The sequence below is a fragment of the Alphaproteobacteria bacterium genome (assembly GCA_019635875.1).
In the GTDB taxonomy this organism is placed as follows: domain Bacteria; phylum Pseudomonadota; class Alphaproteobacteria; order Reyranellales; family Reyranellaceae; genus JAFAZJ01.
This window is the reverse complement of the sequence record JAHBYP010000002.1, coordinates 841668-951786: the sequence shown is the minus strand read 5'-3', so window position 1 is coordinate 951786 and position 110119 is coordinate 841668. Positions and strand designations below refer to the sequence as shown.

114 protein-coding genes and 1 pseudogene (2 of these 115 only partly in view) are annotated in these 110119 nt (G+C 68.7%); 55 read left to right on the top strand and 60 right to left on the bottom strand.

The genetic code is table 11. From position 1 onward, the window contains the following. Positions 1-378, bottom strand: the 5' portion of a protein-coding gene (locus tag KF889_10840) for a hypothetical protein (protein ID MBX3499931.1). It extends 72 nt beyond the left edge of the window; the window shows 378 of its 450 coding nt (coding positions 1-378); the start codon lies at positions 376-378; its stop codon lies beyond the left edge, outside the window. A gap of 202 nt (positions 379-580) precedes the next feature. Here KF889_10840 and KF889_10835 point away from each other — a divergent pair, with 202 nt between their 5' ends. From KF889_10835 to groL, 4 genes are all read left to right on the top strand, one after another. Continuing rightward, positions 581-925, top strand: coding sequence for a hypothetical protein (locus KF889_10835; protein ID MBX3499930.1), 345 nt, complete (start codon positions 581-583; stop codon positions 923-925). Positions 926-929: 4 nt separating this feature from the next. Beyond that, positions 930-1070 (top strand): hypothetical protein, encoded by a 141-nt coding sequence (locus KF889_10830; protein ID MBX3499929.1) that lies wholly within the window; start codon positions 930-932, stop codon positions 1068-1070. Positions 1071-1297: 227 nt separating this feature from the next. Then, on the top strand, positions 1298-1612 hold the full coding sequence (locus KF889_10825; GenBank protein ID MBX3499928.1) for a co-chaperone GroES: 315 nt from the start codon (positions 1298-1300) through the stop codon (positions 1610-1612). A gap of 34 nt (positions 1613-1646) precedes the next feature. Then, the gene (gene groL / locus KF889_10820; protein MBX3499927.1) at positions 1647-3269 is read left to right on the top strand and encodes a chaperonin GroEL; all 1623 of its coding nucleotides are present in this window, start codon (positions 1647-1649) and stop codon (positions 3267-3269) included. 81 nt (positions 3270-3350) lie between these two features. On the opposite strand, the gene KF889_10815 is transcribed toward groL, so the two are convergent. Further along, positions 3351-4805, bottom strand: a complete 1455-nt coding sequence (locus KF889_10815; protein MBX3499926.1) for a M48 family metalloprotease — start codon at positions 4803-4805, stop codon at positions 3351-3353. A 140-nt stretch (positions 4806-4945) separates the two neighbouring features. On the opposite strand from KF889_10815, the gene pip reads away from it, so the two are divergent. After that, the gene (gene pip, locus KF889_10810; GenBank protein ID MBX3499925.1) at positions 4946-5956 is read left to right on the top strand and encodes a prolyl aminopeptidase; all 1011 of its coding nucleotides are present in this window, start codon (positions 4946-4948) and stop codon (positions 5954-5956) included. A gap of 121 nt (positions 5957-6077) precedes the next feature. Here pip and KF889_10805 read toward each other — a convergent pair whose 3' ends face one another. Continuing rightward, complete coding sequence (locus tag KF889_10805) at positions 6078-7049, bottom strand: glycosyltransferase (GenBank protein ID MBX3499924.1); 972 nt, start codon at positions 7047-7049, stop codon at positions 6078-6080. 193 nt (positions 7050-7242) lie between these two features. On the opposite strand from KF889_10805, the gene KF889_10800 reads away from it, so the two are divergent. From KF889_10800 to KF889_10780, 5 genes are all read left to right on the top strand, one after another. Further along, the gene (locus KF889_10800; protein MBX3499923.1) at positions 7243-8493 is read left to right on the top strand and encodes an LLM class flavin-dependent oxidoreductase; all 1251 of its coding nucleotides are present in this window, start codon (positions 7243-7245) and stop codon (positions 8491-8493) included. A 1-nt stretch (position 8494) separates the two neighbouring features. Then, positions 8495-9118, top strand: a complete 624-nt coding sequence (locus tag KF889_10795) for an NAD(P)H-dependent oxidoreductase (protein MBX3499922.1) — start codon at positions 8495-8497, stop codon at positions 9116-9118. 12 nt (positions 9119-9130) lie between these two features. Beyond that, on the top strand, positions 9131-9379 hold the full coding sequence (locus KF889_10790; GenBank protein MBX3499921.1) for a hypothetical protein: 249 nt from the start codon (positions 9131-9133) through the stop codon (positions 9377-9379). An 82-nt stretch (positions 9380-9461) separates the two neighbouring features. After that, positions 9462-10679 carry an FAD-dependent monooxygenase gene (locus KF889_10785; protein ID MBX3499920.1) on the top strand — a complete coding sequence of 406 codons (1218 nt, stop codon included), beginning with the start codon at positions 9462-9464 and terminating at the stop codon, positions 10677-10679. Positions 10680-10691: 12 nt separating this feature from the next. Beyond that, positions 10692-11174 carry a VOC family protein gene (locus KF889_10780; GenBank protein MBX3499919.1) on the top strand — a complete coding sequence of 161 codons (483 nt, stop codon included), beginning with the start codon at positions 10692-10694 and terminating at the stop codon, positions 11172-11174. Positions 11175-11306: 132 nt separating this feature from the next. Here KF889_10780 and KF889_10775 read toward each other — a convergent pair whose 3' ends face one another. The 4 genes from KF889_10775 to KF889_10760 form a co-directional block, all read right to left on the bottom strand. Beyond that, entirely contained in the window at positions 11307-12485 is a 1179-nt protein-coding gene (locus KF889_10775) for a CoA transferase (GenBank protein ID MBX3499918.1), read from the bottom strand. 298 nt (positions 12486-12783) lie between these two features. Beyond that, positions 12784-13536 (bottom strand): phytanoyl-CoA dioxygenase family protein, encoded by a 753-nt coding sequence (locus KF889_10770; GenBank protein MBX3499917.1) that lies wholly within the window; start codon positions 13534-13536, stop codon positions 12784-12786. A gap of 210 nt (positions 13537-13746) precedes the next feature. Next, positions 13747-14265: a hypothetical protein gene (locus tag KF889_10765; protein MBX3499916.1), complete on the bottom strand. Its 519-nt coding sequence runs from the start codon at positions 14263-14265 to the stop codon at positions 13747-13749. A 14-nt stretch (positions 14266-14279) separates the two neighbouring features. Then, complete coding sequence (locus tag KF889_10760) at positions 14280-16061, bottom strand: hypothetical protein (protein MBX3499915.1); 1782 nt, start codon at positions 16059-16061, stop codon at positions 14280-14282. A 129-nt stretch (positions 16062-16190) separates the two neighbouring features. On the opposite strand from KF889_10760, the gene KF889_10755 reads away from it, so the two are divergent. From KF889_10755 to KF889_10725, 7 genes are all read left to right on the top strand, one after another. Next, complete coding sequence (locus KF889_10755; GenBank protein MBX3499914.1) at positions 16191-16718, top strand: DUF1176 domain-containing protein; 528 nt, start codon at positions 16191-16193, stop codon at positions 16716-16718. After that, positions 16694-17743 carry a hypothetical protein gene (locus KF889_10750; GenBank protein ID MBX3499913.1) on the top strand — a complete coding sequence of 350 codons (1050 nt, stop codon included), beginning with the start codon at positions 16694-16696 and terminating at the stop codon, positions 17741-17743. The genes KF889_10755 and KF889_10750 overlap by 25 nt, the downstream gene beginning before the upstream one ends. Positions 17744-17809: 66 nt before the next feature. Beyond that, the gene (locus tag KF889_10745; protein ID MBX3499912.1) at positions 17810-18574 is read left to right on the top strand and encodes a hypothetical protein; all 765 of its coding nucleotides are present in this window, start codon (positions 17810-17812) and stop codon (positions 18572-18574) included. Between the two features lie 119 nt (positions 18575-18693). Next, positions 18694-19767, top strand: a complete 1074-nt coding sequence (locus KF889_10740; GenBank protein MBX3499911.1) for a hypothetical protein — start codon at positions 18694-18696, stop codon at positions 19765-19767. 4 nt (positions 19768-19771) lie between these two features. Further along, the gene (locus tag KF889_10735) at positions 19772-20050 is read left to right on the top strand and encodes a hypothetical protein (GenBank protein MBX3499910.1); all 279 of its coding nucleotides are present in this window, start codon (positions 19772-19774) and stop codon (positions 20048-20050) included. Positions 20051-20113: 63 nt separating this feature from the next. After that, the gene (locus tag KF889_10730) at positions 20114-20290 is read left to right on the top strand and encodes a hypothetical protein (protein MBX3499909.1); all 177 of its coding nucleotides are present in this window, start codon (positions 20114-20116) and stop codon (positions 20288-20290) included. Between the two features lie 3 nt (positions 20291-20293). Then, entirely contained in the window at positions 20294-20596 is a 303-nt protein-coding gene (locus KF889_10725) for a hypothetical protein (protein MBX3499908.1), read from the top strand. A gap of 78 nt (positions 20597-20674) precedes the next feature. On the opposite strand, the gene KF889_10720 is transcribed toward KF889_10725, so the two are convergent. Beyond that, positions 20675-21511: a TauD/TfdA family dioxygenase gene (locus KF889_10720; protein ID MBX3499907.1), complete on the bottom strand. Its 837-nt coding sequence runs from the start codon at positions 21509-21511 to the stop codon at positions 20675-20677. Positions 21512-21698: 187 nt separating this feature from the next. On the opposite strand from KF889_10720, the gene KF889_10715 reads away from it, so the two are divergent. Next, positions 21699-22505 (top strand): helix-turn-helix domain-containing protein, encoded by an 807-nt coding sequence (locus KF889_10715; GenBank protein ID MBX3499906.1) that lies wholly within the window; start codon positions 21699-21701, stop codon positions 22503-22505. 6 nt (positions 22506-22511) lie between these two features. Here the strand turns inward: KF889_10715 and KF889_10710 are convergent, their stop codons facing one another. From KF889_10710 to KF889_10700, 3 genes are all read right to left on the bottom strand, one after another. Next, a complete protein-coding gene (locus tag KF889_10710; protein ID MBX3499905.1) occupies positions 22512-23294 on the bottom strand; it encodes an SDR family oxidoreductase in 783 nt (260 codons plus the stop codon). 279 nt (positions 23295-23573) lie between these two features. Next, positions 23574-24599 (bottom strand): IS110 family transposase, encoded by a 1026-nt coding sequence (locus KF889_10705; protein ID MBX3499904.1) that lies wholly within the window; start codon positions 24597-24599, stop codon positions 23574-23576. A 137-nt stretch (positions 24600-24736) separates the two neighbouring features. Then, positions 24737-25864: a zinc-binding dehydrogenase gene (locus KF889_10700; protein ID MBX3499903.1), complete on the bottom strand. Its 1128-nt coding sequence runs from the start codon at positions 25862-25864 to the stop codon at positions 24737-24739. 115 nt (positions 25865-25979) lie between these two features. Between KF889_10700 and KF889_10695 the strand changes: the two genes are divergently transcribed. From KF889_10695 to KF889_10685, 3 genes are all read left to right on the top strand, one after another. Next, entirely contained in the window at positions 25980-26828 is an 849-nt protein-coding gene (locus KF889_10695) for a c-type cytochrome (GenBank protein MBX3499902.1), read from the top strand. 39 nt (positions 26829-26867) lie between these two features. Continuing rightward, positions 26868-28031 carry a YbfB/YjiJ family MFS transporter gene (locus KF889_10690; GenBank protein ID MBX3499901.1) on the top strand — a complete coding sequence of 388 codons (1164 nt, stop codon included), beginning with the start codon at positions 26868-26870 and terminating at the stop codon, positions 28029-28031. A 77-nt stretch (positions 28032-28108) separates the two neighbouring features. After that, positions 28109-29137 carry a hypothetical protein gene (locus tag KF889_10685; protein MBX3499900.1) on the top strand — a complete coding sequence of 343 codons (1029 nt, stop codon included), beginning with the start codon at positions 28109-28111 and terminating at the stop codon, positions 29135-29137. Between the two features lie 13 nt (positions 29138-29150). Here KF889_10685 and KF889_10680 read toward each other — a convergent pair whose 3' ends face one another. The 6 genes from KF889_10680 to KF889_10655 are packed head-to-tail and all read right to left on the bottom strand — an operon-like array spanning position 29151 to position 33211. After that, the gene (locus KF889_10680; GenBank protein MBX3499899.1) at positions 29151-30209 is read right to left on the bottom strand and encodes a TauD/TfdA family dioxygenase; all 1059 of its coding nucleotides are present in this window, start codon (positions 30207-30209) and stop codon (positions 29151-29153) included. 1 nt (position 30210) lies between these two features. Continuing rightward, positions 30211-31341, bottom strand: a complete 1131-nt coding sequence (leuB, locus tag KF889_10675; GenBank protein MBX3499898.1) for a 3-isopropylmalate dehydrogenase — start codon at positions 31339-31341, stop codon at positions 30211-30213. A gap of 54 nt (positions 31342-31395) precedes the next feature. Continuing rightward, complete coding sequence (locus KF889_10670) at positions 31396-31809, bottom strand: VOC family protein (protein MBX3499897.1); 414 nt, start codon at positions 31807-31809, stop codon at positions 31396-31398. Then, entirely contained in the window at positions 31797-32321 is a 525-nt protein-coding gene (locus KF889_10665; protein MBX3499896.1) for a GNAT family N-acetyltransferase, read from the bottom strand. Before KF889_10665 ends, KF889_10670 begins: the two co-directional genes overlap by 13 nt. A gap of 3 nt (positions 32322-32324) precedes the next feature. Continuing rightward, positions 32325-32663 carry a hypothetical protein gene (locus KF889_10660; protein ID MBX3499895.1) on the bottom strand — a complete coding sequence of 113 codons (339 nt, stop codon included), beginning with the start codon at positions 32661-32663 and terminating at the stop codon, positions 32325-32327. Then, positions 32660-33211 (bottom strand): GNAT family N-acetyltransferase, encoded by a 552-nt coding sequence (locus KF889_10655; GenBank protein ID MBX3499894.1) that lies wholly within the window; start codon positions 33209-33211, stop codon positions 32660-32662. Before KF889_10655 ends, KF889_10660 begins: the two co-directional genes overlap by 4 nt. A 96-nt stretch (positions 33212-33307) precedes the next feature. Here KF889_10655 and KF889_10650 point away from each other — a divergent pair, with 96 nt between their 5' ends. The 3 genes from KF889_10650 (at position 33308) to KF889_10640 (ending at position 36121) form a co-directional block, all read left to right on the top strand. Next, positions 33308-34576, top strand: a complete 1269-nt coding sequence (locus tag KF889_10650; GenBank protein ID MBX3499893.1) for an acyl-CoA dehydrogenase family protein — start codon at positions 33308-33310, stop codon at positions 34574-34576. Between the two features lie 88 nt (positions 34577-34664). Next, a complete protein-coding gene (locus KF889_10645) occupies positions 34665-35555 on the top strand; it encodes an HNH endonuclease (GenBank protein MBX3499892.1) in 891 nt (296 codons plus the stop codon). Beyond that, entirely contained in the window at positions 35552-36121 is a 570-nt protein-coding gene (locus KF889_10640) for a hypothetical protein (GenBank protein MBX3499891.1), read from the top strand. Before KF889_10645 ends, KF889_10640 begins: the two co-directional genes overlap by 4 nt. A gap of 12 nt (positions 36122-36133) precedes the next feature. On the opposite strand, the gene KF889_10635 is transcribed toward KF889_10640, so the two are convergent. The 5 genes from KF889_10635 to KF889_10615 form a co-directional block, all read right to left on the bottom strand. Then, the gene (locus KF889_10635; GenBank protein MBX3499890.1) at positions 36134-37120 is read right to left on the bottom strand and encodes a dienelactone hydrolase family protein; all 987 of its coding nucleotides are present in this window, start codon (positions 37118-37120) and stop codon (positions 36134-36136) included. 102 nt (positions 37121-37222) lie between these two features. Beyond that, positions 37223-37909, bottom strand: a complete 687-nt coding sequence (locus KF889_10630; GenBank protein MBX3499889.1) for an HAD family hydrolase — start codon at positions 37907-37909, stop codon at positions 37223-37225. After that, on the bottom strand, positions 37906-38586 hold the full coding sequence (locus KF889_10625) for an SDR family oxidoreductase (protein MBX3499888.1): 681 nt from the start codon (positions 38584-38586) through the stop codon (positions 37906-37908). The genes KF889_10630 and KF889_10625 overlap by 4 nt, the downstream gene beginning before the upstream one ends. 11 nt (positions 38587-38597) lie before the next feature. After that, positions 38598-39245 carry a tetratricopeptide repeat protein gene (locus tag KF889_10620; protein ID MBX3499887.1) on the bottom strand — a complete coding sequence of 216 codons (648 nt, stop codon included), beginning with the start codon at positions 39243-39245 and terminating at the stop codon, positions 38598-38600. A gap of 73 nt (positions 39246-39318) precedes the next feature. Then, a complete protein-coding gene (locus KF889_10615; protein ID MBX3499886.1) occupies positions 39319-40527 on the bottom strand; it encodes a CoA transferase in 1209 nt (402 codons plus the stop codon). A gap of 180 nt (positions 40528-40707) precedes the next feature. On the opposite strand from KF889_10615, the gene KF889_10610 reads away from it, so the two are divergent. Together KF889_10610 and KF889_10605 are read left to right on the top strand one after the other, a co-directional pair. Continuing rightward, positions 40708-40938: a hypothetical protein gene (locus KF889_10610; GenBank protein ID MBX3499885.1), complete on the top strand. Its 231-nt coding sequence runs from the start codon at positions 40708-40710 to the stop codon at positions 40936-40938. A gap of 119 nt (positions 40939-41057) precedes the next feature. Continuing rightward, positions 41058-41264: a hypothetical protein gene (locus tag KF889_10605; GenBank protein MBX3499884.1), complete on the top strand. Its 207-nt coding sequence runs from the start codon at positions 41058-41060 to the stop codon at positions 41262-41264. 7 nt (positions 41265-41271) lie between these two features. Here KF889_10605 and KF889_10600 read toward each other — a convergent pair whose 3' ends face one another. Beyond that, on the bottom strand, positions 41272-41802 hold the full coding sequence (locus KF889_10600; GenBank protein MBX3499883.1) for a L,D-transpeptidase family protein: 531 nt from the start codon (positions 41800-41802) through the stop codon (positions 41272-41274). Between the two features lie 42 nt (positions 41803-41844). Between KF889_10600 and KF889_10595 the strand changes: the two genes are divergently transcribed. Next, on the top strand, positions 41845-42546 hold the full coding sequence (locus KF889_10595) for a fumarylacetoacetate hydrolase family protein (GenBank protein ID MBX3499882.1): 702 nt from the start codon (positions 41845-41847) through the stop codon (positions 42544-42546). Here KF889_10595 and KF889_10590 read toward each other — a convergent pair. After that, positions 42533-43099 carry a Crp/Fnr family transcriptional regulator gene (locus KF889_10590; GenBank protein ID MBX3499881.1) on the bottom strand — a complete coding sequence of 189 codons (567 nt, stop codon included), beginning with the start codon at positions 43097-43099 and terminating at the stop codon, positions 42533-42535. The two genes, KF889_10595 and KF889_10590, sit on opposite strands and share 14 nt — an antisense overlap. A 54-nt stretch (positions 43100-43153) precedes the next feature. On the opposite strand from KF889_10590, the pseudogene KF889_10585 reads away from it, so the two are divergent. After that, positions 43154-43669: pseudogene (locus tag KF889_10585) on the top strand (hypothetical protein). 565 nt (positions 43670-44234) lie between these two features. Here the strand turns inward: KF889_10585 and KF889_10580 are convergent. Both KF889_10580 and KF889_10575 read right to left on the bottom strand, forming a co-directional pair. Further along, entirely contained in the window at positions 44235-44711 is a 477-nt protein-coding gene (locus KF889_10580) for a nucleoside deaminase (GenBank protein MBX3499880.1), read from the bottom strand. After that, complete coding sequence (locus KF889_10575) at positions 44705-45649, bottom strand: neutral zinc metallopeptidase (GenBank protein MBX3499879.1); 945 nt, start codon at positions 45647-45649, stop codon at positions 44705-44707. Before KF889_10575 ends, KF889_10580 begins: the two co-directional genes overlap by 7 nt. 71 nt (positions 45650-45720) lie before the next feature. On the opposite strand from KF889_10575, the gene KF889_10570 reads away from it, so the two are divergent. Further along, positions 45721-46542 carry an exodeoxyribonuclease III gene (locus KF889_10570; GenBank protein MBX3499878.1) on the top strand — a complete coding sequence of 274 codons (822 nt, stop codon included), beginning with the start codon at positions 45721-45723 and terminating at the stop codon, positions 46540-46542. A gap of 82 nt (positions 46543-46624) precedes the next feature. On the opposite strand, the gene KF889_10565 is transcribed toward KF889_10570, so the two are convergent. Beyond that, a complete protein-coding gene (locus tag KF889_10565) occupies positions 46625-48172 on the bottom strand; it encodes a DHA2 family efflux MFS transporter permease subunit (protein ID MBX3499877.1) in 1548 nt (515 codons plus the stop codon). A gap of 65 nt (positions 48173-48237) precedes the next feature. Between KF889_10565 and KF889_10560 the strand changes: the two genes are divergently transcribed. Next, the gene (locus KF889_10560) at positions 48238-48729 is read left to right on the top strand and encodes a MarR family transcriptional regulator (GenBank protein ID MBX3499876.1); all 492 of its coding nucleotides are present in this window, start codon (positions 48238-48240) and stop codon (positions 48727-48729) included. Continuing rightward, positions 48726-49823, top strand: coding sequence for an HlyD family secretion protein (locus KF889_10555; protein ID MBX3499875.1), 1098 nt, complete (start codon positions 48726-48728; stop codon positions 49821-49823). The genes KF889_10560 and KF889_10555 overlap by 4 nt, the downstream gene beginning before the upstream one ends. Positions 49824-49938: 115 nt before the next feature. Here KF889_10555 and KF889_10550 read toward each other — a convergent pair whose 3' ends face one another. The 4 genes from KF889_10550 to KF889_10535 all read right to left on the bottom strand — a co-directional run bounded on the left by KF889_10550 (position 49939) and on the right by KF889_10535 (position 54859). Beyond that, positions 49939-51150: a CoA transferase gene (locus KF889_10550; GenBank protein ID MBX3499874.1), complete on the bottom strand. Its 1212-nt coding sequence runs from the start codon at positions 51148-51150 to the stop codon at positions 49939-49941. A gap of 17 nt (positions 51151-51167) precedes the next feature. After that, entirely contained in the window at positions 51168-52373 is a 1206-nt protein-coding gene (locus KF889_10545) for a CoA transferase (GenBank protein MBX3499873.1), read from the bottom strand. After that, on the bottom strand, positions 52370-53581 hold the full coding sequence (locus KF889_10540; GenBank protein MBX3499872.1) for a CoA transferase: 1212 nt from the start codon (positions 53579-53581) through the stop codon (positions 52370-52372). Before KF889_10540 ends, KF889_10545 begins: the two co-directional genes overlap by 4 nt. 66 nt (positions 53582-53647) lie before the next feature. Next, positions 53648-54859, bottom strand: a complete 1212-nt coding sequence (locus KF889_10535) for an MFS transporter (protein ID MBX3499871.1) — start codon at positions 54857-54859, stop codon at positions 53648-53650. Positions 54860-54956: 97 nt separating this feature from the next. Here KF889_10535 and KF889_10530 point away from each other — a divergent pair, with 97 nt between their 5' ends. From KF889_10530 to KF889_10485, 10 genes are all read left to right on the top strand, one after another. After that, a complete protein-coding gene (locus tag KF889_10530; protein ID MBX3499870.1) occupies positions 54957-55496 on the top strand; it encodes a GNAT family N-acetyltransferase in 540 nt (179 codons plus the stop codon). Between the two features lie 12 nt (positions 55497-55508). Then, the gene (locus tag KF889_10525; GenBank protein MBX3499869.1) at positions 55509-56240 is read left to right on the top strand and encodes a hypothetical protein; all 732 of its coding nucleotides are present in this window, start codon (positions 55509-55511) and stop codon (positions 56238-56240) included. 111 nt (positions 56241-56351) lie between these two features. Beyond that, positions 56352-56597, top strand: a complete 246-nt coding sequence (locus KF889_10520; protein MBX3499868.1) for a hypothetical protein — start codon at positions 56352-56354, stop codon at positions 56595-56597. Between the two features lie 126 nt (positions 56598-56723). Next, on the top strand, positions 56724-57680 hold the full coding sequence (locus KF889_10515; GenBank protein MBX3499867.1) for an ABC transporter permease: 957 nt from the start codon (positions 56724-56726) through the stop codon (positions 57678-57680). Then, positions 57677-58579, top strand: coding sequence for an ABC transporter permease (locus KF889_10510; GenBank protein ID MBX3499866.1), 903 nt, complete (start codon positions 57677-57679; stop codon positions 58577-58579). Before KF889_10515 ends, KF889_10510 begins: the two co-directional genes overlap by 4 nt. Before the next feature lie 190 nt (positions 58580-58769). After that, on the top strand, positions 58770-60479 hold the full coding sequence (locus tag KF889_10505; protein ID MBX3499865.1) for an ABC transporter substrate-binding protein: 1710 nt from the start codon (positions 58770-58772) through the stop codon (positions 60477-60479). A 7-nt stretch (positions 60480-60486) separates the two neighbouring features. Continuing rightward, entirely contained in the window at positions 60487-61476 is a 990-nt protein-coding gene (locus KF889_10500; protein ID MBX3499864.1) for an ABC transporter ATP-binding protein, read from the top strand. After that, complete coding sequence (locus KF889_10495; protein ID MBX3499863.1) at positions 61469-62470, top strand: ATP-binding cassette domain-containing protein; 1002 nt, start codon at positions 61469-61471, stop codon at positions 62468-62470. The genes KF889_10500 and KF889_10495 overlap by 8 nt, the downstream gene beginning before the upstream one ends. A gap of 165 nt (positions 62471-62635) precedes the next feature. Continuing rightward, on the top strand, positions 62636-62983 hold the full coding sequence (locus KF889_10490) for a hypothetical protein (protein ID MBX3499862.1): 348 nt from the start codon (positions 62636-62638) through the stop codon (positions 62981-62983). Positions 62984-63075: 92 nt separating this feature from the next. Next, entirely contained in the window at positions 63076-65034 is a 1959-nt protein-coding gene (locus KF889_10485; GenBank protein ID MBX3499861.1) for a TonB-dependent receptor, read from the top strand. A 140-nt stretch (positions 65035-65174) separates the two neighbouring features. On the opposite strand, the gene KF889_10480 is transcribed toward KF889_10485, so the two are convergent. The 8 genes from KF889_10480 to KF889_10445 form a co-directional block, all read right to left on the bottom strand. Beyond that, positions 65175-65624 carry a CHRD domain-containing protein gene (locus KF889_10480; protein ID MBX3499860.1) on the bottom strand — a complete coding sequence of 150 codons (450 nt, stop codon included), beginning with the start codon at positions 65622-65624 and terminating at the stop codon, positions 65175-65177. A gap of 75 nt (positions 65625-65699) precedes the next feature. Next, positions 65700-66131 (bottom strand): CBS domain-containing protein, encoded by a 432-nt coding sequence (locus KF889_10475; protein ID MBX3499859.1) that lies wholly within the window; start codon positions 66129-66131, stop codon positions 65700-65702. A 65-nt stretch (positions 66132-66196) separates the two neighbouring features. Next, entirely contained in the window at positions 66197-66862 is a 666-nt protein-coding gene (locus KF889_10470) for a glutathione S-transferase family protein (protein ID MBX3499858.1), read from the bottom strand. 564 nt (positions 66863-67426) lie between these two features. Continuing rightward, entirely contained in the window at positions 67427-68173 is a 747-nt protein-coding gene (locus KF889_10465; GenBank protein MBX3499857.1) for a class II aldolase/adducin family protein, read from the bottom strand. A 182-nt stretch (positions 68174-68355) separates the two neighbouring features. Then, positions 68356-68973, bottom strand: a complete 618-nt coding sequence (gene nthB / locus KF889_10460) for a nitrile hydratase subunit beta (GenBank protein MBX3499856.1) — start codon at positions 68971-68973, stop codon at positions 68356-68358. A 3-nt stretch (positions 68974-68976) separates the two neighbouring features. Continuing rightward, positions 68977-69582: a nitrile hydratase subunit alpha gene (nthA, locus tag KF889_10455; protein ID MBX3499855.1), complete on the bottom strand. Its 606-nt coding sequence runs from the start codon at positions 69580-69582 to the stop codon at positions 68977-68979. A 65-nt stretch (positions 69583-69647) separates the two neighbouring features. Continuing rightward, on the bottom strand, positions 69648-70571 hold the full coding sequence (locus tag KF889_10450) for a hypothetical protein (protein ID MBX3499854.1): 924 nt from the start codon (positions 70569-70571) through the stop codon (positions 69648-69650). 73 nt (positions 70572-70644) lie between these two features. Further along, complete coding sequence (locus KF889_10445; protein ID MBX3499853.1) at positions 70645-71859, bottom strand: LLM class flavin-dependent oxidoreductase; 1215 nt, start codon at positions 71857-71859, stop codon at positions 70645-70647. Between the two features lie 149 nt (positions 71860-72008). Here KF889_10445 and KF889_10440 point away from each other — a divergent pair, with 149 nt between their 5' ends. Further along, complete coding sequence (locus KF889_10440; GenBank protein MBX3499852.1) at positions 72009-73613, top strand: hypothetical protein; 1605 nt, start codon at positions 72009-72011, stop codon at positions 73611-73613. After that, complete coding sequence (locus KF889_10435) at positions 73610-74287, top strand: aspartate/glutamate racemase family protein (GenBank protein ID MBX3499851.1); 678 nt, start codon at positions 73610-73612, stop codon at positions 74285-74287. Before KF889_10440 ends, KF889_10435 begins: the two co-directional genes overlap by 4 nt. A 96-nt stretch (positions 74288-74383) precedes the next feature. On the opposite strand, the gene KF889_10430 is transcribed toward KF889_10435, so the two are convergent. Continuing rightward, complete coding sequence (locus KF889_10430; protein MBX3499850.1) at positions 74384-74770, bottom strand: nuclear transport factor 2 family protein; 387 nt, start codon at positions 74768-74770, stop codon at positions 74384-74386. Positions 74771-74927: 157 nt separating this feature from the next. Here KF889_10430 and KF889_10425 point away from each other — a divergent pair, with 157 nt between their 5' ends. Next, positions 74928-76145, top strand: coding sequence for an OmpA family protein (locus KF889_10425; GenBank protein ID MBX3499849.1), 1218 nt, complete (start codon positions 74928-74930; stop codon positions 76143-76145). A gap of 54 nt (positions 76146-76199) precedes the next feature. Here the strand turns inward: KF889_10425 and KF889_10420 are convergent, their stop codons facing one another. From KF889_10420 to KF889_10405, 4 genes are read right to left on the bottom strand one after another with little or no spacing between them, the layout of a single operon-like run. After that, on the bottom strand, positions 76200-77264 hold the full coding sequence (locus KF889_10420; GenBank protein MBX3499848.1) for an aromatic ring-hydroxylating dioxygenase subunit alpha: 1065 nt from the start codon (positions 77262-77264) through the stop codon (positions 76200-76202). Between the two features lie 52 nt (positions 77265-77316). Then, a complete protein-coding gene (locus KF889_10415; GenBank protein MBX3499847.1) occupies positions 77317-77823 on the bottom strand; it encodes a winged helix-turn-helix transcriptional regulator in 507 nt (168 codons plus the stop codon). A gap of 25 nt (positions 77824-77848) precedes the next feature. Beyond that, positions 77849-78394: an amino acid synthesis family protein gene (locus tag KF889_10410; protein MBX3499846.1), complete on the bottom strand. Its 546-nt coding sequence runs from the start codon at positions 78392-78394 to the stop codon at positions 77849-77851. 21 nt (positions 78395-78415) lie between these two features. After that, complete coding sequence (locus KF889_10405) at positions 78416-78841, bottom strand: GFA family protein (protein ID MBX3499845.1); 426 nt, start codon at positions 78839-78841, stop codon at positions 78416-78418. A gap of 153 nt (positions 78842-78994) precedes the next feature. Between KF889_10405 and KF889_10400 the strand changes: the two genes are divergently transcribed. Next, positions 78995-80572, top strand: a complete 1578-nt coding sequence (locus tag KF889_10400; protein MBX3499844.1) for a YifB family Mg chelatase-like AAA ATPase — start codon at positions 78995-78997, stop codon at positions 80570-80572. Between the two features lie 18 nt (positions 80573-80590). On the opposite strand, the gene KF889_10395 is transcribed toward KF889_10400, so the two are convergent. Next, positions 80591-80995 (bottom strand): type II toxin-antitoxin system VapC family toxin, encoded by a 405-nt coding sequence (locus KF889_10395; GenBank protein MBX3499843.1) that lies wholly within the window; start codon positions 80993-80995, stop codon positions 80591-80593. 1 nt (position 80996) lies between these two features. Next, positions 80997-81230 carry an AbrB/MazE/SpoVT family DNA-binding domain-containing protein gene (locus KF889_10390; GenBank protein MBX3499842.1) on the bottom strand — a complete coding sequence of 78 codons (234 nt, stop codon included), beginning with the start codon at positions 81228-81230 and terminating at the stop codon, positions 80997-80999. A gap of 216 nt (positions 81231-81446) precedes the next feature. Between KF889_10390 and KF889_10385 the strand changes: the two genes are divergently transcribed. Next, entirely contained in the window at positions 81447-81842 is a 396-nt protein-coding gene (locus KF889_10385; protein ID MBX3499841.1) for a GFA family protein, read from the top strand. Here KF889_10385 and tcuB read toward each other — a convergent pair. Further along, on the bottom strand, positions 81824-82945 hold the full coding sequence (tcuB, locus tag KF889_10380; GenBank protein ID MBX3499840.1) for a tricarballylate utilization 4Fe-4S protein TcuB: 1122 nt from the start codon (positions 82943-82945) through the stop codon (positions 81824-81826). The genes KF889_10385 and tcuB overlap by 19 nt on opposite strands. After that, on the bottom strand, positions 82932-84329 hold the full coding sequence (gene tcuA, locus KF889_10375; protein MBX3499839.1) for an FAD-dependent tricarballylate dehydrogenase TcuA: 1398 nt from the start codon (positions 84327-84329) through the stop codon (positions 82932-82934). Before tcuA ends, tcuB begins: the two co-directional genes overlap by 14 nt. Before the next feature lie 104 nt (positions 84330-84433). Between tcuA and trxA the strand changes: the two genes are divergently transcribed. From trxA to KF889_10350, 5 genes are read left to right on the top strand one after another with little or no spacing between them, the layout of a single operon-like run. Continuing rightward, positions 84434-85354 (top strand): thioredoxin, encoded by a 921-nt coding sequence (gene trxA / locus KF889_10370; GenBank protein MBX3499838.1) that lies wholly within the window; start codon positions 84434-84436, stop codon positions 85352-85354. Continuing rightward, positions 85240-86067, top strand: coding sequence for an LON peptidase substrate-binding domain-containing protein (locus KF889_10365; protein MBX3499837.1), 828 nt, complete (start codon positions 85240-85242; stop codon positions 86065-86067). Before trxA ends, KF889_10365 begins: the two co-directional genes overlap by 115 nt. Positions 86068-86108: 41 nt before the next feature. Then, positions 86109-86318, top strand: a complete 210-nt coding sequence (locus tag KF889_10360; protein ID MBX3499836.1) for a Trm112 family protein — start codon at positions 86109-86111, stop codon at positions 86316-86318. Then, complete coding sequence (locus KF889_10355) at positions 86315-86701, top strand: DUF971 domain-containing protein (GenBank protein MBX3499835.1); 387 nt, start codon at positions 86315-86317, stop codon at positions 86699-86701. Before KF889_10360 ends, KF889_10355 begins: the two co-directional genes overlap by 4 nt. A gap of 4 nt (positions 86702-86705) precedes the next feature. Continuing rightward, positions 86706-87962, top strand: coding sequence for a flavin-dependent oxidoreductase (locus KF889_10350; protein ID MBX3499834.1), 1257 nt, complete (start codon positions 86706-86708; stop codon positions 87960-87962). Positions 87963-88113: 151 nt separating this feature from the next. On the opposite strand, the gene KF889_10345 is transcribed toward KF889_10350, so the two are convergent. From KF889_10345 to KF889_10330, 4 genes are all read right to left on the bottom strand, one after another. After that, positions 88114-88716 (bottom strand): GNAT family N-acetyltransferase, encoded by a 603-nt coding sequence (locus tag KF889_10345; GenBank protein MBX3499833.1) that lies wholly within the window; start codon positions 88714-88716, stop codon positions 88114-88116. Continuing rightward, a complete protein-coding gene (locus KF889_10340) occupies positions 88713-89633 on the bottom strand; it encodes a hypothetical protein (GenBank protein ID MBX3499832.1) in 921 nt (306 codons plus the stop codon). Before KF889_10340 ends, KF889_10345 begins: the two co-directional genes overlap by 4 nt. A 99-nt stretch (positions 89634-89732) precedes the next feature. Beyond that, positions 89733-90692: a ribonucleotide-diphosphate reductase subunit beta gene (locus tag KF889_10335; protein ID MBX3499831.1), complete on the bottom strand. Its 960-nt coding sequence runs from the start codon at positions 90690-90692 to the stop codon at positions 89733-89735. Positions 90693-90784: 92 nt separating this feature from the next. Then, positions 90785-92656, bottom strand: a complete 1872-nt coding sequence (locus KF889_10330; GenBank protein MBX3499830.1) for a ribonucleoside-diphosphate reductase subunit alpha — start codon at positions 92654-92656, stop codon at positions 90785-90787. Between the two features lie 473 nt (positions 92657-93129). On the opposite strand from KF889_10330, the gene KF889_10325 reads away from it, so the two are divergent. Next, positions 93130-97977 (top strand): NAD-glutamate dehydrogenase, encoded by a 4848-nt coding sequence (locus tag KF889_10325; GenBank protein MBX3499829.1) that lies wholly within the window; start codon positions 93130-93132, stop codon positions 97975-97977. 166 nt (positions 97978-98143) lie between these two features. Here KF889_10325 and KF889_10320 read toward each other — a convergent pair whose 3' ends face one another. The 4 genes from KF889_10320 to KF889_10305 all read right to left on the bottom strand — a co-directional run bounded on the left by KF889_10320 (position 98144) and on the right by KF889_10305 (position 102331). Beyond that, complete coding sequence (locus KF889_10320; GenBank protein MBX3499828.1) at positions 98144-99289, bottom strand: serine hydrolase; 1146 nt, start codon at positions 99287-99289, stop codon at positions 98144-98146. Positions 99290-99293: 4 nt separating this feature from the next. Continuing rightward, complete coding sequence (locus tag KF889_10315; GenBank protein ID MBX3499827.1) at positions 99294-100835, bottom strand: AMP-binding protein; 1542 nt, start codon at positions 100833-100835, stop codon at positions 99294-99296. Positions 100836-100902: 67 nt separating this feature from the next. After that, complete coding sequence (locus KF889_10310) at positions 100903-101628, bottom strand: hypothetical protein (protein ID MBX3499826.1); 726 nt, start codon at positions 101626-101628, stop codon at positions 100903-100905. 175 nt (positions 101629-101803) lie between these two features. After that, on the bottom strand, positions 101804-102331 hold the full coding sequence (locus tag KF889_10305; protein MBX3499825.1) for a DUF3859 domain-containing protein: 528 nt from the start codon (positions 102329-102331) through the stop codon (positions 101804-101806). 147 nt (positions 102332-102478) lie between these two features. Here KF889_10305 and KF889_10300 point away from each other — a divergent pair, with 147 nt between their 5' ends. The 3 genes from KF889_10300 to KF889_10290 all read left to right on the top strand — a co-directional run bounded on the left by KF889_10300 (position 102479) and on the right by KF889_10290 (position 106121). Next, the gene (locus KF889_10300; GenBank protein MBX3499824.1) at positions 102479-103738 is read left to right on the top strand and encodes a CoA transferase; all 1260 of its coding nucleotides are present in this window, start codon (positions 102479-102481) and stop codon (positions 103736-103738) included. Between the two features lie 91 nt (positions 103739-103829). Then, positions 103830-104369 (top strand): TRAP transporter small permease subunit, encoded by a 540-nt coding sequence (locus KF889_10295; GenBank protein MBX3499823.1) that lies wholly within the window; start codon positions 103830-103832, stop codon positions 104367-104369. Between the two features lie 129 nt (positions 104370-104498). Then, the gene (locus KF889_10290) at positions 104499-106121 is read left to right on the top strand and encodes a TRAP transporter large permease subunit (protein ID MBX3499822.1); all 1623 of its coding nucleotides are present in this window, start codon (positions 104499-104501) and stop codon (positions 106119-106121) included. A 114-nt stretch (positions 106122-106235) separates the two neighbouring features. Here the strand turns inward: KF889_10290 and KF889_10285 are convergent, their stop codons facing one another. The 4 genes from KF889_10285 to phoU form a co-directional block, all read right to left on the bottom strand. Then, positions 106236-107339, bottom strand: a complete 1104-nt coding sequence (locus tag KF889_10285; GenBank protein ID MBX3499821.1) for a TRAP transporter substrate-binding protein — start codon at positions 107337-107339, stop codon at positions 106236-106238. A gap of 314 nt (positions 107340-107653) precedes the next feature. Beyond that, complete coding sequence (locus tag KF889_10280) at positions 107654-108754, bottom strand: TRAP transporter substrate-binding protein (GenBank protein MBX3499820.1); 1101 nt, start codon at positions 108752-108754, stop codon at positions 107654-107656. 538 nt (positions 108755-109292) lie between these two features. Beyond that, positions 109293-109985: a phosphate regulon transcriptional regulator PhoB gene (gene phoB / locus KF889_10275; GenBank protein ID MBX3499819.1), complete on the bottom strand. Its 693-nt coding sequence runs from the start codon at positions 109983-109985 to the stop codon at positions 109293-109295. A 35-nt stretch (positions 109986-110020) separates the two neighbouring features. After that, on the bottom strand, positions 110021-110119 hold the end of the coding sequence (gene phoU, locus KF889_10270; GenBank protein ID MBX3499818.1) for a phosphate signaling complex protein PhoU. 606 nt of this gene lie beyond the right edge of the window; the window shows 99 of its 705 coding nt (coding positions 607-705); its start codon lies off the right edge, out of view; it ends in the stop codon at positions 110021-110023.

Below are 110119 nucleotides of genomic sequence, written 5' to 3'. Positions count from 1 at the left end.
CAGGATCTCACCGGCGCGATAGGGTCGCGGCACCAGAGTCCGACCCGCGGCCCGCCAGAAGAGCGCGCCCGCCGCATCGCCGCAGACGACGATGAACGGTATCGACCGCTCGTCCAGCAGTGCGCCGAGCTCGAACCCCGCCCGCGCATCGATCACGGCGCAGTCGATCTCGTTGCGCTCCATGAAGCGCTCGACATCCGCCTGGCTCGCGGCCGGGCCCACGACGCGATAGCCGGCAATCCTGAGGATGCGTTGCAATTCCAGCGCCTCGGCGGCATCGGGCTGATGGACAAGGATGTTGCCCCAGGGCGCATCGTCGAGCGCCTGGAGATACGCGGGCGGACGCGGCCGTTGGACAGTCGCCGACCCTTCGATCATGCCTGACCTCCATCGAGAAAATGGGACGACGGAAGATCAAGTTCGCCGCCGCGAATTTTCAAGGGGTACGTCCCTTGACCACTTGCGCACCTGCACTATCTCACCCGACGCAGGCGCCCGCATCCGGGTGTCCGGCATCCCGATCATCATCCTGCGTATCCCGGCGACGGCCGGGATGCGCCAGCCATGAAGGAGGAGCGTCATGCAAGGCTACGGCGACGGCCGCAGTACCGATGGCCGGGTGATCTCGCCCGCCTCGCGCTATTCCCATCCCGGCGCGGTGATCGACGATCCCGCGCTCAGTCTCCAGCAGAAGCGGTCCATTCTCGCCCATTGGGCTTCCGACGCCTGCGCCGTGGAGTCGGATCCGACACTGCGTCTGGCACCCGGCAGCCTGCGCCCGGTGAAGGTCGGCGACATCTTCGCCGCCCTGGCCGCGCTCGACGCGCCAACGCCGCCCCGGCGCGGCGGTGCCGCTCAGCGCCCGCCCATGCGCGATGTGCCGTTCATGCCGGCGCCGTCGCTGGCCATGGCGGGAGCGGCGTGACGCCATGTTCGGTCACATGCTGGTCGTGGCGCCGGCGGCGATCTTCCTGGTCGCGCTGGCGCTTGTCTTCGACCTGCCGGGACGCCTGATGCGGGGGCTCGCCCGCCTGCGTCCCCGTCGCCTCGCGCCGGCGCGCGGCAGCTGAATCCGGTGCCGGGTTTCCTTCCGCCAGCGAAGGCACGTCCCTTTCCCGGCATCGCATCCTCGGCGGCCCTTCGATCGCGCGGAGGGCCGCCACTCTTTCGCTGAAGTCGCGGTGAATATTTTCATCAAGGAATCTTGAAGGCGGAAGCCGCCTGTCTACATCGGGGTTCATCCCCTGGCCGCGAGGCCGGGGCTCATGACATCAGCGACTGCAACCGGAGGAACTGCATGCATTTCCGCCCGTTGCACGACCGTGTCGTCGTGCGCCGCATCGATGCCGACCAGAAGACCGCCGGCGGCATCATCATTCCCGACACCGCCCAGGAAAAGCCGATGCAGGGCGAGGTGATCGCCGTCGGCCCGGGGACGCGCGACAAGCATGGCCGGCTCACCCCAATCGATCTGAAGCCGGGCGACCACATCCTGTTCGGCAAGTGGTCGGGCACCGAGGCCAAGATCGACGGCGAGGAACTCCTGATCATGAAGGAGAGCGACGTCATGGGCGTGCTCGCCCGGAAGGCACCGACGCGACGCGCCGCCTGAACCAATCGCCACATCACCAAGGGAGGGATCGGTCATGGCCGCCAAGGAAGTCAGGTTCTCCACCGAAGCGCGCGAGCGGATTCTGCGCGGCGTCGACATCCTCGCCAACGCGGTGAAGGTGACGCTGGGTCCGAAGGGCCGCAACGTCGTGCTCGACAAGAGCTTCGGCGCGCCGCGCATCTCCAAGGACGGCGTGACGGTCGCCAAGGAGATCGAGCTCGCCGACAAGTTCGAGAACATGGGCGCGCAGATGGTGCGCGAGGTCGCCAGCAAGACCAGCGACGTGGCCGGCGACGGCACCACGACGGCGGTTGTGCTCGCCCAGGCGATCGTCCGCGAGGGCGCCAAGGCGGTGGCCGCCGGCATGAACCCGATGGATCTCAAGCGCGGCATCGACATGGCCGTGGACGCCGTGGTCGCCGACATCAAGAGCCGTGCCCACAAGGTCACCAGGAACGACGAGATCGCGCAGATCGCAACCATCTCGGCCAACGGCGATACCGAGATCGGCCGTTATCTCGCCGAGGCGATGGAAAGGGTCGGCAACGAAGGCGTGATCAGCGTCGAGGAGGCCAAGGCGCTGACCACCGAGATGGAGGTGGTGGAGGGCATGCAGTTCGACCGCGGCTTCGTCTCGCCCTACTTCGTCACCGATCCCGAGAAGATGCGGGCCGAGCTCGAGGACGCCTATGTGCTGATCCACGAGAAGAAGCTCTCGAGCCTGCAGTCGATGCTGCCGGTGCTCGAGGCCGTGGTGCAGTCGGGCAAGCCGCTGCTGATCGTCGCCGAGGAGATCGAGGGCGAGGCGCTGGCCACGCTGGTGGTCAACAAGCTGCGCGGCGGCCTGAAGGTCGCGGCGGTGAAGGCGCCGGGCTTCGGCGACCGCCGCAAGGCGATGCTCGAGGACATCGCCACCCTCACCGGCGGCACGATGATTGCCGAGGATCTCGGCATCAAGCTCGAGAAAGTGACGCTGCAGATGCTGGGCCGTGCCAAGAGGGTCTCGATCGACAAGGACAACACCACGATCGTGCAGGGCGCCGGCTCGAAGGACGCCATCAAGAGCCGCATCACGCAGATCAAGGCGCAGATCGAGGAGACCACCTCGGACTACGACAGGGAGAAGCTGCAGGAGCGGCTGGCCAAGCTGGCGGGCGGCGTCGCGGTGATCCGCGTCGGCGGCGCCACCGAGGTCGAGGTCAAGGAGCGCAAGGATCGCGTCGACGACGCGCTGCATGCCACGCGCGCGGCGGTCGAGGAAGGCATCCTGCCCGGCGGCGGCGTGCCGCTGCTGCGCGCCGCCAGGGCGCTCGACAAGCTAACGCCGGTGAACGCCGACCAGAGGGCCGGCATCGACATCGTGCGGCGCGCCATCCAGGCGCCGGCGCGTCAGATCGCCGTCAACGCCGGCGAGGACGGCTCGCTGATCATCGGCCGCCTGCTGGAGAAGGGCCAGTACAGCTGGGGCTACAACGCCGCCACCGGCGTGTACGAGGATCTGGTGCAGATCGGCGTGATCGACCCCGCCAAGGTGGTGCGCACCGCACTGCAGGACGCCGCCTCCATCGCCGGACTGCTGATCACGACCGAGGCCCTGGTGGCCGAGATCCCGAAGAAGGACAGCACGCCGGCGATGCCGCCGGACGGGGACTATTAGGCAGGGGAGAGGAAGGGCCCGGGCCGCAGTGCCCGGGCCAGGCCTGGCGCAGTCGCGACTGCGCCCGCGACGACGGGGCGCTCAATCCATCACGACCGTCTTCACCCGCTGCCCGGGCTGCAGGCTCGCGCCGGGCTGCAGGCCGTTGAGCGTGCTGAACCAGTCGAGCGAGCTCTCGCCCAGCGGCATGCGCGCGGCGATGCTGCGCGGCGTGTCGCCGGCGGCGACGGTGTGCACCTTCAGCCTGAACGGCCGCAGCTCGGCGCGCTCGTTCTGGGCGAGGCGGCGGAAGCTCTGCGCCGCGCGCACCATCTCCTCGCCGCGGTCGGGCTGCTTGAAGGCGGTCGAGCGCATCAGGAAGACGCAGACATTGGGCGTGAAGCGGATGGCGACGACGCGGAAATCCTCGTCCTGGCCGGCGCCGCGCGGACGGCGGCCGATCGCCGCCTCCATGCCGTTGATCGTCGTGGCGCGCGCGTCGGCCAGGCTCACCGAAGGCAGCAGCCGGCGCATGGTGTCGACCATCGGCCCCTCCCCGGCGCCGGGCCGGCAGGTGAACAGCATGCCCGACTCGTCGGGACCCAGCGCCATGACCGAGCTCGGGCTGTTGCGCAGGCGATAGCCCGGCGGCACGGTGAAGGCGAAGCCCATCTCCGGGTGCAGGAAGGAGCGGCCGCGCACGAAGCCCTGGCGCGGCTCGTCGCCGAACAGCATGCCGTCGATGGCGTCGAGGTACTTGTCGCGGTTGACCTCGCCGCCGGCCCGCCGCGACGCCACCAGATCGCGCGCCGCCTTGACGCGATCGATCGTGCGGGGATGCGTCGACATCATGTTGGCGGCGGAATCGATGGCGTCGGGCGAGCGGCTAGCCAGCCGCGCCTCGAGCAGGTCGTGCTCGCGCAGCCTCGTCAGCGCCGCGATTGCGGCGTCGACGTCGTAGCCGGCGCGCCCGATCATGGCGATGCCGATGCGGTCGGCCTCGAATTCCTGGTCGCGCGAATAGGCGCGCTCGTCGAGCACGCCCAGCGCCACCACGTCGCGCGCCAGCCGCGGGTCGCCGGTGGTGCGCGCCACCGAGACGGCGGCCTCGACGTTGCGCTGGCGCAGGGCGCGGCGCTGCTCGGCGTGGCGCGCCGTGACATGCGCCATCTCGTGGCCGACCACGGCGGCAAGCTGCGCCTCGTTGTCGAGCAGCACCAGCAGGCCGCGCGTCACGTAGACCCGCCCGTCGGGCAGCGCGAAGGCGTTGACGTCGGGGATGTTGAGCACGGAGATGTTCCAGTTGCGCTGCTCGCCGCTGGCCGTGACCAGGCGGTCGAACACGCCGCGGACATAGATCGAGGCCGGATCATTGGCCGCCTGGGCGCGACCCTCGCCCGGCGTTGACGCCCGGCCGTTCGACTGCGGCGTCTGGCAGGCGGCGAGTCCGGCGGCGAGGAGCAGCGCCAGGACGAGGCGCAGCGGGCCGGCGGCACGCCGGCGCTGCCGGTCGCGAAAGGCAATCCAGGAGAGAATTCCGCGCAGCTGCGCCGCCATTCAAGACCTCGATCCAAGAAGTGCCCCGATGTCGCCGCGCGAGCGCGTTGACGGCCACCGGCGATCGCATAATATCGCCCCGCGTCGCGGTCGCGAAACCCTGCCCCGACGGCACACACGGGAGCGTTATCGCCTAGCATATGCCGCGGTCGGAGAACCCCTTACGGTCGGAGCTGTTCCCCGACATCGTGCCGTACGCCTCCGGCATGCTGCAGGTCGATCCCCGCCACACGCTGTACTGGGAGCAGAGCGGCAATCCCGAGGGCGTGCCGGTCGTCTTCCTGCACGGCGGGCCGGGCGCCGGCTCGGCGCCGGTGCATCGGCGCTTCTTCGATCCCGCCTTCTACCGCGTGGTCATCTTCGACCAGCGCGGCTCGGGCCGCTCGCTGCCGCTGGGCGACGTCACCGACAACACCACGGCGCACCTGATCGACGATCTGGAGAAATTGCGGCGGCATCTGGGCATCGCGCAGTGGCTGCTGTTCGGTGGCTCGTGGGGCTCGACCCTGGCGCTGGCCTACGCCTCGCGCCATGCCGAGCGCTGCATCGGCTTCATCCTGCGCGGCATCTTCCTGGGCCGCGACAGCGAGGTGCAGTGGTTCCTGCACGGCATGCGGAACATCTTCCCCGAGGCCTGGCGCGAATTCGCCGAGCACCTGCCGCCCAGCGAGCGCTCCGACCTGCTGGCCGCCTATTACCGGCGGCTGACCGATCCCGACCCGGTGCGCCACCGCGCCGCGGCGCGCGCCTGGAGCCGCTACGAGGCGACCTGCTCGACGCTCTACCCCAGCGCGCGCGGCGCGCTGGAGGCCGATGGCGGCGGCTTCGCCCTGGCGCTGGCGCGCATCGAGGCGCACTACTTCATCAACCGCGTCTTCCTCGCCGAAGGCTGGCCGTGGCGCGACATCAATCGCTTCCGCCACCTGCCCTGCACCATCGTGCAGGGCCGCTACGACGCGGTCTGCCCGCCGGTCACCGCCGACGAGCTGGTGCGGGCCTGGCCGGAGGCGCGCTACGTCGTCGTGCCCGACGCCGGCCACTCCGCGCTCGAGCCCGGCATCCGCGCCGCCTTGGTGAACGCCACCGAGAACTACCGCCTCTCGCGCTACAGCACCGACCTCTTCCTGCCCCGCTTCCCCTGGCAGGAGTGACGACGCTACCGTCGTCCTGAGCGCAGCGAAGGACCTTGCGGTGGCGCGATCGGCCACTACGCCGGTGTGTGACCGCGACACCGCAAGGTCCTTCGCTGCGCTCAGGACGACGGGGTTCGCCTCAGCGCCTGAGCGCCTTGTAGATGTCGCGCAGGATGCGGCGCAGGGTGCTGTCGCGCCAGCCGGAGGCGATGGTCTCGCCGCGGGCGAAGCGCTCGAGCATGTGCTCGAGCCGCGTGCGGGCCGCCCAGTCGCGCAGGATCTCGACGGCGAAGGCGCGGTCGTCGGGCTTCAGCAGCTTGCTGTAGCCGGCGATCAGCGAGCGCAGCCGCACGCGGCTGGCCATCGCGACATACTTCATGTCGACGTTGGGGATCTGCCCGGCGATCTCCGGGATCAGGGTCAGCACGATGTAGACGTCGTCGCGCAGCGCCTCGATGCGGCGCTCGTAGGCGATGTTGGGCCGGTAGCTGACGCGGTACTCGGCCAGCGGCTGCGCGACGTGCACGAAATCGCCCAGCGGCGCCAGCCGCAGCCACAGGCCCCAGTCGCCGATCAGGGTCGCCTTCTCGGGAAAGCCGCCGACCTTCTCCCACGACGGGCGATGGAAGGCGTTGGCCACCGGCGGCACCTTGGGCGCGGCGAGCTGGGTATAGAACGTCTCCGGCGGCCGGGTGACCGGCCGCACCGACAGCACCCGCTCGGTGCGGATCCTGCGGCCCTCGCCGTCGATCTGGTCGTAATCGCCGGTGACCACCACGGTGTTGGGCGTGCGCGCGGCACCCTCGCGGATCAGGCGTGCGAAGCCGGGCTGCGCGCGATCGTCGGAGCCCAGCAGCGACACCCATTCGCCGGTCGCCTGCGCCGTGGCGAAATTGTAGTTCGGCATCATGCCCATGCGATGCGGCGGATGGACGATGCGGATGCGGTCGCGATAACGCTCGATCACGTCGCGCGAATTGTCGGTGCTGTGATCGTCGCAGACGACGATCTCGGAGCCCGGCAGCTCCTGGTTCAGCAACGACTCGATGGTCTCGCCGATGAACTGGCCGTGATTGTAGGACGGCACCACGAAGGAATGGCTGAAGGCCATCAGCGCGCCGACTCGGTGGCAAGCTTGTTGTGCGACAACACGTTAGGTTTGTTCATTGCACCGGTGCATCGCTCTTACAGGGTTTCGCCGTTGATCGCCATAACTTCTTGGTCAGATTACTGATCGCGAACACGCACGCGATTGACTCGCAGCGGAGCGGGCCGTCCAATCGCCGGCACGGGAGAGAACAGGCATGAAGTTCGGCATCTTCTATGAGCACCAGCTGCCCCGGCCGTGGAACGCGCTGAGCGAGTACCAGCTGCTGCAGGATTCACTGAGCCAGATCGAGCTCGCCGACCGGCTGGGCTACGACTACGCCTGGGAGGTCGAGCATCATTTCCTCGAGGAGTACTCGCACTCCTCTGCGCCCGAGGTCTTCCTCGGCGCCGCCAGCCAGCGCACCCGGCGCATCCGGCTGGGCCACGGCGTGATCCAGCTCACCACCAACCAGCCGCATCGCGTCGCCGAGAAGGTCGCGACCTTGGACCTGCTGAGCGGCGGGCGCGTCGATCTCGGCATGGGCGAGGCGGCCGGGCCGGCCGAGCTGCATCCCTTCAACATCCGCGTGCGCGACAAGCGCGAGCGGTGGGAAGAGGCGGTCAAGGCCATCATCCCGATGTTCACCAGGGAGAGCTGGGAGTTCCACGGCCAGTACTACGACTTCCCGGCGCGCAACGTCATTCCCAAGCCCTACCAGAAGCCGCACCCGCCGCTGTGGGTGGCGTGCTCCAACATCCAGACCATCGGCAAGGCCGGCGAATGGGGCATGGGCGCGCTGGGCTTCACCTTCGTCACCCCGGAGGCGGCGCGGGCCTGGGTCCACAAGTACTACAACAACCTGCTGAACAACCCGCGCAAGCTCGCCGACTACCCGAGCAATGCCAACGTGGCGATGGTGTCGGGCTTCATGTGCGCGGCCACGGACGCGGAGGCCGAAGCCAAGGCGGCGGGCTGGACGTTCTTCATCTTCGCGCTCAGCTACTATGGCCGCAAAGGCGTCGACGCGCCCGGCACCTCGGACCTGTGGCAGGAGTACCAGAGCTGGAAGGGCGGACCGGAGGAGAAGAAGGCGCTGGAGTCCGGCCTGATCGGCTCGCCAGAGACCATCCGCAGGAAGCTGCGCCAGTTTCAGCAAAGCCGGGTCGACCAGGTGATCCTGCTGAACCAGGCCGGCAGGACCAGCCACCAGGACATCTGCGAATCGCTCGAGCTCTTCGCCAAGGAGGTCATGCCGGAGTTCCACGCCGCGGAGGCCGAGCACGCCGACTGGAAGCGCAAGGTGCTGTCGCGAGAGATCGTGCTCGAGGATCTCGACGTGCAGAAATACGACATCTACAGCCACCAGAACGAGCACATCGTGCGCCTGACGCCCGAGCAGCTGAAGGCCAAGATGGCCGGGAAGGAAGCCGCGACGAAGACGACGGCCAAGGCGGGCGACGACTGACATGGCGCGTCTTCTCTATGTCGTGGGCTCGCCGCGCGGCGCCACCTCGCGCTCCAACACCGTCGCCGCGGCCTATGTCGAGGCGTTCCGCGCCCACCACCCCGACTTCACGATCGACACCCTCGACCTGTGGCGCGAGGAGCTGCCGGTCTTCGACGACCAGATGGTCGCCGCCAAGCTCGCGGTGATGCGCCAGGGCCGGCCCGACGACGCCCAGCGCGCGGCGTGGCAATCCGTGCTCGCCGTCGTCGAGCGCTTCCGCGGCGCCGAGCGCTATGTCTTCAGCGTGCCGATGTGGAACGGCTCGATCCCCTACCGGCTGAAGCACTACATCGACGTCATCATGCAGCCCGGCCTGCTGTTCAACCTCGACCGCGCCCAGGGCTACTCGGGCCTGCTGCGCGACAAGCGCGCCACGGTGGTCTACAGCGCCGGCATCTACGCGCCGGGCAAGCCACCGCAATTCGGCGCCGATTTTCAGGTATCCTATTTCGACTGGTGGCTGCACGAGGCCGGGATCACCGACATCGACACCATCCGCCTGCCGCCGCTGGCCTCGGCGGGCGACGTCTCCGAAGCGCTGGCCAGGGCATCCGACGAGGCGCGCGCCCTCGCGGTTCGATAGGGGAGGATCTTCATGCGCAACGCGATCGTCGCGGCCATCGCCATCGTCCTGCTGGCGGCGCCGTTCGGCGCCCATGCCGCGGGCTATTACGTGTACTGCGCCAACAACAAGATCGAGGTCGATTCGCGCGACTTCAACCAGATGAAGTCGGCGCGCGGCTCGGGCATCTGCCAGCTCAGCAGCTTCGGCTTCCGCTCCGACGCCGAGAGCTTCGCCAAGAAGAATTTCGGCGGCCCGGGCAAGAAGTGCTCGTGCCGGTGAGCCGTCCCTACCCGGGAACCACCTGTCATCCCGAGCGCAGCGAGGGATCCAGGGGCGTCCTAGATCCCTCGCTGCGCTCGGGATGACAGCGCTCACCATCGCCGTCATCGGTGGCGGCATCGGCGGGCTGTCGGCGGCGCTGGCGCTGCTGCGCGCCGGCTTCGACGTGCGGGTCTACGAGCAGGCGCCGCGCATCACCGAGATCGGCGCCGGCATCCAGATCAGCCCCAACGCCTCGCGCCTGCTGCACCGGCTGGGTGTGCGCGCGGCGATGGATCGCGTCGGCGTGCTGCCCCGCGGCGTGCACCAGCTTCGCTGGGACGATGGCCGTACCCTGCAGCGCGCGCCGCTCGGGCCGGAGGTCGAGGCGGCGTTCGGCGCGCCCTACTACCATTTCCACCGCGCCGACCTCGCCAACCTGCTGGCCGACGCCATGCCGCCTGACCGCATCCACACCAGCCACAAGCTGGTCGGGCTCGAGCCCAGGGGCGAGCGCGTCGTCGCGGCCTTCGACAACGGGCAGCGCATCGAGGCCGACGCGCTGATCGGCGCCGACGGCATCCATAGCCGCGTGCGCACGGCGCTCTACGGACCGGAGAAGCCGCGCTTCACCGGCTGCGTCGCCTGGCGCGGGCTGGTGCCCGCCGATCGCATCCGCCATCTCGACATCGAGGTGGTGTCGCACAACTGGATGGGCCCGGCGGCGCATGTCGTGCACTACTGGGTCGCCGGCGGGCGCATGATGAACGTGGTCTGCGTCGTCGAGCGCGGCGACTGGACCCAGGAATCGTGGACCGATCGCGGCGAGGTCGCCGACGTGCTGGCGCGCTACGAGGGCTGGCACCCGATGGTGCGCGGCCTGATCGCGGCGTTTCCCGAGACCTATGTCTGGGCGCTGCACGATCGCGCCGAGCTGCCGCGCTGGAGCGACCGGCGCGTCACCCTGCTGGGCGACGCCTGCCATCCCATGCTGCCGATGATGGCGCAGGGTGCGGCGCAGGCGATCGAGGACGGCGCGGCGCTGGCGTCCCTGCTGGCCGCGACGCCCGACGACGTGCCCGGCGCGCTGAAGCGCTACGAGACGCTGCGCAAGCCGCGCGCCAGCCGCCTGCAGGAACTCTCGCGCGCCAACCGCGTGCGCTTCCACCTGCCCGACGGGCCGGAGCAGGCCAAGCGCGACGAGGCGATGCGCAATAGCGGCGACCGCTCGCTCGCGAATATCGCATGGCTGTATGAGCACGATGCCTTTGTCATTCCGAGCGAAGCGAGGAATCTAGATCCCTCGCTGCGCTCGGGATGACAGGAGCTGCCCATGATCGAAGTCAACGGCCTCGCGCACGTCATCCTGACCGTGAACCAGTGGGACAAGGCGCGCGCCTTCTATGCCGGGCTGCTGCCGTTCCTGGGCATGCGCAAGGTCTATGACGGCAACAACTTCCTCTATCACGTGGGCGGGCGCACGGCGATCGGCATCCAGCGCGCCGCCGAGGACCAGCAGGAGGCACGCTTCAACCAGAACCGCGTCGGCCTGCACCATCTCTGCCTGCGCGCGCGCACGCGCGAGGATGTCGATCGAGCGGCCGAGCAGGTGCGCGCGCTGGGCGGGCGCATCGATCGCGGCCCGCTCGAGGGCGACTGGGCGCCGGGCTACTACTACTTCGTGTTCGAGGATCCCGACGGCATCCGGCTGGAGGTGAACTTCATCCCCGGCAAGGGCCTGCTCGCCACCGACCCGCCGCTCAGCCCCAGCCGAGATCCCGAGTGGAACCAGAACGTCGAGCCGCCGAAGTTTTGATCTTCCCTTCCCCCGGAGGGGGAAGGTGGCGCGGAGCGACGGAAGGGGGATGTTGAAGACGAACGCAGGGGTCCGCCTTCGACATCCCCCTTCCGCCCTTCGGGCACCTTCCCCCTCCGGGGGAAGGAACAACTACTCCGCGGCCTTGCTGCGGGCGTCGAGTTCGGCGAGCACTTCGGCGGTGTGCTCGCCGAGCTTCGGCGCGGCGCGGATGGATTTCGGGCGGTGGTGGTCGAAGGAGATGGGCAGGCCGACGACCTTCAGCCCGCCCGGCTCGCCGTCGCGTGGGGCCAGCTCGTGCACGAGGTCGACCGCGCCGAGCTGCTCGGTGGCCACGAGCTCGCCGATGTTGTTGGCCGGGGCGTTGGGCACGCCGGCCTTCTCCAGCGCCTCCATCCATTCGGCGCGCGTCTTCTTGCGCATCGCCGCGGCGATCATCGGCAGCAGCTCGTCCTTGTTGGCGACGCGCTGGCCGCTTTTGGCGTAGCGCGGATCGGTCGCCCAGTCGGGATGACCCAGCACCGCCGCGCAGCGCGCCCACAGCCGGTCGTTGCCGGGCGCGAGGCAGATCGCCTTGCCGTCGGCGCAGTCGAAGGTCTGGTAGGGCACGATCACCGCGCCGCCGGTGCCGTGGCGCTTGGGCTCATTGCCGGTGGCGATATAGGAGTTGACCTGGCCCTCGACCCAGAACACCGCCGACTCGAACAGCGACGTGTCGACCAGGCAGCCCTTGCCCGTCCTGTCGCGCTGGCGCAGGCCGGCGAGCGCGCCGATGACGCTGAACATGCCGGTGGCCTTGTCGTTGATCGAGGCGCCGCAGAAGGTCGGCGGATCCTCGGGCCGGCCGGTGACGCTCAGCATGCCGCCATAGGCCTGCAGCAGCGCGTCGAAGCCCGGCTTCATGCGCATCGGCCCCTGGTAGCCGAAGGCCCAGATCGAGCAGTAGATCAGCCGGGGGTGCCGCTCGAGCATCGTCTCCGGCCCGATGCCGCATTCGTCGACCACGCCCGGCCGCAGGTTCTGGATCAGGACGTCCGAGGTCTCGCACAGGCGGTGCAGCGTCTCGACGTCGGCGGCGCGCTTGAGGTCGAGCATCACCGAGCGCTTGCCGCGATTCTGGCCGTAGAAATAGAGCGACGTCTCGCCGTCCGGCCCGTAGGGCGGACCCCAGATGCGCGCGTCGTCGCCGCCATCGGGCTTCTCGATCTTGATCACGTCGGCGCCCATGTCGGCGAACAGCGCGCCGGCCAGCGGCCCGGCCAGCGCCTGGCCGATCTCGATGACGCGGATCCCTTCGAGCGGCAATGTCACGACACGATCCTCCCTCTGCTGTCATCCTTCGCTGCGCTCGGGACGACAGTTAACTCCTATCACCTCATCCGCGAGCGCGGCTCGACATAACTGCGCAACACAGCGTTGATGCGCGTCGAGCAGGTCGGCGTCGAGCCGGCAGCGCAGGGCGATCGCATGGACTCTACCTTCCCCCGGAGGGGGAAGGTGCCCGAAGGGCGGATGGGGGATGTCGAAGACGAACGCTGGAGTCCGACTTCAACATCCTCCATCCGTCGCTCCGCGCCACCTTCCCCCTCCGGGGGAAGGTAAAGCCAGGTCAGACCGGCAGCCGGAAGAAGGCCCACGGATCGCGCATGAAGCGCGTGCGCGCGGCGCCCTGGGTGGACGGGTCCCACAGCGGCGCCGCGGCGCGGCGCTGGAAGATCATGTCACGCCGCACATCGGTCGTGTTGGCGGAGGTGCCGTGCGCGATGAAGCTGTGCGCGACGACGATGTCGCCGGCCGCGAGCCTCGGCACCACCATGCGTGCCTCGGGCCGCAGCGTCTTCTGGCCCGCGAGCTTGGCCTCGCCCCAATGGACCGGCTGGTCGACCGGAAGCCGCGCGAACAGCGCCGCGAGGCGCGCGTGCGAGCCGGGCCAGACGTGGAAGCCGCCCGAAGTGTCCGAGTCGACCGGCGTCAGCGCCACACCCAGCAGCACGTTGAAGACGCCCAGCGCCGGGCCGCTGCCGCCATCGACATGGAATGCGCGGCCGATGCGGGCGCGCGGCGCGAAGCCGGGCATGGTGGCGGCGAGCTGCACGGGCTCGAGCGGCGGCGCGCTGTCGAGGATCTCAGCCGTCAGCGGATCGAGCGCCGCATGCACGATCGCGCCGAATGCGGGATGCGCGCAGTGCCGGATCTCGCGCCACGACTCGTCCTTCGAGCGCTCCCAGTCGCCGCCCGGATGCAGCGCGGCGAGCGCCGACGCCGCCTCCTGCGCCGCGTGCAGCAGGCGGGGCTCAATCGCGCCCGACACGACCGTGTAGCCGTCGCGGACGAGCTCGGACCAGTGTCGCGTCTCGAACATGATGGCCGACTCTATCCCTCTCCGCCGCCCGGCGGAACGGCGCCCGATGACCCCCTCGCCCCGCTTGCGGGGAGAGGGAGGGACCCGTCGCGCGCAGCGCGATGGGAGGGTGAGGGGCTCGTGCGACGAACTGCGGCCGTGGTCAAATGAGGACCGGCCCCTCACCCCAACCCTCTCCCCGCAGGCGGGGAGAGGGAGGGAACCGACGCCCTACCCCGCAGCCGCCCGCCGGACCTTCGCCGCCTCGACCTGCCCGTGCTGGAAGCTGAAGCGGATGGTCTCGTCGGCCTCCAGCGTGCCGATGTCGATATGCCCATCCGGCTTGAAGACGACGCAGCGCCTGCCGATGCGCGCGCTGACCATGCCGCCCAGCGGCCCCTGGTTCTGGGCCAGCCCCTTGAGCGCGGTGTAGAACGGCTCGCCCAGCCAGGCGGCGGGCGCGCCGGGATCGACATGGACGACGACGTCGTTGCCCTGGCCGTAGAGCACGAGCTTCGACTTGCTGGGCCGCCATGCCTCGGGGAAGTCGGCGTGCAGCAGGAAGAGGCAGTTGAAGGTGCGGCACTCCTGCGGGCGGGTGTCGTAGATCTTGCAGCCCTTGGCCTTGTTGCAGTGACCGCACCAGACATCGGCCGGCTTCTTCAGCTCGGCGATGCCGACAACCTTGCAGCACAGCGTGCAGGAGCCGCAGGACTTGCCGGGGGCGGGTTGGGCGAGGTCGGTGGTCAAGGACGATGCTCCCGTCACTTCCTGTTGGGCGTCGATGGCAGCAATTCCACCTCGTCGATGATCTTGGCGGCGTCGGCGACCTTGATCTGCGCGACGCGTTGCGCGCTCTTGGCATTGGCTTCAGTCTGACGCACTCGGACCAGCTCGACCTGCAATTGCGGCTTCGCCGCTGGCGGTGCAACGGCCAGTGCCCTCTCCTTCGCCTGTACCGCCGCCGTCGCCTCGACCATCGCCTTGTCGGCGCGCGCTTCCGCATCCAGCAACGCGCGCGTCGCCGGGTCCTTCATCATGCGTTCAAGCGTCGGCTTCGAGATGGATCGGGCACCTGGTGGCGGCAGATTGATCCGCAAGGTGCCTAGTGACTCGCCACGTCGGCAGCCCGGACGGCCGTCCATGCAGATGCCGCTATCGGCGGTGTTGAGCACGCCCGACAATTGCTCGGCGGCGGTCTTGAAGCGATCGCTGGCCTCGCGTGGCATGGGTTCGACCGAAGCGGCGCGACGCATCTGCAGGCCGACACCACCGTAGAAATGCGATACGAGATAGAAGTTCTGGCCACCGCCACCCAGGCTGCCTGCAAGCCAATTCGCCTTCACACTCTTCGGTGCCGTCCAAGAGCGCTCCAGTGACAGGTAGAGCCGGATGCCCGCGGCCTTCAGATGGCGGGCGACGGCCAACATCTTGGCTGCCTCGCGAAACTCCCATAGCGCTCCGAGCGCCGCCGCGTACTGACCATAGCGCTCCGTCACGAATTGGCTGTAGCTCAACTGGGCGGCATAGGGCGTCTCGCTTTGATCCCATGGCCTTACCTGGATCAACATCTCCGCCTTGGTGAAGGAGATGATTCGACCGTTGGCAGAGACCTCGAGCTCGACTTTCTTGGGGTGAACCTGGATGGCGTTGATGCCGCCGTGCAGGCGCGCGGACATCTCTTGCGGTGTAGAGTTCCTCAGCTCCCATTCCATCATGGGCTGATGGAAGGGCAGCCGCTTCTTGAGGTCGACCGATCGGGCCAGCAGCTTGATGGCGAGGTCGGCCTCGAAGACGACGCGCGCGAGCTGCGTGTCTCGGTGCATCCCAAGGTACTTCGGTTCCGAGTAGAGGGCCGTGCCATACAGCGTCTCGGTGGTTCCCTCGGGGAAGAAGAAGACGCTGCCAACCCTGGTCTGAAACCGGTGCAGGCCCCGTTCGATGGCGTGGTCGACGTCCTCCTGACTCGAAAAGGGCCAACGTTCCCGCAGTAGTGTGTCGAGCGTCCTGCGAAGATCCTCGACGCTGTTGATCCTGTTGATGATGACATCCGCCTGGCGTCGTCCGAGTCCCTGATAGAGGAGGCGCTTGAGGATTTCCCGGACATCCTCCCAGATCTGCGGCAGGCTCGCGTGAAGGAACGACCTCCAGACGGCGGGATTGGCGTAGTACTTGCCCATGAGCTGCTCGGCCTCGGGCGAGTTCATCCGCCGTCGCAGCGACGAAAGCGCCTGCAGAGACTGCGGCGTCACGTCGAGGCTGAAGCCGGGGATGCTGCCATGCGCGCCGAGGTCGCCCCGTTCCTCGGGAAGCAGCAACGCCGCCGCGAGAAACTGCAGATAGGGAACCGGCCCCTGCGGACCGGCGGCGTTCATCCGGCCGAACAGTCGGACCGACTGGCCGTCGTCGCTGATGATCAGGTGGGTAAGCTCGTTGAATGCCAGCGCTGGTCGCGCCGCCTGCCCATGGACGTCTCCTGTCGCGGCAGAGACCAGCAAAAGCCAGGTCATCGCGCCGAGCAGAGTCTTCGAGCCCTGACGGAGCATGCGCTGCCTCCCCGGTTGGTTTGGGCACGCTAGCAGGACGCCTTTACTTTAAACACGGATTTTGGCTCACTTGAGGCTTCGTTTGTGATGCGGGTGTTGCGGAGCGCTTGGTCGGTTTGGGGGAGATCGATGTTTCGTGCGCTGATTGTGGCCTGCCTGGGCATGATCATGGCCGTGCCCGCCTTTGCCCAAAGCAAGGCGATCATTCCCAAGCCGGTAATCGATGCAGCACTAGTCAAGGAGGACTGCACCGTCACCATCGACCAGGCGATGGAGGACGCGCAGTCGTTCGACCTCGACACCAAGTTCAAGGTGGTCCTCGTCACCTGCTGGATGGCGGCCTACAACGTCGGAGGGCTGGTCTTCACGGTCGATCCTGCCCAACCTGCCCAGGCCAAGCTTCATCGCTTCCGCGAGTGGAATCGTGACAAGAAGTGGTGGACAACCAATGTGGTGTGGAACCCGGACTTCAACGAAGCCAGCAAGCGGCTCACCACTATGGCCCTGCATCGCGGCATCGGCGATTGCGGCGCCGGTGGCCATTACGAGTGGTCGGGCGGCGAATTCAAGCTGACGGGCTTCTGGTACAAGCCGCCCTGTGACGGCAAGGAGTTCAAGCTGGGGGACCCGCGATGGAAGCTGACGCCCCCACCATGACGGCTCGACGCCTTGGCCTTCCCGCCGGGCTGGGTCTATTGCTGATCACGGTGATGCCAGCCGACGCGGCTGCCCAGGAACCCTGTCCCGGCAAGGCGAATGCCTATGTCGTTCGACGAACGACGACGACCATGCCCGACGGCACGATCCGTAGGCGCGCGGTGTGCGACTGCAATGCCGGCTTCTACAACAAGGACGGCAAGTGCGTACCCGTGGTCCACCCCGGCGCGTCCATCACCCGTGAATATTATGAGGACGCGGTGCGCGATCGCGACCGCCTGCGCGACCTGGCCGACAAGTTGCAGGCCAAGATCACCGAGGTCCAGCGCTGGCGCCGCGATCTGCGTGCCGACGCCCAGGAATGGGCCGATCTGCGGCGCGATGCTGCTGCCGGCGTGTTCTCGGACATCCTGTCGGCGATCCCGGCGGAGGCGCTCGCCCCGCACATCGCGCAGGCCGGTCTCGCCGCGCGCATTCCGGACTTCGAGACCAAGTTTATGGCCGCCTTCAATGCCGTCAAAGGGCTGGTTGGCGTGACCGAAGGCGTCATCGGCATGCGGCAGCCGGACGCCGAGCGCATGAAGCTGATCGCCGAAGGCAATCTCTCGCTCACCAAGGCGATGCAACTGGTGCCCGACACGCCGGCTAATGCCAAGACGCGCCGCATTCTGGCCGGCGCCAACGCAATGCTCGAGATCGTGGTCAAGGGAATCGCGCATTCGCAACGGCAGCCCACCAAGGACTGGACGCTGGAGCTGAGCGCATTCGCCGAGCTTGTCGGCGAGGTGTGGGGTGTCGCCAACCCCTATGTCGGCGCGAGCGTGGCCGTGGCCAAGCTCGGCGTGCGCGGTGCCCAGGCCTATGTCGCCACCTCGGCGATGAACGATCTTGCACCGGTGCTGAACGCCAATTTCAACGCCGAGGTGTTCCTGCGTGCCAAGCTCGAACGGACCAATGGCTTCATCGTCGAGCAGAATCGGCTGATCAATCTTTACGAATCGGCGAATCCTGGGGCCAAGCGCTGACTTCCGCGCCGTGGTAGGCTGCTCGTGAGTTTCGGGAGCAACGAGATATATCGCGGAGGACATGCCATGAACGACGCGGCCCTTGCCCTGCACGAGCGCGCGGACGCGCTGGAGGCGCGCAAGTCGCGCGAGCTCGACTACCTCGTCGTGAAGTCGCGCATCCACAGCCTGGCCGAGGCGGATTTCAGCCCGCCGCCCAATGCCGGCGCGATGCTGAAGGCCAACTCCAACCTGCGCATCCTGATGGGCGACGATCCGCGCCTGCCGAAGATGCCGGAGAAGCCGACGCTGATCGACTTCTTCAAGCTGCGCTTCGGGCCCAGCATGCACCTGCTGCAGAGCGCGCGGCACGCGGTGAAGGGTGGGCTGTCGGAGAAGATGGTGCTGGCCTGCCTGCTGCACGACATCGCCGCCGCCGGCTTCATCCGCGGCGATCACGGCTACTGGGGTGCGCAGCTCGTCGAGCCCTATGTCGACGAGGAGGTGACCTGGGCGATCCGCGCCCACCAGGTGCTTCGCTTCTACGCCGATCCCGCGGTGGGCTACGAGTATCCGCAATCCTACGTCACGCTGTTCGGCGCCGACTACGTGGTCGATCCGTATATCGAGGCGGACTACCAGCGGATGCGGAACCACAAATGGTACATGTCGGGCCGCATGATCACCGTGCACGACATCTACTCGTTCGACCCCGATGTGCATGTCGAGCTCGAGGAGTTCGAGGACATCATCGGCCGCAACTTCAAGCAGCCGGAAGAGGGCCTGGGCTTCGACAACAGCCCGGTCGCGCATATGTGGCGCGCGATGATCCGGCCGGCGAAGTATCTGTGAGGCCCACGCCGTGGCCGAGGCGTTGATTGTCATCCCGAGCGCAGCGAGGGATCCAGGCATCTCCCTGGATCCCTCGCTGCGCTCGGGATGACAGAGACGCTCGGGATGACAGAAGCGCCATGACCACCGCCGCCGCCCGCTTCCGCACCCACGAGGTGCCCGACGACCTGCTCGCCGCCATCGACTGGTGCTACGAGCAGGGCTGGACGGATGGATTGCCCGTGGTGCCGCCGGTGGTCGAGCGCGTGAAGGCGATGCTGGCAGCCGACGCGCGGCCGGCCGGGACGGTGATCTGCCGTCATCCCGCCACCGGGCTCGACCTGTCGCTGCACGCCGCCGCGGTCAACGCGGTGATGGCGGGTTGCCTGCCCGAGCATTTCCCGGTGCTGGTCGCCGCCTACGAGGCGATGGACCAGGAGGGCTTCAACTTCCACGGCTCGACCGCCAGCACCGGCGGCTCGGCGCCGCTCCTGATCGTCAGCGGCCCGTACGCCGACGAAATCGGCATGAACAGCGACGTCAACCTGTTCGGCCCCGGCAATCGCGCCAACGCCACGATCGGCCGCGCCGTGCGGCTGATCCTGCGCAACGTGTTCCAGATGCTGCCGGGCATCTCCGACAAGTCGACTCAAGGCAATCCCGGCAAGTACAGCCTGTGCATCGCCGAGCGCTCGCGCGGCAATCCTTGGCCGCTGCTGTGCGAGGCGCAGGGCTACGCCAAGGGGACGTCGAGCGTCACCTGCTACGCCGCCGGCGGCTTCTGCAATGTCGAGAACCACGGCGGCAACACGCCCGAGCAGGTGCTGGGCTCGGTCGCCGACGCCATGGCCAATTACGGCTGCATCACGCTCGGCCAAAGCGTGGTGATCCTGGCGCCCGAGCACATGCAGATCGTCGGCGATGCCGGCTGGTCGCGCGAGCGGGCGCAGGATTTCCTGTTCACCCAGGCCAAGCGCTCGGTCGAGGGCATGAAGGGCGTCGGCAAGTACCGGGAACGCGAGTATGAGACTCAGCACGGCGAGGCTGCGCACCAGCTCACCGAAGCGGGCTTCATCCATCGCGGGCTGACGCCCGAGGATATCCTGATCACCATGGGCGGCGGCGATGCCGGAGGCCACTCCTGCTTCCTGCCCTCGTGGAGCCGCGGTCGCGGCTCGATCATGCAGCACAAGCCGATCACCGTCAGGAGCTAACGCCATGCAGCTCTACTCGCCGATGTCGACCACGCCCAAGCGCGCGGCGATCCGCGCGCCCAGGCTCGCGAAGATCGACGGCATGCGCATCGGCATCCTCGAGAACGGCAAGCTCAACGCCGAGGAGATGCTGAACGAGGTCGCCGCGCTCTTCGTGCAGCGTCACGGCTGCACGGTGCGCACGCTGGCCTCGAAGAAGAACGCCAGCGCGCCGGCGCCGGGCAACACGCTGACCTCGGTCGCGCAGGAGGTGGATTTCCTCATCACCGGCCTGGGCGATTGAGGGTCCTGCTCGACGTGCAGTCTGCACGACGGAATCACCTTCGAGCAGCTGGGCAAGCGCGCGGTGGTGCTGTGCACCACGCCGTTCGAGGTCACGGCGCGCAACATCGCGCGCGTGCTCGGCCTGGCCGACTATCCCTTCCTCACGGTGCAGCACCCGATCGGCAGCTGCACCTTGCCCGAGCTGAAAGAGCGCGCCGAGGTCGCCTACCGACAGGCGCTGCCCATCCTGCTGGAGTAGGCCATGCCGACACTCGAAGCCTTCCAGGCCGCCAAGTCCGCGCCGACCGATCTTGGCCCCGCGCTCGAAGCGCTGTGGTGGCTGCGCCAAGGCGACTGGAGCAAGGCGCACGAGACCGTGCAGGGCCACGAGGGCGAGGCCGATTGCGACGTGGTGCACGCGCATCTGCATCGCCAGGAAGGCGACATGAGCAACGCCAGCGGCTGGTACCGCCGCGCCGGCCGCCCGGTGTCCAAGCTCACACTCGAGGAGGAGTGGACGCAGCTGGCGACGGAGATGCTGGGAAAGCGCACCCTGTCATCCTGAGCGAAGCGAAGGATCTCGCAGTCGACCAATCGCAATACCGCCAGGTCCTTCGCTCCGCTCAGGACGACAGCGAGGGCGCTACGCCCGATAGAACGGCTTGTCGCCGCAGACCGTGACGCGGTGGCCGTAGCGGCGCTGTGGGTAGTAGTCGAACATCGCGTGGTGCTGGGTGCAGCGATTGTCCCAGAACGCCACCGAGTCGGCCTGCCAGCGGAAGCGGCACTGGAACTCCGGCGTCTCGATGTGGCGATAGAGCATCTCGAGCAGCGCGTCGCTCTCGACCTTGCGCAGCTGCGGGATGCGGAGCGTGAAGCCGCGGTTGACGAACAGCGCCTGCCTGCCGGTCACCGGATGGGTGCGCACGATCGGATGCTCGGCGTTGGGGAACTTGATGTCGTCGCGATCGGTGGCCTTGACGCGGTAGTAGTGCGCCTTGGAGCTGTCGTGCAGCGCCGTCAACCCCTGCAGCATCCGCTTGATCGGGTCGGAGAGCGTCTCGTAGGCGCGGTACATGTTGGCGAACAGCGTGTCGCCGCCACCGCCTTCCGGCACCTCGGTGAGATAGAGGATCGAGCCCATCGGCGGCTCGCGATCGCACGAGACGTCGGTGTGCCACTCCTCGCCGGCGACGTGCTTGCTCTTCTCGTCGGCCTTGATCACCAGGATCTCGGGATGGTCGGGAAACTCGATCGGCGCGTTGGGATGCGTGTGCAGCGGCCCGAAGCGGCGGCCGAAATCCTTGTGCTGGTCGATGCTCATCTTCTGGTCGCGGAAGAAGACCACGAGATTGTCCATCAGCGCGTCATGCACTTCCTGGAACTGCTGGTTGCCGAGCGGCTTGCCGAGATCGACGCCGAAGATCTCCGCGCCGATGGTGGGGGTGAGCTTGCGCACGTCGATGGTCTGGTAGGCCATGGGCTTCCTCCGCGTGGTCGACCGCCGTTGTAGGCCCGCCGCCGCCGCCGCGCCCGGGCAAAGTCGACAGAGTCCGTATTGCGGACTAGGCTCTTCCTGTCATCCCGAGCGCAGCGAGGGATCCAGGCTGCATCCTGGATTCCTCGCTGCGCTCGGGATGACAGGAGATTCAGGAGTCTCCACCGCCATGCCCGGTCAAACCGTCATCGAGCCGATCGCCCGCGCCTTCGCCGTGCTGGAGGCGCTGAACCGAAGGCGTTCGACCACGCTCACGGTGCTGGCGGCCGAGACCGGGCTGAAGCGGCCGACCCTGGTGCGCCTGCTGCACACGCTGATCGCCCTGGGCTACGCCGCGCGCGTCTCGCGCGAGGCGGGTTACCGGCTGACCGATCGCGTGCTGAACCTGGCCGGCGGCGTGCGCTTCATCGACCACCTGGTCGACGCCGCCATCCCGCACATGAGCGGCTTCACGCGCGAGCACGGCTGGCCGCTGTATCTCGCGACGCCCAGCGCCGGCGCCATGGTGGTGCGCCATTCGACGGCGCCCGAGAGCCCGATGTCGTTCGAGGCCGCCGGCTACAACCGCAAGAGCCCGATGCTGGTGGGCGCGCTGGGCCGCGTCTGGCTGGCCTTCTGCCCGGACGAGGACCGCCGCGCCGTGCTGCGCAGCATCGGCGTGCGCCAGGGCCCGGCGCTCGGCGCCGCGCTCGAGCGCATCCGCCGCGACGGCTACGCCTTCACCGTGCCGCCCAGGCCGTTGCGCCTGCACGGCATGGCCGTGCCGATCAGGCAGGGTGCGCGCGTGCTGGGCTGCATCTCGATGCGCTTCCCGCGCTCGGCATTGAGCGAGCCGCAGGCCGGCGAACGCTACGCCGGACCGCTGACCGCCATGGCCCGCGCCATCGCCGCCGATGTCGCGAAGGCCGCCTCTGTCATCCCGAGCGCAGCGAGGGATCCAGGCAGCAGCATGGATTCCTCGCTGCGCTCGGGATGACAGCGATCACGCTGTCGTGCCGCCATCGACCGGCAGGGCGGCGCCGGTGATGAAGCTCGCCTCATCCGACAGCAGGAACAGGGCTGCGTTGGCGATCTCCTCCGGCCGCGCCGGGCGGCCCATGGCGTTGGCGCCCGCGCGAAGGCGCACCAGTTCCTCAGGATCGCGGCCCTGGGTGCTCTGCTGGTCGGGCCGCGCCACGAAGACGCGCAGCATCGGCGTGTCGGTGGCGCCCGGGCAGATGGCGTTGACGCGCACGCCGTCCCTCGCGACGCGCTTGGCCAGCGCGCGCACGAAGCCCACCACACCGAACTTCACCGCCGAGTAGATCGGGCTGAACTGCGAGCCCTGCAGGCCCGAGGTCGAGGCGGTGAACAGCAGGCTGCCGCCGCCGCCACGCGCCTTGATTTCCGGCAGCGCGGCTTCCGTGGTGACGATCTGCGAGCGCAGGTTGAGATCGACGGCGAGGTCGAAATCCTTCCAGTCCATGCCCTCGACCGCGGCCGGCCCGGGATGGCCGAGATGGTTCCACACGAAGTCGAGCCCGCCGAACGCCTTCGCCGTCTCGCGCACGATGCGCCGCGCGTTGTCGTCCTGGCGCAGGTCGGTGGCGATGCCGATCGCCTTGCCGCCCGCCGCCTCGATCTCCTTGACGACGGCGTCGACGGCGGCCTGGTCGATATCGACGACGCCGACCTTCGCCCCCTCCTTCGCGAAGCGGATCGCGCCGGCCCGGCCCATGCCCGAGCCGGCGGCGGTGACGATGCCGATCTTGTTGGCCAGGCGCATGGTGTCTCCTCCTCCGCTCCTGTCATGTATGGACGGCCCCCGTTTCGCAAGGTGTGAGTAGCGACGTTTGGCGAGCAGGTAGGAGCAGTCATGTATGCGACCTGTGTGTGCGGCAGTGAGAGCCGCTGGCCAAGAAGGTATCCGTGGCCGTGATCTCCAATCATCCCGACGCCCTCGAGGGGCGATGACAGCAGGGAGTGTTCCCGGTCCGGTAGGCCTACCGATTTCGCCATCTATCGTTGCTGGCTCCTTGCGAAGGGTTGGCGCCGGCTCGTCGTCTCAGGCGGCGAGCGGAGCGCGATAGGGCTGGTTGTCCCTGAGCATGGCCCACAGGATGCGGGCGGTGCGGGCGGCCTGGGCGACGGCCAGCACCTTCTTCTTGTGCTGGCGCGCCATCAGGCGGCGCAGCCAGGGCGAGGCTTTGTCGGGCTGGCGGGCGACGTGGCGCAGCCAGGCGGTGGCGCCGAGCACGAGCAGGCGGCGCAGGGTGCGGTCGCCTTGCTTGGTGATGGCGCCGAGGCGTTGCTTGTCGCCGCTCGACTGGTCGTGCGGCGTCAGGCCGAGCCAGGCGGCGAAGTCGCGGCCGCTCTTGAACATCGCCGGATCCGGCATGGTGGCGAGCAGGGCATGGGCGGTGAGCGGGCCGACCCCGGGCGCGCTCCCCAACAGCAGCGCCCGGGCGTCGGCCCGCGCTTCAGCCACGATGCTTGCCTGCAGCTCCTCGATCGTCGTCTCGAGCTGGGCATGATGGGCCGCGAGGCTGCGCGCAGACATCAGAGCCGAGCGCGGCAGCCCTGCCGTGTCCTCGCCGATCGCCGCCAGCAGCTGATCCAGGCCGCGCTTGCCGACCGGCGCCACGATGCCGAACTCGCCCAGCAGCGCGCGCAGGGCGTTGGCCGTCTGCGTGCGCTGGCGCACCAGCAGCTCGCGGCTGCGATGCAGCGACAGCGCCGCCTGCTGCTCCACCGTCTTCAGCCGCACGAAGCGCATGTCTGGACGGCTCATCGCCTCGCAGCACGCCTCAGCGTCGCGCCCGTCGTTCTTGTTGCGCTTGACGTAGGGCTTCACGTAGGCCGGCGGCATCAGCCGAACCTCGTGGCCCAGACCCTGAAGCACCCGCCCCCAGTGGTGCGCCGAGCCGCACGCCTCCATGCCGATGGTCGCCTTCGGCAGCCCGGCGAAGAACTCCGCCATCCGCGCCCGCTTCAGGCGACGACGCAACACCACCTTGCCGCTGGCGTCGCGGCCATGCAGCTCGAAGACGTTCTTCGCGATGTCCAGTCCGATCGTGATAGCCTGTTCCATGGACGGTCCCCTTTGACTGGCTGCTTCAACGACACCAGTGTGGCACGCTCGATGCCGTTTGGGGGCCATCCACCCCATCATCCCGAGCGCAGCGAGGGATCTGGATTCCTCGCTGCGCTCGGAATGACAGTGCCGTACTAAGCCTTGTTCGGATTGATCAGGTACTTCTCACCCGTGGCGCGCTTGCTGTAGGCGACGATGTTGTCGAGCTGCAGCGCCTCGGGCAGCGACACGACCTTGGTGTAGTGGCTGGCGAAGGTCGTCTTCAGCTCCGACACCACGCGCTGGCGCAGGCGCAGCTGCTCGGGCCGGCCGATCTTCTGCAGGAATGGGGTGAGCAGCCAGCCGCCGATGCCCCAGGCGATGCCGAAATTGCGCGTCACCTCCATCGGCCCGGTATTGAGGCTGCCGTAGACATAGACCTGCTTGTGCACGTTGGAGCCGTAGCGGCTGTACTCCTTGGCCGTCTTGTTGATGGCGATCTCCATCGCCGTCAGGATCTGCCCGGCCAGCTTGCCGCCGCCGATGGCATCGAAGGCGATGGTGGCGCCGGTCTCGACCAGCGCCTGCACCAGGTCGTCCATGAAAGTCGGCGCAGTCGAATCGACGACATACCTGGCGCCGATGCCGCGCAGCAGGCTGGCCTGCTCGGCGCTGCGCACGATGTTCACCAGGCCGATGCCGTCCTTCAGGCAGATCTTGTTCAGCATCTGGCCGAGGTTCGAGGCCGCCGCCGTATGCACGAGCGCCTTGTGGTTCTCGCGCTTCATCGTCTCGGTCATGCCCAGCGCGGTGAGCGGGTTGACGAACCACGACGCGCCGTCGGCGGCGCTGGTACCCTCGGGCAGCGCCTGGCACTCGACGGCCTTGATCCTGCGGTACTGCGCGTACATCGCGCCGCCGACCATCGACACCGTCTTGCCCAAGAGCGCCTGCGCCGCTTCCGATTCGCCCGCCTTCACCACCGTGCCGGCGCCCTCGTTGCCGACCGGCATCGACTGGTCGAGCCGCGCGGCGAGGAACGGCAGCGCCGGCGCCGGGATCTGCGCCTTGACGACGATGCCCTCGCCGCTGCCCGACGCCGTGGCCTGGCTCATGTCGGCCGGGCCGATCAGCAGGCCGAGGTCCGAGGGGTTGATCGGCGTCGCCTCGACCCTGACCACGACCTGATCGGGGCCGGGCTCGGGGATGTCGACCTTGGCCAGCGAGATCTCCAGCTCGCCGCCCTTGCTGATCTTGGATCGAAGCTCCAGTGCCGTGCTCATGCGTGTCCTCCTGTGGTGGCGACACGATGCCCAGCGCGCCCGACGCGAACAAGCGTTCCGTGTTGCATCGCGGCCCGGCTATAAGCGGGGCGGTACCAGGTATGGGAGAGCGACGATGCGTGGCGTAACCATGATGCTGGCGGCGGCGCTGATCGGGACAGCGTCACTGGCGCAGGCCCAGTCGACCGTCGAGCGCGGCCGCTATCTCGTCGAGACCATCGCGGCCTGCGGCAATTGCCACACGCCCAAGGGGCCGCAGGGCGACCTGCCCAGCATGGCGCTGGCCGGCGGCTTCGTGATCGAGGAGCAGCCCTTCACGGCCATCGCCTCGAACATCACCCCCGACCCCGAGACCGGCATCGGCCGGTGGACCGACGACCAGCTGTTCCTGGCGATCCGCGAGGGCAAGCGCCCGGACGGCTCGATCATCGGACCGCCGATGCCCTTCGGCATGTATCGCGGCCTCGCCGACGCCGATGTGCGGGCGATGATCGCCTATCTGCGCACGGTGAAGCCGATCCGCAACGCGGTGGCGAAGTCGACCTACCGCATGCCCCTGCCGCCGACCTACGGCCCGCCGGTGGGCGAGGTGAAGGCGCCGCCGCGCGGCGACAGGGTCGCCTATGGCGCCTATCTCGCCGGCCCGATGGGCCACTGCACCGAGTGCCACACGCCGCCCAAGGCCGACCACTCGCCCGATTTCGCCAAGCTCGGCGCCGGTGGCCGGCCGTTCACCGGACCGTGGGGCACCTCGGTCTCCTCCAACATCACGCCGCACAGGGAGGTCGGCATCGCCGACTGGAGCGACGCGCAGATCGCGCGCGCCATCCGCACCGGCGTGTCGAAGGACGGCCGCAAGCTCTTCCCGCCGATGCCCTATTCCTACTACGCGCGAATCGGCGATGACGACATGGCGGCGCTGATCGCCTATCTGCGCTCGCTGCCGCCGTCGCGCGCCAACTAGTGGCCCCCTGTCATCCCGAGCGCAGCGAGGGATGACATCGTGCCCTCGTCCATGGATCCCTGGCGAGTCGCGACCGGCGGGCTGGCGGCGACGTTCATCGGCAACGGGCTCGGCCGCTTTGCCTACACGCCGCTGATTCCGGTGCTGATCGCCGCCGGATGGTTCGCGCCGGCCGAGGCCTCCTACCTCGCTGCCGCCAACCTCGCGGGCTACCTCGTGGGCGCGCTGATCGCCGACCGCCTGTCGCGCGCGATGACGGGCACCGATGCAATCCGTCTCGCGGCCGCCCTGACCGCGGTCAGCCTGCTGGCGTGCGGCTGGAATGTCGGCTTCGTGTGGTACGCCGGGTGGCGCTTTCTCGCCGGCGTCACCGGCGGCGTGCTGATGGTGCTGGCCGTGCCGGTCGTGCTGGCGGTGACGGCCCCTGACAGGCGTGGCCGCGCAGCCGGCGTGGTGATCACCGGCATCGGCGTCGGCATCACCGCCTCGGGTCTGATCATCCCGGCGCTCGCCGCGGCGGGACCGCGCATCGTCTGGCTGGCGCTGGCCGCCGCCGCCGCCGCGCTCACCGCCTATATCTGGTTCGCCATCCCGCGCGAGCGCGTCGGTCTCGCCGCGACGGCGGCGCCCCCGCGTCGGCTTCCGCGCGCCGTGTGGCCGCTGCTCGCGGCCTATGGCTGCGACGCGATCGGCTTCATCCCGCACACGGTGTTCTGGATCGACTTCATCGCCCGCGCGCTCGGCCACGGCCTCGAGAACGGCGGCATGCACTGGATCGTCTTCGGCGGCGGAGTGGTGATCGGCCCCTTGCTGTGCGGCCTCTTCGCCGACCGCTTCGGGCTGGGTCTCGCCTTCGTTCTGTCGATGCTGGCGAAGGCCGCCGCGGTCGGCCTGCCGCTGGTCTCGACGCACCCGGCGGCGCTGTTCGCCTCTTCGCTGATCGTCGGCATGCTGGTGTCGGGCTCGACCTCGCTGTGCTCCGCCTGGGTCGCCGAGCTCGTCGGGCTGGCCGACCACCGCCGCGTCTGGGGCTGGATGACAGGCGCCTTCGGCGTGGCGCTGGCGGGAGGCGCCTGGGCGCTGTCGCACATCTTCGCGCTCACCTCGGCCTACATGCCGCTGTTCGCCGTCGGTGCCGGCGCGCTGGTGATCGGCGTCGTCCTGGGCGGCATCGCCCTGCGTCTGCGATCCGACTCACCCTGACCACGAGACCATGGCATCCTGCGCGCCTATGGGCGTCGCGGAGGCTGTTCGTGAAGGGCGGCATGCGTGATCGAGGGATGCGCGGACCGGTCGCGGCGCTGATCGTCGCCGCGGCGCTGTCGCTCGGCGTGTCCGCTGCCCGGTCGCAGACCACGCCGACCCGCGATCCACCCAGCCGCGAGCGCACGGCGGCGCTGGTACCGCTGCTGGAGCTGCAGGACATGATCTTCGCTGCGCGCGTAGCGCGCGGCGGCATGACGGCGCCACAGGCCGATGCCGCACTGAAGGCACAGGCGACGGCCTGGCTGCGCGACGCACCCGCGGTCACCGAGGCCGATCTCGTGCGATCGCTGCGCGACGAGGCCAGGCTGCTGCTCGACCACGCTGTCCTGCGCGTTGGCGCCGCCACACGTTGGCCGGCAAACACCGACACGGCGCGGGCCAGCGAGCGGCTCGAGCAGCTGGGGCGGCACCTGCGCGACTCGCCAGCAACGCAGACGGCGCTCTACGAGATCCTCGTCGCCGCGGTGGAGGTGATCGGCTGGACCGAGGGCCGCGCCACGCTGGAGCCGACACACAATCCTTTCGCCGCCAGCTACGAGCGCGCCATGCTTGCGGCGGTCCCGTCTTCGGCGTCGGGCGTCTCGCAGCCGCCGCCGACGACCAGGCCAGCGTCACCGCCGCCAGCACTCCCGCCGGGCACCCTGAAGCTGGTGTACTTCGGTCTCTACGACGATCGCGTCGGTCCGCGCGGCATCGCGGCCAGCGGCAGGCCCGACGGCCGCTTCGTGCTGACCATCGATGTCGGCAAGCTGAGCTCTCGGGAGCTGATGCATATCGCGCTGCAGGCGATGGACGCCAGTAGCCGGCCGGTCGGGCCGATCTGGCACACCAAGGATCCGGCACAGCCATTGCTGCTGGTCGTGGCCGGCGATCAGTGGCTGAACACGCAGCACGCCGGCGGGCTGGCGACGCTCGAAGGCCCGGAGGTCGACCTGATTCTGTTCGCCGACAACGCGCCCGAACCCGCCGCGGTGAACGCCTTCATCGTCGAGGTCGGCTTCGCCGACGGCTCGATCGCGCGACAGCTCGCGAAATCGCGCTGAGGCTCCGTCGTGCCTACACCGCCTCGAGCGGCGCGTTGAGGTTGACCGCGCCGGGCACGATGATGCCGCCGCGATCGCCGATATCGACCTTCCCATACCGCTGGGCGAAGACCGGTGGCAGCGGCCGCGCACCGGGCACGGCGAGCCACAGGCGCAGCAGATGGCGACGCTTGTCCGGCTCGGGCCAGTCCTCGAAGCCGGTGCGGTCGTGCAGCAGCGTGTGGTTGTGCACGAACTGCATGTCGCCGGGCTTGAACTCCATATGCAGGTTGAGCGCCGGATCGTTGGTGAGATCGTCGAACAGGTTGAGCGCCTCGATCGTCTGCGGCGTCAGACGCGGCACGCCCTCGATGCGCTGGGCGCTGTCGATGTACTGGCGCTGGTAGATCGCGGTGAGGTGGCCGGCGTGCCAGCTGAACACCGGGATCTCGAACCACGGCTTCATGCCCGCCGGCACCTCGCCGCGCCGGTCGGTGGCGACGGGCTCGAACAGCAGCGCCAGCAGATCGGGACGGCGCTTGCGCATCTCGTTGAAGATCGTCGTCGAGCTCACCAGCGTCGACAGCCCGCCGCGCCTGGCCGTCTTCAGGCACAAGAGCGCCACCACATCGCAGGAATCGGTGTGATAGGTCTGCCGCTCGTTGGTCTGGTAGATGCGCACATTGGGATCGGCGCTGCTCAGCCCCAGGTCCTTTACGTGGCCGAGCACGTGTCCCCTGGCGTTCTGCGAGCGCGCGTTGCCGAGATGCGCGCCGATGCCGAAGTAGGCCGTCGCCGCCTCGCGCATGCTCCAATCTGCCAGCGGCAGGCCGCGCAGCAGGAAGAAGCCGCGACCCTCGAGCAAATCCTCGCGCGCCGCTCTCAGCTTCGGGCCCAGCGTCGGCAGGGGAAAGTCATGCGCGGTGATCGCCGCGATATCGGCCTCGCGCGCCACCAGCGGCCGGGTCGCGGCCACGATCTCGGCCAGATCGTCGGTCGAGAGCGGCACGATCCAGTCAGTGCGCCTGGCCATCTCGGGCCCGTACCAGGCGGCGGGACCGGTCTGCTCGGGAGGAAGATCGGCTGGGCTCATCTCACGCACTCGCAAGCGCTGACACGACGGCGTCGCCCATGCCTATGGTCGACAGGGCGGGCGCGCCCTTGGCGGCAAGATCGGCCGTCCGCGCGCCCGACGCCAGCACCTTGTCGACGGCGCGCTCAAGCCTCGCCGCGTCCTCGGCCTGGCCCAGGGTCTCGCGCAGGCACATGGCGAAGCTCAGGATCGCCGCCAGCGGATTGGCCAGCGACTTGCCGGCGATGTCGGGAGCGCTGCCGTGGATCGGTTCGTAGAGCGCGCGGCGGCGGCCATGCTGATCCTTTGCCGAGAGCGAGGCCGAGGGCAGCATGCCGAGCGAACCGGTGATCATCGCGCCGCAATCCGACAGCAGGTCGCCGAACAGGTTGTCGGTGACGATCACGTCGAACTGCCTGGGCCAGCGGATCAGCTGCATGGCGCAATTGTCGGCCAGCATGTGATGCAAGGTTACGTCGGCGAACTCCGCATCGTGCACGCGCTGCACGATGCGCCGCCACATCGCGCCCGCTTCCATCACGTTGGCCTTGTCGACGGAATGGACATGGCCCGGCTTGCCCTCGGCCTTGCGCTGGCGCGCCAGCTCGAAGGCGAAGCGCGCCACGCGCTCGACCTCCTTCGTCGTATAGACATGCGTGTTCACACCGCGCTCGCTGCCATCGGCGAGCTTTTCGACGCCGCGCGGCTCGCCGAAATAGACGCCGGCGGTGAGCTCGCGCACGAACACCAGGTCGACGCCGTCGACCACTTCGGGCTTCAGCGACGAGGCCGACAGCAGCGCCGCATTGGCCTTGATCGGTCGCAGATTGGCGAAGACATCGAGCGCCTTGCGCATGGTCAGCAGGCTGCCCTTCTTGCGCTCGGCAGCCGAGATTGTCGCCTGCTGGGCGAGCGAGCCGGTGGCGCCGAACAGCACCGCGTCGGCCGCATTGATCTCGGCCCAGGTCTCGTCCGGCATCAGGCTGCCGAACCTCTCCCACGAGGCCATGCCGAACGGCCGCTCGCGGATCTCGATCGGCGCCTGCCTCCGGTCGCGGAACCATTCGGCGACCTTGCGCACCTCGCCCATGACCTCCGGCCCGATGCCGTCGCCGGGCAGGATCAGCAGGCGGTAGGTGTTGGCGGCCGGCATGACGGAACTCCTGACGTGAAGGCGGCGGAGGATCGGCCGGTGGCCGGCCTCGCGTCAACCCGCGGTCTGGCCGGGCACGTATACGTACTCAAGTTTCAGCCCGTCGGGATCGGCGAAGAACACCGCATAGTAGCCTTGGCCGTACTGCGGATAGTCGGCGGGCGCGTCGAGGATGCGCGCACCGATGCGTCGCAGCTCGGCATGGAGACGGTCGACATCGTCGCGACTCCCGGCCGCCCAGGCGACGTGGTGCAGGCCGGGCGTGTAGCGGTCATGCGTGACGTCGCGTCGCGCCGGCTTGATGCCGATGCCGCAGAACAGGCCTGGTACTTCGCGATCCCAGTCGAAGCCGTCGGCCTGCTCGCGCGTGCGGCGATAGCCCATGAAGCCCAGCACCGCGTCGTAGAACGGTGCCGAGACCGCGAGGTCGCGAACCGTGAGGTCGAGGTGATGCATCAGACCGCGCATGGCGCCTCCACCACCCAGAGATCGCGGATCTGGCCCGGTCGGCGCTCGAGACCGGCGCGCCGGACGGTCATGCCCATGGCGCGCGCCACCGCCTGCGAGCGCAAATTGTCGGGACGGATCAGCGCGCCGATGCGCGGCAAGCCTGCGCTGGCGAAACCCCAGTCGAGCGCCGCGCGCGCCGCCTCGCGAGCATAGCCCTTGCCCTGCGTGTCAGGATGCATGGTCCAGATCGTGTCGGTGATCGACAGGCTCTCCATCCAGCGCAGGCCGCAATGACCGACCAGCCGGCCGCTGGCGCGCTCGATCACCGCCCATGGCGCGTAGCCATGGGCCTCCCAGCGCCGGTCGTACTCGGCGATCTGCGCGCGCTGCTGCGCGACCGGGTCCCCGGTCGGCGCCGGCATCAGCCAGGCATCCACGTCAGGATGATAGCGGACCCCGGCATAGGCCTCGGCATCGGCCATGGTGAACGGCCGAAGATGCAGTCGCGCCGTGACGACGGTGGGACGCATGCTTCAGACCTGGTTGGCGCGCGGGTCGGCATTGCCCAGGATGTCGAACCCCTTGCCGGCATTGATGTCCTGCTGCTGGGTCCGGATCAGATTGCCCTGGTCGACGGTCGCGCCTTCTGACTTCGCCTCGCGCTGCATGGCGAAGCGACGGGTGAGAAAGTCGACTGTGACGCTGTCGCTCTTGAACACGCCGCCCAGGATGGTCTGGTAGCGTTCGTCCGTCAGCACGCTGGCGGCCCCGTAGCCGTGCACGAAGCAGACCGCGCGGCTGCCAGGTGCTGCCAGGACAGGCGCCATCAGCCCGGCACCACCGAGCGGCGCGATGCGTCGCATCAACGTCATGTGTTCCTCCTGGAGCGCCAGGTGGCGGCGTCGATATCGTAGCGCACGACATCGAGGCCCTTGTAGTGGCCATCGGGGCCGCGATTCATGCCCAGCCGCTTCATCAGTCCCCAGGAGCGCACATTGGTCTCCCGCGTGATCGCCAGGATCGACTTCAGCCCGACGACGTCGAAGCCGAAATCCAGCGACGCCGTGGCCGCCTCGCGCGCATATCCGACGCCGTGCAGGTCGGGGTGGAAGGCGTAGAGCACCTCGGTGCCGTCGAACTCGGGCAGGAAGCGCAGGCCGACATGTCCGACGAGCCGGCCCTCGCACGACGCGTCGTTGCCGAGCGCCAGGCGTTCGAATGCCCCCCAAGGCGCGTAGCCGCGTCCGCTCCAGTCGGCGGCAAAGGCGGCGATCGTGGCCAGTGCGCGCTCGCCCGGCTCGCCTTGCGATACCGGCAGCCACTGCGTGACGGCGGGATGAAACCGCATCGCCATATAGGCTTCGGCGTCGGCAGGCACGAGGGGACGCAGGATCAGGCGCGAGGTGACGACGGTGCTCATGCCGACACTCTAGCCGACAGGCGAACTGCCAGCCTCGACTCGCGCCAAACGCCTGTCCATGATCCGGTAAACGACCGTTCACCCGAGGAGCGCGCCATGGACTTCGACATACCCGCCGAGATCGCCGCGTATCTGCGCGAGCTCGACGCCTTCATCGAGCGCGAGATCCGGCCGCTGGAGCAGCAGGACGACAATATCCGCTTCTTCGACCATCGTCGCGAGCACGCGCGCACCGACTGGGACAATGACGGCCAGCCGCGCCGCGAATGGGAAGCCCTGCTGATGGAGATGCGCCGGCGCGCCGACAAGGCGGGCCATCTGCGCTTCGCCCTGCCCAGGGCGCTGGGCGGCAAGGACGGCTCCAACCTCGCCATGGCGATCATCCGCGAGCATCTCGCGCACAAGGGGCTGGGCCTGCACAACGACCTGCAGAACGAGAGCTCGATCGTCGGCAATTTCCCGGTGGCCCTGCTGCTGCACCATTTCGGTACGGCGGAGCAGAAGGAGCAGTTCATCGAGCCGATGTTCGCCGGCCAGAAGCGCGTCGCTTTCGGCCTGACGGAACCCGGACACGGCTCCGACGCCACCTTCATGGAGACCACCGCGGTCAAGCAGGGCGGCGACTGGGTGATCAACGGCATGAAGCGGTTCAACACCGGCATGCACACCGCGACGCACGACCTGGTCTTCGCGCGCACGTCGGGCAAGGCGGGCGACGCGCGCGGCATCTCCTGCTTCCTGGTGCCGGTGAGCACGCCGGGCTTCAAGGTCGAGTACATGTGGTGGACCTTCAACATGCCGAGCGATCACGCCGAGGTGTCGCTGAGCGACGTCAAGGTGCCGGCCTCGACCATGCTGGGCGCCGAGGGCCACGGCCTCGACGTGGCGCAGACCTTCGTGCACGAGAACCGCATCCGCCAGGCCGCCTCGTCGCTGGGCGCGGCGCAGTACTGCATCGACATGAGCGTGGCATACGCCAACCAGCGTGTCGTCTTCGGCAAGAAGCTCTCGAGCAACCAGGCGATCCAGTTCCCGCTCGCCGAGCTGCACACCGAGGCCGAGATGGTGCGCGGGCTGGTGCGCAAGACCGCCTGGTATCTCGACCGCGAGCACCACATGGATGTCAGCCCCTGGGTGGCGATGGCCAATTATCGCGGCAACCGCCTGTGCTGCGACGCCGCCGACCGCGCCATGCAGGTGCATGGCGGCGTCGGCTATTCCCGACATTTCCCATTCGAGCACATCTACCGCCACCACCGGCGCTACCGCATCACCGAGGGCTCGGAGGAGATCCAGATCCGCCGCATCGCCGGCTCGATGTTCGGTTACTGGGGTACCCAGAGGAAGCCCAAGGCGGCGGAATAGCTCCCTCTCCCCGCCTGCGGGGAGAGGGAGGGATGACGACGGCGTCTACGCGTCGTATAGGTCCGCCGCTCAGGCGGAAGGACCATTCATGGCGTACTGGTGGCTGAACCAGAACGAGGACGAGATCGATTTCTGGGACGAGGAGCTGATCGTCGTGCCCCGGCGCGACAAGCTCGGCAAGACCGCGCCCGGCTTCATGACCGCGGCCGCGATGAAGCCCGGCGATCTCGGCTTCGCCTTCGTCGGCGGCGATCTCGAGGCGGTGTTCGCGGTGGTCGGCCCCGGCGAGGAGGAGGTCGTCGAGCTCGGCAGCGACCATCAGCGCCGTCCCGCCCGCATCGTGCCCGGCCGGTTCTTCGACCTGCCGACGCCGCTCGCCTTCGAATCGCTCAGCACCCTGCTGCGTGGCGCCCTTCCGATCGTCGAGTCGCCGCTGCAGCCGGGCAACGAGCGCGCCGAGACGCGGGTCTTCCCGATCGGCGAGGGTGTGGCGCAGCGCCTGATCCACGCCATGCTGGCGGGCGATCCGGTCGCCGGCGGCGCGGTCGGCGAGGCCATGGCCACGGCGCTGGGCGCCGGCGAGCGCGACGACGAGGCGGTCGAGGCGCTGGTCGCCGCGCGGCTCGGTGCCGGCAAGTTCGGCGAGGAGGTCAGGGCGCTGTGGCGCGACACCTGCGCCGCGACCGGCACCACCAATCCCGGCCTGGTGATCGTCGCGCCGATCAAGCCCTGGGTGCTGGCGAGCGACGAGGAGCGGCTCGATCCGCAAAATGGCCTGCTGCTGACGCCGACCTGGCACGTCGCCTTCAGCCACGGCCTGATCGCCTTCGAGGATGACGGCATGGTGATGCTGGCCCGCCATCTCGACGCCGAGGACGCGCGCCGGGCCGGAATCGATCCCGAGTTCCGCCTCGCCATCAAGGGCGAGCGGCAGGCCGCCTATCTCGCCGCCCACCGCGCGGCACTGTTCGACGGATGAGCCGAGACCGGATCCAGCCGCCCTATCGCATCGAGGGCGACGCGGCGCTGATCGAGCTCAGCCTCGACAGCGTGGCGCAGCTCTTCAACTCGCTCGACCCGGCGCCCTTCCTCGCCAGGGACCTCGATCGCGACGCCGAGGAGTGGATCGTCGGCGCGCTGACCGAGCTGCCGGAGGACCGCAGGCCACGCCTCGTGATCCATCTGCCCGCTGCGGAGGCCGAGTCGAAGCAGGCGCGCAGCCTGACCGACGCGATCCACAATTATTTCGCCTATCGCGCCAGCGTGGCCGCCCGCGATCTTCGGGTGGAGTTCGAGCGCGGCCGCGTCAGCCTGACGATCGGGCTGGCCTTCCTCGCCGCCTGCACCGGCCTGCGCGAGCTGCTGTCGATCGTGCTGCCCGACAATGTCTTCCAGCGCGGCCTCAACGAAGGCCTGCTGATCGTCGGCTGGGTGGCGATGTGGCGGCCGCTGGAGATCTATCTCTACGACTGGTGGCCGCATCGCCGGCGCCGGCGCCTGTTCGAGCGCCTGGCGCGCATCGACATCGAGGTGCGCACGGCGTGATCGGACCGCCGCTCAACGCGCGCCGATCGTCGCCGCCAGATGCGCGCGCAGATCCTCGACGGCGCGCGACAGCGCCGCCGGGTTGCCGCCGAAGCTGGCGCCGCGCGTCATGCAGTCGCGCAGGTATGGACCGATGCGCTCGGGCGGCACCAGCGCGCCATCGTCCCAGCGACGGCCCTGCACCGGCTCCAGCTCGATATCCATGCGGCAGTCGCGCGCCGTCTGGACGTTGTCCATGCGCCGCACCGCCGAGGGCGAGTCGAAGCCGTGCGCGGCGCCGGGGTAGACGATCGAGCGGATCGGCGCACCTTTGCCGCGGAACCACTCGATGTAGCGTTCGCACTGCGTCGCCGGCGTGTAGTCGTCGGCGCCACCCATCAGCACCAGCATCGGCGCGCGCGTGATCTCACGCGCGATGTAGGGCAGCGCGCAGGATGGGTAGAGCGGCACGTGGGTGGCGAAACGCAGGTCGCCCGCGACGGCGCGACGGAACGGCTCGAGCGCGGTGTAGAGCGAGACCTGCCCGCCCTTGGAGAAGCCCATGATGCCGATGCGCCCGGCATCGATGCGGGGATGCGTCGCGAGCAGCTTCAGCGCGTTGAAGGCGTCGGCGACCATGGCCACGGTCGAGACCCGGCTCTGGTCCTCGGCGGTCGAGCCCACGCCGCGCGGCCGGAACGAATCGGTGACGAAGGCGGCGACGCCCATGTCGGTCAGGCGTTTCGCCCAGGCATGCTCGCGGCCAGCGGAGACGCCGCCGCTGCCATGCACCACGACCATCGCCGGCACCCGCGCCGTGCCCGGCGGCAGGCTGAGCGTGCCCACGATCTCGGCGCCCGGCGCGCTGGCCGTCATCAGTGCCGTTGGCCCGGTTGGCGAGGACGAGGCGAAGCGGATCTCGCCGCTGCGGCCATCGCGCAGATCGGCCACGGGCTGGGCCTGGGCCTGGGCCTGCGCGGCGAACAGCAGCCCGAGCATCGCCACAGCTGCCCTGAACATCTCACCCTCCCCGATTCACGATCGTACCGTACCGCATGCCGGATCGGGCCGAGCGGGCCGTCGTGTTACGGCGTGTCACGGCGACAGATGTCGCGCGCGGCATCACTGAGACGTCAGCCGGTCGATCGCGCTCGCAAGCGCGTCGACATCGCGCGCCTCGGCGTCGGGCATCTCCGTCCAGTCGCGCACCTCGACGTCGCGCCAGCGGCCAACGCGCAGCCAGATCGTCGCCATGCCCAGACGGCGCGCCGGCGCGACATCCAGGTCGACCCGGTCGCCGACCATCAGGCATTCCGCAGGTCGCGCACCGCAAGCCTCGGCCGCCGCGAGCAAGAGCCGTGGATCGGGCTTGGCGGTGCCGAGCGCGGTGGCGCTGACGGCGGCGTCGAACAGCGCACCGTAGCCCAGCCCGTCGATCCGGCCGCCGAGATCGCGCGGCGCGTCGTCGAACGCGACCAGGCCGATGCCGCCGGCGCGCAGGCTTGCGATCAGCTCGATCATGCCCTCGCGCGCCACGCCCCTGCTATCGGCGCCGCGCGCCTGGGCGAAGCGGGTCCAGACGGTGTGCGCCAGCGCCGGCGACCGGCCGGACAAATGCCAGATCACGCCGCGCCAGAAATCGGGCGCGCGCGAGGCCAGCGTCTCGCTTTCGGCGGCGAGATAGTCGGCGGGCTGGATGTGGACCGTCTCGCGGCGGAACAGATCGACGATCAGCGCGTCGGCGCGGTCATCGAGCCCGGCGGTGTCCTCGAGCGGGCCGCCGACATCGAACAGAATGGCGCGGATCACCACTCGAAGCGGGTGCCGTCGAAGTTGATGAAGCCGCCGGTGTCGGCGGGCTTCAGCGCCTCGATCACCTTGGTCATGCCGGCGATGCTGAGCGGTGGCGTGACCGGCGCCTGGGCGCCGCCCATGTCGGTCGACACCCAGCCGGGATGCAGCACGACGCAGGTCAGCCCGCGCGGCCGGGTATCGGCGGCCAGGCTCCTCCACGCCATGTTCAGCGCCGCCTTGCTGGCGCGATAGGCATAGCGGCCGCCCTCGCGGTTCAGCCCGATGCTGCCCAGCCGGCTGGAGATCGCCACCATCGCCTTGCGCTGCGAGGCGGCGACGTGATCGACGAAGGCCTCGGCCAGCTTCAGCGGCGCCAGCGCATTGACGCGGAAGGTCTCGAGCCAGACATCGGGGTCGACCTTGCCGAACTCGGTCGCCTCGCGCCCGGCGATGCCGGCGTTGGCCAGCAGCACGTCGATCGCCTCGCCCTTCAGCGTGGCAGCCAGCCTCGCTGTGGCGGCGAAATCGGTGACGTCGAGCGCGTGGCGTCGCACATCGCCCTTCACCGCCTTCAGCGGGGCGGCGTCGGCGTCGCGCGCGCAGGCATGCACGCGCCAGCCGGCGGCGGCATAGTGCCTGACGAACTCGATACCCAGGCCGCGACCGGCACCGGTGAGCAGAATGGTGGGCATGGAACCTCGCTTTACCGGCCGGCCCTGGCCTTGATCGCCTTCTCGCGATTGCTCAACGCATCGCGATGGCTGGGATTGATGCGCAGGGCGGCGTCGAAATCCTGCACCGCGCGGTCGTACTGGCGCATCTCGAAGTAGGTCGCGCCGCGCCCGTTGAAGGCGTTGGCGTATTGCGGGTTGAGCCGCAGCGCCTCGTTGTAGTCGGCGAGCGCGCGCTGGTGATCGCCCTTGCCGGCCCATGAATTGCCGCGATTGTTGTAGATGATCGCGGTGTTGGGCGAGAGCCGCATGGCGAGGTTGAAATCGGCGAGCGCCAGATCCCACTGCTTGCGGTCGTTGTAGATGTTGCCGCGGCCGTTGATCGAGCTGACGCTGTCGGGCTTCAGCTTGATCGCCTGGTTGTAGTCGGCCATCGCCTTGTCGTTGTCGCCCCTGCGTCGCCAGGCCAGCCCGCGATTGCCGTAGGCGATGCCGAGTTTGTTCGTGGTTTCGCGGCCGGCCTGGATGATCGCGGTGCAGCTGCCGATCTGCAGGTCGGTGTCGAGCTGGTTGCCGCGGTTGACGCAGCGCTCCCACTCCGGGCTCATCTCCTGCGCGCCCGACGCGATTGGCGCCACCAGGATCGCGGCCAACGCGACGGCGATGACGCGGTGCTTCATGCGTGGTGTCCCCCGAGATCCTTGGCGACAGCCAAGAACCTCGCGGCAGCGCGGTCAAACGAAAAAGCGGCGGCTACTCGGCCGCCTTGGCCACCGGCGCCGGCGGGAAGACCGCCCCGGCCTGGACCAGCGCGTCGATGTCGCCCTGGGCGTAGCCGAAATCGCGCAGGATCTCGGCGCAGTTCTCGCTGACATGCGGCGCGTAGTTCAGGCGCGGGTCGGTGTCGCGCGCCGGCGGCAGGCCGGGGATCTGGGCGAAGGGTAGGCGCCTGGTGCCGGGCTGCTCGACCCAGTCGACGGCGCCCACCGCCTTGACGTGCGGATGCTCGAGATAGTCGGCGTAGTTGTTGACCCGCTCGCAGAACACCTCCTGCGCCTGCAGGAGCTCGATCCACTCATCGGTCTTCTTCGCCGGCATCGCCTCGTTGAGCGCCTTCATGATCTTGGCCGTGCCGCGGATGCGATCCTCGTGCGTCTGCAGGGTGGGATCGTCGGCGATGTCCTGGCGGCCGACCAGCTCGAAGAGCTTGCGGAAATGGTGCGGCCGCATGGCGCTCAGCACGATATGGCCGTCGGCGGTCTTGAAGGTCCCGGCCGGCATGTAGAGCGGCGGCGGCGTGCCGTTGCTCCACACGTACTCCATCAGCTTGGCGCCCTGCCAGGCGGCCGCCGCCTGCATCAGCGACAGGTCGAGATGGCTGCCCTCGCTGAAGCGCAGCTGGCGCATCAGCGCGGCGCTCAACGCATTGAAGACGTACAGACCGGTCGTCACGTCGACCGCGATCATGCCCTGGCGATGCGGCCAGCCCTCGGCGGTGCGGTTCATCACCATCATGCCGCTGAAGGCCTGGATCAGCCCATCGACCGTGGGCCGCTTGTTGTTCGGGCCGGTCTGGCCGAAGCCCGAGACCGAGGTGTAGATCACGTTGGGATTGATCGCCTTGACGTCGTCGTAGCCCAGACCCAGCCGCTTCACCACGCCGGGGCGGAAGCTTTCGATGACGATGTTGGCCTTGGCGGCGATCTTCTTCACCACCTCCAGCCCCCTGGGCGATTTCAGGTCGATGGCGATCGAGCGCTTGCCGCGGTTGAAGGCGATCGAGTGGGCGCAGTGGTCGCCCTGGATCTCGCCCAGCCCGCGGCCCCAATCGCCCTCCGGCGGCTCGATCTTGACCACGTCGGCGCCGTGCTGGGCCAGCAGCATGGTGCTGTGCGGGCCGGCGACGCCCTGCGTCAGGTCGAGCACCAGAATGCCCTCGAAGGCCTTGCGCTGGCTGGTCATATCCGTCCCGTCATCCAAGCGTTTCCCTGAAACGAAATTCTGTCATCGGGCGGTGTGAGGCAAGGGATTCCCGGCCATGGCCAGGGCATGGCGGACATGCGGCCGGTCTTTGCACATTGCCGCCACGGGGCCACCACGATCGGGCGGCACGATGCTGATGTCGGGCATCGGAGGCAGCCAATGAAGGGGTTCCTGCTGACAGTGACGCAGATCGCCGGCGGCGCCTTCGTGCTGGCCGGCGTCGTCGCCTTCGTCAACATGGCGACCGGCTGGCGGCTGGGAATCAAGGGCGCGGCGATCCCCGCCGACCCGGTGTTCGGCCTCTTCATGGTCGCGCTGGGCGGCCTCGTGCTGGGCCTGCTGTGGTTCTTCGCCACGCGCCACAAGCCGGCGACCGGCGCCGACGCCTGACGTTGCGCACGAGACAGAAGAGCGGCCGCCGCGACATCCCGGCGTGACATGACCCTGGCAGGATGCGGCCATCGACGAAGCAGTCGGTCCGCTGCTGTCCCACGTCCGGGGAGGTTCCGATGTCCCGCACCGCCATGCTCGCCGCCCTGATCGCGACCACGTTTCTCGCCACCATCGGCCCGGCGACGGCCTACGTCAGTGTGAACGGCGGCGGTGAAAACGGCATCCGCTACAACGGCGTCAAGTACAATGGCATCAAGTACAATGGCACCACCACGAGCGGCGTGACGCTGCTGGCCATCGAGATTCCGGCCGACCAGGAGTAGCGCGCGCTCAGCGCATCGCCGTCACCCGCAGGCTGGTGGCCGGACCGAACGCCGCCACCAGGCGCAGCAGGTCGCCACGGCCGATCGCGACGCAGCCCTCGGTCGGGCCGTAGTCCGCTCGCGCCACGTGCAGGAAGACCGCGCTGCCGACGCCGGGCACGACCGGGCCGTCATTGTAGCCGAGCTCGACCACCAGGTCGTACAGCGCGTCCTCGCGCCACAGCCGCTCGTGCCGCGCCGGGTGCGGCAGGCTCACCGGTCGGTTGTACTGCGGCGAGTCGGGATCGTCGCACCAGCCGTCCTCGCGCTGGATGGGACGGACCGGCAGGGCGTCGGTTGGCGGCGCGTCGAGCCGGTCGGCGCGATACCACAGGCGGCGCAGCGGAAAGACGCCGAGCGGCGTGGCGCCGTCGCCCTCGCGCTTGTCGGCGCGCACGCCGCCGCGGCCGAGCGCGCAGGGCACCAGCAGCGAGCCATGACGCAGCACGCCGCGCGTCGGGCGCCGCGGCTCGGCGATTACCTCGATCAGGTCATCCATGGCGTGTTAAGGCTTGATGGCAGGTTGCTTGACGAGGATCGCATGGCTTTCGTATTTCCGCCGCCGCCGAGCGTCGGCGTTCCGGTGCACGGCACGTCCGACCTCTTCGCAGTACGGCGCATCTACTGTGTCGGACGCAACTACGCGGCACATGCCCGCGAGATGGGCGGCGACCCGGACCGCGAGCCGCCGTTCTTCTTCGCCAAGCCGACCGACGCCATCATCGTCGCCCCTGATGTGAACAGCCCGGTGCGCATCCCCTTCCCGCCGGCGACCAGGAATCTTCACCACGAGATGGAATTGGTGGTCGCCATCGGCAAGGCCGGCGCCGACGTGCCGGTGGACAAGGCGCTGGACCACGCCTGGGGCTATGCCGCCGGCCTCGACATGACCCGCCGCGACATCCAGAACGCCGCCCGCGACAAGGGCCGGCCCTGGGACATGGGCAAGGGCTTCGACAATTCCGCTCCGATCGGCGTGCTCTACCGCGCCGCGGAAATCGGCCATCCCGACAAGGGCGAGATCAGGCTCGACGTGTCGGGCAAGACCAGGCAGCACGCCAATCTCGACGCACTGATCTGGAACGTCGCCGAGACCATCTCCTACCTGTCCGGCCTGGTCACCCTGGGCATCGGCGACCTGATCTATACCGGCACGCCCGAGGGCGTCGGCGCGGTGGTCAAGGGCGACACCCTGATCGGCCATGTCGAGCGCTGCGGTTCGGTGGCGATCACCTACGTCTGAGCCCCGAGGCCGCCGGGCCCCGGCGGCGCGCGATCTCGCGGTACAGCGCCTCGGCGCTGGTGCCGATCTCGCCGGCCACGGCCTTCCACTCGCCGCGCGCCGGCGGGCGGCCGTCGTGCGCGGCGATCCAGGCATCGAGCCGGGCGGCGACGGTGCGTAGCGACAGGATCTCGGCGCGCAGGCGGCTCGCCTGAACCTCGCGGGCGAGATGGGCGACAAAGGCCATCGCGAAGTCCGGCTCCGAGGCGATGCGCGCGCGGATCGACGATTTGCGCACCGCCAGGCTTCGAACCGGCGTCGCGGCCAGGGCATCGCAGTGGTAGCGGTCGGAGAAGATCGATGCCTCGGCGAGGATCGTGCCCGGCCCGGCCCGCTGCAGGACCAGCGTCGCGCCGTCGAGCTGGTGGCGCACGAGCCGTGCGCTGCCCGCGACGAGGAGATGCAGGACGGCAACCCGATCGCCCTGGTGGAACAGGTGCTCGCCAGCGCCAAAGCGTCGCTCGGCCGGCTCCAGGCGCGTCAGGGCCTCGATCAACGACATGACAGATATCATGTTTCTGCCGGAGCAGGTCTGGCAAGGTCCGGCTCCCTCGATCGCGCCCGGAGCCTGCCCGTGAAACTGCCGCTGTTCGCCTCGATCCTGCTGTGCGTCGCCACCGCGGCGCAGGCCCAGCACGGCCATGTCGCGCCCTCGCCCTATGCCGGCCAGGAGAGCCGGGCCATCAAGGGGCTGTCGCCGGACGACGTCGCCGAGCTGCGGCGCGGCGGCGGCTGGGGCCTTGCCAAGGCGGCCGAGCTCAACGGCATGCCGGGGCCGGTCCATCTGCTGGAGCTGAAGCGCGAGATCGCCCTGTCCGCCGCGCAGGTCTCGGCGATCGAGGCGATCGTCGAGCGCATGCGCGCCGACGCGATCGCCGAAGGCGAGCGCCTGATCGCGCGCGAACGGGCCCTGGAGGAAGCGTTCCAGGCCCGCGCGATCAGCGAGCAGAGCCTGCGCCGCATGCTCGACGACATCGGCGCCAGCCGCTCGGCGCTGCGCTTCATCCACCTGGCGGCGCATCTGAAGGTCTCGGCGCTGCTCAGCAGCGAGCAGGTGGCGCGCTACAACGCCTTGCGCGGCTATGGCGCCGGGCCCTGCGCGGCGGTGCCGCCCGGCCACGATCCCGCCCTGTGGCGAAAGCACAACGGCTGCGGCTGAGCGCCAGGCGCCGCCGCATCCGGCATCTGCGATTCCGGGTGCCGGATGTTGACGGTGGTGCCTGTGGTGCCTGTACGTCGCCCTCTTTTGCTTTAGAGAGAGGGAGAGGTCCGGCCGCGCCATGCAGGCGCAGCGGGTTACCGGCGGTCGGGGCCTGGTGCCGTTTCAACCAGTAAATCGCCCGGCAGCACCGTCCCTATCGGCACCATCGTCACCCATCGTCACTCATGCGCGCTCCTTTCGGTTTGCGCCCAGCAAGTCACGAAAATCGCGCGCGGTCGATCTCTACCCCTACGGTTGTCGAAAACTGCGGTTCGATGCCGATGGCACGAGGCTTTTTGCCATCCTTAAGGATGTCGGGCCGAGCCTGGAGCGAGGTCGTCGCACGCGGCTCCACTGCCATTCCGAGCGCAGCGAGGAATCCAGCGGCGATGCCTGGATCCCTCGCTGCGCTCGGGACGACAGAGTGGTCGCTTCTCGCGGAATGCGCTTAGTACAGGACCTTGTCCGGCTTGGCCTGCCAGGCCGCGAACACCGCCCGGCCTTCCTCGGACGGCAGGTGGGTGAAGGGGATCACGCGCGCGGCGATCGGCTTGTCGAACTCGCGGTAGATGTGGTCGTCGTCGAAGCCGATGGCGGCGGCATCGGCGCGCGTGTTGGCGTAGACCACGCGGTCCAGGCGCGCCCAGTAGATCGCGCCCAGGCACATCGGGCAGGGCTCGCAGCTGGTGTAGAGCGTGCAGCCGGCGAGGCTGAAATTCTTCAGCGCCGCGCAGGCGGCGCGGATGGCGCTGATCTCGGCGTGGCCGGTCGGATCGTTGGCCGAGGTCACTTGGTTGAAGCCCTCGGCGATCACCTTGCCGTCGCGCACGACGATGGCGCCGAACGGGCCGCCGAAGCCGGCCTCCATGCGTCGCCGCGACAGCCCGATCGCGGCGCGCAGGAATGTCTGGTCGTCGTTCACAATTCGCGCGCGGTGAAGGTGTCGCAGTCGCGCAGCGAGCCACTCTGCAGGCCGCGCTTGAACCAGCGCTGGCGCTGCGCGGCGCTGCCATGGGTGAAGGTCTCGGGCCGGATGGTGCCGCGCCCGCCCTGGCCCTGCAGGGTGTCGTCGCCGATCGCCGCGGCGGCACGCAGCGCCTCGTCGACGTCGCCCGGCTCGAGGATGGCGCGCTTGCGGTTGGCATGGAACGCCCAGGCGCCGGCGAAGCAATCGGCCTGCAGCTCGACGCGCACCTGCAGCGCGTTGGCCTCGGTCTGGCCGACCACGCGCTTGCGCTCCTGCACCTTGGCGAGGATGCCGAGCAGGCGCTGGATGTGATGGCCGACCTCGTGGCCGATGACATAGGCCTGCGCGAAATCACCCGGCGCGCGGAAGCGCGTGCGCAGCAGGTCGTAGAAGCTGAGGTCGATGTACACCTTCATGTCGCCGGGGCAGTAGAACGGGCCAGACGCCGCCGTCGCCGAGCCGCAGGCGGAGTTCACCCGGCCGGTAAAGAGCACCAGGGTGGGCTCACGGTAGGGCTGATTGAGCTGCGCGGGCAGCTGCTCGCGCCAGACCTCCTCGGTGCTGCCCAGCACGCGGCCGACGAAACGGCGCATCTCGTCGTCGCGCCCGATCGGCCGGGCCGTCTGGCTCGGCTGCGCCTGGCGCGGCTGCTGGTACTCGCGCGGCGGCGGCGATTGCACGCCGCTCAGCAGCGCCAGGGGATCGATGCCGAGGAACAGGGCGGCGCCGATCACCACGATCACGCCGATGCCGCTCATGCCGCCGCCGCCGATCGGCAGGCCGAAGCCGCCACCGCCACCTCCGAAACCGCCGCCGCCAAAGCCGCCCGGGCTGGCCGGGCCGTCGTCGCGGCGATCCTCAATGTTGTCGCTTTCCGGGGTGTCGTCGAGGCGCATGGCATGCTCCGGCGGCGGTGAAACGCCACTATATAGGAAGGCACAACGCGCCGCGCTAATCTCGGGATCCCATGCCGCTTTCCATCGCCACCTGGAACATCAACTCCGTCCGCCTGCGCATCGGCAACATCGAGCGCTTCCTGCGCGCGGAGAAGCCCGACGTGCTGTGCCTGCAGGAGACCAAGTGCCCGGACGAGCTGTTCCCGCACGCCCCGTTCGAGGCGCTGGGCTACACGCACCGGCTGATCCACGGCATGAAGGGCTACAACGGCGTCGCCATCGTGAGCCGCCTGCCCTTCAGCAAGGTCGAGATCCACCACCGCGTCATGCGCGAGGATTGCCGGCACGTGCGCGCCTGGCTGGATGTCGGCGGCGATCCGATCGTGCTGGACAACCTCTACATCCCCGCCGGCGGCGACGTGCCCGACCCGGCAGCCAACCTGAAGTTCGCGCACAAGCTCGACTTCTATCGCGAGATCTCGACCTGGTTCGCCGACGGCGCGCCGAGGAAGGCCGCGCGCAAGGGCAAGCGCGCGATCACGGTCGGCGACCTCAACGTGGCGCCGCTGGAGCACGACGTATGGAGCCACAAGCAGCTGCTCGACGTCGTCTCGCACACACCGGTCGAGGTCGAGCTGTTCGGCCACATGCTGAAGTCGCGCGAATGGATCGACGTGCCGCGCCTCTTCACGCCGGCGCACGAGAAGCTCTATTCGTGGTGGAGCTACCGCAACCAGGACTGGCGCAAATCCGACCGCGGCCGGCGGCTCGACCACATCCTCGCCACGCCGGCGCTGCGCGGCGCGATCGGCGGCTTTCGCATCCTCAAGGACACGCGCGACTGGGAGAAGGCCTCCGACCACGTGCCCGTGATCGGCACGTTCAATCTTTGAAGGAGAATCTGTCATCCCGAGCGCAGCGAGGGATCCAGGCTGCTTCCCTGGATTCCTTGCGCTCGGGATGACAGCTCGATCTTCAGGCCAATCTCGCCCTCGCCCGCCGGCCGATCAGCAGGATCATCGGCACCGCGAGTGCCGAGCACAGGGTGAACAGGCCGAAGGCGTTGATGTAGCCGATCATCGCCGCCTGGCGGTTGATCTCCCGGGACAGCCGCGCCAGGCCCTGCACCGTCGTGACGTCCCAGCCGCCGGTGACCCAGGGCAGCGCCAGCGCCTTGTTGTAGGGGTTCACCAGCTCGACCAGGCGACCGTAGTTCACGCCGGTCGAGCGCACGATCTCGGCGACGCAGATCGAGATGAAGAAGCTCGAGCCGATATTGCGCAGCAGGTGGTAGACCGCCGTGCCCTCGGCGAGATTGGCCGGGCTGGTGGTCGAGAAGGTCACCAGGGTGAGCGGCACCCAGATCACGCCGATGGCGACGCCCTGCACCAGGCTGTTGGCCAGCAGGGTGCCCATGTCGACGTTGAGGTCGATGTGCATCAGCCAGAAGCCGGAGATCGCCAGCAGCCCGAAGCCGCCGATCAGGCCGATGCGCGGGTCCATGCGGCCGACGAAGATCGCCAGGAAGAAGCCGATGGTGGCGCCGACGCCGCGCGCGGCGATCACCTCGCCGATCAGCTGGTCGGGGAAGCCGGCATGCTGCTGCAGCAGCGGCGGCAGCAGCACCATCGGCGTGAAGTTCAGCATGCCGTAGATCAGCACCAGTACCAGGCCGATGGCGTAGTTGCGGTCGAGCAGCAGGCGCAGGTTGAGGAACGGTTTGGACGCGGTGAGGCTGTGCGCCAGGAAGATCCAGAAGGCGAGGACGGCGATGAAGGTCTCGACGACGATCTCGCCGGACTCGAACCAGTCCAGGCGCTGGCCGCGCGCCAGCACCAGCTGCACGCAGGCGATGGTGACGGAGAGCGACAGGAAGCCGGTCCAGTCGAGCGCGATGCGTCCGGTCGGCCGGTCGTAGGGCAGGGTGAAGCGCAGGCCGACGAACGACAGCACGCCCACCGGCACGATCATGTAGAAGGCCCAGCGCCAGCTGTAGAGCTCCGACAGCATGCCGCCGACCGTCGGGCCGATCACCGGCCCGATCACCACGGCCATGCCAAAGATCGAGGTCACCAGCCCCTGCTGCCTCTTGGGGAAGGCATCGAGCAGGATGGTCTGCGACAGCGGGATCACCGGCGCGCCCAGCGCACCCTGCAGCACGCGGTAGAGGATCAGCGTCTCCAGCGATTCGGCCATGCCGCACAGCAGGGTGGTGACGGTGAAGCACAGGACCGCCCAGGTCATGGTCTCGCGCCTGCCGAAACGCGCCACCAGCCAGCCGGTCATCGGCGTCGCCACCGCCGTGGCCAGGATGTTGAAGGTCATCGCCCAGGCGATCTCGTCCTGGGTCGCCGACATCGCGCCCTGCATCTGCGGCAGCAAGGTCGAGGCGATCAGCAGGGTGGTGGCGTAGAGCGTCGAGCCCAGCACCACCATGACCAGGATCAGCACCCGCCGGCCGACCGAGAAGGATTCGGCGGGGCTGGCCTGCTCCAGGGGCGTGGCGGCGGCACTTGATGTCATGGTCATGGCTAATGTAGCCTAGACAACATTATCGGTCGACTCGCGTCGGCGCATGGGAGATGGGCGTGGGCCCGAACGACGACGACTACATCGGCTACGTGCTGTCGGACGTGGCGCGGCTGATGCGCACGGTCTTCGACCGGCGCGTGCGCGAGCTCGGGCTGACCCGCGCGCAGTGGCTGGTGCTGACCCGGCTGACCCGCCGGCCCGGCGCCAGCCAGACCGAGCTGGCCGAGATGCTCGAACTCGACCGCGCCAGCGCCGGCCGCATGATCGACCGCATGGAGAATGGCGGCTGGCTCGAGCGCCGGCCCGATCCGGTCGACCGCCGCATCAAGCGCCTGCACCTGACGGCGCATGCGCGCAGCGTGCACGCCGGCATGTGGAAGATCGCCCGGGCCACGGTCGACGACGCACTCAAGCCGCTGTCGAGCAAGGAGCAGGCGGAGTTCACGCGCATGGCAGCGGCGGTGAAGCGCCGCCTGCAGATGCTGGCCGGCGACGACAGCGCCCCGGGCGGTGCCGAGCCGCGCGCGCGCGGAGCGGCCGCGCCGTGAGCTACCGCCACCGCACCGCATTGCGCTTCGCCCTGCTGGTGGTGATCCCGGCGGCTGCGGTCGCCGGCGGCGTGTTCTGGTGGCTCTCCGGCGGCCGCTACATCAGCACCGAGAACGCCTATGTGAAGGCCAATATCGTGCAGATCGCGCCCGAGGTCGCCGGCCCGGTGCGCCGCGTGCCGGTGCGCGACCACGCCGAGGTCAAGGCCGGCGACGTGCTGCTGACCATCGAGACCGCGCCGTTCCGCCTGGCGCTGGAGGCCGCCGAGGCCGAGCTCGACGCCGCGCGCACCCATGTCGAGACCCTGCGCGCCACCTGGCGCGAGGCGGTGAGCGAGCTGGCCGATGCCGAGGCGCGCGCCGCCTACGCCCAGCGCCAGTGGCAGCGCCAGGAGGAACTGGCCCGGACGGGCGTGCTGTCGGCGGCCAAGCGCGACGAGGCGCAGAACGACGCGCGCAGCGCCACCGACCGCGTCGCCACGGTGAAGGAGAAGCTGCACCGCGTGCTGACGGCGCTGAACGGCGATCCGCAGCTGCCCGCCGACCAGCATCCCATGGTGCGCGAGAAGCGCGCGGCGCGCGAACGCGCCGCGCTCGATCTCGCGCGCACCCAGATCCGCGCGCCGGTCGACGGCATCGTCGTCAATCTGCGCACCCAGCCGGGCGAGCAGGTCAAGGCGTCGACGCCGCTGTTCGCCCTGGTCGCCGCGCATCGGCCATGGGTCGAGGCCAATTTCAAGGAGACCGAGCTCACGCATGTGCGCGTCGGCCAGCGCGCCCGCGTCGCGCTCGACATCTACCCCGACGTTGTCTGGGAAGCGATCGTCGAGAGCCTGAGCCCGGCGACCGGCGCGGAGTTCGCGATCCTGCCGCCGCAGAACGCCAGCGGCAACTGGGTCAAGGTCGTGCAGCGCCTGCCGGTGAAGCTGCGCCTGCTGCCGCACGCCGGCGAGCCGCCGCTGCGCGCCGGCATGACCGCCATGGTGCGCATCGACACCGGCCGGCAGCGCAGCGTCGGCGACGTCGTCGCCGGCATACTCGGTGGCAAGAAGGACTCGAGGAAGCCCGACGACTCGACGGCGCAGACGCGGTAGATCCGCCGTCGTCCTGAGCGCAACGAAGGACCTCGCAGTAGTGCGAACGGGTGGATCGCTTTGATGTGACCGCTACACCGCAAGGTCCTTCGCTGCGCTCGGGACGACGTGGTCGTTACAGCAACCCCTTCGACGCCTTCAGCGCGGCGATCGCGCCGGCATCCATCCCGGCTTCGCGCAGGATGGTCTCGCCGTGCTCGCCCAGGACGGGCGCCGGCCTGGGCGTGCGCGTCTGCGCGAAGCTCAGCCGGATCGGGTTGTTGATCTGGCGCGGCGCCTCGGGCACGTCGGCGTCGATGATCGCGCCGGCATGCACCGCCTGCTCGTCGGTCGGCAGGTCCTGCACGCGGCCGATCACGCCGAAGGTGATGCTCTGCGCCGCCAGCCGCTCGCGCCAATCCTCGTAGTCGCGCGTGAGGAAGATGCCGTCGAGGATCGTCACCAGGTCCTTGGAATTGGCGCGCCGCGCATCGAGCTCGGCGAAGCGCGGATCGTCGATCAGTTCCGGCTCTTCGAGCGCGCGGCAGAGCGGCGCCCATAATTTGTCCTCGCGCACGATGGTGAGCTGCAGCCAGCGATCGTCGCGCGTGCGGTAGATGTTGCCCAGCGCCGAGCGCGGCCGGTCGCGCGGCGGCCGCGGCGCCAGGAACGATCCCACCAGGGCGCCCTGGGCGAAGACCCCGTTGGACCACAGGCCGTTGGCGTAAAGCGACGTGCCGACCCAGCTGCCCTCGCCGGTCTTCTGCCGATGCAACAGCGCCATCAGGATCGAGGCGAAGAGCGCCACCGCCGTGGCGCGATCGCCCTGCGCCGGCGCCGCCGTGCCCGGCGGACCGCCCTCGTAGCGCTGCACGTCGAACAGGCCCGACCGCGCGAAATACGCGGTGGCGTCGAAGCCCGGCCGGTCGCGATCCGGACCGCTCTCGCCGTAGCCGGTGAGCGAGGCATAGATCAGCCGCGGGTTGATCGCCCTGCAATCCTCGTAGCGCAGCCGCAGCCGCTCGCGCACCGGCGGCGGGAAGTTGATGATCAGCACGTCGGACTGCGCGATCAGCCGGTCGAGCGCCTCGCGCGCGGCGGACTGCTTGAGGTCGAGCGCGATCGAGCGCTTGTGGCGGGAGTCCATCGCCCAGGGATAGTTGATCGGTCCCTTGGGATAGCTCGGCGAGTCCTTGACGATGGTGCGGTTGGGATCGCCGTCGGGCCCCTCGACCTTGATCACGTCGGCGCCGTAGTCGGCGAGGATCACCGCCGCCGCCGGCGCGGCGATGAACGAGGAGATGTCCAGCACCTTGAGGCCGGCGAACGGAAGGGACTGATCGGTCATCGCAATTCCATGGTCGTTCAGGCCGCCGCGCCCGACTGGCGCAGCACGGCGATCTCGCTGTCGGTATAGCCCGCCTCGCGCAGGATGGCGTCGGTGTGTTCGCCCAGTTCCGGCGGGCGGCGCGGCGGCACCTTGCCGCTGACCTCGACCTCCAGCGGATTGGCGAGCGCGCGCGGCAGGTCGCTGCGGCCGGTGGCGACGAACGCGCCGGCGGCCTCCGCCTGCGGATCGGCGATCACGTCGCGCAGGCTGGCGATGACGCCGAAGGTGATGCCCTCGGCGCCCAGCCGACGCTTCCAGGCCGCAAGGTCGTCGCCGGCGAAGGTGGCGTCGAGGATCGGTTGCAGCAGCCGGGCGTTGGCCTGCCGCGTCGGACGTTCCTTGAATCTCGGGTCGTCGGTCAGCTCGGGCAGGCCGATGGCGCGGCAGAATGGCGGCCACTGCTTGTCCTCGCGCACCAGCACCAGCGACAGCCATTTCTGGTCGCGCGTGCGATAGACGCCGACCAGTGCGTTGCGCGTCTCGGTGCGCGGGCGGCGCGGGTCGCCGAAGCCGCCGGCCAGCGCCGCCTGCACCAGGCTGCCGTTCGACCACAGGCCGTTGTGGATCAGGCTGGTGGCGACGCGGCTGCCCTTGCCGCTGCGTTCGCGCGCGTAGAGCGCCATCATGATGCCGCCGAACAGGGTCATCGCCGTCGGATGATCGCCCTGCGCCGGCAGGGTGAGGATCGGCGGCCCGTCGGCCACGCGCATGGCGTCGATGATGCCGGAGCGGCCGAAATAGGCTGTGACGTCGTAGCCCGGCTGGTTGGCCTCCTCGCCCGCCTCGCCATAGCCCGACAGCGAGGCGTAGATCAGCCGTTCGTTGAGCGGCGCGACATCCTCGTAGCGCAGCCGCAGCCGTTCGCGAACCGCCGGCGGAAAGTTGGTGACCAGCACGTCGGCGCTCATGACCAGGCGGTCGAGCGCGGCGCGTCCCGCGGGATGCTTCAGATCGAGCACGATCGAGCGCTTGCCGCGCGCCTCCAACTCCCAGCCGAAATTCACCGGCGTCACCGGCATGCCGGGCGAATCGCCGGAGCGGCGATGCGGATCGCCATCGAACGGCTCGACCTTGATCACGTCGGCGCCGAAATCGCCCAGCACCGTTGCCGTCGCCGGGCCGGCGATGAAGGAGGCGATGTCGAGGACGCGCAGACCCGTCAGCAGCGGCGCCACGCTCATCCCACCGCTCCGCTCTCGCGCAGCGCAGCGATGTCGCAATCGCCGTAGCCGAGGTCGCGCAGGATCGCGTCGGTGTGCTCGCCCAGGGCCGGCGCCGGCCGTGCCGGGCGCTGCTCGGCGAAGTCGACGCGCAGCGGATTGGCGATGCTGCGCGGCAGCGCCGGATTGGCGGTGGCGCGCACGGCGCCCGCCGCCGCGGGCTGCGGATCGCCGGCGATGTCGGCCAGCCGGTTGATGTCGCCGAAGGTGATGCCGACCGATTTGAACAGCGCGCCCCATTCGGCCAGCGTCCGGGCGGCGAAGATCGGATCGAGGATCGCGGCCAGCGCCGCACCGTTGGCGCGCCGTGTCGGCATCTCCCTGAAGCGCGGATCCTCGACCAGATCCTCGCGGCCGATCGCCTTGCAGAACACCGGCCACATCTTCTCCTCGCGCGCCAATGCGAGGTTCAGCCAGCGATCGTCCGACGTGCGGTACTGGTTGACCACGGCCGAGCGCGGCCGCGTGCGCGGCGGTCTGTTCGGCAGCACGGCGCCCAATAGCGCGCCCTGCGCCAGGATGCCGTTGGCCCACAGCCCGTTGCCCAGCAGCGAGGTGCCGACCTCGGCGCCGCGGCCGGTGCGGTCGCGCTGGCGCAGCGCGATCATGATCGAGGCGAACAATGCGGTGGCGGTGGCGTGGTCACCCGAGCCCGGCGCCGAGAAGGCCGGCGGCGCGCCTTCGTAGGTCATGGCGTCAAGCAGGCCGGCGCGCGCGAAATACGCCGTGGCGTCGAAGCCCGGCTGGCCGGCATCCGGCCCGCTCTCGCCGTAGCCGGTGAGCGAGGCATAGATCAGCCGCTCATTGAGCGGCCGCAGATCCTGAGCGCGCAGCTTCAGGCGCTCGCGTACGGCGGCGGGATAGTTCACGACGGCGATGTCGGCCCTTGCCACCAGCTTCTCGAAGGCGGCGCGGCCCTCGGCATTTTTCAGGTCGACGGCGAAGGAGCGCTTGCCGCGGCTGGTGAACTCCCAGCAGAAATTCACCGGATGCGGCGGCACGCCGTGCGACTGGCCGAAACGGCGGAAGGGATCGCCCTCGCCCGGCGGCTCGACCTTGATCACGTCGGCGCCGAAATCGCCGAGGATGGTGGCGGCGGCCGGCCCGGCGACGAAGGTCGACACGTCGAGCACCAGCAGCCCGGAAAACGGCAGGCTCTCGTCCGTCATGATCCGCGTCTCTCCCCGACCGGCCGAGGCAACACCACGCGCCCGGCCAGCGTCAACACGGCAGCCTCACCGCGCGCCACCCTGCGAAAGGCGCCACAGCATGGCCGCCGCGATCGCCGCGATCGCCACCGCCAGGACGGCGTAGGCCGGCGTGAAGCTGCCGGCGGCCTGCACGATGGCGCTGAAGATCGCCGGTCCGATGACGATGCCGGCGAACATGAAGGCGGTGATGCCGCCGCTGGCCTCCGCGGTACGACCGGCGGGCGCGCGGCGCGCCACCTCGCCATAGACCACGCCGGCCCAGCCGATGGTCGTCGCGCCGAGCACGACACTGAGCGCGAGGATGCCGATCGAGGGCCAGTCGACGGCAAGCCGCGTCACCGCCAGGGTCGCCAGCGCCGCCACGATGGCGAGCCCCGTCAGCACCAGCAGCGGCCGGCCCGACCAGTCGGCGATGGCGCCCCAGACGACGCGGCCGGCGACGCCCGAGAGCTGCGCCACCGCCAGTGCGAAGCCGGCGGCGGTCAGCGACAGGCCGATCTCCACCAGATAGGTAACGTAGAACGCCGAGACACTGACCTGCCCGGCCGACAGGGTGGCGGCCGTCAGCGCGATCAGCCGCAGGTCGGGCTGGCGCCAGATCAGCGCCATGCTGCCCCACAGCCCGGGCAGGCTCACCGGCCGCGCCGGATCGCGGTCGCTGTCCATGTCCTGGCGCCAGAGCTGGATGGCGAGCACGGACAGGACCGTCGCGACCGCCACCGCGACCAGCGCGCCGCGCCAGCCCCACATCAGCGTCACCCCGGGCAGGATGGCGCCGGCCAACGCGCCGCCCAGCGGCACGCCGGTCTGCTTGATCGACAGCACGGTGCCGAGAACCCGCGAGGGCGTGACGCGGAACAGCAGGTGCGAGCTGGCCGGCGTTGGCGCGCCCATGCCCAGACCCATGATGACGGCACAGAGCATCAGCCCGGCAACATGGCCGCTGAGCGCCAGCCCCAGCGCGACGGCGCCCATCAGCAGGCTGATCTGGCACACGCGCACCGGGCCGAAGCGCGGCACCAGCGCGCCGCCGATCAGGGCCGAGGCCATGCCGCAGCCGAACAGCGCCATGGTGTAGATGCCGATGTTCGACGGCGCGACCCCGGCCTCCGGGGCGATCACCGGCGCCAGCACGGCGATCGCCGCCGCGCCGACCGAGACCATTGACTGCACGCCGAGCATGACACCCAGCGAGGGAGCGAAGGCGCGCAGATTCGCGAGGACGACGACTGTCATGCGCGCGCACCCTAGCATCGGGCCGGCGCGCCCTGCCGTGCCGATGGCTCAAGGCTGCAATTCTCACGGTTGGCCGGATGGCGTAGCCTGCCGCGCCATGAGCATCCTGCCAGATTTCACGCTGCGGACGCCGCGCCTCCTGCTGCGCGCCTTCACGCCGCAGGACGCCCAGCGTGTCTTCGAGATCCGGTCGGACTTCGAGGTCACGCGCATGCTGGTATTCCCGGCCTACCCGCCAGTGCTGGAACACGTCGCCGCCTGGCTGAGAGAGCACGCGGTCGAATGGCGGGCGGGTACGGCCTATCGTTTCGCCGTCGTGGTCGACGGTCGGGTCATCGGCTGCGCCGATGTCGACGAGATCCAGGACGGGTGCGGTGAGCTCGGTTACTGGCTCGAGCGGGACTACTGGGGTCGCGGCCTGGCCAGCGAGGCCGCCGCCGCGGTGCTGGCCTTCGCAACGGGCACACTGGGCCTTCGCCGGCTGCAGGCCGGTCACGCCGCCGACAACCCGGCCTCCGGCCGCATCCTCGAACGGTTGGGCTTCCGCTGGGTCGAGGATCGCACGCGCTGGTACAACTCCCGCCGGGCCGACGTGCCGCGCCGCCACTACGTGTTCGACGCCATTGGCCATTCGTGAGAGCGTGACGCCATGGAGATGATCCGCCGCGACCTCGCCGCCGCCCAGGCTCAGGCATGGTCGGAGGTCGGCGAACCCGGCACCTGGTGGAACGGCGCCGAGCGCGTGGCGATCGCCGCCGAGACGCGTCGCGCCGCGCAATGCCGCCTGTGCGCCGCGCGGAAAGTGGCGCTGTCGCCGTCAATGGCCGCCGGCGACCACGATACGCCCGGTGTCCTGCCGGCGCCGGCGATCGAGGCGATCCATCGCATCCGCACCGATCCCGGCCGGCTGGGCCATGGCTGGTATCGCGGGATCGTCGAAGCGGGCCTCGACGAGGAGCGCTATGTCGAGCTGGTGTCGGTGATCGCCATCACCGTCGCGGTCGACACGTTCCGCCGTGCGAGCGGCCTCGAGCCGTGGCGCTTGCCGGCCCCGAAGCCGGGCATGCCCACGCGTCGCCGGCCGACCGGCGCGAAGCCGGGCGTGGCATGGATGGCGACGCTGCTGCCCGACGATTGCACCGCCGAGGATCCGGACCTCTACCAGGCCCAACCCGGGCCGCGCCGGCGCGGCGGAGGATACGTGCATCACGCGCTGAGCCTCGTGCCGCGCTCGATGATGCATTGGTGGGACATGTTCGAGGTGATGTACCTGCCATCGGCGGCGATGCGCGACTTCGCCCGCGAGTACCGCGCCGTCAGTCACGCCCAGATTGAGCTGCTGGCCTCGCGCGTCGCGGCCCTCAACCAGTGCGTCTATTGAACCGCCAGCCATGCGGTCCTGCTCCGGGCGAGCGGCAGACACGGCGGGCAGGAATACGAGCTCGATGGGGTCGCCGGCGGCACCGATACCGGGGTCCCTGCATCGACGCTGTTGACGGCGTTCGCCGACAAGGCGCTGGCCGACGAGCCAGGGACCCTGGCGAGCGCGCGTGCCGCGCTGGTGGCCGCGCTGGGCGAGGCGGCCATGATCGACGCTGCGGCGGTGATCGCCGGCTTCGATGGCATCACCCGCATCGCCGACGCCACGGGCATTCCGCTCGAGCCGCCCAAGGCGGAGGCGGTCGCCGATCTGCGCACGGCGCTGCGACTCGATCGTTTTCTCAGCGAAAAGTCGTGATGCGAAACGCCCTGCCGATGGATGCGCTGTTTCTTTGACTCGCCCGCAGGCCGCTCGTAGGGTTCCCGCCGTCGAGCGATCCGCCAAGAGGCGCCGGCACGAGGGCTCGAGAAACGACCAGGACACATGCAGGCCTACATCGCGCGCCGTCTGCTCGCCCTGATTCCCACGCTGTTCTTCGCCAGCGTCATCGTCTTCGTCACTGTCCGCCTGATCCCGGGCGACATCATCGACCTGATGCTCAGCCAGAACGACATCAGCGCCGGCAAGAAGGACCGCGAGGCGCTGCAGGCCGCGCTCGGCCTCGACCAGCCGATGTACACCCAGTACTTCAAGTGGATCGGCGCAATCCTGTTCTCCGGCGACATGGGCAAGTCGCTGTGGCAGAACACGCCGGTCACCGAGCAGCTGCTGCAGCGCCTGCCGGTGACCTTCGAGCTCGGCCTGCTGTCGCTGCTGGTCGCGCTGACCGTGGCGATCCCGATCGGCGTCTACTCGGCGATCCGCCAGGACACGGCCGGCGACTATGTCACCCGCTCCTTCTCGATCCTGATGCTGGCGGTGCCGAGCTTCTGGCTCGGCACGCTGGTCATGGTCTTCCCGTCGATCTGGTGGGGCTGGTCGCCGCAGATCCGCTTCGTGCCCTTCTCGCAGGACCCGATCCAGAACCTCAGCCAGATGATCGTGCCCGCGATCATCCTGGGCTGCTCGTTATCGGCCATCACCATGCGGCTGACGCGCACCATGATGCTGGAGGTGCTGCGCCAGGACTACGTGCGCACCGCCTGGGCCAAGGGCCTGAGCGAGAGGCTCGTAGTGATGCGCCACGCGCTGCGCAACGCGCTGATCCCCGTCGTCACGCTGATCGGCCTGCAGGCGCCGATCCTGATCGGCGGCGCCGTCATCATGGAGCAGATCTTCGTCATTCCTGGCATGGGCCTGCTGCTGCTCGAGGCCGTCAGCCAGCGCGACTATCCGATCATCACCGGCGTGTTCCTCGTCGTCGGCCTGGCGGTGATGCTGATCAACCTGATCGTCGATCTCAGCTACGGGCTGCTCGATCCGAAGGTGCGCTATCGATGACCGCCGTCGCCGAAGCCGCCGTCGCCCAGGCCAAGCCGCGGCCACGCCGCGGGCCGTTCATGGAATTCCTCGTCCGCCTGTTCCGCGAGAAGCCGCTGGGCGCGGCGGGCGCCGTGATCTTCGCGATCTTCCTGTTCTGCGGCGTGTTCGCCGATCTGCTGGCGCCCTACGGCTACAACCAGATCAGCCTGATGAACCGGCTCAAGCCGCCCAGCCTGGCCTTTCCGTTCGGCACCGACAATTCGGGCCGCGACATGCTCTCGCGCTGCCTCTACGGCGCGCAGCTCTCGGTGATCATCGGCTTCTGCGCCGCCGGCCTGGCGACCGTGATCTCGATCGTGCTCGGCGTGCTGACCGGCTATCTCGGCGGCAAGTTCGACATGGTGGTGCAGCGCTTCGTCGACGCCTGGATGAGCTTCCCCGAGCTGATCGTGCTGATCGTCGTCGTCTCGGTGGTCGGCCCGGGCATGCCGCAGATCATCGTCGTGCTGGGACTGGCGCTCGGCATCGCCGGCTCGCGCATCGTGCGCGGCGCCGTGGTCTCGGTGCGCGAGAACATGTACGTGCACGCCGCCAAGTCGACCGGCGCCAAGACCTTCCGCATCCTGTGGCGCCACGTGCTGCCCAACGTCATGGCGCCGGTGATCGTGCTGTTCACCAATCGCGTGGCGGTGGCGATCCTCGCCGAGTCCGGCCTGTCCTTCCTCGGCTTCGGCGTGCCGCCGCCGGCGCCGACCTGGGGCGGCATGCTCAGCGGTTCGGGCCGCGCCTACATGTACCAGGGACCCTGGCTGGCGCTGGCGCCGGGTCTGTGCCTGACCATCGTCGTCTACGCGATCTCCGTCTTCGGCGACGCGTTGCGCGACCTGCTCGACCCGCGCATGCGCGGCTCGCGTTGAGGCGTCCGACCGGCGGGGCGGACACCCATCGGAGGGAGAGTGGCATGGCATGCGGCATCGTGTTTGGTGGCGGCGAGATCAACGTGCTCGACGGCGCGCGCAGAGTCCTGCGGTACGTCGGCTGAGCGCGTTTCAGGCGCGGCAGGACGAGCGGTCCACCGCGTCATTTGCGACGGGCGAACGAAACGAAATGGAGGATCGCATGATACGGGGATTGAAGCGCACCATGCTGGCGGGCGCGACGGCGCTGGGGCTGGCGACGACTTCCGCGCTGGCCGAGAACACGGCGCCGAAATACGGCGGCACGCTGGAGGTCGGCACGGTCTACATCACGCTTTCGGCGCTGTCGTGGGATCCGCACGACTGGAACTGGAAGCTCAACCACGACACCGGCATGTTCTACGAGCAGCTGTTCGCCGCCGACCTGACCAAGGCCAAGCGCAACGGCGGCAAGTTCTCCTTCGTGCCGGACGCCTGGCTGTCGAACGAGGCGATGCGCGGCGAGCTGGCCGAGAGCTGGGAGTGGAAGGAGAATCCGCCCCGGGTCGAGATCAAGCTGCGCAAGGGCATCATGTTTCCCGAGAAGCAGGGCGTGATGAAGGCGCGCGAGTTCGTCGCCGATGACGTGGTGTTCAGCTTCAACCGGCTGAACGGCAGCCCGCGGCGCATCAAGGACTACTTCGCGCATGTCGAGAAGGTCGAGGCGACCGACAAGCACACCGTCGTCTTCACCTTCAAGGACTACTTCGCGGAGTGGGACTACCGGTTCGGCTGGGGCTATTTCTCGGTGATCATGCCCAAGGAAGTGGTCGACGCCGGCGCCACCAACTGGAAGAACGTGGTCGGCACCGGGCCGTTCCAGCTCGGCGATTTCGTGCAGGGCAACTCCAACACCTACACGCGCAACCCGAACTACTGGGACAAGGAGACCATCGGCGGCAAGCAGTACCAGCTGCCCTATCTCGACAAGGTGGTCTACCGCACGATCAAGGACGAGGCGACGTGGATCTCAGCGCTGCGCACCGGCAAGCTCGACATGCTGGAGGCGATTCGCTGGCAGAACGTCGACAGCCTGAAGAAGAGCGCGCCGCAGCTGCAGTGGAACCGCTGGCTCAACCAGTCCGGCACGTTCATGGCCTTCCAGGTCGACCAGAAGCCGTTCGACGACGTCCGCGTGCGTCGCGCGCTCAATATGGCGGTGAACAAGCAGGAGATCGTCAAGGCCTACTACAATGGCCATGCCGAGCTCTTCGCCTACCCGATGCATCCTGACTATGTCGGCTACTTCGAGCCGCTCGAGTCGATGCCCGATTCGGTGAAGGAACTGTTCACCTACGACCCGGCCAAGGCCAAGAAGCTGCTGGCGGAGGCGGGCCATCCCAACGGCTTCAGCTTCAAGGTCCAGGTCTGCGCCTGCAACCCCGACCATATGGATCTGCTGCCGCTGATCGCCGCCTACCTCGAGCAGATCGGCGTGAAGATCGAGATCCAGCCGATGGAGTACGCCGCGTTCCTCTCGGCCATGACGACGCGCAAGATGACGCCCGGCTACTTCATGAACAACGGCCACACCAACCCGACGACCACGATCCGCAAGAGCTTCACGACGGGCCAGCAGTGGAATCCGTCGGGATGGTCGGACAAGGCCTATGATGCGCGCATGGACGAGGTCTATCGCACGCGCGACGAGTCCAAGCGGCAGGCCATGCTCAAGGAGATGACGCGCGAGATCCTCGACAAAGCGCCGTACATCTGGATGCCGACGCCCTACGTCTATTCGGCGTGGTGGCCGTGGGTGAAGAACTACGGCGGCGAGCTGCGTGCCGGTGCCGTGCGCCCCGGCCCGATCTACGCGCGCATCTGGGTCGACCAGGACCTGAAGAAGAAGATGGGCTTCTGAGCGCACCGTGGCAGAGCCCCTCCTCCAGGTCCGCGACCTGACGACGCGTTTCCGGACCGACGGCGGTGTGGTCACCGCCGTCGATTCGGTGTCCTTCGACGTCGCCGCCGGCGAGACGGTGGCGATCGTCGGCGAGTCGGGATCGGGCAAGAGCGTCACCGCGCTGTCCATCCTGCGCCTGATTCCCAACCCGCCCGGCAGGATCGAGCGGGGCGAGGTGATCTTCGACGGCGTCGACCTCTTGAAGCTCGACGACTCCGGCATCCGCGCCATCCGCGGCGACAAGATCGCCATGATCTTCCAGGAGCCGATGAGCTCGCTCAATCCGGCGCTGACCATCGGCAAGCAGATCGGCGAGCCGATCAACCTGCACCGCAGGGCGCCGTGGAATGTGGCGATCGACAAGGCCAAGGAGCTGCTGGGCCGCGTGCGCATCCCCGATGCCGCCGCCCGCGTCAACGCCTGGCCGCACCAGTTCTCCGGCGGCATGCGCCAGCGCGCCATGATCGCCATGGCCCTGGCCTGCCAGCCCAAGCTGATCATCGCCGACGAGCCGACCACCGCGCTCGACGTCACGGTGCAGGCCCAGATCCTCGATCTCTTGAAGAACCAGGCCCGTGAGGCCGGCTCGGCGCTGATCCTGATCACCCACGATCTGGGCGTCGTGGCGCGCTACGCCGACCGCGTCGTGGTGATGTATGGCGGACGCATCGTCGAGACCGCGCCGGCGCGCATCCTCTACAAGTTCCCGCGGCATCCCTATACCAGGGGCCTGATGGCCTCGATCCCCCGGCTCGACGGCGATACGCGCCAGCGCCTGGTGCCTATCGAGGGTCAGCCGCCCAACCTCGCCCAGCTGCCGCCGGGCTGCGCCTTCGCCGCGCGCTGCAGCATGGCGACGCAACGCTGTCACGACGAGCGGCCGCCGCTCGAAGCGGTGGGCGAGAGCCACTTCAAGGCCTGTTTCCTCGAGGCACGTGCCGAAGCCCATGCCTGACGCCACCACCGCCGCATCCGACGAGATCCTGCGCGTCGAGGATCTCAAGGTTCATTTCCCCGTCATGAAGGGGGTGATCGTCCAGAAGCAGGTCGCCACGGTGAAGGCGGTCGACGGCATCTCCTTCAGCCTCAGGCGCGGCGAGACGCTGGGCCTGGTCGGCGAGAGCGGCTGCGGCAAGTCGACGACGGGGCTGGCCGTGCTGCGCATGCTGCCGCCGACCGAAGGCCGCATTGTCTTCGAGGGCGAGGACATCGCGGGCTACGACGAGGAGCGCATGCGCCATACGCGACGGCGCATGCAGATGGTCTACCAGGATCCCTACGGCTCGCTGAACCCGCGCATGCGCGTGCGCGACGTCGTCGGCGAGCCGCTGGAGGTGCACGGCCTGGGCAACGACCGCAAGGCGTTGCGCGAGCGCGTCTCGGCGCTGATCTCGATGGTCGGGCTGTTGCCCGACATGGTCGACCGTTACCCGCACGAGTTCTCCGGCGGCCAGCGTCAGCGCATCGGCATCGCGCGCGCCATGGCGCTCGAGCCGTCGCTGATCATCTGCGACGAGGCGGTTTCGGCGCTCGACGTGTCGATCCAGGCGCAGGTGGTGAACCTGTTCATGGAGCTGCAGCAGCGGCTGGGCCTGACCTACATCTTCATCGCCCACGACCTCGCCGTCGTGCGACACATCAGCGACCGCATCGCCGTGATGTATCTCGGCAAGATCGTCGAGATCGCCACGCGCGACGAACTCTATCGCGACCCGCTGCATCCCTATACCCGGGCCCTGCTGGCGGCGATCCCGATTCCCGATCCCGAGCTCGAGGCGACGCGACCACAGCAGATCATCACCGGCGAGGTGCCGAGCGCCTTGCGGCCGCCGCCCGGCTGCCGCTTCCACCCGCGCTGCCCGCACGCGATGGATGTCTGCAAGACACAGGAACCGCTGCTCAAGGGCCGCCCCGGCGGCCGCGCCGTGGCCTGCCACCTGCATCCGTAAATTCCCTTCCCCCGGAGGGGGAAGGTGCCCGAAGGGCGGAAGGGGGATGTCGAAGACGAACGCAGGTGTCCGTCTTCGACGTCCCCCATCCGGCGCTGCGCGCCACCTTCCCCCTCCGGGGGAAGGTATGGTGAGTTACGGCCGCAACTGATGACGGAGTCCCCGATGGTCGCGCGCATCGCCCAGGCCCTGGTCGCGAAGTACGGCGAGAAGGCCGACGCCGCGACGCTGTCCGTCACCCTGTTCGACCCCGACGGCAACGTCGTCGATCCCGCCGACCGTGCCGCCATCCGCTTCGCGCGCTTCCACTGGACCGGCTGGCGGCTGCTCGAGCCCTACCAGGCCGGGCAGTCGACCACCGACTACGTCATCGAATCGGCCGGCGGCACCGCGAAGTGGTCGATCGCCATCACCACGCTTTCGGCCAGCGGCAAGGTGATCGCCGCCAAGGCCGATGGTGAGCTGACCCCCACCGTCGCCACCTTCCTCACCCGGCTCGCCACAAAGCTTTGAAGTCGGATCAGGCGAAGCCCGCCTGAATTGTCTTCACGAGCGATATGTAATGTTATAACGTTCCCTGGAAAGCAGCCGCTTGGGGGACGCGTATGTCCATGATTCGAAAGACTATTCTCGCCTTTTCCGGCCTTCTGGTCGCCGCCCCTTCGATCGCACAAACCACCTCGCCGACCATCACCCTGCCGCCGCTGGAAGTGACCGGCATACCGCTGTCGCGCAGCCTCGACGACGTCGCCGCGCCGGCATCGGTGCTCGCCGGCCCGGGCCTCGATCAGCGGCGCGCTGCGACACTGGGCGAGACGGTGCGCGAGGTGCCGGGGGTGACGTCGAGCCATTTCGGCGCCGGCGCCAGCCGCCCGATCATCCGCGGCTTCGATGGCCCGCGCGTGCGGGTGCTCAACGACGGCGTCGACACCCTAGACGCCGCCTCGGTGAGCCCGGACCACGCCGTCACCAGCGATCCGTTCGGCGCGCGGCAGATCGAGATCCTCAAGGGCCCGTCGACGCTGCTGTACGGCGGCGGCGCGATCGGCGGCGTGGTCAACGTCATCGATTCGCGGATCCCGACCGCGGTACCGACACGCGGCTACCAGGCCGACACCGGCCTGCACTTCAACAGCAGCGCCGAGGAGATCGCCGGCTTCCTCGGCTTCACCGTCGGGCACGGCAACGTCGCGGCGCGGCTCGAGGGCACGGCGCGCAACGCCCAGGACTACTACACCGCCAGGGGATTTGGCGATCCGCCGTCGCGGCGCGTGCGCAACTCGTTCAACAACGGCTGGAACTTCAGTGCCGGCACGTCGTGGATCGACAGCTGGGGCTACGTCGGGGCGGCCTACGGCGAGTACCGCAGCCAGTACGGCCTGCCCAACGAGGAGACCGTGCTCATCAACATGCGCAGCCAGCGGCTCGACATGCGCGGCGAGGTGCGCGAGCCGTTCGACGGCATCGAGAAGGTGCGCTTCCGGCTGGCCAATGTCTGGTATCAGCACCAGGAGGTCGAGGACGAGTCGATCGCCACGACCTTCCACAACCACGCCTTCGACGGCCGGCTCGAGGTGGTCCACCGCCTGTTCGACGGGCTGCGCGGGGTGGCCGGCGTGCAGGGCTTGCGGCGCGACTTCACCGCGATCGGCGACGAGGCCTTCCTGCCGCCGACCCTGACGCAAAGCTTCGGCCTCTTCCTCATCGAGCGCTACAGCTTCGGCCAGTTCCACGTCGAAGGCGGGCTGCGCTACGACTGGCAGCACATCCGGCCCACGGGCGATCTGCCCACCCGCCGGCACGACGGCTTCTCCGCCTCGATCAGCGGCACGTGGGACTTCGCGCCGGGCTATGCCGCCACCATCGCCTTCTCGCGCTCGCAGCGCCTGCCGACGGCCGAGGAGCTGTTCGCCAACGGCCCGCACATCGCCACCGGGCAGTTCGAGGTCGGCGACGTCAACCTGCGGCCCGAGACCTCGTACAATCTGGAGATCGGCCTGCGCAAGAAGACCGGCGCGCTGCAGTTCGGCGTCAGCGTCTATCGTAACGTGGTGAACAACTTCATCTTCCAGTCCGACACCGGTGCGATCATGGACGACCTGCGCGTGATCAACTTCCGCCAGGCCGATGCCGAGCTCTACGGCCTGGAGGCCGAGGCGAAGTACGCGGTCAACGACAATATCGACGTCTCGGTGTTCGGCGACTACGTGCGCGCGCGGCTGACCAACAGCGACAACCTCCCGCGCATTCCGCCCGGCCGCCTCGGCGCCCGCATCGACGCGCGCCACGAAATTGGTCCGGGAAGCCTGAGCGGCTTCGTGCAGTTCTATCACGTCTTCGGCCAGGGCCACGTGGCGCCGGTCGAGACCGCCACGCCGGGCTACAACATGCTCAACGTCGGCATCGCCTATGGCGGGCAGTTCAACCCGATCAATACCTGGCAGGTCTACCTGCGCGCCAACAATCTGCTGAACGAGCATGCCATCGCGCACACCTCGTTCATCAAGAACGCCGCGCCGCTGCCCGGCATCAACCTGACACTGGGCACGCGCTTCACGTTTTAGACAGCCGCGCTAGAGCCACGAGCGGCCAATCAGATGCACCTGTCATCCCGAGCGCAGCGAGGGATCCAGGCAGCCTTCCTGGATCCCTCGCGGCGCTCGCGATGACAGGATGAGTCTTGATATTGCGTGCGTCACTCTAGCTAGCGCGGCACCGCCACCTGGCCGCGGATCTCGCCATTGGGATAGCGCTGGGTATGGACGTTGACGTACCACTTGCCGGCGATCAGATCGGCGAGGCCGTTCTGGTCGATCACCGACTTGCCCGTCGTGCCCTGTCCGGCGCAGCTGCCCTGGATCGGCACCACGACGCCGGCGTTCTGGGCCTCGCTGGCCGGTCCGTGGAAGTGCATGCCCGTCACCGGCCCGCTCAGCCCGCTGCACTTGATGTTCCAGGTCAGCTCGCGGCTGGCCATGTTGACCACGCCTTCAACCGTGCCCGAGCCGGCGGTCTGCGCCGGGGGCACCTCCTTGGCGCCAGTGAGCGAGGCGGTGACGCGGCGATCGGACGGGCCCTGGCCGCCCTGCGCCAGCACCATGCCGCCCGCGGCCAGCAATCCGGCGGCGGCGGCGATCAGGATGCGTGAGAACATCGGCTTGCTCCAGACAGAGGGGACGTCCCCTGGCCAGGAAACGTCCCCGTTCTCTCCAGGGTTGCCGAAGCCGCCTCAATGCTGGTTGTGCGCACCACCCGGCCGCGAGATGCCCTTGAGCGCCTGGCCGGCATGGCCGCTGTCGCGCGTCGTTGCGACGTCGCCGAGCGAGAGGATGCCGACCAGCCGCTTGTCGCGGCTGACCACCGGCAGGCGGCGGATCTGCTGGTCGCCCATGTTGCGCGACACCGCCTCGACGGTCTCGTCCTCGAAGCAGTACTTCACTTCCTTGCTCATCACGTCGCGCACCCTTGTGTCGGGCCCCTTGCCGTCGGCCACGGCACGGATCGCGATATCGCGGTCGGTGATCATGCCCACGAGCTTGTCCTTGTCGCCCACGGGAAGGACGCCGGCGTCGATGCTGGCCATCAGCTTGGCCGCCTGCTGGATGGTCTGGTCGGGGTTGGCGATCTGGACGTCGCGCGTCATGGCGTCGCTGACATGCATGGCCTGCCTCCGTTGCTGCGGCTATCGACCGCCAACGTCCGCAGCCGACGCAGGTTCCGGACTGGTCAGACGGCGATGAAGCCGGGCTTGCGACCGCCGACGGAGACGAGAAAGCGCGCCATGGCAGTGGCCACCTGGCGCACCGCCGGCCGCGCCGTCATGCGCTCGCGCCACGCCAGCAGCCGGCCGACATCGGCCGGCATCGGCGCGCCCAGCCGGTCGGCAAAGAACTGCGCCATGTAGAAGGCGATGTCGGCGTAGGAGAAATCGCCGGCCAGGTACTCGCGATCGTCGGCCAGCAGCGCCTCCATCTCGCGGTCGTAGGCAATCGCCGCGGCGATCGCCGTGACAGCTGCCGGCTCGTCGAGGCTGCGCTGCAGACCCATCAGCCGGATGATGTGTGGAAAGAAGACCTCATCGGACTTCATCTCCAGGAGCCGCGCCCGGGCGCGGCCCTTGACGCTGGTGGGCCAAAGCGGCGGCTGCGGCCTGATCTCCTCGAAGTACTCGAAGATCTGCGTCGAATCGAAGATCTCGAGATCGCCGTCGATCAGCACCGGCACCTGGCGCTTGGGGTTGACGCGCAGCACCTCGGGATGCTTGGGCTCGTACAGCGCCTTCATGTCGAAGGCCACCATCTCGACCTTGACGTCGAGGCCCTTCTCCAGCGCGGCGATCTCCGCCTTGGCGCCGAACATGCTCAGTGGACCTGAAAAGAGCCGCATCGACATGAATCATCCCTCGCTTCGTTGGCGCGTTGCTGACGGCATTGGCGAAGCCGTTGGTGCTGTTGTTGGAAACTACTCCCGTTGCGCCATTGACTACATTGAACCCCGTTCCACTGAGCACGAGCAGATCGAGCGCCGTGTTGGTCGCGTTGGCGAAGGTCAAGGTTCCGTTGTTGATGACGACTCCGTTCATCCCCGACACGGTAATGGCGGAGTTTGCAGGCTGGCCCGGTTGACCCGCGAGAAACCGAAAGGTCCCGCCATTGTCGACAGTCAGCACCGTGCCCGCGCCCGTCATGTTGATGTAGCCGTTCAGGGTGGCAGCCCCCTGGATCGTGAGGGTTTGGCCCGGCGCCGACAATGTGCAGCCGGCGGTCTCGTTGCCGGTGACGACAGTGCAATCCGCCAACGCGATCCGATCCGGGAGAATGGACAGGGCAACAGAGTCTGCGCCAGGGTGCAGCGCTCGCGCAATGTTCGTGCTGATCTCTTGCTTCCTTGTACCGCTGGTTGTCGCGGCGCACATCACTTTCCCGGCACGAGGCGCAGACGAAGCGACGGCGCGTATCAGGTCGCGTAGTCGGGGCTTTCGCGATCGAGGCGGCGCCTCAGCGCCGCCCACGGGCGCTGCCCCTTGCTCTCGAAGCTTTCGAACTGCCGCGCGGTGTGCTCGGCGACCGAGTCCGGCGCCACGACGATCTTCTGACCACCCTGCGTGGCGGCAATCTGCAGGCGGCAGGCCTGCTCGAGGTAGTACATCTCGTAGAAGGCATCGCCGACGGTGCGGCCCGTGGTCAGCAACCCGTGGTGGCGCAGGATCATCGCATTGTTGTCGCCGAGATCACGCACCAGCCGCTCGCGTTCGTCGAGATCGAGCGCAACGCCTTCGTAGTCGTGATAGCTGGTGCGGCCGAAGAACTGCATCGACATCTGGTTCAGGGGCAGCAGGCCCTGCTCCTGCGCCGCCACCGCCATGCCGGCCGTCGTGTGGCTGTGCATGACACACTGTGCGTCTTCGCGCGCCATGTGCACGGCCGAATGGATGGTGAAGCCGGCATTGTTGATCCTGGCCTCGTCGATCTTCTCGATGGCGTGGCCCTCGGGGTCGACGGCGATCAGGCTCGACGCCGTGATCTCGTCGAACAGGTAGCCAAAAGGGTTGAGCAGGAAGCGGTGCTGCTTGCCCGGCAGGCGCACCGACAGGTGGGTGAAGATCAGGTCGTCCATGCCGAAGCGGGCGAACAGGCGATAGGCCGCCGCGAGGTCGCAGCGCAGCTCCCACTCCTGGGGATCGATATTGCGTCGGTCCGTCATGTCATCACCTCGGTCTGGTGGGAACGCAGGATAGACCAGGCGGCCGCCTGTCGCAGGCGACGCGGTCCCGTGATCCTCATCATGGTCCGGAGCGGCGGCGCCGGCGGGGAATCGCCGGCGCAAGTCCGTCAGTTCTGCGCCGGCCCTTCGGGCTCCTGCGCGGCGTCATCATGCCCTTCGCTTCAGCTCACCCGTTCGAGGTAGCTCTCGAACACGCCGACATGGACATGCGCCGGATCGGCGTTGTTGGGCCACAGCTCCTCGGCGTTGAAGCGCACGTCGTAGGTCGGCTCGTCCTCGGCGTGGATGCCGTGGGCGTGCGCATCGGGGAACGGATACTTCGGCGACACGCCGACGACGATGCCGGTCTTGCCGCGGATGTAGCCGGGCATGCGCACGTGGCCGGGCACGTGATCGGTGCGCACGCGCACCTTGTCGCCGGGCTTCAGCGTCTGGCGCGTCGGCACGTTGCCGCGGCCCGGCGCGCTGGGCATGGCGAGCGGGAACTGGCCCTGGGCGCGGCGCTCCAGCTCCTCCTGGGTGAGGATGCCCTTCTCGACGCACAGCGTGGCGAGGCTGGTCAGCGAACGCTCGTAGTAGCTCGCCGACAGATAGTGCCTCGGCTCCATGCGCTCGATGGCGTGGCGGTACTCGTCCATGTTGAAGATGCCGGCCTTCACGGCAAGCGAGTACAGCGCATTGACCCGCTTCTCCCACGGTTCGTGGAAGGTCTGCGCCTTGAGCGCATAGCGCACGCGGCCGAAGCCCTGCCGGCCGCCCATGTCATGGATGCCGTCCATCGCTCAGGTCCCCGGCACGCGCGCGACGCCGATCATCATGTCCTTGCTGATCAGCGCGGCGAGCTTGTCCTCGGACCAGCCCTCGGTGCCCGAGGGACGCATCGGCAGCACCATGTAGCGCGTATCGGCCGTGGTGTCCCAGACGCGGATCTCGGTTGAGGCCGGCAGGTCGAGCCCCATCTCCTTCAGCACCGTGCGCGACTGGCGCACGACGCGCGCGCGGTACTCCAGGTCCTTGTACCAGTCCGGCGGCAGGCCGATGATCGAGAAGGCGGTGCACGAGCACAGCGTGCAGACGATCACGTTGTGGATGTCGGCCGTGTTCTCCAGCACGACGAGATGACGGTGATGCGCCGGCATGCCGAGCCCGAGCTCGGCCACCGCATCCCTGCCATTGGCCATCAGCCGCGCCTTGAACGCCGGATCGGTCCACGCCCTGGCGCAGACGCGCGCGCCGTTCTCGGGCAGCCACTTCTCCTCGGCGAGCTCGCGGAACTCGTCGATGAACTCCTTGGGCTTCATGCCGCGCTCCTCGAACGCAGCCTGAATCGCATCGACCCGCGCCTCGACGGACGCGGTGTTCAGACGGATATGGATGTTGTCGGGCATGGGATACCTCCACCTGCCATATGGGCGGCAGATTGAGGGATCAGAGGGGGCAGTTCAATGCCCGATCAGTGCGTCGACAGCCACGCCCCGATCCCCGCGCGGGCCTTGGCGTAGGGGTCGACGGCGTAGAGGTCGTCGGTGCCGATCTTCTTCTTCCACTTCTTGAACCAGCTATCCATGTCCTCGAAGTTCACACCCTGGCCGCCCGAGCTCTGGGTGATGTGCGGCACGTGCGTCGTGGGATGCCACGCCACCTGGACGATGTGGTCGATGCCCTTGGGCCGCTCGATCGCGTCGTTGGCAACGGCGTTCATGCCGATGATCATGCCGGGCAGCAGCTTGTCGGTGGAGAACGCCTTGCCGGTAAGCCAGCCGCCGGTTTCCTTCTTCCAGCCGGTCATCTGCCACGCCGCCGCGGTGTCGAAGAGCTTCTTGAACTTGGCCGGCAGCAGCTCGGCCGCGACGCCGCCCACCAGCTCGTCGTAGATCGCGCAGTTGGCGAACTCGACCCAGCCCGAGCAGTCGATGCTGCCCTTCTCGACGTCGCGCACCTTCTGGCTGTAGGTCACCGCGTCGTACTTCTCCGTGAGCTCCCACAGGCGGCGATTGACGTAGAGCGTCAGCGGATCGAACAGGCCCGGCCGGTAACCGATGGGCAGCAGCGCGACGCTGCGCACCCAGCCCTGCGTCGCGCCGCCGATGCCCAGGATCTCCGGCAGGGTGCGGCCGCCCAGCGCGCGGTTGCGCATGAAGCCGGGTCCGGGGATGGCCTCGCATTTCGGCCCGGCGTCGCGGCGCGGGCTGAGCCAGCCGCTGGTCGGCGCCATCGACATGGTGCGCACGTCGATGAACGACCAGCCATCGGCGCGGAAGCTCTCCTCGACCAGGGTGCCGGCCGACAGGCGCGTGCGCGGATTGGGTTCGCGCAGGCCACCGAAATCGCGCGCCAATGGCACGTTGTCCGAGACAATCTGCATGTAGTTGCGCATGACCCTGCTCCGCCCGGACCCACCGGAAAGAAGGTGAGCGTTTGGTCAATAATACACGAGGAAGGGGGCGGCGTCACTCCGCTGCCGTCGCCGCGCCCGGCGGCTTCACCGTGATCATGCCGGGGCGGAAGCGGTCCTGGAACGGCGCGGTGTCGATCTCCTCGAGCCGGATCTCGCCCGCCAGCACCTTGCGTTTCCAGTCCTGGTGCTCGGGCTCGGCAGCGTGAAACTCCGGCATCACCTCCCTGGCGAACAGCTCGAGCGATTCGCAGATGTGCTCGTGCGTGGTCTTGCCGGCCTGGTTGAGCAGGATCACCTGGTCGATGTTCGAGGCCTGGAACTTGCGCAGCTTGTTGCGGATGGTCTCGGGCGAGCCGATCAGGCCGCCGGCGATCGAGCGCCTGGCCTGGTCGGGGTTCTCGCGCTTCCACTTGTTGTACTCGTCCCACATGTTCACCGTGCCCGGCGCGGGACGCTGGCGGCCCTTCGACGCGCCATAGAACTGCAGCGCGAACTGGAAGAAGGTCGAGCCCTCGGCGCGGCGGCGCGCCTCCTCGTCGGTCTTCGCGCACATGAAATAGCTGACCAGCGCGATGTTCGGGTTGGTCTGGTAGTCCTCGAGCTTGTCGAGGTGGCGGGTGAAGGCGTTGTAGTAGGCGTGCACCCAGGCATGGGCGGCATCGGCGCTGACGAACTGGAAGCCCAGCGCGCCCATGCCGCGGCGGCCGGCCATTTCTATGGTCTGCAATTGCGAGCAGGCCACCCACAGCGGCGGATGCGGCTTCTGCAGTGGCTTGGGCAGCACGTTGCGCAGCGGGAACTTGAAGTGCGGCCCGTCGTAGGAACAGCCGCCGTCGCGGAACATCGGGATCAGGGCGCGCACCGCGTCCTCCCAGATCTCGCGCTTGCGCTCCATGTCGACGCCGAACGGTTCCAGCTCGGTGATGCTGGCGCTCTCGCCCATGCCGAACTCGACGCGGCCGTCGCTCAGCAGGTCGAGCGCCGCGATCTTTTCGGCCACCTTGGCCGGGTGGTTGGTGGTGAGCTGGAAGATGCCGTGGCCCAACCGGATGCGCTTCGTGCGCTGGCTGGCGGCGCCGAGGAAGACCTCGGGCGCCGGCGAATGCGAGTACTCCTCGAGGAAATGGTGCTCGACCTCCCAGGCGTAGTCGAAGCCCAGCTGGTCGGCGAGTTCGCACTGCGACAGCGCGTTCTTGTACAGGCGGTGCTCGTCGCCTGCTTCCCACGGACGCGGCAGCTGCAGCTCGTAGAAGATGCCGAACTTCATGGTCGCGCCCTCCTGTCGTTCCGGACGCAAGCGCACCCCGATTTGCTTTCGGGAGCAAGGCCTCAAAGCCGCATGGCGGCACCTCCATCGCCGCCCTTCCCTCCGGCGCCAAGCGGTTCATACTCCGGCCAAATACACGGGAGGCGACGATGCCCGACGGTGTGGCCCAGGCGAAAGCAGGCGACCGCCCCAACGCCCTCTATGCCCGGCTGGAGGAGCGCATCCTCGACCGCGACCAGGTCGGGGCGCTCGACACCTACCACCAGCTCTGCAAGGCCGGCCGGCCGCTGCCCGAGATGCTGGCCGAGGCGGTGCGCATCCACGCGCCCTACACCCACGTGCCCTATCACGAGCGCATCGACGACGGGTACGTGAACTTCGTCAACAACGACCACTGCCTGCTGAGCGCGCGCGCCACCCTGAACCTCGCGCGCCTGCTGCCCGGCGCGCAGGCCGGCCTGCCGATGGCGCAGACCATCTGGTACATCCCGACCGGGCTGGACATCTGGAACCAGAAGATCATCAAGGCGCCCGGCCACTACGCCCGCGGCTTCCAGATGCCGGCGGGGCCGCCGCCTTCGCCCGTGGTGCACTGGGCCGACCAGGAGCCGCTCAAGCTCGACGGGCCGCTGAAGGAGCGCCTGCAGCACTGGGCGACCCTGGTTCATCGCGGCCAGGTGGTCGACGCCTATCGCGTCTTCCTCGGCCTCATGCAGAACAAGGATGAGCGCCGCGCCGCTTTGGCCGAGCTTGCCTTCGCCGGCCTGATCGACGTGCAGGACCGCGCCTTCCAGAACCGCTCCTACACCACCGGCCACAAATCCTTCCGCGCCCGCGCCACGGTCGAGCTGGGCGATGCGATCGGCTGGGACGACGCGCACGACGTGCTCTATGCCGGCGCGCTCGATATCGCCGTCGGCCCGCGCTGGTACTCGCTCTACGAGATGGCCTGCAACGCCGTCACCGTCTACATCGAGGGCCAGGTGCTGCACGCCGTGCCCTATGGCGGCACCACCGAGCGCGAGCGCGCGCTGCTCGACAACCGCGAACCGATGAGCGCAGCCGACACCGAGGCCTTCCTCGAGATCGTGCTGCGCCAGCCGGAGCCGGCCAACATCGAGGCGCTGGCGCGGCTGCTCAACGCCGGCAAGGATCCGCGCTCGATCCTCGACGCGATCCAGCTCGGCGCCGCCGAGGTGGTGATCGAGACCAACATCGACGTGAACTTCTCGCTGCCGCAGCACTGCTACGAGTACTGCAACACGCTGGGCTGGTTCTGGGACAACTTCGCCCATCAGCAGCGCATCAAGCTGCTGTTCCTCGCCACCGCCTATCTCAACCAGGCGGCCTGGCACCAGCAGCTCAGCGGCGACTTCGCGCGCACGACGGTGCGCGCCCCTTCGGGCGCCGATCGCATGACGGCGGCCGAGATCGTCGAGCGCCTGACGTCCGCACTGATCGCGCTCGACGGGCAGCAGAGCATGGCGTGGACCAAGGCCTACCTCGACAGCGGCACCGACACCGGCCCGCTGGTGCGCGCGCTGGCGCTGGCGGCGAGCCGGCTGGGCAACGATCCCCACAACCAGGAGATCGCCCACTGCATGATCGAGGACTACCTCAAGAACAGGCAGCCCGATCGCGGCCGCCTGCTGCTGGCCTGCGCCCAGCACACCGCGGCGCATCGCAAGTACGGCGACGCGCTCGATTGCAGCCGCCGCTTCGGCCGGGCCTTCGATCTGGCGGAACTCGGTTGAGCCGCTGTCTGGGCCTTCTGGGCGGCGTCGGCGTCGGCGCCGCGGTGCACTACTACGAAGCGCTGGCCGGCGCGCACGCCGCCCAGGCCAGGCCGCTGCCGCTGGTCATGGTCAACGCCGACATGCCCACCGGCCTGCGCTACGTGCAGGCCGGCGACCTCGAGGGCCTCGCGCAGTATCTCGCCGGCCTGATCGGCCGCATGCGTGACGCCGGCGCCGAGCTGGCCGCCATCCCCGCCGTCACGCCGCATATCTGCTTCGACGAGCTGGCGCCGATCTCGCCGCTGCCCCTGATCGACATCGTGCCACCGCTGGCGGGCAGCCTGCGCGCGCAGGGCGTGCGCCGTGCCGCGCTGTTCGGCACGCGCTTCACCATCGAGAGCGCGATGTTCGGCCGGCTCACCGATGTCGAGCTCGTCACGCCGCGCGCCGACGAGGTCACCGCCATCCACGACGCCTACATGCGCACGGCCAATTCGGGCAAGGGCGCGGAAGGCGATCTGCGCCTGCTGAGCGAGATGGCGCACACCCTGATCGACCGCGACGGGGTCAAGACGATCATCTTCGCCGGCACCGACCTGTCACTGCTGTTCGACCCGAGCAACACGACCTTCCCGGCGATCGACTGCGCGCAGCTGCACATCGAGGCGATCCTGCGCGCGCAGGGGCTTTAACCTGTCATCCCGAGCGCAGCGAGGGATCCAGGGTAGCTGCCTGGATCCCTCGCTGCGCTCGGGATGACAGCTGTGCCAGCTTCCTGGTTCGCCGCTCTAACCCACGACCTTGATATAGGTATCCTTCATCACGATCAGGCCGTTGCGGAAGGTGTAGAGGTCGCAGCCCAGCCAGGACTGCCTCTCGCCACTTTTCAACGTCGCGGTGCGGTGCCACTCCGTGACGGCGCGGTCGCCGTGGATGAACTCGCTGGTGTGCTTCCACTGCACGTCGCTGACATTGGCGAACAGCGGCTCGAAGTAGCTGCGGATCGCGGCGTGCCCCTTGAAGCTCTGGCCCCAATAGTCCGGTCCCCTGGCGTTGCGGAATTCGCCGTCGGGGGCGAAGGCGGCGACAATGGCATCGACGTCGCGCCTCGCGAAGGCCGCGCCCACCGCGCGCAGCTGCTCCATGGTGACATGGGATGTCGGGGCACCATCCATGGTGTGTCCGCTCCAATCGGTCAGCAACATTACCAGCGGGTGTTGCCGCAACGTCACAGCTGCTGGCGATCGAATGCTAGCACGGCCGACGTCACTTCCGGTGCCTGCAGTTCGTGCGTAGATTTCCCGCGAGCGAGAACGCTTTGGGGGAAATCGGATGATCTTGTGGCGCAAAGACCTGCTGGCAGGCGGGGTGCTGGCGGTTGCGATGAGCGCGGGCGCGGCGAACGCCCAGGTGCAGACGCCGGGACCGTTCGGCTCGCTCACCGGTTTCTATGGCTTCCGCGGCGGCTCGAACACCGAGCTGTTCACCGGCGGCGGCGGTATCGGCGGCGTCACGCCGGGACGCACCCTGGAGGGCATACTGCATGGTGGTTTCCGCTTCGGCGATTTCGACGTCGCCGTGGGCCTGACCGGCGGCACGCTCTCGCAGCGCTCGACCGCGTTCGCCGGCACCGGCATTGCCACAAACGAGGCGCGCTTCTTCGCCATCGACCTCGAGGGCGGCTACAACGCCGCGTTCGGCCCGGTTGGCGTGCGGCCCTTCATCGGCGTGCGCTACGGCAACTGGAAGCACACCTATGGCGTGCCAACCTCGCCGGGTGCCGGCTCGCCCGCCTCGGCGGACATCAACACCTGGGGCATCGGCCCGCGGTTGGGCGTCGATGGCGCTGTGCGTCTGAGCGAGATGTTCAGCCTGTTCGCCGGCGGTTCGGGATCGGTGATGTTCGGCCGGCTCAACGAGTCCGGCTTCTTCACCGGCGCCTTTGCGCCGCCCAACCAGAGCGTGACCCGCACCACGTACAATTTCGACGGCAAGATCGGTGTCGCCATCGAGCCGATCCCGCTGCTCAGCATCGCCGCCGGCTATCGCGTCGAGTACTGGGGCGGCGTGACGCTGACCAGCTTCACGACAGCGGCCGCCGGCCCGGGCGCCGGCCGCGGCAACCGCTTCACGCACGGCCCGTTCGTGCGCGTCGCCTACAATATCGGCGCGCCTGCGGCTTCGCCGGTGCCAGTGCCGCCGGATCCGGTGGTGGTCGACGGCAAGGCCTACATGGTGTTCTTCGATTTCGACCGCTCGACCATCACGGCGACCGCCGCGACGACGATCAAGCAGGCCGCAGCCGACGCCAAGGCAGGACGGAAGACCCGCATCGGCGTCACCGGCCACGCCGATCGCTCGGGCTCCGATGCCTACAACATGGCCTTGTCGCTGCGCCGCGCCAATGCAGTCAAGGATCAACTGGTCCGCGAGGGCATCCCGGCCACGGCAATCTCGGTCGTCGGCCGTGGCGAGAGCCAGCCGCTGGTGCAGACCGCCGATGGCGTGCGCGAGCCGCAGAACCGTCGCGTCGAAATCGTGCTGCAGTAAGCGCGACTCTACCCGTCAACGCGAAAGGGCGGCTTCGGCCGCCCTTTTTATTTGCTACGACGCCGCGCTCGACACCGTCGCGCGCGCCGGCGACGGGTTGGCCTCGGCCTGCAGCATGCGCTCGACGATCCAGCGGTACTGGCTGAGCGCCTGGTCGGCGCGGATCGGCACCATGCGGAAATCCGGCCGCTTCTCGAGATTGCGCGCCTGGGCGGTGATCATCGCGCGGTCTTCCTGGAACGCCTCGACCACGCTGTCGTGCACCGACTGCGTCACCTCCGGCCGGTCGAGCGCGAAATTGTGCGGCTGGCCGTAGAAATAATGGGTGGCGGTCTCACTCTCCGGGGTGAGCGCCTGGCAGCTGTGGAAGCACGCGGCGCCGATCCGGCTGCCCTCGGGCGCGCCGGTGCCGACCGGCGCCATGCCCGAATCCATCAGGAAGATGCCCGGAACGACAAAGTCGTAGATGTTCCAGCGATCGACGTTGCCGGGGAAGGATTTGACCTTCTGGATGAAGGGCGGCGGCGCGATGTCGAGCGCCCAGCGCGTGACCCGCACGCCGCGCTCGATGCGCTCGACCTTGACCGGGCTCTTCGCATAGTCCTCCGAGCCGCCCAGGGTCGTCGGATGCACGTAGGGCAGGTGCGCCAGATCGAGCAGGTTGTCGCAGATCAGCAGGTAGTTGGTGTCGTAGTGGGTATAGCCGCCCTTGATGCTGCGCCACGCCGGATCGTCGAGCCAGTGCGTGTCGGGGATCAGCGCCGGGTCGGCCTTCTCGACATCGCCCATCCAGATCCAGATCCACTGATACTTCTCGACAATCGGAAAGGTGCGCACGCGCGCATTGGCCGGCACGAGATCCTGTGACGGCACCTCGATGCACTTGCCGGCGCGGTCGAACAGCAGGCCGTGATACATGCAGCGCACGCAGTCGCCTTCACGGCGTCCGCGCGACAAGGGCGCGCCGCGATGGCAGCACATGTCCTCGAAGGCCACGACCTGTCCCTGCGCGTCGCGCCACAGCGCCAGCGGCGTGTTGAGGATGGTGCGCGCCAGGAAGCCGTCGGCCGGCACTTCGCCCGACCAGCCCGCGACGTACCACGTGTTGCGGATGAACATGGCCATCCTCCCCTGGTGATTACCGCGAGCTTGGGCCGATATGGTTGACTTGTCAACCACCCCGTTCGGGCGGAATCTCGATCGGCCCGTTCATGTGCGGGATCTTGGCGAGCAGGCGGTTGAGCAGGCCGATCAGCTGCTCGCGCTCGGCCGGCTTCAGGCCCGACAGCAGGCGCTCCTCGCGTTCCAGGGACATGCGGATGATACGGTCGTGCAGGCGCCAGCCGCTCTTCGACAGGGTGAGCTCCTGGCTGCGGCTGTCGGAAGCGTGCGGCCGGCTCAGCACCAGCGCCTTGTCCTGCAGCACCGCCACCGAGCGGCTGACCGCCGCCTTGTCGAAGCCGATCACCTTGCAGATGCGGTTGGCGGTGATCCACGGCTCGACCGCCAGCAGCGCCATGATGCGCCATTCGGTGGTGCCGACGCCGAAATGCCGACGCAGCAGGGTCGAGGCCCCTGACGTGAGCTTGTTGGCGAGGAACACCAGCAACGCCGGCACGTAGCGCTCGAGGTCGAGGACCAGGGGAGCGGCGCCGGGATTGGAACGGGACCGAGGCATGGCCCGTCCCTATAGCACGGCGTGGTCAGCGAATCGGACCGGAGCCGCAGCGCGGGTTTGCGCGTCCACCGTCGGCCAGCGCGAGGGCGACGACAATCTCGTCGGCACGCGGCGCATCGGCGAGCATCGCGGTGATGGTGTCGAAATGGTCGAATGACCAGACGTCGTCCTTGTGTCCCAGCGGGATGTCGAGGATCGCGCCCGGCGCGCCCACCTTCACATTCGAAGGGATCACCGCCTGGCCGCCGCCGATCGCCGCGCGCATCGGCTTGCCCAGCATGGGATGGATGCAGGCGCCGCCATGCTCCATCTCGCCATCGACGCCGACCAGCGCCGCCTTGCCATAGGACACGGCCGGTCCGCCGAGCGCCGCGACCAGTTCGGGCATCAGCCGCTCGCCTGTGTCGCGGCCGGCCTGGAACAAGGGCGAAAGATCGGCGACGTAGCGGCCGGCGAAGGGATTGGCGATCACCGCCAGGCCCAGCACACGACGGATCGGCCTGGGCAGGCTCTCACCCATGGTGGCGTGGATGGTCTCGATGCTGACGAGCGTCTTGCGGATGAACGGCATGGCGATCTTCCCCCTCGATCCTCAGGAATATGCCTTGCCGCTGGGATAGGTCGCGAAGGCCGGGATGGCGGGATCGAGCCGATCCCAGGGCTGGGCGCTCTTGACGAAGATGTTGGCTTCGGGCCGGAACCAGCCGGGCTCGTCGAATGTGCACACGCGCACGCCGACGATGTCGGGGCGCGTCGAGACCTGCACGTAGAGCGGCGTGCCGCAGTCGCCGCAGAAGACGCGCGTGATGTCGTTGCCGGCATCGGATTTGGCGGTGTATCGCCGGGGCGCGCCACTGGTGAAGCGAAAGCCGGCCGCCGGCATTCGCACGGCCGCGACGTGCGGCGCGCCGCTGCCGCGCTGGCAGTCGCGACAGTGGCATTGCAGCGCGAACTGCGCCTCGCCCTCGCATTCGTAGCGGATCGCGCCGCACAGGCATCCGCCGGTTCTCGCAGGCATCGAGGACCTCCTCGGGTCGAAACGTTGCCAGGATACTAACCCGCCGTCGCAGGCGGCCAAGGTCCGACGGGGTCGCCGGAATACAACCGTAGGTACATTTCCTTTTCCATCACTCGTTCTATATGTGTTCTCCTCCGACAGCGGGAGGTGGGCATGGTGGCGCGGGTGCGCACGGTGGCGTTCCAGGGCATCGACGTGGTGCCGATCGACGTGCAGGTGCAGATCGCCCCGGGCATGCCGGCCTTCTCGCTGGTCGGGTTGCCCGACAAGGCGATCGGCGAGAGCCGCGAGCGCGTGCGCGCGTCCCTGGCTGCGCTGGGGCTGGCGCTGCCGCCGCGACGCATCACCATCAACCTCTCGCCCGCCGACCTCGCCAAGGAGGGCAGCCACTACGACCTGCCGATCGCGCTGGCGCTGATGACGGCGATCGGCGTGCTGCCGGCCGACGCGCTGGAAGGCTACGTGGTGCTGGGCGAGCTCGCGCTCGATGGTGCGATCACCCGGGTCGCCGGCGTGCTGCCCACCGCCGTGCACGCCGCCGCCGATGGCCGCGGCGTGATCTGCCCCGCCGCCTGCGGCGGCGAGGCGGCGTGGGGCGGCTTCGACCATGTCGATGCCGCCAACGAGGACGACGAGGCGGCCGCCCGGCGCGCCTCGCGCTGCGGCGAGGTGCTGGCGGCGCCCAGCCTGCTGGCGCTGGTCAACCACCTCAAGGGCGCGCAGGTGCTGTCACCGCCCTCGGCCAGCCTGCGCGGCGAGGAGGCGCGCTATCCCGACCTCGCCGACATCAAGGGCCAGGAGACCGCCAAACGCGCGCTCGAGGTCGCGGCCGCCGGCGGCCACAACCTGCTGATGATCGGCCCGCCCGGCGCCGGCAAGTCGATGCTGGCGGCGCGCCTGCCCGGCCTGCTGCCGCCGCTGGAGCCGGACGAGGCGCTGGAGGTGTCGATGATCGCCTCGCTCGCCGGCGAGCTGGGCGATGGGCGCCTCACCCGCCGCCGCCCGTTCCGCGACCCGCACCATTCCGCCACCCTGCAGGCGCTGGTCGGCGGCGGCCTGCGTGCGCGGCCCGGGGAAGCATCGCTGGCGCACAACGGCGTCCTCTTCCTCGACGAGCTGCCGGAGTTCGCGCGCAGTGCCCTGGAGGCGCTGCGCCAGCCAATGGAGAGCGGCCGCATCAGCGTCGCCCGCGCCAACGCGCATGTAACATTCCCAGCAAGGTTCCAGCTCGTGGCCGCCATGAACCCCTGCCGCTGCGGCGACATGGACGAGCCCAGCCGTGCCTGCGGCCGCGCCCCACGCTGCGGCGCCGACTACCAGGGCCGCATCTCCGGCCCGCTCTACGACCGCATCGACCTGGTGATCGAGGTGCCGCCGGTGTCGCCGGCCGATCTCACCTTGCCGCCACCGGCGGAGTCCTCGGCCGACGTCGCCGCGCGCGTCGCCGCCGCCCGCGCCATCCAGCGCGAACGCCTGGCCGGCTCAGCGCGCTGCAATGCCGAGATCGACGGCGAAGCCCTGGCCCAGGTCGCCACGCCCGACGCCGATGGCCGCGCCCTGCTCTCGACCGCCGTCGAACGCCTCAAGCTTTCGGCGCGCGGTTATCACCGCGTGCTGCGCGTGGCACGTACCCTGGCCGATCTCGACGGCTGCGACGCGGTGCGGCGTCTGCATGTCGCCGAAGCACTGTCATGGCGCCGCCCACAACCGCGCGCGGCGCTGGCGGCCTGATCGCGCGGCCGATGGCCGTCAAGCGGCAGGAGCGATCAGGACGATCTTCGGAAAATAGCTGCGATAGCGGCCAGCGTCTCGCGTGAGTAGCGGCCAGCCTTCGACCGCCGCGTGGGCGCCAATGAAGAAGTCGGGCAAGACTCCAGTTCGCGTGCCGCCAGCCGCGCGGTAGCGCTGAAAGGCCTTGCCCGCGAGGAACAACGCGGAACGCGGCGTCGCCGCGATCTCGATCATCGCCTGGGAAAGCATCGCGTCGAGGTCCTCGATCCGATCGTAGCGGATCGAGGTCTCGGCGTAGACGATGTCGTTGATCAGGACCGGGCCCGCCAAAGCGGCCTCCTCGAGACGGGCCAGCGACCACTCCGCCCAATCGGGATCGTCGGTCACGAGATCGAGCAGAACATTGGTATCGACCAGGACCACGTCACCGCTCACCGCGCGTCATGGCCATGATCTCCGCCGTACTCAGGCCCTTGCCGGCGTGGCCGCGAAGGCGGGCGAAGCGGTTCGGACGGGCCCTCTTCTGGACCTTGACCAGAACGATACGGCCGTCCTCGGCGCGCTCGAAGTCGATCATGCTTCCCGGTCCGATTCCCAGCAGATCCCGAACCCGCTTCGGGATCGTGACCTGGCCTTTGCTGGTGACAGTTGTGCCCATCGTGGCTCTCTAGTAAGGCGACATTCGCTTCAGGTAATACTTAGCATGTCCCCCGCCGGCTTTCGAGGGCCCATGGCCAAGCCGTCATGGCGCCGGGCGCAGCCGCGCGGCGCCCGCGGGCCCAAGGCATTGGGTGGTTTCAGCGATGCGCGCGCGATCGCAGGCGCCTAGTCTTCCTCATCGGCCCAACGACCGCACTTGCACGGAGTGGCGAGCATGAGCGAGACATTTGAAGGTGGCTGCCTGTGCGGCGCCGTTCGCTTCGTGGCATCCGGCGCGCCGAAGTACCAGTTCTGGTGCCATTGCCAGAGCTGCCGCCGCCACACCGGCGCACCGGTTTCCGCATACCTGGCCTTCGAGCACACGGCCTACCGGTTGACCAAAGGCGAGATCACCAAGTTCGCGTCCTCGCCGCGGACGACGCGCGGTTTCTGTCGCACCTGTGGCTCGACACTGATGTGCGAGAGCGCGAGTCGCCCGGCCGAAGCGCACTTCCATGTTGGCGGGTTCGATCGCGCCGAGCAGTTCCGCGCACCAACCCGTCACGTGTTCCGCGACGAACAGCTGCCGTGGCTGCATCTGGCCGAAGAGGTTCAGGCCGCGTCGGCGTGACCTGATGCCATCGCCTGCCGCTCGCGGGTGTAGCGCACCAGGGCGAGAAAGCGGTAGATGCCGTGCACGAACTTGCCATAGGGCATGGTGATGAACAGGCCGAACACCACGCCGAGATGGACAGCCAGCAGCACGCCCATCGCCGGCGTGCCGCGCAGGATCAGGAGCGCCAGACCGGTGAGGCTGGTGAGGAAGAGCATGGCGAGGAACGCCACCTCCATGCCGTAGCGCGCCGGATCGCGGATCTCGGGATCGCGCCGCCATTTCGCCGCCAGCAGGCCGGCGGGACCGATCAGCAGGCCGATGCCGCCGATGGTGCCGAGCAGCGGCGGCAGATCCCACCATGGGTACGGCGCGATGCGGCCGAAGCCGTAGTGATACAGCGTCGCCACGCAGGTCGAGGCGAAGCACAGCATGAAGCCGTAGAAGGTCAGGTGGTGATACAGCCGTCGGCGATCGACCGGCTTGTCGTCGTCGTTGAAGCAGCCGACGCCGCCGCCATCGAGATAGCGCAGCTGCCCGGCATCCTTGATCGCCTGCCAGATCGCCGCGATGCCGCCGGGTGCCCCGATCGGATGCTCGATCGAGCGCCAGAAATTCACCATGCCCATGATCATCGCGACGATGGCGTAGAGGAACGCCGCGCCGAAGATCAGCGCCATCGCGTTGTGCGGCATCAGGCGATAGAAGGCGCCCGGCCCGACATGGGTGCCGAACAGCACCGATGGATCGTTCCAGACAATGAAGCCGGCGACGAACAAAGCGACGCTCGCCGCGGCGATCAGGCTGATGGCGAGCCCGTTGCGCTGAAACAACGGCGCCAGCGCGCGCGGCCAGGCATAGGCCTGATAGGACTCGGCGCGTACCTGGGCGAGGTTCACCGGCACATTGACGTTGAACTCGTGCGGCGGCGAGAACTGGCAGTCGTAGTAGCAGGCGCCGCAGCCGTGGCAGAGATTGGCGAGATAGTTAAGATCGCCGTCGGGAAAGGCGCGGCGCATCTCCATCGCCGGGAAGACCGCGCACAGGCCCTCGCAGTACCGGCACGAGTTGCAGACCGTCATCAGCCGTTCGGCTTCGTCGAGCGCCTTAGTTGCGTGCATAGGCCGCCGCCTCCCGTCCGGCGATGCGGCCGAAGACGCTGCCGATGGTCATGCCGATACCCGCCGCGTAGCCGCGGCCCAGCACGTTGCCGGCCATGATCTCGCCCGCCGCGAACATGTTGGCCGAGGGCGTGCCGTCCTTCATCAGCATGCGCGCCTGCTTGTTCACGCGCGTGCCGAGATAGGTGAAGGTGATGCCCGGCCGCACCGGATAGGCATAGAACGGCGCCGTCTCGATGCGCCGCGCCCAATGCGTCTTGGGCGGCGTCAGCCCCTCGGTGCGGCAATCGTCGAGGATGGTGTGATCGAAGGTTCCGGGACGCACCGCTTCGTTGAAATCGGTCACGGTCCTGTCCAGCGCGTCGGCATCGAGCCCGAGCCTCTGCGCCAGCGCGCGGATCGAGGGCGCCTCGATCGCCGGATAGAGCGAGGGCATGAACAGGGTGAGCGACGGAGCGTCGAAGACGATCCAGGCGATCTGGTCGGGCTGGCCCGCCACCAGCCGGCCCCAGATGGCGTAGCGCTTGGGCCAGACATCCTCGCCCTCGTCATAGAAGCGCTGGGCGTGCTTGTTGACGACGATGCCGAAGACCACGCAGTCGAGCCGCGTGATGATGCCGCCATCGTACTTCGGCGCGCGCGCGTCGATCGCCACGGCGTGGCACTGCGTCGGATCGCCGACCTCCTGCACGCCCTTGTCGAGCAGCAGCTTGAGGATCGTGCCGCGATTGTTCGAGGTGCCGCGGATCAGGAAATTGTCCGCCGCGTCGCCCCAGTATTGCTTCAGCCACTCGATGTTCGATTCGAAGCCGCCGGCCGCCGCGACCATCGTGCCGGCACGCACGACATGGGTCGCACCGCCGTGCTTCACCGCCGCCGACAGGAACATGCCGTCCTGGATGTCGAGATCGGTGACCTCCGCCTCGTAGGCGATCGCCACGCCGAGCGTCTCGGCGGTGCGGTAGAGCGCGTTGAGCATGGCGCGGCCGCCGCCGAGGAAGAACGAGTTGGTGCGCCCCAGGCTCAGCGTTCCGCCCAGCGACGGCTGGAAGCGCACGCCCTGCTGCGGCATCCATTCCAGCACGTCCTTGGACTCGTGGATCATGTGCCGGGCCAGCGCCTCGTCCGTTTGACCACCCGTGACGCGCAGCAGATCGTCCCAGAACTCGTCCTCGCTGTAGGGACCGCTCAGGGTGTCGGTGGCCGCATCGTGGGCGCAGCGCATGTTGCGGGTGTGACGCGTGTTGCCGCCGCGCCAGAACTGGTCGGCCTTCTCCAGCACCAGGACCGAGGCGCCCTCGCGCCGCGCGGCGATGGCGGCGCACAGGGCGGCGTTGCCGCCGCCGATCACCAGCACATCGTACCGCTTTGAAAAATCGACCATCCCGCCGCCGTTTCTGGCGGCTGCAGGCCGGGAATGCAAGGCCCGGCCCGGCTTGCAATTCCCCGATGCAGCCGCCACATTCCGGCGCAAAGAGGGCTCAATTCATGGATCAGATCATCGGCAACGGCGCGGCCGCGGGCGGCGCCGACCTGGTTAAGGACTCCGACCAGAAGAAGTTCGCCAAGGACGTCATCGACGCCAGCCGCGCGCGGCCGGTAATCGTCGATTTCTGGGCGCCGTGGTGCGGGCCGTGCAAGACCCTGGGCCCGATCATCGAGAAGCAGGTCAAGGCCGCCAAGGGCGCCGTCGAGCTGGTGAAGATCAACATCGACGAGAACCAGATGCTGGCGCAGCAGCTGCGCATCCAGTCGATCCCGGCGGTCTACGCCTTTTTCCAGGGCCGCCCGGTCGACGGCTTTGTCGGCGCGCTGCCCGAGAGCCAGGTCAAGCAGTTCATCGACCGGCTGGTGCAGGCCACCGGCGGCCCGCCGGGCGCCGAGGAGATGGCCGCCGCGCTCGAGGAGGCCAAGAAGGCGCTCGCCGCCGGCGGCATCGCCCAGGCGGCGGAAATCTACGATGCGATCCTGCAGCAGGAGCCCGAATCGGCGCCGGCCATCGCCGGCCTGGTGAAGGTCCGGCTCGCGACCGAGGACCTCGAAGGCGCCAAGGAGCTGCTGGCGTCGCTGTCGCCCGACCTTGCCAAGCACGCCGACATCGTCGCGGCGAAGTCGGCCATCGATCTGGCCGAGCAGGCCGCCGATGCCGGGCCGGTGGGCGAGCTGGAAGCCAAGGTCGCCGCCGACGAGAAGGACCACCAGGCGCGCTACGACCTCGCCATGGCGCTCTATGCCAATGGCCGCCGCCAGGAGGCGCTCGACCACCTGCTGACCTCGATCAAGCTCGACCGCAAATGGAACGAGGAGGCGGCGCGCAAGCAGCTGCTGAAGTTCTTCGAAGCGCAGGGATTCGCCGACCCGCTGAGCGTCGAGGGCCGCAAGCGGCTGTCCTCGATCCTGTTCTCGTAAGCACGACGGTGGTCGGCGGTCGGTCCAACCCGTTCGATCCGGCCTTCGAGCATTTGCCCGAAGCGCTGCCGATCTTCCCGCTGAGCGGCGTGCTGCTGCTGCCAGGCGGCCGGCTGCCGCTCAACATCTTCGAGCCGCGCTACCTCTCGATGTTCTTCGACGCCCTGGGGGGGCATCGCATGATCGGCATGGTGCAGCCCACCATGCCGGGCGGGTTCGCCGGCGACGGCCTGCCGGCCGACAATGGCCCGCCGCCGGTCGAAGGCGTGGGCTGCGCCGGCCGCATCGTCGCCTTCTCCGAGACCGATGATGGCCGCCTGCTGGTCACCCTGGCCGGCCTGATCCGCTTCGAGACCGGCAAGGAGCTGGCGCTGCACGCCAACGGCTATCGCCGCGTGATCCCGCACTACGAGCGCTTTCGCGGCGATCTCGAGGGCGACGATCTGGCGATCGAGCTCGACCGGCCGCGGCTGATGGCGGCGCTCGCGGACTTCTTCCGAGCGCGCAAGCTGCAGGGCGACTGGAGCGGCCTGAAGCGGGCCAGCGATGACAATCTGGTGACCTCGCTGGCCATGGTCTGCCCCTTCGCACCCTCGGAGAAGCAGGCGCTGCTCGAGGCGCCCGACGGCTCGGCGCGGGCCCGCCTGCTGATCGCGCTGCTGGAGATGGCGGCGATGGGCGGCGGCGAGCCCGAGACGCCGTCGCGCCACTGAGCCTGCCGTGCTATAGGCAATCCAAGCGTCCGGAGCGCCGCATGTCCCCTCCCGAAACGCCGGCCGGCAAGGTCGGCATCGACCCGAAGCTGCTCGAGATCCTGGTCTGCCCGGTGACCCACGGGCCGTTGGAATTCGACTCCGCGGCGGGCGAGCTGATCAGCCGCCGCGCCGGGCTGGCCTATCCCATCCGCGACGGGATTCCCATCATGCTGCCGAGCGAAGCGCGCCGGCTGGAGGACACGCCATGAGCCTGGCCGAGGCGCCGGCCGCCGGCGCGCCGCCCTGGCCGGCCGAGATCCGCCTGTTCCGCGCCGAGGGCCGGCTGGAGATCGACTTCGAGGACGGCCGGAAGTTCACCTATCCGGCCGAGTATCTGCGCGTCGAGAGTCCCTCGGCCGAGGTGCAGGGCCACAGCGCCGACCAGAAGAAGATCGTCGCCGGTCGCCGCCACGTGCGCATCGACACGATCGAGCCGGTCGGCAACTACGCCATCCGCATCCGTTTTGACGACAAGCACGACACCGGCATCTACAGCTGGGCCTATCTGCACGAGCTGGGCGAGAAGCAGCAGGAGAAGTGGGACGCCTATCTCGCCGCCCTGCTCTATCGCGGGCTGAGCCGCGATCCCTGAGCGCATGCGGATCATCATTGCCGGCGGCGGCATCGGCGGACTGAGCGCTGCGCTCTGCCTGCATGCCGCGGGCCACCAGGTGCGCGTCTACGAGGCGGTCGGCGAGATCCGCGCGCTCGGCGTCGGCATCAACGTGCAGCCAAGCGCCATCCGCATTCTCTCGAAGCTCGGCCTGGTCGACGATCTCGACAGGGTGGCGGTCCGCACCGCCGAGCTGGTCTTCGCCAATCGCCACGGCCAGCCGATCTGGCGCGACCCGCGCGGGCTCGACGGCGGCTATCCCTGGCCGCAATTCTCGATCCATCGCGGCGATCTGCAGCAGGCGCTGCTCGGCGCCGCCACGTCGCGGCTGGGCAAGGACAGCATCCGCCCGGGTCATCGCCTGGCGCGCTTCGAGCAGGGCGCCGGCGGCGTCACGGCGCACTTCATCGACCGCGACGGCAGGCCCGTGGGCAGCGACAGCGCCGACATCCTGGTCGGCGCCGACGGCATCCACTCCACCGTGCGCTCGACGTTCTATCCCGACGAAGGCCCGCCGCGCTGGCAGGGCGTGATGATGTGGCGCGGCGTCAGCGAGGGCATGCCGTTCCTCACCGGCCGCTCGATGGTGCAGGCCGGCCATCACCGGCAGAAATTCGTCTGCTACCCGATCTCGCGCCGGCATGCCGAGAACGGCAGGGCCCTGATCAACTGGATCGCCGATCTCTATCTCGGCGAAGGCACGACGCCGCCGCGCGAGGACTGGAACAAGCCGGGCGACGCCAACGACATCCTGCCGCGCTTCGCCGGCTGGAATTTCGGCTGGCTCGACGTGCCGACCATCATCCGCACGGCGAGCGCCATCTTCGAGTTCCCGATGGTCGATCGCGATCCGCTGCCGCGCTGGAGCCACGAGCGCATCACGCTGCTCGGCGACGCGGCGCATCCGATGTATCCCATCGGCTCCAATGGGGCGACGCAGGCGATCATCGACGGCGAGGCGCTGACCATGGCGCTGGCGGAGCAGGCCGATCCGGTTGCCGCGCTGAAGCTCTACGAGCAGCGCCGCCTGCCGCCCACCGCACGCATCGTCGAGAGCAACCGCCAGCACGGCCTCGATCGCGTGCTCGACATCGTCGAGGAGCGCGCGCCCGACGGCTTCGCCGATCTGGAGACGGTGCTGCCGGCGGCCGAGCTCGAGAGCATCGTCGGCGATTACAAGCGCATGGCGCTGTACGACAAGGAAAGCCTGCTGAAGCTCGCCGCCGCCACGTCATCCTGAGCGCAGTGCCCTCGAGTTTACCTTCCCCCGGAGGGGGAAGGTGGCAGCGCGAGAGCGCTGACGGATGGGGGATGTCGAAGACGGACTCTTGCGTTCGTCTTCGACATCCCCCATCCGCCTTCGGCACCTTCCCCCTCCGGGGAAGGTAGGGTTACGATTCCCGGGATGGACGCACCATCACGATGCGCGCGCGGGCGTGCGGGCTGCGCTGCACGCCCAGCCGCGCGACCTCCTCGCGATGCGCCTTGTGGAGATAGCGCGGCATCGCCACGCCGAGCGGCCAGCGGCGGAAGCCGACGCTCTCGTACCAGCGGCGGTTCCACGGCGCGGTGCCGCTGGTCAGCAGGGTCACGCGCGGCGCGTCGATCCTCGCGGCGAAGGCCAGAACGCCGCCCATCACCAGGCGGCCGATGCCGCGGCCGGAGGCTTCGTGGCGCATGTAGATGTTCTGCAGCTCCAGCTCCTCACCTTCGCGCACGACGATGACGAAGCCCAGTCGGCGGCCGGCGGCGTTCTCGACGATCAGCACATGGCCGCGCCGCGCCTGGTCGCGGAAGAAGCCGCGGCCGAGATTGCCGGTGCGGAATCCGGATCCGAACAGGCGCGCGCCGCTGCGCTTGATCGCGAAGCAATTGCGCCACTCGCCCTCGTTGGGCGCGGCGGCGCGCACGACGAGCTCGCCGACCGTGACGGCACGGCGCTCGCCGCGCGGCGCGGGCTCGAACAGGGCGGCGATGGCCTGGGCGGCGCTCAATCGCACTTGGGGTTGGGGAATTCCGTGAGGTCCTTGATCACGGCCTTCAACTCGATGCCTTCGCGCTTGAAGTTCAGGCGCGGGATGACGCCGCTGTCGAACATCTCGTAGACCACCTCGCCGCGTTCGCCCAGCATCTTCGAGGTCTGCTTGAGCACCCAGCGGCGGCCCTTGAGTGGCGCCGGCATCTCGCGGACCTGGCCGGCCCCCGGCGCCGCCTTGCCCTTGGGCGCCTTGGGATCGGGCGCCGGCGCGTCCTTCAGAGTGCCGACGGTGGTGATCGGGTCGCGGAACGGCGCCGGCGAGGTCCGCTCGACCTTGAGGTCGATGGGCATCTGGAAGCGCACCAGATCGACCGTCGAGGCGTACCAGGGCCCGGGGTGATTGGCGCGCAGCTGCTCGAGCAGCAGGCGGCGGAAGGTCATCGGCCCGACATTGCCCGGCGGCAGCGCCACTTCGCGCGGCACCTTGCCGACGCGCACCTGCAGCAGGCCCTTCTTCTCCGGGCCGCCGAAGAAGGCCGCGCCCTCGACCGGATCGCCGCGGGAATTGGCCATGTACTGCGCGCGATAGCCCAGCCGGTCGCCGTCGAGGCTCTCGGTGTAGTTCAGGCGCTCGTTGTAGATGTTGGCCTTGTCGCTGAACGGCTGATCCGCGTTGCGCCGGCCCTTGATGCCCTTGTCGATGACGTAATACAGCGCGCCGCCGTAGCTCCACGCCTCGCAGGTTCGCGTCCAGGATTCCGAAAGCTGCGCCTCGGCGTGGACGTCGCCCGGGGTCTTGCCGATGGTGACGGTGTAGGAGATGGCATAGCCCGGCATCTCCGGAGGCTTGGGTGGCGCCGGCGCAGGCTGCTGCGCGTGCGCCATCGACGCGGCGCCCAGCAGGCCGACGACACACCATCCGATCGCGCGCATGATCGGCATCCTGCTACTTTCCCGAAGGCGGCGCGGCGGGGGAAATCGCCGCGGCGGCCGCCTCCCAGATGCCACGCATGACCGCGCGGCGCAACGTTCTTAGGCGAACGCCTCCTCCCACGTCCCGCGGGTCGAGGCCTTGGAGTATTCGGTCGCGCGGTTCTCGAAGAAATTGGTGTGCTCGACGGCGTTGAGCATGGCGTCGATCCACGGCAGCGGGTTCTTCTCGCTGCGGAAGATCGGCTGCAGGCCGAGCTGGTTCAGCCGGCGGTCGGCGATGAAGCGGATGTACTTCTTCACGTCCTCGGCCGTCATGCCCTCGACGCCGCCCATCTCGAATGCCAGGTCGATGAAGGCGTCCTCGTGGTCGACGATGGTGGCGCAGGCGACGTAGAGCTCGCGGCGCAGCTCCTCGGTCCAGATCTCGGGGTTCTCCGAGATGAAGGTGCGGAACAGCCGGATCATCGAGTTGCAGTGCAGGGTCTCGTCGCGCACCGACCACGAGACGATCTGGCCCATGCCCTTCATCTTGTTGAAGCGCGGGAAGTTCAGGAGCATGGCGAACGAGGCGAAGAGCTGCAGGCCCTCGGTGAAGGCGCCGAACACCGCCAGCGTCTTGGCGATGTCTTCCTTCGAGTCGACGTTGAAGCCCTGCATGTAATCGTACTTGTCCTTCATCTCCTTGTAGCGCAGGAAGGCGGTGTACTCGCTCTCGGGCATGCCGATGGTGTCGAGCAGGTGGCTGTAGGCGGCGATGTGCACCGTCTCCATCGCCGAGAAGGCGGAGAGCATCATCTGCACTTCCGTGGGCTTGAAGACCCTGGAGTAGTGCTTCATGTAGCAGTTGTTCACCTCGACATCGGCCTGGGTGAAGAAGCGGAAGATCTGCGTCAGCAGGTGCCGCTCCGCTTCGCTCAGCTTGTTGCGCCAGTCCTTGACGTCGTCGGCCAGCGGCACCTCCTCGGGCAGCCAGTGGATGCGCTGCTGCGTGTGCCAGGCTTCATAGGCCCAGGGATAGTTGAACGGCTTGTAGATGGGCTTGGCGTCGAGCAGGGACATGGCGGCGGCCGATACGGACGGAGTGCTGAGGACTGTCCGCGCCGCCCTCCCTCACGCAGGAGTAGGCGGCGCGGCCAAGGCTGGTCGGGGCCTCATTGGCAGGCGAGGCATTCCTCGTAGTTGTTGCTGTTCTCTTGGGCGGCCATGGCGGCCAGCGGCAGTTCCGAGGGGGCGTCGGCGCCGTTCTTGTGCAGAGGGGGCATCGTGACCGAGGAACCGGCGATGTCTGACGACACCGCCTCCGCGCGCTGGATGCTGAGCGAGCGGCAGTAGTAGAGCGTCTTCACGCCGCGCTTCCAGGCCATCATGTGGATCTGGTGCAGGTCGCGCTTGTGCACGTCGCCGGGCAGGAAGATGTTGAGCGACTGCGACTGGCAGATATAGGGCGTGCGGTCGGCGGCGTGCTCGACCAGCCAGCGCTGGTCGAGCTCGAAGGCCGTCTTGAACACCGCCTTCTCGTGGTCGTCGAAGAAGTCGAGATGCTGCACCGAACCCTGGTTCAGCGTGATCGACGTCCACGTCTCCTCGTCGTCGCGGCCCTTCTGTGCCAGCACCTTCTGCAGGTACGGATTGCGCACGCTGAACGAGCCGCTGAGCGTCTTGTGCATGTAGACGTTGGCCGCCACCGGCTCGATGCCGGGCGAGGCGCCGCCGCAGATGATCGAGATCGACGCCGTGGGCGCGATGGCGAGCTTGTTGGAGAAGCGCTCCTTGATGCCGAAATCGGCGGCGTCGGGGCAGGCGCCGCGCTCTTCGGCCAGGCTCACCGAGGCGGCGTCGACGCCGGCCTTGATGTGCTTGAACATCTTCTTGTTCCACACCTTGGCCATCACCGATTCGAGCGGGATGTTGTTGGCCTGCAGGAAGGAGTGGAAGCCCATGACGCCCAGGCCGACGCTGCGCTCGCGCATCGCCGAGTAGGTGGCGCGCTGGAAGTCGTTGCCGGCATCCTCGATGAAGCTCTGCAGCACGTTGTCGAGGAAGCGCATGACGTCCTCGATGAACATCGGATGCTCGTGCCACTCGAAATAGGTCTCGAGGTTCAGCGACGAGAGGCAGCAGACGGCGGTGCGCTCCTTGCCGTATTTGTCGATGCCTGTGGGCAGCGTGATCTCGCTGCACAGGTTGGACGTCTTGACCTGCAGGCCGGCGAGCTTCTGGTGCTCGGGCAGGTTCTTGTTCACGTGGTCGATGAAGATGATGTAGGGCTCGCCGGTCTCGATGCGCGCCTGCAGGATGCGGATCCACAGGCCGCGGGCCGAGATCTTGCGCAAGGGCGCGCCGTCCTTGGGTGAGGTCAGCGCCCACTCCTCGTCGCTCTCGACCGCGCGCATGAAGGCGTCGGGGATCAGGATGCCGTGGTGCAGGTTCAGCGCCTTGCGGTTGGGATCGCCGCCATTGGCCCGGCGGATCTCGATGAACTCCTCGATCTCGGGATGGCTGACCGGGATGTAGACCGCCGCCGAGCCACGTCGCAGAGAGCCCTGCGAGATCGCCAAGGTCAGCGAATCCATGACGCGGATGAAGGGCACGACGCCCGACGTCTTGCCGTTCATGCCGACCTTCTCGCCGATCGAACGGAGGTTGCCCCAGTACGAGCCGATGCCGCCGCCGCGCGCCGCCAGCCAGACGTTCTCGTTCCACAGCTTGACGATGCCCTCGAGCGAATCGTCGGACTCGTTGAGGAAGCAGGAGATCGGCAGGCCGCGTTTGGTGCCGCCGTTGGAGAGCACCGGGGTGGCCGGCATGAACCAGAGATTGGAGATGTAGTCGTACAGGCGCTGGGCATGCGCGTCGTCATCCGCATAGGCGGACGCCACGCGCGCGAAGAGATCCTGGTAGCTCTCGCCCGGCATCAGATAACGATCGGACAGGGTCGCCTTGCCGAACGGGGTCAGCTTGTCGTCCCGCGACCGATCGATCACCACCCGGCCGCCGCTCTGAACCTGCACTACATCAAACACTTGGCGCCCCCGTTCGTCTTCTTTCCACAGCTGTGGACAGGACAGTTTGTGGGTTTTTGCTACATATTGAGTGGATGGGCCTCCCAGCCACTATTAGTCGATGATACGCCCGGCTCTCCATCTGTCACTTCGAATCTTTTACCAATCATGTGAATCGCAAAAAGAGTGCTGTAAGACCCTGAAAAACATTCGGAAATCAGACCTTGAAATTACGTTTCCTGGCCTCCGTTCACGTCATGCTGCATCGCACCTAAAACGAGAACAAAACGCGCTCCACTAGGCATTTCCTACGCCGACGACCAGATTGTCAAGATTTCCGCGCTCTCTCTGCCGTCACTTCGTCTAAGCCGTTGCCGCTCAAGACAAAATGATCCCCAGAGCTGTCCCCAGCGCGTCCAGACCTCCCATCGCCATGATCGAGGTGCAATATTGCTGCTGTAGGAGCCCAGCGAAGGCTTCGAGGGAGGCGCGCCATGGATGTCCGCTCATCGCCGACCGACCCGGCGATCGCCTCCACACTCGAAGCAGTGGCCGACCTCGCGCAGACCCGAGCCGCCGAACGCGGCCTCGATCCGGCGTTGGCCGCAACCTTCACCCGCGCGCTCTACGGCGGCCTGGCGGCCGACGATCTCGCCGCCGCCCCGCTTGCCGATCGCGCCGCCGCGGCGCTGGCCGTCCTCGACTTCGCGCGCGAGCGCCGCGCCGGCGCGGCGAAGGTCAGGGTCTACGATCCCAGGCCGGACCGGCACGGCTATGGCGCGAGCCACAGCGTCGTCGAGATCGTCAACGACGACATGCCGTTCCTCGTCGACTCGGTGGCGATCGAGATCGTCAGGCGCGAGCTCGCCGTCCGCCTGCTGGCCCATCCCGTCATCGGCCTGCGGCGCGACGCGGCCGGCCGCCTGGTCGCCATCGGCGACGATGGCGGGCGCGAATCGGTGATGCGCATCGAGATCGACCACGCCGCCGAACCCGAGGCGCTGGCCGAGGGATTGCGCGTGGCGCTGGGCGAGGTGCGGCTGGCGGTGGGCGACTGGCGGGCGATGCGCGCGGCCGCCCTCGACGCCGCGCGCGAGCTCAGCACCGCGTCGGGCCGCAGCGGCTGCGAGCCTCAGGCGCTCGAGGAGGCCGCCGCCTTTCTGCGCTGGGCCGAGGACAACCACTTCACCTTCCTCGGCCACCGCCGCTACCGCTATGAGGCCGACGGCACGCGCGCGCTGATCGACGACAGCGGCCTGGGCATCCTGCGCGATCGCACCGTGCGCATGTTCGACCCGCATCCCACCGGCGGCGCGGCGATGGCCGCCTTCGCGCAATCGCCGGCGCCGCTGCTGCTGCTCAAGAGCGACAGGCCCAGCCACGTGCATCGCGCCGGCGCGATGGACGTGATCGTGGTCAAAAGCCACGCCGACGACGGCAAGGTCACCGGCGAGCGCCGCTTCTGCGGCCTGTTCACCTCCTCGGCCTATCATGCCTCGCCGCGCGACATTCCGCTGCTGCGGCGCAAGGTGGCCCACGTCGTCGCGCGCGCCGGCTTCGATCCCGCCAGCCACGATGGCAAGGCGCTGCTCAACATCCTCGAGGTGCACCCGCGCGACGAGATGTTCCAGAGCGACGACGACACGCTGTATGCCATCGCCACCGGGGTGCTGCAGCTGCAGGAGCGCCAGCGCGTGGCGCTGTTCACGCGCCGCGACGCCGCCGCCCGATTCATCTCCTGCCTCGTCTACGCTCCGCGCGATCGCTACGACAGCGACCTGCGGCGGCGCTTCATGGCGACGCTGGAGCGCGCCTATGACGGCACGGTCGCCAGCTACTCGGTGGCGATGGGCGACGAATCGGTGCTGGCGCGCGTGCTGTTCACCGTGCGGCCGCGCCATCCCGAGGCGCCGCAGCCCGACGACGAGACGGTCGAGCGCCAGCTCGCCGACGTGGCGCGCACCTGGGCGGACCGGCTGCGCGATTCCCTGACGGAGCGATATGGAGAGATCGAGGCACGCAAGCTGGCGCGGCGCTTCGGCGGCGCCTTCCCGGTCGCCTATCGCGAGGCCTTCGACGGCGGCGCCGTCGCGCGCGATCTGGTGCATGTCTCGGCCGCGCTCAGCGAGAAGCCCCTGGGCATCGAGCTCTATCGCCGCGCCGACCACAGCAAGGGCGCGCTGGGCCTGAAGCTGTTCAACGCGGGCGCGCCGATCGCGCTGTCCGACGTCCTGCCGATCCTCGAGAACATGGACCTGCGCGTGCTCACCGAGACGCCCTATCGCATCGTCGTGCCGGGCGAGGACGGCGGCGAGGTCTGGCTGCACGACTTCGCGCTCGAGGTCGCCGATCGCCGCGAGGTCGATCCGGCCGAGGCCAGCGAGCATTTCGAGACGGCGCTGGGCGAGATCTGGACCGGCGCGATGGAAAGCGACGGCATGAACCGCCTCGTCCTGCGCGCCGGGCTCGACGCGCGCGACGTGACGGTGCTGCGCGCCTATGCCCGCTTCCTGCGCCAGGCCGGCATCGCCTTCAGCCAGGCCTACATGGAAAGCACGCTTGCCGCCCATCCCGACATCGCCGCCGATCTTGTGGGGCTGTTCCATGCCCGCCTCGATCCCGATCTGGGCGAGGCCGGCTCGCCGCGGCGCGCCCACGCGGTCGACGCCGTGCGCGGCGCGATCGCGACGGCACTCGAGGACGTCACCAGCCTCGACGAGGACCGCATCCTGCGCCGCCTGCTGAGCGCGGTGAACGCCACCTTGCGCACCAACTTCTGGCGCGCCGCCGACGATGGCGGGCCGAAATCCTTCCTGTCGCTGAAGATTGACAGCCGCGCGCTCGACGAGCTGCCGGCGCCCAGGCCGCTGGTCGAGATCTTCGTCTACAGCCCGCGCGTCGAGGGCGTGCACCTGCGCGGCGGTCGCGTGGCGCGCGGCGGCATCCGCTGGTCCGACCGGCGCGAGGATTTCCGCACCGAGATCCTCGGCCTGATGAAGGCGCAGATGGTCAAGAACGCCGTCATCGTGCCGGTCGGCTCCAAGGGCGGCTTCTTCTGCAAGCGCCAGCCGGCCGGCGGCACGCGCGAGCAGATCCAGGCCGAAGGCGTGGAGTGCTACAAGACGCTGATCCGCGGCCTGCTCGACGTCACCGACAACCTCGACGCCGACGGCGCCGTCGAGCCGCCGCCCGACGTGGTGCGCCACGACGGCGACGATCCCTATCTCGTGGTCGCCGCCGACAAGGGCACGGCCACCTTCTCCGACATCGCCAACGACGTGTCGGCCGAATACGATTTCTGGCTGGGCGACGCCTTCGCATCCGGCGGGTCGGCCGGCTACGACCACAAGAAGATGGGCATCACCGCGCGCGGCGCGTGGGAGAACGTCAAGCGGCACTTCCGCGAGCTGGGCACCGACATCCAGGCGAGCGACTTCACCGCCGTCGGCGTCGGCGACATGTCGGGCGACGTGTTCGGCAACGGCATGCTGCGCAGCAGGCACACCAGGCTGCTGGCTGCCTTCGACCACCGCCACATCTTCGTCGATCCGTCACCCGATCCCGAGGCGAGCTTCGTCGAGCGCCAGCGGCTGTTCGATCTGCCGCGCTCCTCGTGGGCCGAGTACGACAAGGCGCTGCTGTCGGCGGGCGGCTTCGTCGTCGAGCGCAGCGCCAAGTCCGTGACCCTGACCGCCGAGGCCCGCGCGGCGCTGGATATCGGCGTCGAGCAGATGACGCCGTTCGAGCTGATGCGCGCGATCCTCAAGGCGCCGGTCGACCTGCTGTTCTTCGGCGGCATCGGCAACTACGTGAAGGCGGTGGGCGAGAGCCACGTCGAGGCCGGCGATCGCGCCAACGACGCGCTGCGCATCGACGGCGCGGAGCTGCGCGCGCGCGTCGTCGGCGAGGGCGCCAATCTCGGCGTCACGCAACGCGGCCGCATCGAGGCGGCGCAGCACGGCGTGAGGATCAACACCGACGCGCTCGACAACTCGGCCGGCGTCGACACCTCCGACCACGAGGTCAACATCAAGATCGCGCTGGGCGACGCGGTGCGCCGCGGCGGCCTGAGCGTCGAGGCGCGCGACCGCGTGCTGGCGTCGATGACCGACGACGTCGCCGCCCTGGTGCTGCGCCACAACTACCAGCAGAGCCAGGCGATCACCGTGGCCGCGGCGCAGGCCGGCGCCATGCACGAACGCCACGGCCGCATGATGCGCGCGCTGGAGCGCGCCGGCCGGCTCGACCGCGCCGTCGAGTACCTGCCCGACAACGACGCGATGAAGCGCCGCGCCACGGCGGGCCAGCCGCTGACGCGCGCCGAGCTGTGCGTGCTGCTGGCCTACGGCAAGCTGGCGGCCAACGACGAAATCCTCGACTCCGACCTGCCCGACGATCCCCTGCTCGAGGCCGAGCTGCTGCGTTACTTCCCGCCCGCCATGCAGCAGCACTACGGCGAGGCGATCCGCCGTCACCGGCTGCGGCGCGAGATCATCGCCCTGCAGGTCGTGAACTCGATGGTCAACCGCGTCGGCGGCACCTTCGTGCACGACATTCGCGAGCGCACCGGCGCCGGCGGCGCCGACATCGCTCGCTGCTTCGCCATCGTGCGCGACAGCTTCGCCCTGCGCGACATCTGGGGCGAGATCGAGGCGCTCGATCCCAGGCTGGTGGCCGAGGCGCAGACCGCCATGCTGATCGCCAGCCAGCGCCTGACCGAGCGCGGCACGGTGTGGTGCCTGCGCAACCTGGCGCGGCCCGTCGACTTGACGGCGGCCGTGACGCGCTGGCGCGCCGCCGTCGCGGCGCTCAATGCCGATCTCGAGGGTCTGCTGCCCGAGGGCGAGAGCCAGCAACTCAGGGCGCGCGCCGAATCCTTCACCCGCCTGGGCGCGCCGGAAGCGCTGGCGATGAAGGTCGCCCGGCTCGACACGCTGGCGACCACCGGCGATCTCGCCAATCTCGCCGATGGCGCCGGCGTGCCGGTGGCCGATGTCGCGCGGGTCTACTTCGCATTGGCGGCGCGGCTCGGGCTGGACTGGCTGCGCGGCGCCGCCGAGCGCCTGCCGCGCGACAACCACTGGACCATCATGGCCGGCGCCGCGCTGATCGACGATCTCGCCGCCGCCCAGCGCGCGCTCAGCGCCTCGGCGCTGCAGACCGCGGCGATTGCGGCGGCCGGCGGGCGGCTCGACGCCAATGCGCTGCTCGATGCCTGGGCCGCGACGCGCCGCGAACCGCTCGACCGCGCTGCGCGTCTGGTCGCCGACCTCAAGGCGCAAGCCAACGTCGACGTCGCCATGCTCACCGTGGCGGCGCAGGAGATGCGCTCGCTGGCGTGAGCGGCGTCACCCTGTCATCCCGAGCGCTCGCAGGGCGATCATACATGGCTTGTTGGCTGTCTTCGGGGCGCACCACTCCAGTGGCGCGCCACTGGAGTGGCGCGCCCCGGGCCCCTTGAGGGCGAGATGCGATCGCCCTGCCCGCGCTCAGGATGACGGGGTGACGCTACCCGTCCTTCGCCGCCTCGAGCAGCGCCTCGAACAGGCGATCGCGCGCGGCCTGCGGCGGGCGCGGCGTGAACCAGACGAACCACGACAGCCCGCTCTCGTGCTCGACGGCGAGCATGCCGATCGTGTTCGGTCCCACGCCCCACGAGCCGGTGTGCCAGTAGCGATACCAGCGCCGCAGATGCAGGGCCTCGTCGCTGGTGACGTTGACCTCGCGACGCACCAGCGCCGCGTTGCGGCCCAGCCAATGGAACGGCGCGAGATCGTCCGGCCCGGGCGGCATCGTGCCCAGCATAGGCCGCTCGCACCGCTCCTGCTCGTTCCAGTCCGTCACCAATGCTGGCGCCGGATCGCGGCCGCTGACCAGCGATTCGCGGCAGGCCGGAAAGCGTCGCGATGCCATAGCCCGCAGATACTCGGCGCCGCTCAGGCGCCAGCCACCGAACGCGGAGAATGAGCGCCAGTCCGGGTCGAGGCCACCATCCTCTATGCCCACCGGTTGCAGCACGGTTCGGGCACAGAAGCGCTCATAGTCCTCGCCGGTCACCACCTCGACGATCGCGCCCAGCACGAGATAGCCGACGTTGGAATATCGGAAGGCCTCGCCCGGCGCCGATTGCAGCGGGACGGTCAGGGCAGCCGCCAGCAACTCCTGCAGGCTCGCCGTCGCCGGCGACCTGCGCTTCTGCAAGAGTTCCATCGCCGCCGGCGTCATCAGATCGCGCGGCGCGGCGGCAAAGCCGGCGCGGTGCTCCAGCAGCTGCGCCACGCTCGCTTGCCTGATGCGCGGATCGGCTGGCTCGCCATGCGTCGCGAAGAACGGGCGCAGCAGCTCTGCCACGGTCGAGTCGAAGCGCAGCCGGCCCACGGCGATCAGGCCGGCGACGCACTGGCCGGTGATCGCCTTGCTGAGGCTGGCCAGCAGCACGCGTTGCCTCGCATCCTGTCCGCCATAGCCGTGCTCGAGCGTGTCCGCCCCGTCGCGCGTGCGCGCGACAAGCACAGCCTTGTCGATGCCGTACTCCTTCATCCAGCCTTCGAACGCCACGCGCAGCGCGTCGATCCGCGGCACCGGCTGCGCCAGCGCGAGATGCGGACTGACGATCAGGACAAGGACGATGACGGCGCGGGCCAGCCGTCGCATGCCGTCAGGCTCCCGCCACGCGCCGCGTGTGGCCGGCCCAGAACGGCTCGCGCAGCTCCTTGCGCTTGATCTTGCCCACCGGCGTCTTGGGCAGCGGATCGGCACGCAGCACGATCTTGCCCGGCCGCTTGTAGTTGCCGAGCTTCTCCTCGCACAGCGCAATCAGCGCCGCCTCGCTCACGGTGGCGTTCGGCCGGATCGTGCACACCGCGCAGGGCGTCTCGCCCCAGCGCTCGTGCGGGATGCCGAAGACCGCGGCCTCGATCACGTCGGGATGATCGCACAGCGCGTTCTCGAGCTCGGCCGGGTAGATGTTGAAGCCGCCCGATACGATCATGTCGCCGGCGCGGTCGATCATGTAGAGGTAGCCGTTGACGTCGAGGTAGCCGACATCGCCGGTCTTCACCCAGCCGTCGACCATGCGCTCGGCCGTCGCTTCCGGATTGTTCCAGAAGCCGGTCATCTGGCCGTCGGTCTTGCCGACGATCTCGCCCACCGTGCCCGCCGGCACCGGCCTGTTGTCCTCGTCCCAGATCTGCAATTGCGCGAAGGGCAAGGGCAGGCCGCAGGAGCGCAGCGGCGTGGAGCCCGGCAGGTCGGTGGCGAACCATTGCCTGGGCCCCATCATCGCGATCGGCACCACCTCGGTCTGGCCGTAGCCCTGGTACATCGCGTGGCCGAAGTGCTTCTTCGCCGCGAGCGCGGTGTCGTCGGCGATCGGCGCGGCGGCCACCAGCAGGCACTTCAGATGGGAGAAGTCGCGCCGGTCGAGCCCGGGCTGACGGTTCACCGCGTTGAGCATGGTCGGCACCATGAACAAATAGGCGATGCGCTCGCGCTCCATCAGCTCGAGCACCTCGGCCGGATCGAAGCGGTCGACCATGATGTTGCGGCCGCCGCCCAGCCACACCGGCACGAACTGGTAGCCCGAGGCGTGGCTGATCGGCCCGAGATGCAGGCAGGCATCGCCCGGCGCGACCGGCGGGAAGAGGTAGAACCAGTCGCGGCCGGCGGCGAGCCAGGCGCGATGCGAGTAGGCCACGCCCTTGGGCTTGCCGGTGGTGCCGCCGGTGTGGCGGATGATGTAGTTGTCGGTCTCCGCGATCGGCGGATCGGGATCGACCGGCGATTGCGCGGCGAGCCAGGACTCGTATGCCCCATCGCGCACCAGGACGTGCTCCAGCTCGGGCAGCTGGGCGCGGATCGGCGCAATCTCCGACAGGTATTTCTCGTCGATCACCAGGGCGCGGCAATTGGTGTGGCCCATCATGTGCAGGTGCGCATCCGGCGCGTTGCGCGGATAAAGGGGCACTCGCACCAGGTTGGCGATGCCGGCGCCGAGGAAGATGTCCGACGATTCCAGCCGGTTGTCCTCGAGCACCGCGACGCGGTCCTGCGGCCGCAGCCCCAGCGCCAGCAGGCCGTTGGCCATGCGCACGCCGCGTTGCCACGCCTCGGCGAAGCTCAGCCGGCGCGCGCCCATGACCACCGCCTCGCGCTGGGCATAGTAGCCGGCGGCGCTGCGCATCTGCGTGCGCACGTCCATGACGCGCCCTCCCGAACACCATCTTCCGGCGAGGGTCCGGCGGCAGGCCCGGTCGCGTCAAGGGGCGCTATGGCGGCGCGGCGGCGACAGTGCGGGTGATGCGCTCGCGCAGCTCGAGCGCGAGGTCGATGAAGCTCTCGAGCGTCTCCAGGTCGCGCACGTCGCGCCGCAGCCTCACGCGCAGCGAGCGCGATCCGACGACGATGATGGGAAAGTCCTGCGCGCCGTCGAACCGCTGGATCCAGGCGCGCATCGTCGATTCGATCGCGTCGTGCTCCAGCGCCGGCGGATCGCCGGACGCGAACATCGCGTAGGGTCGCTGGCGGTCGCCCGGCGCATCGACCAGCCGCAGATCGCCGATCTCGTCGGCGAGGTCGCCGATCACCATCGCCAGCAGGCGGCGGCCCAGCGGACCGTCGAGCGACGAAAGCATGGCGGTGGCAAACGCCGCGTTCTCGCGCGGCACCGGCGGGCCGAGGAGCACGAGCCCACCGGCCGAGCGGACGCTGGCATCCTCGAACTCGGTCTTGCGCACGCCGCTTCGCGAGCCGCTGGTCGACGGGCTGTGCACCCGGCAGTCCCAGGTGCCACGCTCGCGCGGCGTCAACCGAAGGCGCACACCGGGGCCGAGCGATGCCGGCCGGGGATCGACGACCCAGCGCCGGCGCTCGGCGAGCCGCGCCAGCGCCTCGCGGCGCGTCCGCTCGGAGCGCCATAGAAAGATCCCGAGGCCGGCGACGAAAAGCAACGCGACGCCGATGGCCAAGGCGGCAATGGCTTCCTCAGAGAGCATGCTCGCGCCTCACTTCCCGGTGATGACGAATCCGCAAGCTGACCCGTCAGGCAGCGTCCGGATCATCCGGGCGGGGCCTTCGATCGGGCGTAATGCGCGGTGGACTGACGCGTGCGCGACTTCATCCGGCCCGGCTCCACCCGCGTGGCTGCTTGGAGCGGAAATTCCCCGGCCGTCAGGGATTGTACACTGTAAACCCGTAGGCCAGCAGCTTGCGTTCGCCGTGCCAGATCTCCAGCGCCCAGGCACCGGGGATCAGCTCGGCCGGACGCTCGAAGCGGAAACCCTGGAAGGTGGTGACACCCATCCGGTAGGCGTAGGCGCAGCCATCGTCGCGCCGCGGCTTGCCGGTGACGGCGTCGGGAATGCCGGGGTTGGGCGCGCGCCACAGCACGCGGAAATTGGTGACGCCATTGGCCACTGTGCCGACCGGCCGGAACTTGACGCCGAACATCGTGCCCAGCCGCGCCGGGATGCGCGTGGTGTGTTCCTGGGCCGAGATGTTGACGTCGGCCCGGTCGGGCTCGCTCAACGATTCGCACAGGCCCACGGGCGTCGAGCGGGCGCTGGGCGGCACGGCGTAAATGCCCGCCTCGATGATCTCGATGTCGCGGACACCCCTGCCGCCCGTGGTGTCGGCGGCGCAGGCCGCCAGGCCGGCCAGCAGGGCACCGGTCAGCAGGACAAGGGCAACCCACCGCATGCGTCTCTCCCCTGACATTCTGATTGAGCAGTCGCTCCTATCCTAAAACAAAAATGAGCGCTCGCAATCTATTTGGTTGCCTCGACGGGGCTGGAGCCCCTCGCCATGATGCCCGCCGCCCAAAGGGTCGGGCTGGGGGAGCGTGCGATGGCCGGTGCGTTGGCTGGACTGAAGATCGTCGACATGACCGTCGTCGCGCTGGGGCCCTTCGCCACGCTGATGCTGGCCGAGCAGGGCGCCGAGGTGATCAAGGTCGAATCGCCGGAGGGCGACACGACGCGCCATGTCGGCCCGTCCAGGGCCAATCCCGGCATGGGCCCGCACCACCTCTTCGTGAACCGCGGCAAGCGCTCGCTTTGCCTCGACCTGAAGCGGCCCGAGGCGCTGGCGGCGCTGATGAAGGTGATCGAGGGCGCCGACGCGCTGGTCTATTCGATCCGGCCGGCGGCGATGAGCCGGCTCGGCCTGTCCTACGAGGCGGTGCGCAGGGTCAACCCGCAGATCTGCTACGTCGGCGCCTACGGCTATCACGAGGACGGCCCCTACGGGCATCTGCCGGCCTATGACGACGCCATCCAGGCGGTCTCGGGCGTCGCCGCCCTGATGGGCGGCAAGGATGGCCCGCCGCGCTACGCGCCGACCGTGATGGCCGACAAGACCGTGGGTCTCACCCTGGCCTATGCGGTCCTGTGCGCGCTGATGCACAAGGTGCGCAGCGGCAAGGGCCAGAAGGTCGACGTGCCGATGTTCGAGACCATGGTGAACTGGCTGATGCTCGAGCACCTGTGGGAGCGCTCCATCGCGCCCGACGGCCAGCTTGGTTACAGCAGGCTGATGACGCCGATGCGCAAGCCCTATCGCGCGCGCGATGGCTACCTGGCGATCCTGCCCTACACCGACCGGCACTGGCGCGCCTTCTTCGAGCTCGCCGGCGAGCCCGCCGTGATGGACGACCCGCGCTTCGCCACCATGGCGCAGCGCTCGCTGCACATCCCCGAGATCTACGCCATGGTCGAGCGACTGACGCCCACGCGCACGGTGGCGGAGTGGACCGCGGCGCTGCAGGCGCGCGAGATCCCCTGCATGCCGGTGAAGTCGCTGGAGCAGCTGCCCGAGGACCCGCACCTCAAGGCACGCGGCATGTTCCGTGCCGTGGAGCACCACAGCGAGGGCGAGATCATGACCCTGGCGCCGCCGGTCGCATTCTCCGCCACGCCCAGCGCCCATGCGCGGGGGGCGCCGCTGCTGGGCGAGGACTCGCTTGCCGTGCTGCGCGAGGCCGGCGTGGCCGAGTCCGAGATCGAGGCGCTGCGCGCCGCGGGTGCGCTGATTTCACACGCCGATCAGGCCGCAGGCCGCGCGGAAATAGCGCTGGCCGGCAACGGCGGTTCTGCTAAACACGCCTGAAATATTCGCGCCGACAAGCGAACGGGACGCTATCCCGGCCAAGGCCCGCGGCGTGCCGACAGGCGATCGAGCCCTGTGGGGAGATGATCCAGTGCAAGCGTTGCTGAAGCTTTCGCGTGTAGTCGACCTCGTCAACGAGAACGTCGGACGGGCGATCTCGTGGCTTGTGCTCGCCGCGGTGCTGGTCAGTTCGGTGAACGCGGTGATCCGCAAGGTCTTCAGCACCAGCTCCAACGCCTGGCTGGAGCTGCAATGGTACCTGTTCAGCGCCATCTTCATGCTGTGCGCCGCCTATGCCCTGATCAAGAACGAGCACATCCGCATCGACATCGTCTCGAGCCGGCTGACGCAGCGCGGCCGCGACTGGATCGACATACTGGGCCACGTCGTGTTCCTGCTGCCGCTGTGCGTGGTCATGGTGATCGAGGCCTGGCCGTACTTCCACCTGTCCTTTGTCGGCTGGGAGCAGTCGAGCAACGCCGGCGGCCTGCTGCGCTGGCCGGTCAAGCTGCTGATCGTCGTCGGCTTCGCCATGCTCGGCCTCCAGGGCGTCTCGGAGCTCGTCAAGCGGATCGCCTTCATGCGCGGCGCGGGTCCCGATCCATACGGTCCGAAGAGCGGGCCGCACTGAGATCGGGGACACCGCACCGTGACCGTCATCCGTTCCCTTCTCGTCGTCTTCCTCCTCGCGCTCGGCGCGCTGATCTTCGCCGCGCTGGTGCTCGAGGCGCCCTGGGCGGTCGCCTTCATCAAGGCCGAGATGGCGCCGATCATGTTCGCCTCCATGGTCGTGCTGCTGCTGCTCGGCTATCCGGTGGCCTTCGCGCTCGCCGCCTGCGGCCTGCTCTACGGGCTGGTCGGCATCGACCTCGGCCTGTTCCAGCCGTCGCTCTTCCAGGCGCTGCCGATCCGCATCTTCGGCATCATGGAGAACGACACGCTGCTGGCGATCCCGTTCTTCACCTTCATGGGCCTGATCCTCGAGCGCAGCGGCATGGCGGAGGACCTGCTCGACACGGTCGGCCAGCTGTTCGGGCCGATGCCGGGCGGCCTGGCCTTCGCCGTCGTCTTCGTCGGCGCGCTGCTGGCGGCGACGACCGGCGTGGTCGCCGCCTCGGTGATCTCGATGGGCCTGATCTCGCTGCCGATCATGCTGCGCTACGGCTACGACCGGCGGCTGGCGGTGGGCACGATCGCCGCCTCCGGCACCCTGGCGCAGATCATCCCGCCCAGCCTCGTGCTGATCGTGCTCGCCGACCAGCTCGGCCGCTCGGTCGGCGACATGTATGCCGGCGCGATCATCCCCGGCCTCGTGCTGACCTCGCTCTACGCCGGCTACATCCTCGGCAGGACGCTGCTCAATCCGAAGCTGGCGCCGGCCCTGCCGCCCGACGCGATCGCCTTCCGCGACGATGACGGCGGCGTCGGCTACGCCTCGCTGGCGGCGGTCGTCGGCGCCTGCATCCTGGGCGGCATGGCGCTCTCGCACGGCCTCGACTGGGCGCCGATCTGGTCGGCGGCCTTCGTCGGGCTGATCGCCTATCTCGTCGCCCTCGCCAACAAGTACGCCCGGCTCGGCATCCTCAGCCGGCTGGCGCAGCAGGTCGTGCTGGTGATGATGCCGCCGCTGGCGCTGATCTTCCTGGTGCTGGGCACGATCTTCATCGGCCTGGCGACGCCGACCGAGGGCGGCGCCATGGGCGCGACCGGCGCCCTGCTGATGGCGATGTCCTACCGTCGCCTGACCTGGAGCCTGCTCAGGCAGGCCATCGACGCCACCGCCAAGCTGTCGGCGTTCGTGATCTTCATCCTGGTCGGCGCGCGGGTGTTCAGCCTGACCTTCTACGGCGTCAACGGCGACCTGTGGGTCGAGCATCTGCTGCTCGGCCTGCCCGGCGGCCCCATCGGCTTCCTGATCGTCGTCAACATCCTGGTGTTCCTGCTCGCCTTCTTCCTCGACTTCTTCGAGCTGGCGTTCATCATCATCCCGCTGCTCGTCAAGCCGGCCCAGGCGCTCGGCATCGACCTGGTCTGGTTCGGCGTGCTGCTGGGCGTCAACATGCAGACCTCGTTCATGCATCCGCCCTTCGGCTTCGCGCTGTTCTATTTGCGCAGCGTCGCGCCCGACAAGCCGTACATCGACAAGGTCACGGGCAGGATGACCGACGGCGTCACGACGGCGCAGATCTACTGGGGCGCCGTGCCCTATGTCTGCATCCAGGTCGTCATGGTGGCGCTGGTGATCGCCTTCCCCGGCATGGTCACCGCCAGCCTCGACAAGGGGCCGAAGGTCGATCCGGCAAAGATCAGGATCGAGCTGCCGCCCAGTCCCGACACCGACGACAATCCGCCGCCGATCTTCATCCCGCCGCCGACCAAGTAGGCGGCGCCGGCGAGGCGCCCAAGCACTGGATGGATGTCGCCGCCGGGCGCGCGAGCACTGGCGCGCCCGGGTCGTTTCGGATGACGCGCCCCGCAGGGCCGCCATGTCCCGTCCTCAGCGCACCGTCTGCGAGGCGGCGAAGGCGAAGTTCTCGTAGGTCAGCTCGGCGACGCGGAACCACAGGTACTGCTCGTCGCGGAACCTGCGCCACGGCTCGTAGGCCGTCTTGAACTTGGCGTTCTTGGCCGAGATCTCGTCGTACAGCTCGTGCGTCGCCTTCCACGCCGCCGCCAGGATCTCGCGCGGATAGGGCCGCAGCTGCGCGCCGGCGGCGACGAGACGGCGCAGCGCCTGCGGGTTCTGCGTGTCGTAGCGCGCCATCATGTCGGTGTTCACCTCGGCGGCGGCAACCTCGATCATGCCGCGGTAGATCGGCGGCAGGCCTTCCCACAGGCCCTTGTTGACCATGATGGTGATCTGCGTGCCGGCCTCCCAGAAGCCGGGGTAGTAGTAGTACGGTGCCACCTTGTTGAAGCCGAGCTTCTCGTCGTCATAGGGGCCGACCCATTCGGCGGCGTCGATCGTGCCCTTCTCGAGCGACGGATAGATCTCGCCGCCGGCGATCTGCTGCGGCACCGCGCCGAGCTTGGCCCAGACCTGGCCGCCGATGCCGGGAATGCGCATCTTCAGGCCCTTCACGTCGTCGAGCGTCTTGAGCTCCTTGCGGAACCAGCCGCCCATCTGCACGCCGGTATTGCCCGCCGGCAGCGGAACGACGCTGTACTCCGCCATGAAGTCGCGCATCGCCTTCAGGCCGCCGCCCTGCAGCATCCAGGCATTCTGCTGGCGCGCCGTCAGGCCGTAGGGGACACCGGCATCGAAGCCGAAGGTCGGATCCTTGCCGACGAAGTAGTAGCTCGCCGTCTGGCACATCTCGACCGTGTTGTTCTGCACGGCGTCGAGCACCTGCAGCGCCGGCACGATCTCGCCGGGCGCGAAGACGCGAATCTGGAACTTGTTGTCGCTCAGCATCGCGATGCGCTTGGCGAAGGTCTCGGCGCCGCCGAACAGCGTGTCGAGCGACTTGGGAAAGCTCGAAGCCATCCGCCATTTCAGCTCCGGCATGCCCTGCGCGATCGCCGGCGCCGCGAGCGCGCTGGCCGCCCCCGCCGCCGCGGCGCCGATGGCCGCCGTCTTGAGAAGTCCGCGTCTGTCCATGAATGCCTCCCGTATGCGCCACGGCCCTTGTCGGGCCATTCCGGCATGACGGGAGGCAACGCCCCCCGGCGCCGATGTCCCATCATACACGAGCCCGGGCCGCGACATGCAAAAGGCCCCGCCGAAGCGGGGCCTTCGCATATGGGTTGGCGCTTCCTCACCCTCTCCCCGCGAGCGGGGAGAGGGAGGGGCTCGTCGCGCGCAGCGCGATGGGAGGGTGAGGGGTTCGTGCGGCAGCCGCGGCCACCTTCATATGAGTCCCAGCCCCTCACCCCGACCCTCTCCCCGCAAGCGGGGAGAGGGAGAAGCGCGGCTCAGAGCTTGTTCTGCGCCGACATGCGGCCCATGAAATTGTCGAAGGTGCCCTCGGCGACGCGGAACCACAGCACCTGCTCGTTGCGGAACGCCTTCCAGGAATCGAACACCCTCTTGAACTTGGCGTTCTTGGCCGACGTCTCAACGTAAAGCTGGGTGGCGGCGTTGTAGCAGGCCTCGAGCACCGCCGCCGGGAAGGGCGACAGCCTGGTGCCGCCGGCCACCAGCTCGCGCAGGGCCTTGGGGTTCTGTGCGTCGTACTTGGCGACCGACCAGTCGACCGTCTCGGCGCAGGCCGAGGCCACCGCCTCCTTGTAGAGCGGCGGCAGGGCGTCCCACGCCTTCAGGCCGATATAGAGCGACAGCGCCGCGCCGCCTTCCCACCAGCCGGGATAGTAGTAGTAGGGTGCCACCTTGTTGAAGCCCAGCTTCTGGTCGTCGTAGGGGCCGACCCATTCGGCGGCGTCGATCGTGCCCTTCTCCAGCGACGGATAGATGTCGCCGCCGGCGATCTGCTGCGGGATGACGCCCAGCCTGGCCATGACCTGCCCGGCGAATCCGCCGATTCGCATCTTGACGCCCTTCATGTCGTCGGGAGTCTTGATCTCCTTGCGGAACCAGCCGCCCATCTGCGCACCGGTGTGCGACATCAGGAACGACGTCATCCTGTAGTCCTTGTAGAACTCGCGCATCAGCTCGAGCCCGCCGCCATGATAGACCCAGGCGTTGTGCTGGCGGGTGTTCAGGCCGAACGGCACCGCGGTGTCGAAGGCGAAGGTCGGGTCCTTGCCGACGTAGTAGTACGACGCGGTGTGGCCGCACTCGACCGTCTCGTTCTGCACGGCGTCGACCACCTGCAGGCCGGGCACGATCTCGCCGGCGGCGAAGACGCGGATCTGGAACTTGTTGTCGGTCAGCGCCGCGACGCGCTTGGCGAAGTGCTCGCCGGCACCGAAGATCGTGTCGAGGCTCTTGGGAAAGCTCGACGTCAGACGCCACTTCACCTCGGGCATGGATTCCGCGATCGCCGGCGCGGCGACCAGCGATGCGGCGGCGACGCTTCCCACGCCCGCCCGCTGAACGAATTTGCGGCGGTTCATCCTGGACTACTCCTCACTACAACTCCGGGGCTCCACGCCGGTCCACCTGTTGGGCCGGCGATGCCCAGTGGGGCGCCTTCTAGCGGCTTCCCTGCGCCACGAACAGGGTCGCGCCGCCGCAGGAAAAAGCCCTCTCGTCGCGGGGACGAGAGGGCCAAGGATGGCGCTTTCCGGCGGAAAACGGGGAAGAGCCGCCGGCGACGCCCATACCTGCGGCAGGATGCCCGCCGGGCGTGATCCGGCGATGTCGGCCGGGCTACGCCCGTGTGACGCAATCCACCGGTCGGGCGATCTTCCTTCTCCCCGCGAAGGCGGGAAGAAGGTGCCCGAAGGGCGGATGAGGGGCTTCGCGGAGTCTCGACAACGACATTGCTTGTCGTTGCTCGAGGAAGCCCCTCATCCGCCTCGCTGGCGCTCGGCACCTTCTCCCCGCCTTCGCGGGGAGAAGGGAAGAAGGTCATATGCGATAGCCCTGCCCGGAGGGGGAAGGCAGATCCGGAATCCTCCGCGGCCCAAGGACCTCGTGGGTTCGCCGGCGCTACGCCTGCTGGACGTCGAGCGCGTAGCCGGCGGCGCGCACGGTGCGGATCACGTCGGCGTGCTGCTCGCCGTTGAGCGCCACGCGCAGGCGGCGGATATGCACGTCGACGGTGCGCGCCTCGACATAGACGTCGCGGCCCCACACGGCGTCGAGCAGTTGCTCGCGCGAGAAGACGCGGCCGGGATGCTCCATGAGATGGCGCAGCAGGCGGAACTCGGTGGGCCCGAGATGGATCGGCTTGCCGCTGCGCAGCACGCGGTGCTGCACCAGGTCCATGGCGATGTCGGCGTATTCCAGTACCTCGTCGGCCAGCGCCGGGCGGATGCGGCGCAGCACGGCGCGGATGCGCGCCACCAGCTCGCTGGGCGAGAACGGCTTGGAGACGTAGTCGTCGGCGCCGGCATCCAGCCCGCGGATGCGATCGCCCTCCTCGCCGCGCGCCGTCAGCATGATGATGGGGATGTTCGAGGTCGTCGGCTGGCGCCTGAGCTGGCGGCAGACCTCGAGCCCCGACATCAGCGGCAGCATCCAGTCGAGCAGCACGAGGTCGGGCCGGTCGTCGGCGACCGCGGTCAGCGCCTCCTCGCCGTTGGTCGCCACCGTGACGCGGTAGCCGGACTGCTCGAGGTTGTAGCGCAGCAGCTCGACGAGGGACTTCTCGTCCTCGACGAGCAGGATATGGGGCTGGATCGCGTTCATGGGCAGCGTGACGCGCTCTCTTAGGTTCAGGCCGGCCGGTAGATCTCGCCGCCGCCCTTGGGCCGGTCCGTGGCGAAGGGCGCGCCGGTGACGCGGAAGGCAACAAGCTCGGCGATGTTGGTGAC

Bases quoted from the DNA above. Each gene is read 5' to 3' on its own strand.
- KF889_10835 (MBX3499930.1), top strand. From the start codon at position 581: ATGCAAGGCTACGGCGACGGCCGCAGTACCGATGGCCGGGTGATCTCG.
- KF889_10830 (MBX3499929.1), top strand. From the start codon at position 930: ATGTTCGGTCACATGCTGGTCGTGGCGCCGGCGGCGATCTTCCTGGTC.
- KF889_10825 (MBX3499928.1), top strand. From the start codon at position 1,298: ATGCATTTCCGCCCGTTGCACGACCGTGTCGTCGTGCGCCGCATCGAT.
- groL (MBX3499927.1), top strand. From the start codon at position 1,647: ATGGCCGCCAAGGAAGTCAGGTTCTCCACCGAAGCGCGCGAGCGGATT.
- KF889_10815 (MBX3499926.1), bottom strand. From the start codon at position 4,805: ATGGCGGCGCAGCTGCGCGGAATTCTCTCCTGGATTGCCTTTCGCGAC.
- pip (MBX3499925.1), top strand. From the start codon at position 4,946: ATGCCGCGGTCGGAGAACCCCTTACGGTCGGAGCTGTTCCCCGACATC.
- KF889_10805 (MBX3499924.1), bottom strand. From the start codon at position 7,049: ATGGCCTTCAGCCATTCCTTCGTGGTGCCGTCCTACAATCACGGCCAG.
- KF889_10800 (MBX3499923.1), top strand. From the start codon at position 7,243: ATGAAGTTCGGCATCTTCTATGAGCACCAGCTGCCCCGGCCGTGGAAC.
- KF889_10795 (MBX3499922.1), top strand. From the start codon at position 8,495: ATGGCGCGTCTTCTCTATGTCGTGGGCTCGCCGCGCGGCGCCACCTCG.
- KF889_10790 (MBX3499921.1), top strand. From the start codon at position 9,131: ATGCGCAACGCGATCGTCGCGGCCATCGCCATCGTCCTGCTGGCGGCG.
- KF889_10785 (MBX3499920.1), top strand. From the start codon at position 9,462: ATGACAGCGCTCACCATCGCCGTCATCGGTGGCGGCATCGGCGGGCTG.
- KF889_10780 (MBX3499919.1), top strand. From the start codon at position 10,692: ATGATCGAAGTCAACGGCCTCGCGCACGTCATCCTGACCGTGAACCAG.
- KF889_10770 (MBX3499917.1), bottom strand. From the start codon at position 13,536: ATGTTCGAGACGCGACACTGGTCCGAGCTCGTCCGCGACGGCTACACG.
- KF889_10760 (MBX3499915.1), bottom strand. From the start codon at position 16,061: ATGCTCCGTCAGGGCTCGAAGACTCTGCTCGGCGCGATGACCTGGCTT.
- KF889_10755 (MBX3499914.1), top strand. From the start codon at position 16,191: ATGTTTCGTGCGCTGATTGTGGCCTGCCTGGGCATGATCATGGCCGTG.
- KF889_10750 (MBX3499913.1), top strand. From the start codon at position 16,694: ATGGAAGCTGACGCCCCCACCATGACGGCTCGACGCCTTGGCCTTCCC.
- KF889_10745 (MBX3499912.1), top strand. From the start codon at position 17,810: ATGAACGACGCGGCCCTTGCCCTGCACGAGCGCGCGGACGCGCTGGAG.
- KF889_10740 (MBX3499911.1), top strand. From the start codon at position 18,694: ATGACCACCGCCGCCGCCCGCTTCCGCACCCACGAGGTGCCCGACGAC.
- KF889_10735 (MBX3499910.1), top strand. From the start codon at position 19,772: ATGCAGCTCTACTCGCCGATGTCGACCACGCCCAAGCGCGCGGCGATC.
- KF889_10725 (MBX3499908.1), top strand. From the start codon at position 20,294: ATGCCGACACTCGAAGCCTTCCAGGCCGCCAAGTCCGCGCCGACCGAT.
- KF889_10720 (MBX3499907.1), bottom strand. From the start codon at position 21,511: ATGGCCTACCAGACCATCGACGTGCGCAAGCTCACCCCCACCATCGGC.
- KF889_10715 (MBX3499906.1), top strand. From the start codon at position 21,699: ATGCCCGGTCAAACCGTCATCGAGCCGATCGCCCGCGCCTTCGCCGTG.
- KF889_10710 (MBX3499905.1), bottom strand. From the start codon at position 23,294: ATGCGCCTGGCCAACAAGATCGGCATCGTCACCGCCGCCGGCTCGGGC.
- KF889_10705 (MBX3499904.1), bottom strand. From the start codon at position 24,599: ATGGAACAGGCTATCACGATCGGACTGGACATCGCGAAGAACGTCTTC.
- KF889_10700 (MBX3499903.1), bottom strand. From the start codon at position 25,864: ATGAGCACGGCACTGGAGCTTCGATCCAAGATCAGCAAGGGCGGCGAG.
- KF889_10695 (MBX3499902.1), top strand. From the start codon at position 25,980: ATGCGTGGCGTAACCATGATGCTGGCGGCGGCGCTGATCGGGACAGCG.
- KF889_10685 (MBX3499900.1), top strand. From the start codon at position 28,109: ATGCGCGGACCGGTCGCGGCGCTGATCGTCGCCGCGGCGCTGTCGCTC.
- KF889_10680 (MBX3499899.1), bottom strand. From the start codon at position 30,209: ATGAGCCCAGCCGATCTTCCTCCCGAGCAGACCGGTCCCGCCGCCTGG.
- leuB (MBX3499898.1), bottom strand. From the start codon at position 31,341: ATGCCGGCCGCCAACACCTACCGCCTGCTGATCCTGCCCGGCGACGGC.
- KF889_10670 (MBX3499897.1), bottom strand. From the start codon at position 31,809: ATGCGCGGTCTGATGCATCACCTCGACCTCACGGTTCGCGACCTCGCG.
- KF889_10665 (MBX3499896.1), bottom strand. From the start codon at position 32,321: ATGCGTCCCACCGTCGTCACGGCGCGACTGCATCTTCGGCCGTTCACC.
- KF889_10660 (MBX3499895.1), bottom strand. From the start codon at position 32,663: ATGACGTTGATGCGACGCATCGCGCCGCTCGGTGGTGCCGGGCTGATG.
- KF889_10655 (MBX3499894.1), bottom strand. From the start codon at position 33,211: ATGAGCACCGTCGTCACCTCGCGCCTGATCCTGCGTCCCCTCGTGCCT.
- KF889_10650 (MBX3499893.1), top strand. From the start codon at position 33,308: ATGGACTTCGACATACCCGCCGAGATCGCCGCGTATCTGCGCGAGCTC.
- KF889_10645 (MBX3499892.1), top strand. From the start codon at position 34,665: ATGGCGTACTGGTGGCTGAACCAGAACGAGGACGAGATCGATTTCTGG.
- KF889_10640 (MBX3499891.1), top strand. From the start codon at position 35,552: ATGAGCCGAGACCGGATCCAGCCGCCCTATCGCATCGAGGGCGACGCG.
- KF889_10635 (MBX3499890.1), bottom strand. From the start codon at position 37,120: ATGTTCAGGGCAGCTGTGGCGATGCTCGGGCTGCTGTTCGCCGCGCAG.
- KF889_10625 (MBX3499888.1), bottom strand. From the start codon at position 38,586: ATGCCCACCATTCTGCTCACCGGTGCCGGTCGCGGCCTGGGTATCGAG.
- KF889_10620 (MBX3499887.1), bottom strand. From the start codon at position 39,245: ATGAAGCACCGCGTCATCGCCGTCGCGTTGGCCGCGATCCTGGTGGCG.
- KF889_10615 (MBX3499886.1), bottom strand. From the start codon at position 40,527: ATGACCAGCCAGCGCAAGGCCTTCGAGGGCATTCTGGTGCTCGACCTG.
- KF889_10610 (MBX3499885.1), top strand. From the start codon at position 40,708: ATGAAGGGGTTCCTGCTGACAGTGACGCAGATCGCCGGCGGCGCCTTC.
- KF889_10605 (MBX3499884.1), top strand. From the start codon at position 41,058: ATGTCCCGCACCGCCATGCTCGCCGCCCTGATCGCGACCACGTTTCTC.
- KF889_10600 (MBX3499883.1), bottom strand. From the start codon at position 41,802: ATGGATGACCTGATCGAGGTAATCGCCGAGCCGCGGCGCCCGACGCGC.
- KF889_10595 (MBX3499882.1), top strand. From the start codon at position 41,845: ATGGCTTTCGTATTTCCGCCGCCGCCGAGCGTCGGCGTTCCGGTGCAC.
- KF889_10590 (MBX3499881.1), bottom strand. From the start codon at position 43,099: ATGATATCTGTCATGTCGTTGATCGAGGCCCTGACGCGCCTGGAGCCG.
- KF889_10575 (MBX3499879.1), bottom strand. From the start codon at position 45,649: ATGCGCCTCGACGACACCCCGGAAAGCGACAACATTGAGGATCGCCGC.
- KF889_10570 (MBX3499878.1), top strand. From the start codon at position 45,721: ATGCCGCTTTCCATCGCCACCTGGAACATCAACTCCGTCCGCCTGCGC.
- KF889_10565 (MBX3499877.1), bottom strand. From the start codon at position 48,172: ATGACATCAAGTGCCGCCGCCACGCCCCTGGAGCAGGCCAGCCCCGCC.
- KF889_10550 (MBX3499874.1), bottom strand. From the start codon at position 51,150: ATGACCGATCAGTCCCTTCCGTTCGCCGGCCTCAAGGTGCTGGACATC.
- KF889_10545 (MBX3499873.1), bottom strand. From the start codon at position 52,373: ATGAGCGTGGCGCCGCTGCTGACGGGTCTGCGCGTCCTCGACATCGCC.
- KF889_10540 (MBX3499872.1), bottom strand. From the start codon at position 53,581: ATGACGGACGAGAGCCTGCCGTTTTCCGGGCTGCTGGTGCTCGACGTG.
- KF889_10535 (MBX3499871.1), bottom strand. From the start codon at position 54,859: ATGACAGTCGTCGTCCTCGCGAATCTGCGCGCCTTCGCTCCCTCGCTG.
- KF889_10530 (MBX3499870.1), top strand. From the start codon at position 54,957: ATGAGCATCCTGCCAGATTTCACGCTGCGGACGCCGCGCCTCCTGCTG.
- KF889_10525 (MBX3499869.1), top strand. From the start codon at position 55,509: ATGGAGATGATCCGCCGCGACCTCGCCGCCGCCCAGGCTCAGGCATGG.
- KF889_10515 (MBX3499867.1), top strand. From the start codon at position 56,724: ATGCAGGCCTACATCGCGCGCCGTCTGCTCGCCCTGATTCCCACGCTG.
- KF889_10510 (MBX3499866.1), top strand. From the start codon at position 57,677: ATGACCGCCGTCGCCGAAGCCGCCGTCGCCCAGGCCAAGCCGCGGCCA.
- KF889_10505 (MBX3499865.1), top strand. From the start codon at position 58,770: ATGGAGGATCGCATGATACGGGGATTGAAGCGCACCATGCTGGCGGGC.
- KF889_10495 (MBX3499863.1), top strand. From the start codon at position 61,469: ATGCCTGACGCCACCACCGCCGCATCCGACGAGATCCTGCGCGTCGAG.
- KF889_10490 (MBX3499862.1), top strand. From the start codon at position 62,636: ATGGTCGCGCGCATCGCCCAGGCCCTGGTCGCGAAGTACGGCGAGAAG.
- KF889_10485 (MBX3499861.1), top strand. From the start codon at position 63,076: ATGTCCATGATTCGAAAGACTATTCTCGCCTTTTCCGGCCTTCTGGTC.
- KF889_10480 (MBX3499860.1), bottom strand. From the start codon at position 65,624: ATGTTCTCACGCATCCTGATCGCCGCCGCCGCCGGATTGCTGGCCGCG.
- KF889_10475 (MBX3499859.1), bottom strand. From the start codon at position 66,131: ATGCATGTCAGCGACGCCATGACGCGCGACGTCCAGATCGCCAACCCC.
- KF889_10470 (MBX3499858.1), bottom strand. From the start codon at position 66,862: ATGTCGATGCGGCTCTTTTCAGGTCCACTGAGCATGTTCGGCGCCAAG.
- KF889_10465 (MBX3499857.1), bottom strand. From the start codon at position 68,173: ATGACGGACCGACGCAATATCGATCCCCAGGAGTGGGAGCTGCGCTGC.
- nthB (MBX3499856.1), bottom strand. From the start codon at position 68,973: ATGGACGGCATCCATGACATGGGCGGCCGGCAGGGCTTCGGCCGCGTG.
- nthA (MBX3499855.1), bottom strand. From the start codon at position 69,582: ATGCCCGACAACATCCATATCCGTCTGAACACCGCGTCCGTCGAGGCG.
- KF889_10450 (MBX3499854.1), bottom strand. From the start codon at position 70,571: ATGCGCAACTACATGCAGATTGTCTCGGACAACGTGCCATTGGCGCGC.
- KF889_10445 (MBX3499853.1), bottom strand. From the start codon at position 71,859: ATGAAGTTCGGCATCTTCTACGAGCTGCAGCTGCCGCGTCCGTGGGAA.
- KF889_10440 (MBX3499852.1), top strand. From the start codon at position 72,009: ATGCCCGACGGTGTGGCCCAGGCGAAAGCAGGCGACCGCCCCAACGCC.
- KF889_10430 (MBX3499850.1), bottom strand. From the start codon at position 74,770: ATGGATGGTGCCCCGACATCCCATGTCACCATGGAGCAGCTGCGCGCG.
- KF889_10425 (MBX3499849.1), top strand. From the start codon at position 74,928: ATGATCTTGTGGCGCAAAGACCTGCTGGCAGGCGGGGTGCTGGCGGTT.
- KF889_10420 (MBX3499848.1), bottom strand. From the start codon at position 77,264: ATGTTCATCCGCAACACGTGGTACGTCGCGGGCTGGTCGGGCGAAGTG.
- KF889_10415 (MBX3499847.1), bottom strand. From the start codon at position 77,823: ATGCCTCGGTCCCGTTCCAATCCCGGCGCCGCTCCCCTGGTCCTCGAC.
- KF889_10410 (MBX3499846.1), bottom strand. From the start codon at position 78,394: ATGCCGTTCATCCGCAAGACGCTCGTCAGCATCGAGACCATCCACGCC.
- KF889_10405 (MBX3499845.1), bottom strand. From the start codon at position 78,841: ATGCCTGCGAGAACCGGCGGATGCCTGTGCGGCGCGATCCGCTACGAA.
- KF889_10400 (MBX3499844.1), top strand. From the start codon at position 78,995: ATGGTGGCGCGGGTGCGCACGGTGGCGTTCCAGGGCATCGACGTGGTG.
- KF889_10390 (MBX3499842.1), bottom strand. From the start codon at position 81,230: ATGGGCACAACTGTCACCAGCAAAGGCCAGGTCACGATCCCGAAGCGG.
- KF889_10385 (MBX3499841.1), top strand. From the start codon at position 81,447: ATGAGCGAGACATTTGAAGGTGGCTGCCTGTGCGGCGCCGTTCGCTTC.
- tcuB (MBX3499840.1), bottom strand. From the start codon at position 82,945: ATGCACGCAACTAAGGCGCTCGACGAAGCCGAACGGCTGATGACGGTC.
- tcuA (MBX3499839.1), bottom strand. From the start codon at position 84,329: ATGGTCGATTTTTCAAAGCGGTACGATGTGCTGGTGATCGGCGGCGGC.
- trxA (MBX3499838.1), top strand. From the start codon at position 84,434: ATGGATCAGATCATCGGCAACGGCGCGGCCGCGGGCGGCGCCGACCTG.
- KF889_10365 (MBX3499837.1), top strand. From the start codon at position 85,240: ATGGAACGAGGAGGCGGCGCGCAAGCAGCTGCTGAAGTTCTTCGAAGC.
- KF889_10360 (MBX3499836.1), top strand. From the start codon at position 86,109: ATGTCCCCTCCCGAAACGCCGGCCGGCAAGGTCGGCATCGACCCGAAG.
- KF889_10355 (MBX3499835.1), top strand. From the start codon at position 86,315: ATGAGCCTGGCCGAGGCGCCGGCCGCCGGCGCGCCGCCCTGGCCGGCC.
- KF889_10350 (MBX3499834.1), top strand. From the start codon at position 86,706: ATGCGGATCATCATTGCCGGCGGCGGCATCGGCGGACTGAGCGCTGCG.
- KF889_10340 (MBX3499832.1), bottom strand. From the start codon at position 89,633: ATGCGCGCGATCGGATGGTGTGTCGTCGGCCTGCTGGGCGCCGCGTCG.
- KF889_10335 (MBX3499831.1), bottom strand. From the start codon at position 90,692: ATGTCCCTGCTCGACGCCAAGCCCATCTACAAGCCGTTCAACTATCCC.
- KF889_10325 (MBX3499829.1), top strand. From the start codon at position 93,130: ATGGATGTCCGCTCATCGCCGACCGACCCGGCGATCGCCTCCACACTC.
- KF889_10320 (MBX3499828.1), bottom strand. From the start codon at position 99,289: ATGCGACGGCTGGCCCGCGCCGTCATCGTCCTTGTCCTGATCGTCAGT.
- KF889_10315 (MBX3499827.1), bottom strand. From the start codon at position 100,835: ATGGACGTGCGCACGCAGATGCGCAGCGCCGCCGGCTACTATGCCCAG.
- KF889_10310 (MBX3499826.1), bottom strand. From the start codon at position 101,628: ATGCTCTCTGAGGAAGCCATTGCCGCCTTGGCCATCGGCGTCGCGTTG.
- KF889_10305 (MBX3499825.1), bottom strand. From the start codon at position 102,331: ATGCGGTGGGTTGCCCTTGTCCTGCTGACCGGTGCCCTGCTGGCCGGC.
- KF889_10300 (MBX3499824.1), top strand. From the start codon at position 102,479: ATGGCCGGTGCGTTGGCTGGACTGAAGATCGTCGACATGACCGTCGTC.
- KF889_10290 (MBX3499822.1), top strand. From the start codon at position 104,499: ATGGCGCCGATCATGTTCGCCTCCATGGTCGTGCTGCTGCTGCTCGGC.
- KF889_10285 (MBX3499821.1), bottom strand. From the start codon at position 107,339: ATGGACAGACGCGGACTTCTCAAGACGGCGGCCATCGGCGCCGCGGCG.
- KF889_10280 (MBX3499820.1), bottom strand. From the start codon at position 108,754: ATGAACCGCCGCAAATTCGTTCAGCGGGCGGGCGTGGGAAGCGTCGCC.